Source organism: Phenylobacterium hankyongense (assembly GCF_003254505.1).
Lineage (GTDB): Bacteria > Pseudomonadota > Alphaproteobacteria > Caulobacterales > Caulobacteraceae > Phenylobacterium > Phenylobacterium hankyongense.
On sequence record NZ_QFYP01000001.1, the window covers coordinates 3,609,499 to 3,720,000 of the forward strand.

109 protein-coding genes, 1 tRNA gene and 1 pseudogene (2 of these 111 cut by a window edge) are annotated in these 110,502 nt (G+C 70.5%); 49 read left to right on the forward strand and 62 right to left on the reverse strand.

Annotated elements, in window-relative coordinates:
• Both DJ021_RS17310 and DJ021_RS17315 read right to left on the reverse strand, forming a co-directional pair.
• Positions 1-485: the 5' portion of a histidine phosphatase family protein gene (locus DJ021_RS17310; RefSeq protein ID WP_111458723.1), read on the reverse strand. The gene continues 85 nt to the left of window position 1, outside the view; only the first 485 of its 570 coding nucleotides appear in the window; the start codon lies at positions 483-485; its stop codon lies off the left edge, out of view.
• A gap of 3 nt (positions 486-488) precedes the next feature.
• A complete protein-coding gene (locus DJ021_RS17315; protein ID WP_111458724.1) occupies positions 489-2,024 on the reverse strand; it encodes an acetyl-CoA acetyltransferase in 1,536 nt (511 codons plus the stop codon).
• Between the two features lie 234 nt (positions 2,025-2,258).
• On the opposite strand from DJ021_RS17315, the gene DJ021_RS17320 reads away from it, so the two are divergent.
• The 8 genes from DJ021_RS17320 (at position 2,259) to DJ021_RS17355 (ending at position 12,967) form a co-directional block, all read left to right on the forward strand.
• Entirely contained in the window at positions 2,259-2,597 is a 339-nt protein-coding gene (locus DJ021_RS17320) for a P-II family nitrogen regulator (RefSeq protein ID WP_111458725.1), read from the forward strand.
• A gap of 39 nt (positions 2,598-2,636) precedes the next feature.
• Entirely contained in the window at positions 2,637-4,046 is a 1,410-nt protein-coding gene (gene glnA / locus DJ021_RS17325; RefSeq protein ID WP_111459161.1) for a type I glutamate--ammonia ligase, read from the forward strand.
• Positions 4,047-4,186: 140 nt separating this feature from the next.
• Complete coding sequence (locus DJ021_RS17330; protein ID WP_243626067.1) at positions 4,187-6,115, forward strand: M61 family metallopeptidase; 1,929 nt, start codon at positions 4,187-4,189, stop codon at positions 6,113-6,115.
• Positions 6,116-6,210: 95 nt separating this feature from the next.
• Positions 6,211-8,271: a DNA topoisomerase IV subunit B gene (parE, locus tag DJ021_RS17335; RefSeq protein WP_111458727.1), complete on the forward strand. Its 2,061-nt coding sequence runs from the start codon at positions 6,211-6,213 to the stop codon at positions 8,269-8,271.
• Between the two features lie 56 nt (positions 8,272-8,327).
• Complete coding sequence (locus DJ021_RS17340; protein ID WP_111458728.1) at positions 8,328-8,795, forward strand: hypothetical protein; 468 nt, start codon at positions 8,328-8,330, stop codon at positions 8,793-8,795.
• A 396-nt stretch (positions 8,796-9,191) separates the two neighbouring features.
• Complete coding sequence (locus DJ021_RS17345; RefSeq protein ID WP_111458729.1) at positions 9,192-10,907, forward strand: DEAD/DEAH box helicase; 1,716 nt, start codon at positions 9,192-9,194, stop codon at positions 10,905-10,907.
• A gap of 110 nt (positions 10,908-11,017) precedes the next feature.
• Positions 11,018-12,079: a GGDEF domain-containing protein gene (locus DJ021_RS17350; RefSeq protein WP_111458730.1), complete on the forward strand. Its 1,062-nt coding sequence runs from the start codon at positions 11,018-11,020 to the stop codon at positions 12,077-12,079.
• A gap of 87 nt (positions 12,080-12,166) precedes the next feature.
• Positions 12,167-12,967, forward strand: a complete 801-nt coding sequence (locus DJ021_RS17355; RefSeq protein WP_111458731.1) for an enoyl-CoA hydratase/isomerase — start codon at positions 12,167-12,169, stop codon at positions 12,965-12,967.
• Positions 12,968-12,985: 18 nt separating this feature from the next.
• On the opposite strand, the gene DJ021_RS17360 is transcribed toward DJ021_RS17355, so the two are convergent.
• Genes DJ021_RS17360 through DJ021_RS17400 form a run of 9 tightly spaced genes read right to left on the reverse strand, consistent with a single transcriptional unit; the run spans position 12,986 to position 20,212 of the window.
• Positions 12,986-13,381 carry a HesB/IscA family protein gene (locus DJ021_RS17360; RefSeq protein WP_111458732.1) on the reverse strand — a complete coding sequence of 132 codons (396 nt, stop codon included), beginning with the start codon at positions 13,379-13,381 and terminating at the stop codon, positions 12,986-12,988.
• On the reverse strand, positions 13,381-13,743 hold the full coding sequence (locus DJ021_RS17365; protein ID WP_111458733.1) for an SUF system Fe-S cluster assembly protein: 363 nt from the start codon (positions 13,741-13,743) through the stop codon (positions 13,381-13,383). Before DJ021_RS17365 ends, DJ021_RS17360 begins: the two co-directional genes overlap by 1 nt.
• 10 nt (positions 13,744-13,753) lie before the next feature.
• The gene (locus tag DJ021_RS17370) at positions 13,754-14,968 is read right to left on the reverse strand and encodes an aminotransferase class V-fold PLP-dependent enzyme (protein WP_111458734.1); all 1,215 of its coding nucleotides are present in this window, start codon (positions 14,966-14,968) and stop codon (positions 13,754-13,756) included.
• Positions 14,969-14,970: 2 nt separating this feature from the next.
• A complete protein-coding gene (sufD, locus tag DJ021_RS17375) occupies positions 14,971-15,996 on the reverse strand; it encodes a Fe-S cluster assembly protein SufD (protein ID WP_111458735.1) in 1,026 nt (341 codons plus the stop codon).
• A complete protein-coding gene (gene sufC, locus DJ021_RS17380) occupies positions 15,993-16,739 on the reverse strand; it encodes a Fe-S cluster assembly ATPase SufC (RefSeq protein ID WP_111458736.1) in 747 nt (248 codons plus the stop codon). Before sufC ends, sufD begins: the two co-directional genes overlap by 4 nt.
• A 2-nt stretch (positions 16,740-16,741) precedes the next feature.
• Positions 16,742-17,152 carry a hypothetical protein gene (locus DJ021_RS17385; protein ID WP_111458737.1) on the reverse strand — a complete coding sequence of 137 codons (411 nt, stop codon included), beginning with the start codon at positions 17,150-17,152 and terminating at the stop codon, positions 16,742-16,744.
• Positions 17,149-18,618, reverse strand: coding sequence for a Fe-S cluster assembly protein SufB (gene sufB / locus DJ021_RS17390; RefSeq protein WP_111458738.1), 1,470 nt, complete (start codon positions 18,616-18,618; stop codon positions 17,149-17,151). Before sufB ends, DJ021_RS17385 begins: the two co-directional genes overlap by 4 nt.
• Entirely contained in the window at positions 18,618-19,778 is a 1,161-nt protein-coding gene (locus DJ021_RS17395; protein ID WP_111458739.1) for a cysteine desulfurase family protein, read from the reverse strand. Before DJ021_RS17395 ends, sufB begins: the two co-directional genes overlap by 1 nt.
• Entirely contained in the window at positions 19,775-20,212 is a 438-nt protein-coding gene (locus DJ021_RS17400; protein WP_111458740.1) for an Rrf2 family transcriptional regulator, read from the reverse strand. Before DJ021_RS17400 ends, DJ021_RS17395 begins: the two co-directional genes overlap by 4 nt.
• Before the next feature lie 161 nt (positions 20,213-20,373).
• On the opposite strand from DJ021_RS17400, the gene DJ021_RS17405 reads away from it, so the two are divergent.
• On the forward strand, positions 20,374-21,024 hold the full coding sequence (locus DJ021_RS17405; RefSeq protein WP_111458741.1) for an alpha/beta hydrolase: 651 nt from the start codon (positions 20,374-20,376) through the stop codon (positions 21,022-21,024).
• Between the two features lie 7 nt (positions 21,025-21,031).
• On the forward strand, positions 21,032-21,409 hold the full coding sequence (locus DJ021_RS17410; RefSeq protein ID WP_111458742.1) for a YybH family protein: 378 nt from the start codon (positions 21,032-21,034) through the stop codon (positions 21,407-21,409).
• Here the strand turns inward: DJ021_RS17410 and DJ021_RS17415 are convergent.
• The 3 genes from DJ021_RS17415 to DJ021_RS17425 all read right to left on the reverse strand — a co-directional run bounded on the left by DJ021_RS17415 (position 21,406) and on the right by DJ021_RS17425 (position 25,326).
• Positions 21,406-22,698 carry a Xaa-Pro dipeptidase gene (locus DJ021_RS17415; RefSeq protein ID WP_111458743.1) on the reverse strand — a complete coding sequence of 431 codons (1,293 nt, stop codon included), beginning with the start codon at positions 22,696-22,698 and terminating at the stop codon, positions 21,406-21,408. The two genes, DJ021_RS17410 and DJ021_RS17415, sit on opposite strands and share 4 nt — an antisense overlap.
• Positions 22,699-22,777: 79 nt before the next feature.
• Entirely contained in the window at positions 22,778-23,947 is a 1,170-nt protein-coding gene (locus DJ021_RS17420; RefSeq protein WP_111458744.1) for a cystathionine gamma-synthase, read from the reverse strand.
• Complete coding sequence (locus DJ021_RS17425) at positions 23,944-25,326, reverse strand: pyridoxal-phosphate dependent enzyme (RefSeq protein WP_243626068.1); 1,383 nt, start codon at positions 25,324-25,326, stop codon at positions 23,944-23,946. The genes DJ021_RS17420 and DJ021_RS17425 overlap by 4 nt, the downstream gene beginning before the upstream one ends.
• Before the next feature lie 236 nt (positions 25,327-25,562).
• Here DJ021_RS17425 and DJ021_RS17430 point away from each other — a divergent pair, with 236 nt between their 5' ends.
• A complete protein-coding gene (locus tag DJ021_RS17430; protein ID WP_111458746.1) occupies positions 25,563-26,177 on the forward strand; it encodes a CAP domain-containing protein in 615 nt (204 codons plus the stop codon).
• Positions 26,178-26,190: 13 nt separating this feature from the next.
• Here the strand turns inward: DJ021_RS17430 and DJ021_RS17435 are convergent, their stop codons facing one another.
• A complete protein-coding gene (locus DJ021_RS17435; RefSeq protein WP_111458747.1) occupies positions 26,191-27,297 on the reverse strand; it encodes an anhydro-N-acetylmuramic acid kinase in 1,107 nt (368 codons plus the stop codon).
• A gap of 269 nt (positions 27,298-27,566) precedes the next feature.
• Here DJ021_RS17435 and tyrS point away from each other — a divergent pair, with 269 nt between their 5' ends.
• From tyrS to DJ021_RS17460, 5 genes are all read left to right on the forward strand, one after another.
• Entirely contained in the window at positions 27,567-28,823 is a 1,257-nt protein-coding gene (tyrS, locus tag DJ021_RS17440; protein WP_111458748.1) for a tyrosine--tRNA ligase, read from the forward strand.
• Between the two features lie 26 nt (positions 28,824-28,849).
• Positions 28,850-30,259 (forward strand): hypothetical protein, encoded by a 1,410-nt coding sequence (locus DJ021_RS17445; RefSeq protein WP_111458749.1) that lies wholly within the window; start codon positions 28,850-28,852, stop codon positions 30,257-30,259.
• Positions 30,259-30,720, forward strand: a complete 462-nt coding sequence (locus DJ021_RS17450) for a peroxiredoxin (protein WP_111458750.1) — start codon at positions 30,259-30,261, stop codon at positions 30,718-30,720. The genes DJ021_RS17445 and DJ021_RS17450 overlap by 1 nt, the downstream gene beginning before the upstream one ends.
• 109 nt (positions 30,721-30,829) lie before the next feature.
• The gene (locus DJ021_RS17455) at positions 30,830-31,984 is read left to right on the forward strand and encodes a M23 family metallopeptidase (protein WP_111458751.1); all 1,155 of its coding nucleotides are present in this window, start codon (positions 30,830-30,832) and stop codon (positions 31,982-31,984) included.
• Positions 31,965-32,375 (forward strand): bactofilin family protein, encoded by a 411-nt coding sequence (locus tag DJ021_RS17460; protein WP_111458752.1) that lies wholly within the window; start codon positions 31,965-31,967, stop codon positions 32,373-32,375. Before DJ021_RS17455 ends, DJ021_RS17460 begins: the two co-directional genes overlap by 20 nt.
• A gap of 7 nt (positions 32,376-32,382) precedes the next feature.
• Here the strand turns inward: DJ021_RS17460 and prfB are convergent.
• From prfB to DJ021_RS17475, 3 genes are all read right to left on the reverse strand, one after another.
• Positions 32,383-33,508 (reverse strand): peptide chain release factor 2 gene (gene prfB / locus DJ021_RS17465; protein WP_111458753.1). Its coding sequence is split into 2 segments (ribosomal slippage): positions 32,383-33,438 and positions 33,440-33,508, totalling 1,125 coding nucleotides; the frame shifts between segments, so codons are not numbered across the junction.
• A 49-nt stretch (positions 33,509-33,557) separates the two neighbouring features.
• The gene (locus DJ021_RS17470) at positions 33,558-35,957 is read right to left on the reverse strand and encodes a penicillin-binding protein 1A (protein ID WP_243626069.1); all 2,400 of its coding nucleotides are present in this window, start codon (positions 35,955-35,957) and stop codon (positions 33,558-33,560) included.
• Positions 35,958-36,048: 91 nt separating this feature from the next.
• A complete protein-coding gene (locus DJ021_RS17475; RefSeq protein ID WP_111458754.1) occupies positions 36,049-37,257 on the reverse strand; it encodes an N-acetylmuramoyl-L-alanine amidase family protein in 1,209 nt (402 codons plus the stop codon).
• Positions 37,258-37,688: 431 nt separating this feature from the next.
• On the opposite strand from DJ021_RS17475, the gene DJ021_RS17480 reads away from it, so the two are divergent.
• From DJ021_RS17480 to DJ021_RS17495, 4 genes are all read left to right on the forward strand, one after another.
• Positions 37,689-40,376, forward strand: coding sequence for an Rne/Rng family ribonuclease (locus DJ021_RS17480; RefSeq protein ID WP_111458755.1), 2,688 nt, complete (start codon positions 37,689-37,691; stop codon positions 40,374-40,376).
• 47 nt (positions 40,377-40,423) lie between these two features.
• Positions 40,424-41,824: a M48 family metalloprotease gene (locus tag DJ021_RS17485; RefSeq protein WP_111458756.1), complete on the forward strand. Its 1,401-nt coding sequence runs from the start codon at positions 40,424-40,426 to the stop codon at positions 41,822-41,824.
• 39 nt (positions 41,825-41,863) lie between these two features.
• Complete coding sequence (locus DJ021_RS17490; protein WP_111458757.1) at positions 41,864-42,592, forward strand: DsbA family protein; 729 nt, start codon at positions 41,864-41,866, stop codon at positions 42,590-42,592.
• Positions 42,593-42,664: 72 nt separating this feature from the next.
• Positions 42,665-44,170 (forward strand): NAD(P)/FAD-dependent oxidoreductase, encoded by a 1,506-nt coding sequence (locus DJ021_RS17495; protein WP_111458758.1) that lies wholly within the window; start codon positions 42,665-42,667, stop codon positions 44,168-44,170.
• Between the two features lie 2 nt (positions 44,171-44,172).
• Here DJ021_RS17495 and DJ021_RS17500 read toward each other — a convergent pair whose 3' ends face one another.
• Genes DJ021_RS17500 through thiS form a run of 3 tightly spaced genes read right to left on the reverse strand, consistent with a single transcriptional unit; the run spans position 44,173 to position 45,970 of the window.
• Positions 44,173-44,976: an SDR family oxidoreductase gene (locus DJ021_RS17500; RefSeq protein WP_243626070.1), complete on the reverse strand. Its 804-nt coding sequence runs from the start codon at positions 44,974-44,976 to the stop codon at positions 44,173-44,175.
• A gap of 3 nt (positions 44,977-44,979) precedes the next feature.
• Positions 44,980-45,768, reverse strand: a complete 789-nt coding sequence (locus DJ021_RS17505; protein ID WP_111458759.1) for a thiazole synthase — start codon at positions 45,766-45,768, stop codon at positions 44,980-44,982.
• A gap of 1 nt (position 45,769) precedes the next feature.
• Complete coding sequence (gene thiS, locus DJ021_RS17510; protein ID WP_111458760.1) at positions 45,770-45,970, reverse strand: sulfur carrier protein ThiS; 201 nt, start codon at positions 45,968-45,970, stop codon at positions 45,770-45,772.
• 77 nt (positions 45,971-46,047) lie between these two features.
• On the opposite strand from thiS, the gene aroQ reads away from it, so the two are divergent.
• The 4 genes and pseudogenes from aroQ to aat form a co-directional block, all read left to right on the forward strand.
• Positions 46,048-46,485, forward strand: a complete 438-nt coding sequence (aroQ, locus tag DJ021_RS17515) for a type II 3-dehydroquinate dehydratase (RefSeq protein ID WP_111458761.1) — start codon at positions 46,048-46,050, stop codon at positions 46,483-46,485.
• A 26-nt stretch (positions 46,486-46,511) separates the two neighbouring features.
• The gene (gene accB, locus DJ021_RS17520) at positions 46,512-46,991 is read left to right on the forward strand and encodes an acetyl-CoA carboxylase biotin carboxyl carrier protein (protein WP_111458762.1); all 480 of its coding nucleotides are present in this window, start codon (positions 46,512-46,514) and stop codon (positions 46,989-46,991) included.
• A gap of 5 nt (positions 46,992-46,996) precedes the next feature.
• Positions 46,997-48,346 carry an acetyl-CoA carboxylase biotin carboxylase subunit gene (gene accC, locus DJ021_RS17525; protein WP_111458763.1) on the forward strand — a complete coding sequence of 450 codons (1,350 nt, stop codon included), beginning with the start codon at positions 46,997-46,999 and terminating at the stop codon, positions 48,344-48,346.
• 14 nt (positions 48,347-48,360) lie between these two features.
• Positions 48,361-48,978: pseudogene (aat, locus tag DJ021_RS17530) on the forward strand (leucyl/phenylalanyl-tRNA--protein transferase); the annotation flags it as partial.
• Here aat and DJ021_RS19225 read toward each other — a convergent pair.
• Positions 48,948-49,709, reverse strand: a complete 762-nt coding sequence (locus tag DJ021_RS19225; protein ID WP_424444211.1) for a DUF2155 domain-containing protein — start codon at positions 49,707-49,709, stop codon at positions 48,948-48,950. The pseudogene aat and the gene DJ021_RS19225 overlap by 31 nt on opposite strands.
• A 68-nt stretch (positions 49,710-49,777) precedes the next feature.
• Complete coding sequence (locus DJ021_RS17540) at positions 49,778-50,173, reverse strand: NADH:ubiquinone oxidoreductase subunit NDUFA12 (RefSeq protein ID WP_243626162.1); 396 nt, start codon at positions 50,171-50,173, stop codon at positions 49,778-49,780.
• Positions 50,174-50,368: 195 nt separating this feature from the next.
• Here DJ021_RS17540 and DJ021_RS17545 point away from each other — a divergent pair, with 195 nt between their 5' ends.
• Positions 50,369-52,864 carry a TSCPD domain-containing protein gene (locus DJ021_RS17545; protein WP_133255054.1) on the forward strand — a complete coding sequence of 832 codons (2,496 nt, stop codon included), beginning with the start codon at positions 50,369-50,371 and terminating at the stop codon, positions 52,862-52,864.
• Positions 52,865-52,961: 97 nt separating this feature from the next.
• Complete coding sequence (locus DJ021_RS17550) at positions 52,962-53,834, forward strand: pentapeptide repeat-containing protein (protein ID WP_243626073.1); 873 nt, start codon at positions 52,962-52,964, stop codon at positions 53,832-53,834.
• A 27-nt stretch (positions 53,835-53,861) separates the two neighbouring features.
• On the opposite strand, the gene aspS is transcribed toward DJ021_RS17550, so the two are convergent.
• The 3 genes from aspS to DJ021_RS17565 all read right to left on the reverse strand — a co-directional run bounded on the left by aspS (position 53,862) and on the right by DJ021_RS17565 (position 58,159).
• A complete protein-coding gene (gene aspS / locus DJ021_RS17555; protein WP_111458767.1) occupies positions 53,862-55,640 on the reverse strand; it encodes an aspartate--tRNA ligase in 1,779 nt (592 codons plus the stop codon).
• Between the two features lie 87 nt (positions 55,641-55,727).
• Positions 55,728-57,071, reverse strand: coding sequence for a serine hydrolase domain-containing protein (locus tag DJ021_RS17560; RefSeq protein ID WP_111458768.1), 1,344 nt, complete (start codon positions 57,069-57,071; stop codon positions 55,728-55,730).
• Between the two features lie 128 nt (positions 57,072-57,199).
• Positions 57,200-58,159 (reverse strand): SDR family NAD(P)-dependent oxidoreductase, encoded by a 960-nt coding sequence (locus DJ021_RS17565; RefSeq protein ID WP_111458769.1) that lies wholly within the window; start codon positions 58,157-58,159, stop codon positions 57,200-57,202.
• Between the two features lie 168 nt (positions 58,160-58,327).
• On the opposite strand from DJ021_RS17565, the gene DJ021_RS17570 reads away from it, so the two are divergent.
• The gene (locus DJ021_RS17570) at positions 58,328-59,233 is read left to right on the forward strand and encodes an AraC family transcriptional regulator (RefSeq protein ID WP_111458770.1); all 906 of its coding nucleotides are present in this window, start codon (positions 58,328-58,330) and stop codon (positions 59,231-59,233) included.
• A gap of 17 nt (positions 59,234-59,250) precedes the next feature.
• Here the strand turns inward: DJ021_RS17570 and DJ021_RS17575 are convergent, their stop codons facing one another.
• The 6 genes from DJ021_RS17575 to lepB form a co-directional block, all read right to left on the reverse strand.
• Complete coding sequence (locus DJ021_RS17575) at positions 59,251-59,667, reverse strand: MmcQ/YjbR family DNA-binding protein (RefSeq protein ID WP_111458771.1); 417 nt, start codon at positions 59,665-59,667, stop codon at positions 59,251-59,253.
• Between the two features lie 80 nt (positions 59,668-59,747).
• Complete coding sequence (gene parC, locus DJ021_RS17580) at positions 59,748-61,997, reverse strand: DNA topoisomerase IV subunit A (protein ID WP_111458772.1); 2,250 nt, start codon at positions 61,995-61,997, stop codon at positions 59,748-59,750.
• Between the two features lie 115 nt (positions 61,998-62,112).
• Entirely contained in the window at positions 62,113-62,844 is a 732-nt protein-coding gene (recO, locus tag DJ021_RS17585) for a DNA repair protein RecO (RefSeq protein ID WP_111458773.1), read from the reverse strand.
• Between the two features lie 12 nt (positions 62,845-62,856).
• The gene (gene era / locus DJ021_RS17590; protein WP_111458774.1) at positions 62,857-63,789 is read right to left on the reverse strand and encodes a GTPase Era; all 933 of its coding nucleotides are present in this window, start codon (positions 63,787-63,789) and stop codon (positions 62,857-62,859) included.
• Positions 63,786-64,517, reverse strand: a complete 732-nt coding sequence (gene rnc, locus DJ021_RS17595) for a ribonuclease III (RefSeq protein ID WP_111458775.1) — start codon at positions 64,515-64,517, stop codon at positions 63,786-63,788. Before rnc ends, era begins: the two co-directional genes overlap by 4 nt.
• A 13-nt stretch (positions 64,518-64,530) precedes the next feature.
• Entirely contained in the window at positions 64,531-65,313 is a 783-nt protein-coding gene (gene lepB / locus DJ021_RS17600; protein WP_111458776.1) for a signal peptidase I, read from the reverse strand.
• A gap of 156 nt (positions 65,314-65,469) precedes the next feature.
• Here lepB and DJ021_RS17605 point away from each other — a divergent pair, with 156 nt between their 5' ends.
• Complete coding sequence (locus DJ021_RS17605) at positions 65,470-66,369, forward strand: EamA family transporter (protein ID WP_111458777.1); 900 nt, start codon at positions 65,470-65,472, stop codon at positions 66,367-66,369.
• An 80-nt stretch (positions 66,370-66,449) separates the two neighbouring features.
• Entirely contained in the window at positions 66,450-66,854 is a 405-nt protein-coding gene (locus tag DJ021_RS17610) for a DUF3761 domain-containing protein (protein ID WP_207801872.1), read from the forward strand.
• Between the two features lie 10 nt (positions 66,855-66,864).
• On the opposite strand, the gene acpS is transcribed toward DJ021_RS17610, so the two are convergent.
• From acpS to folK, 6 genes are all read right to left on the reverse strand, one after another.
• On the reverse strand, positions 66,865-67,263 hold the full coding sequence (gene acpS / locus DJ021_RS17615; protein WP_111458778.1) for a holo-ACP synthase: 399 nt from the start codon (positions 67,261-67,263) through the stop codon (positions 66,865-66,867).
• Positions 67,260-68,018: a pyridoxine 5'-phosphate synthase gene (locus tag DJ021_RS17620; protein ID WP_111458779.1), complete on the reverse strand. Its 759-nt coding sequence runs from the start codon at positions 68,016-68,018 to the stop codon at positions 67,260-67,262. Before DJ021_RS17620 ends, acpS begins: the two co-directional genes overlap by 4 nt.
• The gene (pyrE, locus tag DJ021_RS17625) at positions 68,015-68,599 is read right to left on the reverse strand and encodes an orotate phosphoribosyltransferase (RefSeq protein WP_111458780.1); all 585 of its coding nucleotides are present in this window, start codon (positions 68,597-68,599) and stop codon (positions 68,015-68,017) included. The genes DJ021_RS17620 and pyrE overlap by 4 nt, the downstream gene beginning before the upstream one ends.
• A gap of 53 nt (positions 68,600-68,652) precedes the next feature.
• Entirely contained in the window at positions 68,653-70,893 is a 2,241-nt protein-coding gene (locus tag DJ021_RS17630; RefSeq protein ID WP_111458781.1) for a RelA/SpoT family protein, read from the reverse strand.
• Between the two features lie 95 nt (positions 70,894-70,988).
• Positions 70,989-71,348 (reverse strand): DNA-directed RNA polymerase subunit omega, encoded by a 360-nt coding sequence (rpoZ, locus tag DJ021_RS17635; RefSeq protein WP_111458782.1) that lies wholly within the window; start codon positions 71,346-71,348, stop codon positions 70,989-70,991.
• Between the two features lie 94 nt (positions 71,349-71,442).
• Positions 71,443-71,919 carry a 2-amino-4-hydroxy-6-hydroxymethyldihydropteridine diphosphokinase gene (gene folK, locus DJ021_RS17640; protein WP_111458783.1) on the reverse strand — a complete coding sequence of 159 codons (477 nt, stop codon included), beginning with the start codon at positions 71,917-71,919 and terminating at the stop codon, positions 71,443-71,445.
• Positions 71,920-71,971: 52 nt separating this feature from the next.
• Here folK and DJ021_RS17645 point away from each other — a divergent pair, with 52 nt between their 5' ends.
• The 4 genes from DJ021_RS17645 to DJ021_RS17660 all read left to right on the forward strand — a co-directional run bounded on the left by DJ021_RS17645 (position 71,972) and on the right by DJ021_RS17660 (position 75,347).
• Complete coding sequence (locus DJ021_RS17645; RefSeq protein WP_111458784.1) at positions 71,972-72,580, forward strand: LabA-like NYN domain-containing protein; 609 nt, start codon at positions 71,972-71,974, stop codon at positions 72,578-72,580.
• On the forward strand, positions 72,567-73,232 hold the full coding sequence (locus DJ021_RS17650; RefSeq protein ID WP_111458785.1) for a uracil-DNA glycosylase: 666 nt from the start codon (positions 72,567-72,569) through the stop codon (positions 73,230-73,232). The genes DJ021_RS17645 and DJ021_RS17650 overlap by 14 nt, the downstream gene beginning before the upstream one ends.
• Before the next feature lie 273 nt (positions 73,233-73,505).
• Positions 73,506-73,865, forward strand: a complete 360-nt coding sequence (locus tag DJ021_RS17655) for a hypothetical protein (RefSeq protein ID WP_111458786.1) — start codon at positions 73,506-73,508, stop codon at positions 73,863-73,865.
• 81 nt (positions 73,866-73,946) lie between these two features.
• Positions 73,947-75,347, forward strand: coding sequence for a M20/M25/M40 family metallo-hydrolase (locus tag DJ021_RS17660; protein ID WP_111458787.1), 1,401 nt, complete (start codon positions 73,947-73,949; stop codon positions 75,345-75,347).
• A 15-nt stretch (positions 75,348-75,362) separates the two neighbouring features.
• On the opposite strand, the gene DJ021_RS17665 is transcribed toward DJ021_RS17660, so the two are convergent.
• Positions 75,363-75,689, reverse strand: coding sequence for a UrcA family protein (locus DJ021_RS17665; protein WP_111458788.1), 327 nt, complete (start codon positions 75,687-75,689; stop codon positions 75,363-75,365).
• A gap of 238 nt (positions 75,690-75,927) precedes the next feature.
• Here DJ021_RS17665 and DJ021_RS17670 point away from each other — a divergent pair, with 238 nt between their 5' ends.
• Positions 75,928-76,119, forward strand: a complete 192-nt coding sequence (locus DJ021_RS17670) for a hypothetical protein (protein ID WP_111458789.1) — start codon at positions 75,928-75,930, stop codon at positions 76,117-76,119.
• 12 nt (positions 76,120-76,131) lie between these two features.
• Here the strand turns inward: DJ021_RS17670 and DJ021_RS17675 are convergent, their stop codons facing one another.
• Genes DJ021_RS17675 through dapA form a run of 3 tightly spaced genes read right to left on the reverse strand, consistent with a single transcriptional unit; the run spans position 76,132 to position 78,194 of the window.
• Positions 76,132-76,851 (reverse strand): GNAT family N-acetyltransferase, encoded by a 720-nt coding sequence (locus DJ021_RS17675; RefSeq protein ID WP_243626078.1) that lies wholly within the window; start codon positions 76,849-76,851, stop codon positions 76,132-76,134.
• Positions 76,852-77,310: an SsrA-binding protein SmpB gene (gene smpB / locus DJ021_RS17680; protein WP_111458790.1), complete on the reverse strand. Its 459-nt coding sequence runs from the start codon at positions 77,308-77,310 to the stop codon at positions 76,852-76,854.
• The gene (gene dapA / locus DJ021_RS17685; protein WP_111458791.1) at positions 77,310-78,194 is read right to left on the reverse strand and encodes a 4-hydroxy-tetrahydrodipicolinate synthase; all 885 of its coding nucleotides are present in this window, start codon (positions 78,192-78,194) and stop codon (positions 77,310-77,312) included. The genes smpB and dapA overlap by 1 nt, the downstream gene beginning before the upstream one ends.
• 151 nt (positions 78,195-78,345) lie before the next feature.
• Here dapA and DJ021_RS17690 point away from each other — a divergent pair, with 151 nt between their 5' ends.
• Positions 78,346-80,418, forward strand: a complete 2,073-nt coding sequence (locus DJ021_RS17690) for a lytic transglycosylase domain-containing protein (protein ID WP_243626080.1) — start codon at positions 78,346-78,348, stop codon at positions 80,416-80,418.
• Here DJ021_RS17690 and DJ021_RS17695 read toward each other — a convergent pair.
• Genes DJ021_RS17695 through DJ021_RS19230 form a run of 5 tightly spaced genes read right to left on the reverse strand, consistent with a single transcriptional unit; the run spans position 80,415 to position 83,984 of the window.
• A complete protein-coding gene (locus tag DJ021_RS17695) occupies positions 80,415-80,780 on the reverse strand; it encodes a hypothetical protein (protein WP_111458793.1) in 366 nt (121 codons plus the stop codon). The two genes, DJ021_RS17690 and DJ021_RS17695, sit on opposite strands and share 4 nt — an antisense overlap.
• Before the next feature lie 24 nt (positions 80,781-80,804).
• Positions 80,805-81,563, reverse strand: coding sequence for an ABC transporter ATP-binding protein (locus DJ021_RS17700; RefSeq protein WP_111458794.1), 759 nt, complete (start codon positions 81,561-81,563; stop codon positions 80,805-80,807).
• Positions 81,560-82,546 carry a FecCD family ABC transporter permease gene (locus DJ021_RS17705; RefSeq protein ID WP_111458795.1) on the reverse strand — a complete coding sequence of 329 codons (987 nt, stop codon included), beginning with the start codon at positions 82,544-82,546 and terminating at the stop codon, positions 81,560-81,562. The genes DJ021_RS17700 and DJ021_RS17705 overlap by 4 nt, the downstream gene beginning before the upstream one ends.
• Positions 82,543-83,352: an ABC transporter substrate-binding protein gene (locus tag DJ021_RS17710; RefSeq protein WP_111459167.1), complete on the reverse strand. Its 810-nt coding sequence runs from the start codon at positions 83,350-83,352 to the stop codon at positions 82,543-82,545. Before DJ021_RS17710 ends, DJ021_RS17705 begins: the two co-directional genes overlap by 4 nt.
• Entirely contained in the window at positions 83,349-83,984 is a 636-nt protein-coding gene (locus DJ021_RS19230; protein ID WP_111458796.1) for a TetR/AcrR family transcriptional regulator, read from the reverse strand. The genes DJ021_RS17710 and DJ021_RS19230 overlap by 4 nt, the downstream gene beginning before the upstream one ends.
• Positions 83,985-84,122: 138 nt before the next feature.
• Here DJ021_RS19230 and DJ021_RS17720 point away from each other — a divergent pair, with 138 nt between their 5' ends.
• On the forward strand, positions 84,123-85,025 hold the full coding sequence (locus DJ021_RS17720; RefSeq protein ID WP_111458797.1) for a class I SAM-dependent methyltransferase: 903 nt from the start codon (positions 84,123-84,125) through the stop codon (positions 85,023-85,025).
• Positions 85,013-85,813 (forward strand): TrmH family RNA methyltransferase, encoded by an 801-nt coding sequence (locus tag DJ021_RS17725; RefSeq protein WP_424444134.1) that lies wholly within the window; start codon positions 85,013-85,015, stop codon positions 85,811-85,813. Before DJ021_RS17720 ends, DJ021_RS17725 begins: the two co-directional genes overlap by 13 nt.
• Here DJ021_RS17725 and hrpB read toward each other — a convergent pair.
• Together hrpB and DJ021_RS17735 are read right to left on the reverse strand one after the other, a co-directional pair.
• Positions 85,810-88,248: an ATP-dependent helicase HrpB gene (gene hrpB / locus DJ021_RS17730; RefSeq protein WP_111458798.1), complete on the reverse strand. Its 2,439-nt coding sequence runs from the start codon at positions 88,246-88,248 to the stop codon at positions 85,810-85,812. The two genes, DJ021_RS17725 and hrpB, sit on opposite strands and share 4 nt — an antisense overlap.
• A 33-nt stretch (positions 88,249-88,281) precedes the next feature.
• Positions 88,282-89,853 (reverse strand): APC family permease, encoded by a 1,572-nt coding sequence (locus DJ021_RS17735; protein WP_243626084.1) that lies wholly within the window; start codon positions 89,851-89,853, stop codon positions 88,282-88,284.
• Positions 89,854-90,032: 179 nt separating this feature from the next.
• On the opposite strand from DJ021_RS17735, the gene DJ021_RS17740 reads away from it, so the two are divergent.
• The 4 genes from DJ021_RS17740 to DJ021_RS17755 all read left to right on the forward strand — a co-directional run bounded on the left by DJ021_RS17740 (position 90,033) and on the right by DJ021_RS17755 (position 93,341).
• Positions 90,033-90,710 carry an MBL fold metallo-hydrolase gene (locus tag DJ021_RS17740; RefSeq protein WP_111458800.1) on the forward strand — a complete coding sequence of 226 codons (678 nt, stop codon included), beginning with the start codon at positions 90,033-90,035 and terminating at the stop codon, positions 90,708-90,710.
• Positions 90,711-90,759: 49 nt separating this feature from the next.
• On the forward strand, positions 90,760-91,497 hold the full coding sequence (locus DJ021_RS17745) for a response regulator (RefSeq protein ID WP_111458801.1): 738 nt from the start codon (positions 90,760-90,762) through the stop codon (positions 91,495-91,497).
• Positions 91,494-92,837, forward strand: a complete 1,344-nt coding sequence (locus DJ021_RS17750) for an ATP-binding protein (protein WP_243626085.1) — start codon at positions 91,494-91,496, stop codon at positions 92,835-92,837. Before DJ021_RS17745 ends, DJ021_RS17750 begins: the two co-directional genes overlap by 4 nt.
• A 291-nt stretch (positions 92,838-93,128) precedes the next feature.
• A complete protein-coding gene (locus DJ021_RS17755; protein ID WP_012522458.1) occupies positions 93,129-93,341 on the forward strand; it encodes a con-10 family general stress protein in 213 nt (70 codons plus the stop codon).
• Here DJ021_RS17755 and egtB read toward each other — a convergent pair.
• Complete coding sequence (egtB, locus tag DJ021_RS17760; protein WP_111458802.1) at positions 93,338-95,551, reverse strand: ergothioneine biosynthesis protein EgtB; 2,214 nt, start codon at positions 95,549-95,551, stop codon at positions 93,338-93,340. The two genes, DJ021_RS17755 and egtB, sit on opposite strands and share 4 nt — an antisense overlap.
• 261 nt (positions 95,552-95,812) lie before the next feature.
• Between egtB and DJ021_RS17765 the strand changes: the two genes are divergently transcribed.
• Positions 95,813-96,313 carry a sigma-70 family RNA polymerase sigma factor gene (locus DJ021_RS17765; protein WP_243626086.1) on the forward strand — a complete coding sequence of 167 codons (501 nt, stop codon included), beginning with the start codon at positions 95,813-95,815 and terminating at the stop codon, positions 96,311-96,313.
• Here DJ021_RS17765 and DJ021_RS19020 read toward each other — a convergent pair.
• The 5 genes from DJ021_RS19020 to DJ021_RS17780 all read right to left on the reverse strand — a co-directional run bounded on the left by DJ021_RS19020 (position 96,310) and on the right by DJ021_RS17780 (position 99,989).
• Positions 96,310-96,471, reverse strand: a complete 162-nt coding sequence (locus DJ021_RS19020) for a hypothetical protein (RefSeq protein ID WP_165837258.1) — start codon at positions 96,469-96,471, stop codon at positions 96,310-96,312. The genes DJ021_RS17765 and DJ021_RS19020 overlap by 4 nt on opposite strands.
• Positions 96,472-96,574: 103 nt before the next feature.
• The gene (locus DJ021_RS17770; protein ID WP_111458804.1) at positions 96,575-97,978 is read right to left on the reverse strand and encodes a family 43 glycosylhydrolase; all 1,404 of its coding nucleotides are present in this window, start codon (positions 97,976-97,978) and stop codon (positions 96,575-96,577) included.
• Positions 97,979-97,994: 16 nt separating this feature from the next.
• Positions 97,995-98,357, reverse strand: a complete 363-nt coding sequence (locus tag DJ021_RS17775; RefSeq protein WP_165837259.1) for a response regulator — start codon at positions 98,355-98,357, stop codon at positions 97,995-97,997.
• A 105-nt stretch (positions 98,358-98,462) separates the two neighbouring features.
• Positions 98,463-98,639 (reverse strand): hypothetical protein, encoded by a 177-nt coding sequence (locus DJ021_RS19025; RefSeq protein ID WP_165837260.1) that lies wholly within the window; start codon positions 98,637-98,639, stop codon positions 98,463-98,465.
• A gap of 129 nt (positions 98,640-98,768) precedes the next feature.
• Positions 98,769-99,989, reverse strand: coding sequence for a hypothetical protein (locus DJ021_RS17780; protein ID WP_133255055.1), 1,221 nt, complete (start codon positions 99,987-99,989; stop codon positions 98,769-98,771).
• Positions 99,990-100,285: 296 nt separating this feature from the next.
• Between DJ021_RS17780 and DJ021_RS17785 the strand changes: the two genes are divergently transcribed.
• Positions 100,286-100,375, forward strand: a tRNA-Ser gene (locus tag DJ021_RS17785).
• A gap of 114 nt (positions 100,376-100,489) precedes the next feature.
• Positions 100,490-101,272 (forward strand): Abi-alpha family protein, encoded by a 783-nt coding sequence (locus tag DJ021_RS17790; RefSeq protein ID WP_111458807.1) that lies wholly within the window; start codon positions 100,490-100,492, stop codon positions 101,270-101,272.
• A 173-nt stretch (positions 101,273-101,445) separates the two neighbouring features.
• On the opposite strand, the gene DJ021_RS17795 is transcribed toward DJ021_RS17790, so the two are convergent.
• From DJ021_RS17795 to DJ021_RS17805, 3 genes are all read right to left on the reverse strand, one after another.
• Positions 101,446-102,030 carry a cation efflux transmembrane domain-containing protein gene (locus DJ021_RS17795; RefSeq protein WP_111458808.1) on the reverse strand — a complete coding sequence of 195 codons (585 nt, stop codon included), beginning with the start codon at positions 102,028-102,030 and terminating at the stop codon, positions 101,446-101,448.
• Positions 102,031-102,079: 49 nt separating this feature from the next.
• Positions 102,080-102,352, reverse strand: a complete 273-nt coding sequence (locus tag DJ021_RS17800) for an SEL1-like repeat protein (RefSeq protein ID WP_111458809.1) — start codon at positions 102,350-102,352, stop codon at positions 102,080-102,082.
• A gap of 182 nt (positions 102,353-102,534) precedes the next feature.
• The gene (locus DJ021_RS17805) at positions 102,535-103,263 is read right to left on the reverse strand and encodes a glutathione S-transferase N-terminal domain-containing protein (protein WP_111458810.1); all 729 of its coding nucleotides are present in this window, start codon (positions 103,261-103,263) and stop codon (positions 102,535-102,537) included.
• 214 nt (positions 103,264-103,477) lie between these two features.
• On the opposite strand from DJ021_RS17805, the gene DJ021_RS17810 reads away from it, so the two are divergent.
• Positions 103,478-103,972 carry an RcnB family protein gene (locus tag DJ021_RS17810; RefSeq protein WP_111458811.1) on the forward strand — a complete coding sequence of 165 codons (495 nt, stop codon included), beginning with the start codon at positions 103,478-103,480 and terminating at the stop codon, positions 103,970-103,972.
• Between the two features lie 3 nt (positions 103,973-103,975).
• On the opposite strand, the gene gatB is transcribed toward DJ021_RS17810, so the two are convergent.
• Positions 103,976-105,436 (reverse strand): Asp-tRNA(Asn)/Glu-tRNA(Gln) amidotransferase subunit GatB, encoded by a 1,461-nt coding sequence (gatB, locus tag DJ021_RS17815; protein WP_111458812.1) that lies wholly within the window; start codon positions 105,434-105,436, stop codon positions 103,976-103,978.
• A 119-nt stretch (positions 105,437-105,555) separates the two neighbouring features.
• Here gatB and DJ021_RS17820 point away from each other — a divergent pair, with 119 nt between their 5' ends.
• On the forward strand, positions 105,556-105,891 hold the full coding sequence (locus DJ021_RS17820) for a hypothetical protein (RefSeq protein WP_111459170.1): 336 nt from the start codon (positions 105,556-105,558) through the stop codon (positions 105,889-105,891).
• A gap of 129 nt (positions 105,892-106,020) precedes the next feature.
• On the opposite strand, the gene gatA is transcribed toward DJ021_RS17820, so the two are convergent.
• Both gatA and gatC read right to left on the reverse strand, forming a co-directional pair.
• Positions 106,021-107,493 carry an Asp-tRNA(Asn)/Glu-tRNA(Gln) amidotransferase subunit GatA gene (gene gatA / locus DJ021_RS17825; RefSeq protein WP_111458813.1) on the reverse strand — a complete coding sequence of 491 codons (1,473 nt, stop codon included), beginning with the start codon at positions 107,491-107,493 and terminating at the stop codon, positions 106,021-106,023.
• On the reverse strand, positions 107,493-107,780 hold the full coding sequence (gene gatC, locus DJ021_RS17830) for an Asp-tRNA(Asn)/Glu-tRNA(Gln) amidotransferase subunit GatC (RefSeq protein ID WP_111458814.1): 288 nt from the start codon (positions 107,778-107,780) through the stop codon (positions 107,493-107,495). Before gatC ends, gatA begins: the two co-directional genes overlap by 1 nt.
• An 87-nt stretch (positions 107,781-107,867) precedes the next feature.
• Between gatC and ruvX the strand changes: the two genes are divergently transcribed.
• Positions 107,868-108,335, forward strand: a complete 468-nt coding sequence (ruvX, locus tag DJ021_RS17835; RefSeq protein ID WP_111458815.1) for a Holliday junction resolvase RuvX — start codon at positions 107,868-107,870, stop codon at positions 108,333-108,335.
• On the opposite strand, the gene DJ021_RS17840 is transcribed toward ruvX, so the two are convergent.
• Positions 108,332-108,838, reverse strand: a complete 507-nt coding sequence (locus DJ021_RS17840) for a DUF1993 domain-containing protein (protein ID WP_111458816.1) — start codon at positions 108,836-108,838, stop codon at positions 108,332-108,334. The genes ruvX and DJ021_RS17840 overlap by 4 nt on opposite strands.
• A gap of 131 nt (positions 108,839-108,969) precedes the next feature.
• Between DJ021_RS17840 and DJ021_RS17845 the strand changes: the two genes are divergently transcribed.
• Both DJ021_RS17845 and pyrC read left to right on the forward strand, forming a co-directional pair.
• On the forward strand, positions 108,970-109,947 hold the full coding sequence (locus DJ021_RS17845; RefSeq protein ID WP_111458817.1) for an aspartate carbamoyltransferase catalytic subunit: 978 nt from the start codon (positions 108,970-108,972) through the stop codon (positions 109,945-109,947).
• A protein-coding gene (gene pyrC / locus DJ021_RS17850) for a dihydroorotase (protein WP_111458818.1) crosses the window boundary here: on the forward strand, positions 109,947-110,502 show its 5' end (the start). 734 nt of this gene lie beyond the right edge of the window; the window shows 556 of its 1,290 coding nt (coding positions 1-556); the start codon lies at positions 109,947-109,949; the stop codon falls past the right edge of the window. The genes DJ021_RS17845 and pyrC overlap by 1 nt, the downstream gene beginning before the upstream one ends.

The window sequence follows — 110,502 nt, forward strand, 5'->3', positions numbered from 1 at the left end:
TGGTCCGGGCGGAAGCTCAGCACCCGGTCGTCGCCGGCCAGCAGCGAGATGACGGCATTGATGGCCACATAGTGCGAGAACACCGCCGTGCCGCCCCGGGCGGCGACCGCGCGGGCGATGTCGCGCCGCCAGGCGTCATAGTCGAGGTCGCCGTCGATCTGCGCCCAGGTCCCCTGGAACGAGCGCCGGAGCCAGGGCCCGCGGTCGGCCTGGGCGAGCGCCCTCGGCGTCGGGATCTCGCCGACGATGGGGTCCACCTGCACCGCGACCCCCAGCGCCGCGGCGGTCGGCTCGGCCGTTTCACGGCAGCGGCGCAGCGGCGAGCTCACCACCAGCTGCGGCCGCTCGGCCGCCGGCAGGGCCATCAGCCAGTCACGCGCCGCGCGGGCCTGCGCCTGGCCGGTTCCGTCGAGTCCGGGGTCGTCGTCGGCCTCGCCCCAGACGGCGGCGGGCTTGCCGTGGCGGATCAGGTAGAGGCGGGTCATCGATCAATCCGGGATGAACAGGTTGGTCTGGCCGTCGTCGGCGGGACGCACGGTCCCGGTGCGCCCCACCTGCTCCACCGCCTCGAAGGCCGTCAACGTCTCGGGATCGGCCGGCGTGTGCGCCACGAACCGCCGGTCCGAGGCGTCGCGCCCGATCACGATGCCCAGGAACGGACCCTCGCGGCGGTGGACCACGGTGTAGGTTTCGATCCTGGCGGCGCCTTGCGGCTGTTCGATGACGGCTGGATGCGGCAGGGCGTCGATCTGGCGCTGCAGGACGCCAGGGTCCTCGCGCTCGAAGGGACGGCCGGGCGATCGGGTCGAATAGACGCCGGTCGACTGCTTGGTCAGGAACCAGCCGTTGGCGGTCACCAGACCGTAGGCCCCGGGCCGGCGCCGCAGCTTCTGCATCATCCCGGCGATCGAGTGCATGGCGTAGTTGTTGCCGGGGCCGCCGGCGTACGGCAGGCCGCCGGTGACGGTCAGGCCGCGCGGATCGTCCAGCGCCAGGCCGAGTTCCTCCGCCCCGATCTCCACCGCCACCGGGAAGCAGGAATAGAGGTCGATCAGGCCGATGGCGTCCAGCCCGACGCCGGCCATCTCCAGCGCCCGCTGGCCGGTCAGCCGCATGGCGGGGCTGGAGTGGAAGTCCTGCCGGTCGATGGGATTCCACAGGTCGGCGGCGTCGGCGCAGCCGTGCAGGTAGACCCACCTGTCTTCCGGCACGCCCAGTTCGCGGGCCTTGCGCTCGCTGGCGACGATCACCGCGGCCGACTGGTCGACCTCCATGATGGCGTTGAGCAGCTTCGGATAGGGAAAGCCCACCATCCGGTTCTTCTCCGAGACGGCGACCAGCTCCTCCGCCGTGCGCTCGACGGGGAACCAGGCCTCGGGATTCTCCGCCGCGACCTTGGTGAAGGGCGCGAACAGCTCGCCCAGCCGGCGCTGGTGGTCGGGGATCGAGCGGCGGTCGCGGGCCCGGAGCGCGTTCTCGAACAGCGGATAGGTGTTGATCGGCCGGCCGAGGCCGTGGCGGGCTTCGTAGGGGCTGACGCCGGGCCGCGGATCGCCGATCCGCTCGGGCGCCGGCAGCTCCTGGTCCTCGCGCCAGTCGTCGAAGCCCAGCCCCCGGGTGAGCCGCTTGACCGCCGAGCCCAGGAACTCGCAGCCCACTGCAAGGCCAAGCTCGGTCTCGCCGCGGGCGATCCGCTCGCAGAGCACGTTCACCAGCTGCTGCGGGGTGTTCCCGCCCATGTGCGAATAGACCGCCCAGCGCGGGCTGGCGCCGATCTGTTGCGACAGGCTGGCGGGGGGATTGGAGGCGTGCGGCACGGCCCGGCCGCCGCCCGGCGCGTCGACCGTGAAGCCGACCACGGCGAGCGCGTCGATCGCCGCCAGCTGGCGGGCCGACAGCCCGGCGTCCAAGGCCGCGCGTTCCGCCGCAAGTTTCAGCAGGGCGACCGGCGACGGCGAAGCTGCCGGATCGCCGCGATAGCTGAATTGGCCCGCTCCGATCATAACTGGAGTGTTGTCGCCCATTCCCTGCCCGCCTCCGCACCCCGGTCAGCGGCGATCCTAGGCGCCGGAACCGCGCTCACAAGGCGAAACCCGCACTGACCGGTTTTTGACCTCTAGGCGCCTTCTTTTCGGGCGCCGGTCAAAGTTCAAGGCGCGGAAGGCCCGGCGCAGCGTGGCCGCCCTTGTCGCCCGACGCTGCGGCGTGCTCCGTCCGCGGCGACCGCCGGGGCGGCGTCGCACGGGTGCAAGCGGGCCATGAAGAAGATCGAAGCCGTCATCAAGCCGTTCAAGCTGGACGAGGTGAAGGAAGCCCTGCAGGAGCTCGGCGTCCAGGGCATGACGGTGATCGAGGCCAAGGGCTACGGACGCCAGAAGGGCCAGACCGAGCTTTACCGCGGCGCCGAGTACGTCGTGGACTTCCTGCCCAAGATCAAGATCGAGGTCGTGGTGGCCGATGACCAGCTCGACCGCGCCCTGGAAGCGATCGCCGGCGCCGCGCGCACCGGCCGCATCGGCGACGGCAAGATCTTCGTCTCCGAGATCATCGACATCATGCGCATCCGGACCGGGGAAACCGGCCCGGCGGCGATCTAAGCCAACCCAATATCGAGATAACCAAAGGGGATCATGACCATGGCCACCTCCAAAGACATCCTGGCCCAGATCAAGGAAAAGGACGTCAAATACGTCGACGTCCGCTTCACCGACGTCCGCGGCCAGATGCAGCACGTCACCTTCGACATCGACCTGGTCGACGAGGAGTTCCTCAACGACGGCACGATGTTCGACGGCTCTTCGATCGCCGGCTGGAAGGCGATCAACGAGTCCGACATGAAGCTGCGGCCGGACCTGGCCTCGGCCCACATCGACCCGTTCTACCAGCAGACCACGATGGTGCTGTTCTGCGACGTGGTGAACCCGGACACCAACACCCCCTACAACCGCGACCCGCGGTCGATCGCCAAGCAGGCGCTGACCTATGTGAAGTCGGCCGGCATCGGCGACACCGTCTTCTTCGGCCCCGAGGCCGAGTTCTTCATCTTCGACGACGTCCGCTGGGGCACCTCGCCCGAAAACACCTTCTACGCCTACGACTCCTCCGAGCTGCCGCTGAGCTCGACCAAGTCGTTCCCGGAAGGCAACATGGGCCACCGCCCGGGCCCCAAGGGCGGCTACTTCCCGGTCAACCCGACGGACTCCGGCCAGGACCTGCGCGGCGAGATGCTGGCGGTGATGGGCGAGCTGGGCATGATGCCTGAAAAGCACCACCACGAGGTGGCGCCCGCCCAGCACGAGCTCGGCCTGAAGTTCTCCGACCTGCTGACCATGGCCGACCGCCTTCAGCTCTATAAGTACGTGATCAAGAACGTCGCCCACGCCTACGGCAAGACCGCGACCTTCATGGCCAAGCCGATGTTCGCCGACAACGGCTCGGGCATGCACGTGCACCAGTCGATCTGGAAGGACGGCAAGCCGCTGTTCGCCGGCGACAAGTACGCCGGCCTCTCGGACATGTGCCTCTGGTACATCGGCGGCATCATCAAGCACGCCAAGGCCATCAACGCCTTCGCCAACTCGACGACCAACTCCTACAAGCGCCTGGTGCCGGGCTACGAAGCCCCGGTGAAGCTGGCCTACTCGGCCCGCAACCGCTCGGCCTCCATCCGCATCCCGCACGTCGACTCGCCGAAGGGCAAGCGGATCGAAGCCCGCTTCCCCGACCCGATGGGCAACCCCTACCTGACCTTCGTGGCCCTGCTGATGGCCGGCCTCGACGGGATCGAGAACAAGATCGATCCGGGTCCGGCCATGGACAAGAACCTCTACGACCTGCCGCCGCGCGAGCAGAAGAAGGTCCCCGAGGTCTGCGGTTCGCTGCGCGAGGCGCTCGAGAATCTCGACAAGGACCGCGCCTTCCTCAAGAAGGGCGGCGTCATGGACGACGACTTCATCGACTCCTACATCGAGCTGAAGATGGAGGAAGTCATGCGCCTCCAACTCCACCCGCACCCGGTGGAATTCGACATGTACTTCAAGTGCTAGTCGACGTCGGCTGACGCGAGGCAAGAGGGCCGCGGAGCAATCCGCGGCCCTTTTTGCTGCCGAACACCGGTCGCCATTTGCCCGCCGGCGCGAAGCAGACCTACAAATGCTGCACCTCCTGGCATCAAGGTGCACCTGCGTTGAAACTTGCCCTCGTCGCTTTCGCTTCCCTGCTGGCGCTCGCCGGTTCCGCCGCAGCCCAGCCCTCCGAGGGCCCGCAGCCGGCGCCCATGCCGCCGCCGATCGCCGCCCCGCAGGACGTGGCCTTTCCGGGCGTCCTGCGCCTGGATGTGGACGCCACCGACCTCGATCGGCGGATCTTCCGGGTCAAGGAGACCATCCCCGTCCCCCGCGCCGGGCCGATGACCCTGCTCTACCCGGCCTGGCTTCCCGGCAACCATTCGCCCAGCGGCCCGCTGGACAAGGTCGCCGGCCTGATCGTCCGCGCCAACGGCCAGCCGATCGCCTGGACCCGCGACCCAGTGAACGTCTTCGCCTTCCACGTGGACGTGCCGCAAGGCGCCGCCGCCCTGGACGTCGAGTTCCAGTACGTCTCGCCCACCGCCACGGACCAGGGCCGGGTGGTGATGACGCCGGAGATGCTGAACCTGCAGTGGAACGCGGTGGCGCTCTATCCGGCGGGCTATTTCACCCGCCGTATCCAGGTCGATCCCAGCGTGCGCCTGCCGGCCGGCTGGGGTTTCGGCGCCGCCCTGGAGACCGCCTCGACCGTGGCCGGCGTGACCCGGTTCAAGCCGGTCGGCTTCGACACCCTGGTGGACTCGCCGATGTTCGCCGGCCGCTACTTCAAGCAGATCGACCTCGATCCGGGCGGCCGTTCGCCGGTGCGCCTCAACATCGTCGCCGATCGTCCCGAGCTGCTGGAGATCAAGCCCGAGCAGGTCGAACTGCACCGCGCCCTGATCCGGCAGGCGGACAGGCTCTACGGCGCGCGGCACTACGACCACTACGACATGCTGCTGGCGCTGACCGAACGCATGGGCGGCATCGGCCTGGAGCACCACCGGTCGAGCGAGAACGGCACGACGCCGGACTACTTCACCGAATGGGCCCGGAACGCCCCGGCCCGCAACCTGCTGCCGCACGAGTACAACCACTCCTGGGACGGCAAGTACCGCCGGCCCGCGGACCTGTGGACGCCGACCTTCAACGTGCCGATGCGCGACAGCCTGTTGTGGGTCTACGAGGGCCAGGACCAGTACTGGGGCTATGTGCTGGGCGCGCGTTCCGGGCTGAACACCGTGCAGCAGACCCTCGACGCCCTGGCCAGCACCGCGGCGGCCTATTCCGACGGCCGGCCGGGCCGCAAGTGGCGCAGCGTCGAAGACACCACCAACGACCCGATCATCGCCCAGCGCCGACCGATCCCGTGGCTCAGCTGGCAGCGCAGCGAGGATTACTATTCGGAAGGCCAGCTGGTCTGGCTCGACGCCGACACGCTGATCCGCGAGAAGTCCGGCGGCAAGAAGTCCCTCGACGACTTCGCCCGCGCCTTCTTCGGGATGAACGACGGCAGCTGGACCGAGCTGACCTACACCTTCGACGACGTGGTCGCCGCTCTCAACCAGGTCATGCCCTACGACTGGGCCGGCTTCCTGACCGCCCGGATCCGCCAGGTCGCGCCGGAGCCGCCGCTCGCCGGCCTCGCCCGCGGCGGCTACCGGCTGGTCTACACCGACAAGCCCACCGAGTTCTGGAAGGACAACGAGGCGTCGCGGAAGATCGTCGACCTGACCTATTCGCTGGGCCTGGTGCTCAACCGCGAGACGACGCTCACCAGCGTCCTGTGGGACAGCCCCGCCTTCAAGGCGGGGCTGACGGTCGGCGACAAGATCGTGGCGGTCAACGGCATCGCCTACGACACCGAGCGGCTGAAGGAGGCGATCACCGCGGCCAAGGGCGGCCAGCCGGTCAGCCTGCTGGTCAAGGACGGCGACCACTACCGCACCGTGGCGATCGACTACCGCGACGGCCTGCGCTACCCGCGCCTGGAGCGGATCCCCGGCACGCCGGACCGCCTCGCGGCCATCTACGCGCCGAGGAAGTAGGCCCTGCGCGGACGAAGGCGGCGGCTGCGCCGCATTGCCTTCGTCCGCCCGCCGATTCATACCGGGGGACCCAGAATCGCGACACCCTCCCCCACATGCCGAAGCCTTCCACCCAGTCCCTGCCCGACCTGTTCGACGATGCGCTGAACCCTGCGCCGGCCGCCCCGCTGGCGGAGAGCCATGAGCCGCGCCCCGACCCGGTGGCGGTGGGCCTGAAGGCGCCGTCCGGCTACTCGGCCAAGGACATCGAGGTCCTCGAGGGCCTGGAGCCGGTCCGCAAGCGGCCGGGCATGTACATCGGCGGCACTGACGAGCGGGCCCTGCACCACCTGTTCGCCGAGGTGCTGGACAACGCCATGGACGAGGCGGTCGCCGGCCACGCCAAGGTCATCGAGGTCAGCCTCGACGCCGACGGCCAGTTGACGGTCAAGGACGACGGCCGCGGCATCCCCGTCGACCCGCACCCGAAGCACCCCGGAAAGTCGGCGCTGGAGGTCATCATGACCGTCCTGCACTCCGGCGGGAAATTCTCGGGCAAGGCCTACGAGACCTCCGGCGGCCTGCACGGCGTCGGCGTCTCGGTGGTCAACGCGCTCTCCGAACGGGTCGAGGTCACCGCCTGGAAGGACGGCTTCGAGTGGCGCCAGGCCTTCACCCGCGGCAAGCCGCTGGGCGGCATCGAGAAGCTCGCCCCCACCCGCAAGCACGGCACCGCCATCGCGTTCACGCCCGACCCGGTGATCTTCGGCGAAGGCGTGGCCTTCAAGCCCGCCCGCCTCTACCGGATGGCCCGCTCCAAGGCCTACCTGTTCGGCGGCGTCGAAATTCGCTGGAAGTGCGACCCGGCGCGCATCCACGACCAGACGCCGGCCGAGGCGGTGTTCCGCTTCCCCAATGGCCTCGCCGACTTCCTGGCCGAGCGGGTCAAGGACATCGAGACCGTCACCCCGGAGCCGTTCGCCGGCCGCTACGCCCGCCCGGGCGAGGCCGGCAAGGTCGAGTGGGCGATCACCTGGACGCCGGCCGGCTTCGGCGAAGCCGACGGCTTCATGCAGTCCTACTGCAACACCGTGCCGACCCCGGAAGGCGGCACCCACGAGGCGGGCCTGCGCGCGGCGCTGACGCGGGGGCTCAAGGCCTACGCCGAGCTCACCGGCGAGAAGCGCGGCGGCCTGCTGACCGCCGAGGACGTGGTGGCCCAGGCCGGGGCCCTGGTCAGCGTCTTCGTCGCCAATCCGGAATTCCAGGGCCAGACCAAGGAGCGGCTGTCCTCGGCCGACGCCCAGCGGCTGGTGGAAAACGCCCTGCGCGATCCCTTCGACCACTGGCTCACCGCCCAGCCCAAGGCCGCCACCGCCCTCCTGCAGTTCGTCATCGAGCGCGCCGAGGAGCGGCTGAAGCGGCGCAAGGACAAGGAAGTCGCCCGCGCCTCGGCCACCCGCAAGCTGCGCCTGCCCGGCAAACTGGCCGACTGTTCGGGCCAGGCCACCGACGGCACCGAGATCTTCCTGGTCGAAGGCGACTCGGCCGGCGGCTCCGCCAAGCAGGCGCGTGACCGCCGCACCCAGGCGATCCTGCCGCTGCGGGGCAAGATCCTCAACGTCGCCTCGGCGTCGCTGGACAAGATGGGCGGCAACAAGGAGCTGTCCGACCTGATGCTGGCGCTCGGCGTCCAGGGCGGCTCGAAGTTCAAGGAAGAGGACCTGCGCTACGAGCGGGTGGTCATCATGACCGACGCCGACGTGGACGGCGCCCACATCGCCAGCCTGCTGATCACCTTCTTCTACCGCACCATGCCGGAGATGATCCGCTCGGGCCGCCTCTACCTGGCGCTGCCGCCGCTCTATCGCCTGAGCCACGGGACCAAGGTGGTCTACGCCCGCGACGACGCCCATCGCGACGAGCTGCTGGCCACCGAGTTCAAGGGCAAGAAGCCGGAGATCAGCCGCTTCAAGGGCCTGGGCGAGATGATGCCGGCGCAGCTGAAGGAGACCACCATGGATCCTTCCAAGCGCACCCTTGCGCGCGTCACCCTGCCCCGCGCCGAGGAGGCGGTGGAGAGCCTGGTGGAGCAGCTGATGGGCCGCAAGCCCGAGTTGCGCTTCCAGTTCATCCAGGAAAACGCCGAGTTCGCGGTCGCCGACCTCGACGTCTAGGACCGGAACACGGTTCAGCCTGCGCACGTTTGGCCTATGAGACCAGGAGGTCGCCGATGGCCAAGAAAACGAAGAGCTTCCTGCCCAAGCGGATCGCGGGCGTGAAGGTGCCGAAGTCGGTGCGCAAGGGCCGGCTGGGCGAACTGCTCGCCTCGCGGACCGGCCAGGCGCTGATCGCCGAAGCCCTTATGGCGGCCGGCGCGGTCGGCGCGGCGAAGAAGACCGCCGACAGTCCCAAGGCGCAGCATCTAATGGCCGACGCAGCGGACAAGATGAAGACCCTCGGCGGTGACGCCAAGCACAAGGCCGGGGACGCCAAGGACAAGGTGGAGGAGGCAGGCTCGACCTTCGCCTTCGCGCTCGGCGAGGCCGCCCGCTCGTTCGCCGCCGCCCTCGATCGCCACAACGGCATCCCCCACGACGGGGACTTGTCCGGAGCCAGCGAGACCTGGACGCCCGACTACGGCGGGCCCGACGACGGAAAAAAAAAGCAAGCCGCGCCCGAGGCGGGGCCGCTGTTCTGACCACCGTTGGCCGGCGCTACCCCGCGGCAAGCGCGTGGACGAGCGGACTTGAGCCGCGCGACGCCGGCCTCGCCGGGCGACTGGCCGCCATCGGCACGCGGGGGCTGGTGCGGTTCGCCCGCTGGCGGGGTCGCAAGGAGGCCGAGGCGGAATTTGCACGGGCTTCGACGAACTCGACTTTCCGAGGCTTCATACAGATCAACCTGATCCGGCCGCGATGACCGCGCGGACCGGCCGATTCGGGCTCCCTGAACCCCGGCGGCGCCGAACGCGTTGACTTGTCGTGTGCTGTCCGTATCTTCCGCGCGCGTGGCGATCTCCGTCCGCGCCGCCGCGGTACGCCAGCCTCAATTCCTATCCGAGGGATACGGCGCGGCCCCGCTCTTATCGTAACGAATGACCGAATTTTCAGAACTGGGCCTCTCGCCTGCGACCCTGCAGGCCGTCGCCGACACCGGTTACACGACCGCAACACCCATCCAGGCGGAGGCCATTCCCTTCGCGCTGCAGGGCCGCGACGTGCTGGGCATCGCCCAGACCGGCACCGGCAAGACCGCCGCCTTCACCCTTCCGATGATCGACCGGCTGAAGGCCGGCCGCTCCAAGGCGCGCATGCCGCGCGCCCTGGTCATCGCCCCCACCCGTGAGCTGGCCGACCAGGTCTCGCTGTCCTTCGAGAAGTACGCCAAGGGCCAGAAGCTCTCCTGGGCGCTCTTGATCGGCGGCGTCTCCTTCTCCGACCAGGAGTTGAAGCTCGACCGCGGCGTGGACGTGCTGATCGCCACCCCGGGCCGCCTGCTCGACCACTTCGAGCGCGGCAAGCTCCTGATGACCGGGGTGCAGATCATGGTCGTCGACGAGGCCGACCGGATGCTCGACATGGGCTTCATCCCGGACCTCGAGCGCATCTTCAAGCTGACGCCGGCCAAGAAGCAGACGCTGTTCTTCTCCGCGACCATGCCGCCGGAGATCACCCGGCTCACCAAGCAGTTCCTCAACGACCCGATCCGCATCGAGGCCTCGCGCCCGGCGACGACGGCGGAGACCATCACCCAGTACCTGGTGCGGATCCCCACCATCGACCCGAAGGCCAAGCGGACAGCCCTGCGGACGCTGATCGGCCGCGACGACGTGCGCAACGGCATCGTCTTCTGCAACCGTAAGTCGGAAGTCGACATCGTCGCCAAGTCGCTGAAGACCCACGGCTTCGACGCCGCCCCGATCCACGGCGACCTCGACCAGACGACGCGGATGCGGACGCTGGAGAGCTTCCGCAACGGCTCGCTGAAGCTGCTCTGCGCTTCCGACGTCGCCGCCCGCGGCCTCGACATCCCCGACGTCAGCCACGTCTTCAACTACGACGTGCCGCACCACGCCGACGACTACGTCCACCGCATCGGGCGCACCGGGCGCGCCGGCCGCTCGGGCCAGGCGTTCATGATCGCCACCCCCGCCGACAGCCGCAACCTCGACAAGGTGCTGAAGCTGACCGGCAAGGCGCCGGAGGAGATCACCCTCGATCTCGACTGGGCCAGCCTGAAGGACGAGCCCCGCGCCGGCCGCGGCGGCGAACGTTCGGGCCGAGGCGGCGAACGCTCCGGCCGCAGCGGCGCACGCCCGGGCCGCGAACGCGACCACGCCCCGCGCGAACAGCGTCCGCGCCACGACCAGGCCTCCACCAGCCCCTTCGACCCCACCGCCGAGGTGGCCCCGGTCGCGGTGACCGCCGAAGCTGCGCCGGCGCAGGAGCCGCGCGCCCCGCGCAGCCGCCGCGCACGCGGCGGGCGTGGCGAACGGGCTGAACGCCCCGAACACGCTGAGCGCACAGAGCGCAGCGAAGCGCGTCCCGCGCCCGCGGCCGCCGAGGCGGCCCCGCCGCCGGTGGCGCGCGAGCCGGAACGGGATCGCGACCGCCCCCGCCGCGACCGGCCGGAGCGCTCCGCGCGTCCGGAGCGGGCCGAACGCGCCGGCGGCCGATCGGAACGCCTCGAGCCGGACCGTCCCGACCGCAACCGTCGCGACCGCGAGGACGGCGACGGCGTCGTGGGCTTCGGCTCCGACGTCCCGGCCTTCCTGGCGAAGGCGCCAGCCCCCCGCCCCGCCGACGACTGATCGGCGGAACCTGCGCGCGCCTTAACCCGGCGTTTGGGCTCAGGCGGTAGCATTGCGGTCGGGAACGGGTGCAAGCGCTGGTTGCGCTGCGCCCTGTCGGGAAGGGCGCCATGGTCGCAGACGTCGAAACCTTGCTGCGTGGACCGAAGGCCTACGGCCTGGCCCGCAAGGCGCTGGAAGCGATGGAAGCGCACAAGGTCTGGCCGACCGCGCTGAACTATGAGCTGTGGGTCCACTACGTCGCGGCCAAGGACAGCCCGCTGGGCGCCGAGATCACCCAGATCATCGCCTCCGGCGAGGCCTTCACCGACATCGTCGGCGAGGCGCTGGCCGCGGAGTTCCTGCCCAAGGCCAAGCTGAACGGCGAGATCCTCGACGCCGGCGACGCCCTGTCGAAGGAATTGGACTCGGTGTCCCGGGCGATCGAATCGGCCCGCGAATCCAGCGAGGCCTATGGCGAACAGCTGGCCACCGCCTCGCAGTCGCTCGAGGTCGAGGACACGGCCGCCTTCAAGACCATCGTCAGCACCCTGACCTCGGCCACCCAGCGCGTGCTGGGCGAGAACAAGACCCTGGAGACCCAGCTCGCCGACACCACCGCCGAGGTGGGCCGGCTGAAGGAGCACCTGGAGCTGGTGCGCCGCGACGCCATGACCGACGGCCTGACCAACCTCGCCAACCGCAAGGCCTTCGACGAGGCGCTGGAGCGGGCCTGCGAGGCGGCGGAGAGCCGCGGCCAGCCGCTGACCCTGGCAGTCATCGACATCGACCACTTCAAGACCTTCAACGACACCTGGGGCCACCAGACCGGCGACCAGGTGATCCGCTACGTGGCCAGCGTCATCGGTCGGGTGGGCGCGGCCCCGCGCACCGCGGCGCGCTATGGCGGCGAGGAATTCGCCCTGGTGTTCCCGGACGAGAGCACCCGCTCGGCGCTGACGACGATGGAGGAGATCCGCGAGGAGATCTCGTCGCGGATCCTGAAGCGCCGGTCGACCAACGAAGACCTCGGCGCCGTCACCGTCTCGGTGGGCCTGGCCGAGCGCCAGCCCGGCGAGGGCGTGACCAGCCTGGTCGAGCGCGCCGACGCCGCCCTCTACGCCTCCAAGCACGCCGGCCGCAACCGCACCTCCGCCGCCGACCCGGTCTCCGCCGCCGCAGCGGCCGCCTGAACCGCCGACGTTTTTCGCTAGCCTGCCGCCGGGGTATGCTCCGCTAGATCGAGCCCGCACAACGAGGCTCGTTCCAGGGAGGACGCCATGGACGGCGCGGCGACGGCAACCAAGGTCAGAACCTCGGCCGAGGACGGTGTGGGCGTCATCACGCTCAGCGATCCCACCACGCTCAACGCGGCGGGCCTGGATCTCATGCGCGAGCTGGTCGCCGCCTTCGAGGGCTTCGTGGCCGACGACGCGGTGCGCGCCATCGTGCTCACCGGTGAAGGCCGGGGCTTCTGTTCCGGCGCGAACCTCTCTGGCGGCGGGGCGGGCGACCGCGGCGCCGCGGCCGGGCCGAACCAGGCGCTGCTGAAGACCTACAACCCGTTCGTCAGCGCGGTGCGCCGCTCGCCCAAGCCCCTGGTGGCCGCGGTGAACGGCGTGGCGGCGGGCGTCGGCGCGTCCCTGGCCCTGGTCTGCGACCTGATCGTCGCGGCGGAGAGCGCCTACTTCCTGCAGGCCTTCCGCCGCATCGGCCTGGTCCCGGACGGCGGCGCCACCTACCTGCTGCCGCGGCTGGTCGGCAAGGCACGCGCCATGGAGCTGACCCTGCTGGGCGAGAAGCTGCCGGCGGCGACAGCGCTGGAGTGGGGCCTGATCAACCGCTGCGTCCCCGACGCCGAGCTGATGCCGAAGGCGATGGAGTTGGCCCGGGCGCTGGCCGACGGGCCGAAGTCGCTGGGCTACACCCGCAACCTGATCTGGGAGTCGCTCGACGCCACCTGGCACGAGCAGATCGAGGCCGAGGCCTACAAGCAGGGCGACGCCGGCCGGACGGAAGACGCCCGCGAGGGCGTGCTGGCCTTCATCCAGAAGCGCGTGGCCCAGTTCAAGGGCCGCTGAGCTCGCTACCCGGGCTCCCTATTCCGCGCTGGCCGGCTCGATGGTGACGCTCTCGCCGCATCCGCAGGCGTCGGTCTCGTTGGGATTGCGGAACACGAACTTGGCCGAGAGCTTGGTCGCCTCGTAGTCGATCTCGGTGCCCACCAGGAACAGCACCGCCTTGGGTTCGACCAGGATGGTGACGCCCTTGTCCTCGACCACCTCGTCCAGCGGGTTGGCGGCCTCGGCGTACTCCAGGACGTACTCCTGCCCGGCGCAGCCGCCGTTCTTCACCCCGACGCGCAGCGCCATATAGGGCTTGTCGGCCTTGCCCATGATCTCGCGCACGCGGTCGGCGGCGCGCTCGGTGAGCGTGACCACCTTCGGCCGGGGCCGGCGGGCGCGGGGTTGTGGGGTGACGGACAGGTTTTCCATCAGAACATGTTCAATTGCAGCTTGGCCTCGTCGGACATCCGCGAGGGATCCCACGGCGGATCGAACACCAGCTCGACCTTGCACGAACGGATCTCGGGCAGTTCGCGCACCGCATCCTCGACCCAGCCGGGCATGTCGCCGGCCACCGGGCAGCCGGGCGCGGTCAGCGTCATGTCGATGACCACGTCCTTGTCGTCCGAGACGTCGACCTTGTAGATCAGCCCCAGCTCGTAGATGTCGACCGGGATCTCCGGGTCGAACACCGTCTTCAGCTTCTCGATCAGCTGGTCGGTCAGGGCGTCCAGCTCGGCCTGGCTGAGCGGCGTCGTCGACTGGGTTTCGATGGCTGCGGCGTCGTCCATGGGGCTCACGTTACGCGAAGAAAGCTTGTGTCTTGGTCAAGGCGTCCACGAAAGCGTCCGCCTCGTCGTGGGTATTATATAGGGCGAAGGAAGCGCGGGCGCTCGATGTGACGCCGAAACGCTTCATCAGCGGCTCGGCGCAGTGCGTCCCGGCCCGCACCGCGACGCCATAACGGTCCAGGATCTGCGCCACGTCGTGGGCGTGCGCCCCGTCGACCGTGAACGACAGGATAGCGCCCTTGTCCGGCGCCTCGCCCAGCACCCGCAGCCAGTTGGCCCCGGCGAGCCGCTCGCGGACGTGCTGGTAGAGCTCGTGCTCGTGGCGGGCGATGGCGATCCGGTCGAGGCCGGAGAGCCAGTCGATGGCCGCGCCAAAGCCGATCGCCTCCAGGATCGGCGGCGTGCCGGCCTCGAAGCGGTGCGGCGGGTCGGCGTATGTGATGGTCTCCAGGCTCACCGCGCCGATCATCTCGCCGCCGCCCTGGTATGGGGGCAAGGCGGCCAGGCGCTCGCCCTTGCCGTAGAGGGCGCCGATACCGGTCGGGCCATAGAGCTTGTGGCCGGAGAAGACGTAGAAATCGACGTCCAGCGCCTTCACGTCCACCGGCTTGTGGGCGATGGCCTGGCAGCCGTCGAGCAGCACCAGGGCGCCGGCCTCATGCGCCATCCGCGTCAGGTCCATCACCGGGTTGATGGTCCCCAGCACGTTGGACATGTGCGACAGCGCCACCACCCGCGTGCGGGGCCCGAGCAGGCTCTGGAAGGCCTCCAGGTCCAGCTGGCCGTCATCGGTGACGGGCGTGAACTTCAGCACCACGCCGCGGCGCTCGCGCAGGAAGTGCCAGGGGACGATGTTGGCGTGGTGCTCCATCTCGGAGAGCAGGATCTCGTCGCCCTCGCCGAGGCTGGCGCCCAGGCCGGCGGCGACCAGGTTGATGGCCTCCGTGCCGCCCTTGGTGAACACCACCTCGTTGGGCTCCGCGCCGATGAAGGCCGCGACCTTCCTGCGGGCGCCCTCGAAGGCCTCGGTGGTCTCGTTGGCCAGGGTGTGCAGGCCGCGGTGCACGTTGGAGTACGAGTGCTCCATGGCGTGGGTCATGGCCTCGATCACCGCCCGTGGCTTCTGGGCCGAGGCGGCGCTGTCGAGGTAGACCAGCGGCTTGCCGTTCACCTGCCGCTTGAGGATCGGGAACTGTTCGCGGATCGCTTCGGCGTCGAAAGCCATGGTCAGCCCTTCAGCCTTTCCGCCACCCAGGCGCGGACCACCTCGCGGGCGGCCTCGTGCTCGATCCGGTCCACCACCTCGCCCACGAAGGCCGCGGTGAGCATCGACCGGGCTTCGGGCTCCGGAATGCCGCGCTGGCGGGCGTAGAACAGCGCCTCGTCGTCCAGGGCGCCCACGGTGTTGCCGTGCGCGCAGGCCACGTCGTCGGCGTAGATCTCCAGCTCCGGCTTGGCGTCCACCTCGGCGCGGTCGGAGAGGATCAGCGCATGGTGGCCCATGCGCGCGTCGGTGCGGTCGGCGCCCTCGGACACCACGATCCGGCCCTGGAAGACGCCGCGCGCCTGGTCGCGGACCACGCCCTTGGTCAATTGCACGGTGGCGCCGTCGGTCCCGGCGTGGGTGACCACCGTGGTCTGGTCGGCGTGGCGCTTGTCGGCCAGCAGGTAGACGCCGTTGAGGCGCAGGCTGGCCTCGCCGCCGGGATGGGCGACGCGGGTCTCGATCCGCTGGCGCCGCGCGCCGGAGGTCAGCACCGTCTGGGAGAAGCTCGCGCCGGGCGACAGGGTCACCTCGGCCTGGCTGACCGACACCGCCTCGGCGTCGTCCTGCGCCAGCACGATGCGCTCCACGACCGCGCCCTCGCCGAGGCTGATGGCCAGCGAGGTCTGCGAGAGGTAGCCGCCCTCGCCTTCGTAGCTCTCCAGCAGGCGCAGCCGGCCGCCGGCCGCCACGCTGATGCTCACCCGCGCCGCATGGGCGCCGGCGCCGCGCGCGACGATCCGCAGGGCGTGCTCGGCGCTCTCGCCGGGCCGGACCTCGATGCGGGCGTCGCCACGGCCGTTGGCGATGACCGTCTGCGGCGCCAGGCCATCGAACGGGCCGGCCGGCAGGCCTGCGGGATCGAGCAGGGCCGAGGCGTCCGGCAGCACGCGGACCAGGCCGCGCAGGTCGGTCCAGCGCCAGTCCTCGTCGCGCTTGCCCGGCAGCTCGGCGACGTCGCCGGTCTTGATGGCGGAGGCGAGACTCAAGCGGCCCTCGCGTAGCGGTCGTAGCCTTCGCGCTCCAGCTCGTGGGCCAGTTCCGGCCCGCCGGAGGCGACGATCCGGCCGGCGGCCAGCACATGGACGCGGTCGGGTTTGATGTAGTCGAGCAGGCGCTGGTAATGGGTGATCACCAGCATCGAGCGGTCCGGCGCGCGCAGCGCGTTCACGCCGTCGGCGACGATCCGCAGGGCGTCGATATCGAGCCCGGAATCGGTCTCGTCGAGGATCAGGAAGCGCGGCGAAAGCATCGCCATTTGAAGGATTTCCATCCGCTTCTTCTCACCGCCGGAGAAGCCGACGTTGAGCGCGCGCTTGAGCATCTCGAAGTCGATCTTCAGCGCCGCCGCCTTCTCGCGGGCGAGCTTGAGGAAGGCCGGGGCGGCGATCTCGTCCTCGCCGCGGGCCCGGCGCTGGGCGTTGAGCGCGGTGCGGATGAAGGTCAGCGCCGGCACACCGGGGATCTCCAGCGGATACTGGAACGACAGGAAGACGCCGCGGGCGGCGCGCTCGTCGGGCGCCAGCGCCAGCAGGTCCTCACCGTCGAGGGTGGCGGAACCCTCGGTGACCTCATAGCCGGAACGGCCGGTGAGCACGTACGACAGCGTCGACTTGCCCGCCCCGTTCGGGCCCATGATGGCGTGCACCTCGCCGGACGGGACCTCCAGGGTCAGGCCCTTGAGGATCTCCTTGCCGTCGACGGCGGCGTGCAGGTTCTCGATCTTCAGCATGTCTAGCGGGTCTCGTCGGCGAGGAATTTGGCGAGCGCGGCGAGCGCCTCTTCGACGGTCTCCGCGCTCTCCTGCTTGCGGGGGGCGGCGGAGCCGGTGAGCGTCGAGCGCTTGTCGGCGGCGGTGACGCTGGCCTTGCCCGCCTCGAAATAGGCCGCCAGGCGGTAGTCCTGGTGGTCGAGGGAGACCGTGTAGCGGCGGCGGTCGACGGTCAGCTTGTGGCTGGCCAGGAACTCCGGATCGGCGGCCAGGGCGTCGTAGAGGCGCTCGGCGCTCGCCAGGTCCTCCTCCTGCTGCCGGCGCTCGGCCTCGGCGCGGGAGCGGCGCTCCAGCTCGCGGCGGGCGTGCTCGACCTCGAACGCGTCCTTGAGCGACAGGCGGGTGGTCTCGTTCTTCTTCGTCTTCGACGTCATCCGACGCTCCCCTCCAGCGAAATGGCGACCAGCTTCTGGGCTTCCACGGCGAATTCCATCGGCAGCTCCTGCAACACGTCCTTGACGAAGCCGTTGACCAGCAGCTGCACCGCCTCCTCCTGGCTGAGGCCGCGCTGCATCACATAGAACAGCTGGTCCTCGGAAAGCCGGGTGGTGGTGGCCTCGTGCTCGAACTTCGCCTGGCCGTTGCGGGCCTCGATATAGGGCACCGTGTGGGCCGCGCAGTGCTTGCCGATGAGCAAGGAGTCGCACTGGGTGAAGTTGCGCGCGCCCTTGGCCTTGGGGTGGGCCGAGACAAGGCCGCGGTAGGTGTTCGAGCTCTTCCCGGCGCTGATGCCCTTGGAGATGATCCGCGAGCGGGTGTCGCGGCCCAGGTGGATCATCTTGGTGCCGGTGTCGGCCTGCTGGCGGCCGTTGGTGATGGCGATCGAGTAGAACTCGCCCGAGCTGCCGTCGCCGCGCAGGATGCAGGACGGGTACTTCCAGGTGATCGAGGAGCCCGTCTCCACCTGGGTCCAGGAGACCTTGGAGCGGTCGCCGCGGCAGTCGGCGCGCTTGGTGACGAAGTTGTAGATGCCGCCCTTGCCGGTCTCCGGATCGCCCGGGTACCAGTTCTGGACGGTGGAATATTTGATCTCGGCGTCGTCCAGCGCGACCAGCTCGACCACGGCGGCGTGCAGCTGGTTCTCATCGCGCATCGGTGCGGTGCAGCCTTCCAGGTAGGAGACGTAGGACCCCTTGTCGGCGATGATCAGGGTGCGCTCGAACTGGCCGGAATTCTCCGCATTGATGCGGAAATAGGTGGAGAGCTCCATCGGGCAGCGGACGCCCGGCGGGATGTAGACGAAGCTGCCGTCGGAGAAGACCGCCGCGTTCAGGCAGGCGAAGTAGTTGTCGCTGACCGGCACCACCGAGCCCAGGTACTGGCGCACCAGCTCGCCGTGCTCGCGGATCGCCTCGCTCATGGAACAGAAGATCACCCCGGCCTCGGCCAGCTCCTTCTTGAAGGTGGTGACCACCGAGACGCTGTCGAACACCGCGTCCACGGCGTAGCGCGGCGCGCCCTCGACGCCCGCCAGCACCTCCTGCTCGCGCAGCGGAATGCCCAGCTTCTTGTAGGTCTCCAGCAGGTCCGGATCGACCTCGTCGAGGCTCTTGGGTCCGACCTTCTGCCTGGGCGCGGCGTAGTAGTAGCTGTCCTGGTAGTCGATGCGCGGGAAGCTGACCTTGGCCCAGGAGGGCTCGTCCATCGCCAACCAGCGCTCGAAGGCGTCCAGCCGCCACTGCAGCATCCATTCCGGCTCGTCCTTCTTGGCCGAGATGAAGCGGACGATGTCGGCGTTCAGGCCCTTCGGGGCGAAGTCCTGCTCGATGTCGGTGACGAAGCCGTGCTTGTACTTCTCAAGGCTCTCGACGTGTTCGACGGTCTGACGGACGGCGGCCATTACGCTTCAACTCCTGCAGCCGCGGGCGCCCGGCGGCGCGTGGCGTGCCGCTCATGGGCTTCGAACCAGGCGTCTGCGAACCTGTTCCAGTCATTTGACGATGTGTTCCAGCCGCCGCTGACGCGGATCGCGCAGCCGGCCAGGTCGCCCTGCCCCATGGCCGCCAGCACCGGCGAGGTCTTGACCTTGCCGGACGAGCAGGCCGAGCCCGCGCTGACCATCACCCCGGCGAGATCCAGCGCCATGACCTGCAGGTCGGAGCCGAAGCCGGGGGCGGCGATGCTGAGGGTGTTGGCGAGCCGGGGGGCGGCCTCGCCCATCACCGCGCAGCCGGCGGCCTTCAGCCGTTCGGCCGCGGCGTCGCGCCAGGCGGCGTTCGCCTGGAAGGCGTCGAGGTCGCGCAGCGCCGCCTTCGCGGCCGCTCCGAAGCCGGCGATGCCCGGGACATTCTCGGTGCCGCCGCGGCGGCCGCGCTCCTGGCCGCCGCCGTGCTGGCGGCGGGAGAGCGTGGCGCGGGGGCCGAAGGTGAGCGCGCCGATCCCTTGCGGACCGCCGATCTTGTGGGCCGAGACGCTGAGGGTGTCGGCGCCCAGGGCGCGGCTGTCGACGGCGATCTTGCCGGCCGCCTGGATGGCGTCGACGTGCAGCCAGCCGTCGGCGGCGCGGACGATCTCGGCGGCCGCAGCGACCGGCTGGATCACGCCGGTCTCGTTGTTGGCCAGCATCAGGGCGACGAAGGGTTTCCCGTCGGCGGCGTCCCAGGCGGCCAGGCGGCTCCGCAGCCAGTCGAAGTCGGCGACGCCGTCGGCGGTGACCGGCAGCACCTCGACCGGGACGCCCATCACCCGCGAGGTCTCCTGGATGCTGTCGTGCTCCAGCGCCGAGACGATCAGGCGCCGCGCGCCTGCCGCCACCGCGCTCTCGATGACCAGGGCGTTGGCCTCGGTGCCGCCGGAGGTGAACACCACCGTCGAGGCCGGCGCGGCGATCAGGGCCGCGACGTCGGCCCTCGCCTGCTCGACGATGGCCCGCGCGGCGCGTCCGGCCGAGTGGATGGACGAGGGATTGCCGCCGACCTCCAGCGCATGCGCGATGGCCGCGCAGGCTTCCGGCCGCACCGGGGCGGTGGCGTTGTAGTCGAGATAGACGGGGGTGCTCATGCGGCCTGCCGGGCTGCGCCGAGGCGGCCGGTGACCACGTCGGCCAGGCTGACGGAGGACAGGTAGTCTTCGATGCGGTCGCCGAGGTCGGCCCACAGGTCGTGGGTGAGGCAGCGCTCGCCCTTCAGCATGCAGCCCTTGCCCTGGCTGGCGCAGCGGGTGGCGCGCAGCGGCTCGTCGACGGCGTGGACGATCTCGGCGATGGTGGTCTCGTCGGCGGTGCGGGCCAGGCGATAGCCCCCGCCGGGGCCGCGGGCGCTCTTCACCAGCCCCTTGCGGCGCAGGCGCGCGAAGAGCTGTTCGAGATAGGACAGCGAAATCTCCTGCCGCGCAGCGATCTCGGCCAGCGCGACGGCGCGCTCGGCGCCCGATTCGCGGCGCGCGAGGTCCGCCATCGCCATCACGGCGTATCGGCCTTTGGTGGAGAGGCGCATGGCTTTGACCCAATGCAGTTTTCGCGCGCATCCGGGCCCGCCTGTGCTACAAGCCGCCGCCTTGCGCAGGGCTCATGGCCCGGTCCGGCCGGATGGCTGCGACTTAGGAAGACCAAGCGCAGTAGTCAAGTATTCGGCCTGAGGCTGTTGAGAGGGTTCGCATGCCAGAAGTGGTTCTGACCGGCGCGGCCGGGCGGATCGAAGGCCGCTACACGCAGGGCAAGAGCGAGACGGCTCCCGTCGCGCTGATCCTGCATCCGCACCCCAAGGCGGGCGGCCAGATGAACAATCCGGTCACGGTGCAGCTCTTCCACCTGTTCATGAAGCGGGGCTTCTCGGTCCTGCGCTTCAACTTCCGCGGCGTCGGCCGCAGCCAGGGCGAGTTCGACTCCGGCATCGGCGAGCTGGCCGACGCGGCGACCGCGCTGGACTGGCTGCAGTCCACCAACCCGGCGGCGTCGCAGTGCTGGGTGGCCGGCTATTCCTTCGGCGCCTGGGTCGGCATGCAGCTCCTGATGCGGCGTCCGGAGACCGACGGCTTCATCTCGGTGTCGCCGCCGACCAACGCCTACGACTTCTCCTTCCTGGCGCCCTGCCCGGCCTCCGGCCTGATCCTGCACGGCGGCAGCGACAGCGTGGTGCCGCCGGTCGAGGTGGAGCGCGTGGTCTCCAAGCTGCGCACGCAGAAGGGCATCGTCATCGACTACGAGGTGATCGAGGGCGCCAGCCACTTCTGGGTCGAGAACCTGCCCGACGTCGAGGGCCGCGTCGGAACCTATCTCGACAAGCGCCTGGCCGCCGAGCCGGCCTGACGCGACCATGACGGCGCCGGACGACGCGATCCGCGCCCGCCGGCGGCTGACCAACAAGCTGATCGCGGCCCACGAGGCCGCGCGGCTGAGGCCGTTCTTCGCGCTGGACATCAAGCTGATCGCCGGCGACGGGGCGCTGATCCTCGGCGTCGACGCGGTGGTGGAGGCGTTCGCCGGCCAGTTCGCCGACCCGGCCTTCGTCACCTATGTGCGGACCACCGCGAGCGTCGAGCTCGACCAGGCCGGCGAGCGCGCCGCCGAGCAGGGCCGCTGGGTCGCCGACTGGACCGGCGTGGCGATGTCCGGGACCTACCTCGCGGTCTGGCGCAAGGTCACCGGCCAGTGGGTGATCGAGAGCGAGCTCTACGTGACCCTGGCCGGCTAGGGCTTCGCCGCCGGCGCCTTCACCAGCTTGCCGCCCTTGATGACGCCGGCGACGTGGGTCAGCACGCCGACGTCGGCCAGCGGGTCGCCGGCGACCGCGATCATGTCGCCGTAGTGGCCGGGGCTGAGCGCGCCGGCGTCGGCGCTGGCCCGTAGCAGGGCCGCAGCCGTGGTGGTGGCCGACTGGATCGCCTGCATCGGCGTCATGCCCCAGCGGACCATGTAGGCGAACTGCCGCGCGCCCAGGCCGTGCGGATAGACCCCGGCGTCGGTGCCGAAGCTCAGCTTCACGCCGGCCTTCACCGCCTTGCGGAAGCCCTCGCGCTGCAACTCGGTGGTGTCGCGGTTCTTGCGCAGATATTCGGCCGGCCAGCCCTCCTTGGTCCCGACCTCGTCGATCCAGTCGCCGTCGTAGATGTCCATGTCCAGCCAGACGCCCCGGGCCTTGGCGAGCGCGATGCCTTCGTCATCGATCAGCGAGGCGTGCTCGATCGAGCGCGCCCCGGCGCGGATCGCCGCCTTGACGCCCGCCGCGCCGTGGGCGTGGGCGATGCAGTAGCTGCCGTGCAGGACGGCCTCGTCGCAGGCGGCCTTCATCTCCGCCTCGGTGAGCTCCAGCTGGCCGGGCTCGCTGCCCATGGCCAGCACCGCTCCGGTGGCGATCAGCTTGATGAAGTCGGCGCCGTGCTGGAACAGGTAGCGCACCCGCTCGCGGGCCTCGTCGGGGCTGCGCACCTCGCCCAGCCGGAAATCCGCCGGGATCGCCACGTCGGGCGAGGCTCCGGTGACCGCCCCGCCGCCGCCGGGAACGGTGATGTAGGCCCCGGCCACCGTCATCCGCGGCCCCTCGACCCAGCCGGCGGCGATGGCGTTCTTCAGGGCCACGTCGTTCAGGCCGCGGTAGACGCCGACGTCGCGGACGCTGGTGAAGCCGGCATCCAGCATCACCCGAGCGGTCGCCGCGCCCTTCAGCACCGTCTCGGCGGCCGAGTGCTTCAGCGGCTCGGTGGGGTCGTTGCCCTCGGCGAAGCCGTCGGCCACGTGGGTGTGCATGTCGATCAAGCCGGGCAGGACGGTGTAGCCCGACCAGTCGATGACCCGGCCGTCCGCAGCCGGCGGCGCCCAGGCGGTGACGGCCGCGACCCGCCCATCGACCACCTTGATCAGCCGATCGGTCTCGACGACGCCCCTCTCGGGATCCACCAGGCGCCCGGCGTGGACGTAGACCACCTCGGCGTGCGCGCCGGTCGCCGCCAGCAGCGCGGCCAGCGCCAGTCCCCAGCTCTTCATCGTGCGAACTCCCCCGCCCCGACGAGTCGGGGACGGCAAGAGTGGGGGCCGCCGGCGACGCGAAATCAAGCCGCCGGCGTCAGCTCAGCGCCTGGTCCAGGTCGGCGATCAGGTCCTCGGCGTCCTCGACGCCCACCGACAGCCGGACCAGGGAGTCGGCGATGCCGATGCGGGCGCGGGTGTCCGCCGGGATGGAGGCGTGGGTCATGATCGCCGGGTGCTCGATCAGGCTCTCCACCCCGCCCAGGCTCTCGGCGAGGGTGAACAGGCGCGTGCGCTCCAGCATCCGCCGCGTGCCTTCCAGGTCGCGGTCCAGCACCACGGTGATCATGCCGCCGAAGCCGTGCATCTGCTTCTGCGCCAGGGCGTGCTGCGGGTGGCTCTCCAGGCCCGGATAGACCACCTGACCCACCCCGCGGCCCTCCAGCCAGCGGGCGACGGCCATGCCGTTGTCGCAGTGCCGCTGCATGCGCAGCGCCAGGGTCTTGATCCCCCGCAGGGTCAGGTAGCTGTCGAACGGCGAGGCCACCGCCCCCACCGCGTTCTGCAGGAAGGTGAGCTGGTCGCGCAGCTCGGCGTTGTCGCCGACCACCAGGGCGCCGCCGACCACGTCGGAGTGGCCGCCGAGGTATTTGGTGGTGGAGTGCATCACCACGTCGAAGCCCAGCTCCAGCGGCCGCTGGACGTACGGGCTGGCGAAGGTGTTGTCGGCGGCCGCGATCACCCCTCGCCGCCTGGCGAGCGCGGCGATCGCCTCCAGGTCCGCCAGGCGCAGCATCGGGTTGGTGGGCGTTTCCACCCAGATCATCCGGGTGCGCGGCGTGATCGCCGCCTCGACCGCGGCCACGTCGGCCAGGTCGACGAAGCTGAACTCCAGGGCGGCGGAGCGGCGGCGGACCTTGTCGAACAGCCGGAAGGTGCCGCCGTAGAGGTCCTCGCTGGCGATCACGTGGTCGCCGGCGTCGAAGGCGTCCAGCAGGGTGGAGATGGACGCCAGGCCGGAGGCGAAGGCGTAGCCCTTGGTCCCGCTCTCCAGGTCCGCCAGCGAGCGCTCGAGCGCGAACCGGGTCGGGTTCTGGCTGCGCGAGTACTCGAAGCCCTGGTGCACGCCGGGGCTCGCCTGGGCGTAGGTCGAGGTGGCGTAGATCGGCGGCATCACCGCGCCGGTGGACGGGTCCGGCGACTGACCGCCGTGGATCACGCGGGTGGCGAATTCCAGCCGGTTGCGTCCGTGGGTGTCGTCTTTCACGCCGCGCGCCTCAGGTAGTTGATGAGATCGATCCGGGTGATCAGCCCGAGGAATTCCCGGCCGTCGAGGACGATCGCCACCTCGTCGCGCTCGAAGATCGGCAGCAGGGCGTCCAGCGGCTCATGCGCCTGCAGGGTGTGCAGCCGCGCGGTCATCGCCGCGCTGACGGCCTGGGTGAACCGCCCCTCGGTGCGCCGGTCCTCCACCGCCTCCAGGAGGTCGCTCTCGTCGATCAGCCCGATCAGCCGCCCGTCGTCCAGCACCGGCAGTTGGGAGACGTCGGCCTGGCGCATGCGGTTGTAGGCGGTGAGAAGGGTGTCCTGTGGCCCCACCGTCACCGCCTCGCCCTGCGAGCGGGCGATCAGGTCGCGCAGGTCGCCGTGCAGGGGCCGGTCGACCAGCCCCTGCTCGGCCACCCAGGAGTCGTTGTAGACCTTGGAGAGGTATTTCGAGCCGGTGTCGCAGACCAGCGTCACCACCCGCTTGGGCTCGGTCTGCTCGCGGCAATAGCGCAACGCCGCGGCCAGCAGGGTCCCGGACGAGGAGCCGCCGAGGATGCCGGCCTTCATGAGGAGCTGCCGGGCGGTGGCGATGCTCTCCTGGTCCGGGATCGCATAGGCCTTCTTCACCAGCGACAGGTCGCAGTTGACCGGCACGAAGTCCTCGCCGATCCCCTCCACCACCCAGGAGCCGGCCGCCACCGTCTGGCCGGTCTCCACCAGCGGCGCGAGGATCGAGCCGGTGGGGTCGGCCAGCACCATCGCGGTCCGCGGCGAGACCCGGGCGAAGTAGCGGCCGATGCCGGTCAGCGTGCCGCCGGAGCCGACGCCGACCACCACCGCGTCCACGTCGCCTTCCATCTGCTCCCAGATCTCCGGGGCGGTGGTGGTCTCGTGGGCCAGCGGGTTGGCCGGGTTGGTGAACTGGTTGATGTAGACCGCGCCGGGGATCTTGGCCGCCAGGGCCTCGGCCATGTCCTGGTAGTATTCCGGGTGGCCCTTGCCGACGTCGGAACGGGTGATGCGCACGTCGACGCCCATGGCGCGCAGGTGCTGGATCTTCTCGCGGGCCATCTTGTCGGGCACCACCAGCAGCAGCGGATAGCCCTTCAGCACCGCCACCTGCGCCAGGCCCAGGCCGGTGTTGCCGGCGGTGGCTTCCACCAGCGTCCCGCCGGGCTTCAGCCGGCCGTCGGCCTCCGCCGCCTCGATCATCGAGCGGGCGATGCGGTCCTTGATGGAGCCGCCGGGATTGGCGTTCTCCAGCTTGACGAACAGCCGGCACGGGCCGGTGTCGAACCCGGAGAGCTCGACCATGGGCGTGCGCCCGATCAGGTCGAGGGTGGAGGCCGCCGGCGGCGGCAAAGGCTGGACGGTCACGCTCTCACCCAGGCTGGCGGCGGGAAATTCTTGGGGGATCAGTTTGCTTCCCTCTGTGTCCGACAAGAAACGCACGAACCGCCAGCAAGGCGCAAGACGCAGATTCATTGCCGCACTGCGGCGCGAACCGGCAAGAAACGCGCGCCGATGCAAACGCCTGCGGCGACCGATCACAGGGCGCGTCCGCACCACCATGCTAGAGGTTCGACGGGGACGTGATTCAATGGGTGCGTAAAATGCCCGGCGTCCGCCTCAAGCTCCTCTCCCTCTCCGCCCTTGGACTGCTGCTGCTCGCCGCCGCGCCGCAGCGCGCCAGCGCCGGCAGCCTCGACGCGGCCGTCCTGCAGGAGATGAACTTCGCCCGCAGCCATCCGTCGGAATACGCGCGCGAGCTGAGCCGCCAGGGCGAGACGGAGGACCCGGAGTCGGCGGGCTTCGCCTACGAGGACCCCGACGCCTTCGACGAGGCCATCGACTTCCTGCGCCGCCAGCCGCCGCTGCCGCCGCTGAAGCCGGACGAGCGGCTCGCCGCCGCCGCGATGGCGCACACCGCGGGCCAGGGGCCGCGCGGCGACGTCGGTCATGGCGGCCCAGGCGGCGACAGCCTCGGCGAGCGGCTGCACCGACACGGGGTGTGGGCGGGCCTGGCGGCCGAGGACATCTCCTATGGCTACCGCAGCCCGCGGGACATCGTGCGCCAGCTGATCGTCGACAGCGGGATTCCCAACCGCGGCCACCGGCAGAACATCTTCGGCCGCGCCTATCAGGTGGCCGGCGTCGCCTGCGGCCGGCACCGGGTCTACGGCTCGATGTGCACGGTCGACTTCGCCGGCGCCCTGGTGAAGCGCTAGCGGCGGCGGCCGCTCAGGGCTGGACGATCCGGCCGCCGGTCATTGGCGCCGGGACGCCGGTGGTCTTCGGGAACGAGATCGGCAGGCCGCGGGCGGTGCGGGCGGCCAGGTAGGCGAAGGCCTCGGCCTCGATGGCGTCGCCGCGCCAGCCATAGTCGTCGGCGCTCTTCACCGGGGCCGGCAGGCGGGCCGCCAGCGCCTTCATGATCTCCGGGTTATGCCGGCCGCCGCCGGCGACGACCACCGCGCGCGGCGTCTGGCCGACCAGCTCGAAGCCGTGGCGCACCGCCTCGGCGGTGAAGGCCACCAGGGTGGCAGCGGCGTCCTCCAGCTCGCAGCCGGCCAACGGCTCCAGGGAGAAGTCGTAGCGGTCGAGGGACTTGGGCGGCGGCGCCTGGAAATAGGGGTGCGCCAGCAGCGCCCGCACCACGCCTTCGTTCGGCCGCCCGACGCTGGCGTACTTGCCGCCCTCGTCGAAGCGCCCGGCGCCGCGGTCCTGCACCAGGAGGTCGATCATCCCGTTGCCGGGGCCGGTGTCGAAGGCGGCGATCTCGTCGCCGCCGGACCAGAAGGTGACGTTGGCCACGCCGCCGATGTTCAGCACCGCCAGCGGCGCCTCCAGCCCCGAGGCCTGGGCGCGGGCCAGGTGGTAGATCGGCGCCAGCGGCGCGCCCTCCCCGCCGGCCGCCACGTCGGCGGTGCGGAAGTCGTGGGCCACCGGCACGCGGGTCTGGGTCGCCAGCCACTGGGCGTCGCCGAGTTGCACTGTGCGGCCGACCCGGCCCTCCTGAGGCCGCTCGTGCAGCACGGTCTGGCCGTGCATGCCGATCAGGTCGATGTCGGACCAGGCCAGGTCGTTCGCCGCCAGGAATTCGGTCGCCGCGGCGTAATGCTCCTCGGCGCCGGCTCGCGCCGCCTGGGCGAAGATCGCCGGCTCGGGCGCGCCCCGCGGCCAGGCCAGGGCCTGCCTGGTGGCCTCCAGCATGATGTCGCGGGTGGCCTCGGTTAGCTTGCGCTCGCCGGCCGGACCGAACGCGGAAATCGTCTCGCCGTCGGTCTCCAGCACCGCCATGTCGACGGCGTCGAGGGAGGTTCCGGTCATGAATCCAAGCACGCGCATGCGGCTTGACTGCCATGACCTCGCGGCCGTAGCTAGCCGCGATGATCGGCAAAGCCGCCCTCTTCGGCCGCTATTACCGCCTGCCCTAGCAGCAGGCGGCCGACCCCTCGCGCCCGCCAACCGGCCGGCGCCGCGCTCCCAGACTGACCGTCCCGCCGGCCTCCTCGTTTCCCAAGGAGCCCGCCATGTCCCTCGAAATCTCCCAGTCTCTCGAAATTCCGGGCGCCGCCGTGCTAGAGCCCGGCCACCGAAGTCCCGAGATTCCTCCGATGCCCGAACATGCCTTCAAATCCGAGTTCCTGAAGACCATGCAGGCGCGCGGCTACATCCACCAGGTCACCCATCCGGAGGAACTGGACGAGGCGGCGAGCAACGGGATCATCACCGCCTACATCGGCTACGACGCCACGGCGCCGTCGCTGCACGTCGGCAACCTGATCACCATCATGATGCTGCGCCGGCTGCAGCAGGCGGGCCACAAGCCGATCGTCATCGTCGGCGGCGGCACCACCAAGGTCGGCGACCCCTCCGGCAAGGACGAGACGCGCCAGCTGCGCAGCGAGGCCGAGATCCAGGCCAATATCGCCTCTCAGAAGCAGGCGTTCGCCAAGTTCCTGACGTTCGGCGACGGACCGACCGACGCCATGCTGGTGGACAACGACGAGTGGCTGTCGAAGCTCGGCTACATCGACTTCCTGCGCGAGTACGGCGTCCACTTCACCATCAATCGCATGCTGGCGTTCGACTCCGTCAAGCTGCGGCTGGACCGCGAACAGCCGCTGACCTTCATCGAATTCAACTACATGCTGATGCAGGCCACCGACTTCCTGGAGCTGAACCGCCGCTACGGCTGCGTGCTGCAGATGGGCGGCTCCGACCAGTGGGGCAACATCGTCAACGGCGTGGAGCTGATCCGGCGGGTGGACCAGAAACCCGCCTTCGGCCTGACCACGCCGCTCTTGGCCACCTCCTCCGGCGCCAAGATGGGCAAGACGGCCCAGGGCGCGGTGTGGCTGAACGCCGACATGCGCAGCCCCTACGACTACTGGCAGTTCTGGCGGAACACCGAAGACGCCGACGTCGGGCGGTTCATGCGGCTGTTCACCGACCTGCCGCTGGACGAGGTCGCCCTCCTGGAGGCCCTGCCCGGCGCCCAGATCAATGAGGCCAAGAAGGTGTTGGCCAACGCCGCCACCACCCTGCTGCACGGCCGCGAGGAAGCCGAGAAGGCGGCCGCGGCGGCCGAGGCCGCATTCGAACAGGGCCGGCTCTCCGACGACTTGCCGACCCACGAGGTTCCCCGCGCGGAGCTGGAGGCCGGGATCGTGCTGGCGGCGCTGGCCGCCGACGCCGGACTGGCGGGGTCGCGCGGCGAGGCCCGTCGCCTGGCCCAGGGCGGCGGCCTGCGGGTCAACGACAGGGCGGAAAACGACGCCAACCGCACCGTCACGGTTGCCGATCTGGTGGACGGTGTGGTCAAGCTGGCGGCCGGCAAGAAGAAGATCGTTCTGGTCAGGCCAATCTAGGTCAGGCCGGCTAGCCACGGGGGCGGATGTCCGATCGCATCCTGAACACCGGATTGGAGGCGGCCGACACGCGGCTCTCCGACCCGGCGCGGGTCGTCACGCTGCTGGCGCTGGGCGGCTACCTGCTGCTGTCGGCCTGTCTGCTCTGGCGCTCGATTGTCCTGCGGCCCTACTCCGACATGCTCGACTGGATCGTCCACTACGACCAGTTCCGGGCCAATGGCGATCTGGCCGGCTATCTGCTGGCGCCGCACAATTTCCATCGCCTGCCGTGGACCTTCGCCGCGCTGGCCCTGGACATGGGCGTGTTGGGCGGGACCAACCTGCCTTTGATCGCGCTCGGGACCGCGGGGCTCGGGCTGGCGGCCGCTCTGCTGGCCCGCGAGGCGGCCCGCGCCGCGCCGCCGGGACTCGCCCTCGGCGCGGGGACCGTGGCGGCCATGCTGGCGCTGATGGCGGGGAACATCCTGGACGCCGCCACGCCGATCAACATCACCTACGTGCAGTGCGTCGGGCTGAGCGTGCTCGCCATCGTGCTCGCGCAGCCTGCCTCAGAGGGGACGCGGGGGCCCTGGCTCGGGTTGGCCGCCCTCGCCTGCGCCATGGCCTCGGCGTTCGGGAACGCCGCGGGGCTGGCGCTCTGGCCGGCGCTGGCCTTTGTGGCCTGGCGGCAGGGCGACCGCCGTTGGCTGGCCGCCGTGACCATCGTCGGCGCCGCCTTCGTCGCGCTGTACGCCTGGGGACAGTCGCCGGGCGGAGCGGTCGGCGGGGCGACGCACGATCCGGCTGCGGCGGGATTGCTGTTCCTCAACTACCTCGCCCTGCCCTGGACGCGGGCGGTCCCTAGCCTGGGCTGGCTCGGCGGCCTCGTGGTCCTGGCGCTTTGCCTCGCCGCGCTGCTGCTGAAGGGCCGAGCCGACGCCCCGCGCGCCGAGCGGGTCGCCTGCGCCCTGATCCTGTTCTCGCTTGGGACCGCCGCGATGGCGGCCCTGGGGCGGGTCGCCGACGGCGGCGCCTCCAACGTGCCGCTGCGGTACGCGGTGTTCCTGGCCCCGGCCCACGTCGGCCTGCTGATGCTCGCCCTGCCCTACGCCGACCGCCTGGCCAGGACCAAGCCCGCTGGGACGGGCGGCGTGCTGGCCGCCATCGCGGTCCTGCTTCTTGGCCAGCAGGCGGCCATGGGCCTCGCCGCGGTCCGCACCAGCGACGTGACCCGCCGGCTGGTCACCGATTTCCAGTCCGGCCTGCGCGCGCCGCAGATGCGCCAGGCGATCCACCCCGACCTCGATCACGCCGCAGCCGTCTACGCGAGTTTGCGTCACCGGGCGCTCTATCAGCGCGAGCTGAACCTGGGGTCTCCGCCGCCCGCTGGCCGCTTGAGGACAGCCGAGGGGCGCGCTAAGGCGCCCGCAGCAGGCATCTCAGGGGCGAACTGATGAGCGAACTGACCGAGGGCGCGGCGGCGCCTGACTTCGAACTGGAAAGCCCAGACGGGCCGATCCGGCTGGCCGACTTCAAGGGCAAGACCCTGGTGCTCTACTTCTACCCGAAGGACGACACCACCGGCTGCACGCGCGAGGCGCAGGACTTCACGGCCGCCGCCGCGGACTTCGCCAAGGCGGGCGCGACCGTGGTCGGCGTCTCGAAGGATTCCGTGAAGTCGCACGCGAAGTTCGCCGCCAAGTACGACCTGGCGGTCCGGCTCGCCGCCGATCCCGAGGGCGCGGTCATCGAGCGCTACGGCGTCTGGGTCGAGAAGAGCATGTACGGGCGCCAGTACATGGGCATCGAGCGGGCCACCTTTCTGATCCGGGACGGCGTGGTCCGCCGCGCCTGGCGCAAGGTGAAGGTCGCCAACCACGCGCAGCAGGTGCTGCAGGCCGTCCAGGCGCTCTAGGTCCAGGCTCCCGCCGGCTCCGCGGGCCGCGACTCAGTGCGCGCTTGCACGTGGTTAAGATTTCCTTGCATATCGCCGCGATCCAAGGGCTTGGGGTGTGGCGACAAGCATGACACGCGTAGCGCGCCTTCGGCGTTCGCTCGAACAGCTGTTTCCGGAACGTCATCTCTACGTTCGGTCCGGCGGCGAAATGCGGGCCTTCGTGCTGACGACGCGCAAGCAGATGGCCGCCGCTGGCGGCGTCGCCGCCGCCGCGCTGTGGATGGGCGTCTGCACCGCCGCGATGCTGGTCAGCCTGCTCTCCGCCTCCTCCGCCGACCGTGAGATCGCCCGCACCCAGGCCAAGTACGAACGCTGGATCGCCGACCGCCAGGCGCGCCTGAATTCCGCGGTCGCGCAGCTCAACGCCGGCGGCGGGTCGGCCGAACAGGTGGCCACGACCATCGAGAAACAGCACGCGGCGCTCGCCCTGCTGCTCACCGACCTGAAGGGCGCGCCCGGCGCGGCCGAAGCCCTGACGCCGGCCATCAACCGCGCCCTGGCCACCAGCGGCGCCAACCCGGCGCACCGGATGGAAATGGTGCGCGCCAGCCAGGACCAGCTGCTGGACGCCGCCGACAGCTTCGCCAAGAGCCGCGCCGACCGGTTGCGCCTGGCGTTCCGCCTGGCCGGCCTGACGCCGACCTCCTACATGCCCAAGGAAGGCGCCCTGGGCGGTCCGCTGATCGAGTCCAAGGATCCGCGCGCGCTCGCCGTGGTGCTCGACGTCGACGAAGGCTTCGCCAACCGCATCCAGCACGCAGCCACCGACCTCTCCGACGCCCGCGCCCTGACCGACGCCGCCCGGGCCCTGCCGTTCTCGCGGCCCACCAGCCAGACGCCGCAGACCAGCGGCTTCGGCGTGCGGGTGGATCCCTTCACCGGCCATCCCGCCTTCCATTCCGGCCTGGATTTCGCCGGTGGGCTGATGACGCCGGTGCAGTCGACGGCGCCGGGCGTGGTGTCGTTCACCGGCGTGCGCTCGGGCTACGGCAACACCATCGAGGTCGATCACGGCCGCGGCTTCAAGACCCGCTACGCCCACCTCGCCAGCATCGGCGTGCGCGTCGGCGACCGCGTCGGCCTCGGCCAGCGGCTGGGCGGCATGGGCTCCACCGGGCGCTCCACCGGAACGCACCTGCACTACGAGGTGTGGGTCAACGGCCGCGCCCAGAACCCGGATCGTTTCGTCAAGGCGGGCGCCTATGTTCTCCAAGCCGGATAAGCCGACCTCTGCGCGCCTCGACGGGCCCGACGGCCCCGGCCGCAAATCGATCGCCGCCTCGCTGATCGCCCAGAACGTCACCCTCAAGGGCGACCTCGCCAGCGACGGCGACGTGCAGCTGGACGGCGCGGTGGTCGGCGACGTGCGCGTGGCGCACCTGAGCATCGGCGAGAGCGGCCGCGTCGAAGGCGCCATCGAGGCCGAGACGGTGGACGTCCGCGGCCGGGTGGCGGGCGCGATCACCGCCCGCACGGTCCGGCTCTACGGCACCGCCCGGGTCGACGGCGACATCACCCACGCCCAGCTCTCGATGGAGGCCGGCGCCCATTTCCAGGGCCGCAGCCTGACCGCCGAGCCCGCGGCGGAGCCGCTGAGCGTCGCGGCCGAGTAGCCGCTTCCTACGCCTCTTCCTTGGCGTCGCGGGTGACGCCCACCCGCTGCGCCAGCGCCGCGCCCATGAAGGCGTCGAGGTCGCCGTCGAGCACGCCCTGGCTGTCGGAGGTCTCCACGTCGGTTCGGAGGTCCTTCACCATCTGATATGGCTGCAGGACGTAGGAGCGGATCTGGTGGCCCCAGCCGATGTCGGTCTTCTGGTCCTCCAGCGCCTGCTGCGCCGCCTCGCGCTTCTGCAGCTCCAGCTCGTAGAGCCGGGCGCGCAGCATCTTCCACGCCTCTTCCCGGTTCTGGTGCTGCGAGCGGCCCGCCTGGCAGGCCACCGCCACGCCGGTGGGGATGTGCGTCAGGCGCACGGCGCTGTCGGTCTTGTTGATGTGCTGACCGCCGGCGCCTGAGGCGCGATAGGTGTCGGTGCGCACGTCGGCCGGATTGATCTCGATCTCGATGGCGTCGTCGACCACCGGATAGACCCAGATCGAGGCGAAGCTGGTGTGCCGCCGGGCGCTGGAGTCGTAGGGCGAGATGCGCACCAAGCGATGGACGCCGGCCTCGGTCTTCAGCCAGCCGTAGGCGTTGGTCCCCTTCACCTGCAGGGTCGCCGACTTTATGCCGGCCTGTTCGCCGGTGGTCTCTTCGATGATCTCGACGGTCATCCCGTGCGCCTGGGCCCAGCGGGTGTACATGCGCAGCAGCATGCCGGCCCAGTCGTTGGACTCCGTGCCGCCGGCGCCGGAATTGATCTCGACGTAGGCGTCGTTGCCGTCGGCCTCGCCGGCCAGCAGGGCTTCGAGCTCGGCGCGGCCGGCGCGCTCCTTCAGGCCCTTGAGCTGGGCGCGGGCCTCGTCGAGCGAGGCCTCGTCGCCTTCTTCATCGGCCATTTCCGCGTAGCCGATGGCGTCGGCCAGGTCACGCTCCAGCGAGCGGACGGCGTCGACCTGCGAGGCCAGCCGGGTGCGCTCGCGCATCAGCGCCTGGGCGGCGGCGGCGTCGTCCCAGAGGGTCGGGTCCTCGACCCGGGCGTTCAGTTCGTCCAGCTTGCGGAGCGCGGGCTCCCAGTCAAAGACGCCTCCTGAGCAGTTCAACCGACTGCTCGATGTCAGCCTTGGCGGCCTCGACATCCAATCTCATGGGGAAACTCCCGAAACACGTGGGCCGGCGGGATAGCCCGCCGCCCGGATCAGTACAAGCCGGTGACGTCGTCGGTCTTCTTCGGCGGCGGCGGCGGAGCCACCGCGGCGCCGGCGTTCGGCGCACCGGTCACCCCGTTCGACCAGACCTTGTTGTAGGGCTGCGGACCAATGACGCTCGGCCCGCCGCCGACCGGCGTCGTGGCCACCCGGGGCTCGGTGCCTGGGCGGAAGGCCTCGCGGATGCCGCGCACCATGGCGAACTTGGCATTGGCCGGCGGCGTGAAGTCGTCGACCGGCTCGGTCTTCAGGGCGTCCTTCATGAAGTCGATGAAGATCGGCACGGCGGCCACCGCCCCGGTCTCGCCGTGGCCGAGGCTGCGGTTGTCGTCGAAGCCGACGAACACGCCGACCACCAGCTTGGGCGAGAAGCCCATGAACCAGGCCGAGCGGAAGTCGTTGGTGGTGCCGGTCTTGCCGCCGACGTTGCGGCCCAGCGACAGCGCCGCGGTCGCCGTGCCGCGCTGGACCACGCCCTGCAGCATCGAGGTGATCTGGTAGGCGGTGATCGGGTCGAGCACCTGGGCGCCGGCCTGCGGCAGGCGCGGGCTTTCGTCGCCGTTGAAGCCGGCGCCGCAGCGGTCGCAGTCGCGGCGGTCGGCCTTGAAGATGGTCTTGCCTTCGCGGTCCTGGACCATCTCGATCAGGTGCGGCTCGATCTTCTTGCCGCCGTTGACGAACGAGGAATAGGCCCCGGCCAGCTTGAACACCGTGGTCTCGCCGGACCCCAGCGCCATGGCCAGCACCTTGTCCATGTTGTGGACCACGTCGAGCCGGTCGGCCATGGCGGCGATCTTGGTCATCCCGACCCCCTGGGCCAGGCGCACGGTCATGGTGTTGCGCGACAGCTCCAGGCCCCGGCGCAGCTGCAGGGCGCCGAAATAGTCGTGCTCGTAGTTCTCCGGCGACCAAGCCTGGCCGTTGGCGCCCGGCAGGGTGATCGGGGCGTCCATCACCACGCTGGACGGCGTGTAGCCGTTCTCCAGCGCCGTCGCGTAGACGATCGGCTTGAACGCCGAGCCCGGCTGCCGCATCGCCTGGGTGGCGCGGTTGAAGCTGGAGAGCGAGAAGGAATAGCCGCCGACCATGGCCAGCACCCGCCCGGAATAGGGATCCATCGCCACCAGGGCGCCGTTCACCTGCGGCACCTGCTTGAGGCGGAAGGCCGGGCCGCCGTTGTCGTCGGGGGCGACGAAGATCAGGTCGCCGGCGCCGATGCCCTTGCCGGCCCGCGCCCAGGCGACGTCCTCGGCGGCCAGGGAGCCGAACTGGCCCTCGATGGTGTGGATGCGCACCGCGCCGCCGCCGACGTCGGTGACCACGGCCGCGCGCCAGGTGCGCCGTTCGGCGGGCTTGGCCGACTTCTTGGCCACGGCCTCCCAACCGGTGAGGGTCGTCACGTGGCCCCAGGCCCCGCGCCAGCCGTGGCGGCGGTCGTAGCGTTCCAGGCCGTCCATGAGCGCGGTCCGCGCCGAGCTCTGCAGGCCCGGATCGAGGGTGGTGCGCATGTAGTAGCCGCCCTCGTTGACGCGGTCGCCGAGCGTCGCCAGGCCGCGCCGGCGCACCTCCTCGACGAAGTAGTCGGCGTCGCGGTACTTCGCGCGCGTGGGCTCCGGCTGGACCTTGAGGTCCTCGCGCTTGGCGGCGTCGGCCTGGGCGCGGGTGACCCAGCCCAGGTCCGCCATCTGGTCGAGGACCCAGTTGCGGCGCGCCATGGCCTGCGCCTTGCGGCGGATCGGATGGTAGTTGTCGGGCCCCTTGGGCAGGGACGCCAGATAGGCGCACTCCGCCAGGTCGAGGTCGGTGATCGACTTGCCGAAGTAGTTGTAGGCCGCCGCCCCGACCCCATAGGACCGGTAACCGAGCCAGATCTCGTTCAGGTAGAGCTCGAGGATGCGCTCCTTCGAGAGCGTCTCCTCCAGCCGCTTGGCGATCAGCGCCTCCTTCAGCTTGCGGCCGATGGTGGCGTCGTTGGTGAGCAGGATGTTCTTGGCCACCTGCTGGGTGATGGTCGAGCCGCTCTCCAGCCGCCGGCCCTGGGCGATGTTGACCACGTCCTTCACCGAGGCGCGGACGATGCCGGCGTAGTCGACGCCGCCGTGCTTGAAGAAGTTGTGGTCCTCCGCGGCCATGAAGGCCTGGGCCAACTGCGGCGGGATGCTGTCGTAGGGCACGAAGATGCGCCGCTCGCGGGAGAATTCCCCGATCAGGGTGCCGTCCCAGGCGTAGGCGCGGGTGGCGGTCGGCGGGTGGTAGTCCGCCAGGTCGCCCGCGTCGGGCATGTCATGGAACAGCCAGGCCGCCCAGATGGCCGCCGCGAATCCCGCCACGGCGATAGCGCTCAGCACGGCGACGCCGGCGATCGCGACCCATCTTTCGGGGGGTTTCAACTTCGACTGGCCTCCGGAGGCGCCCCGCCCCCTTCAGCCTCCGTCTAACGTGCATCGCGCCGGGCGCCAACGGGGCCCGGACGTCGCCGCGTCAGCGCGCCGCAAGCCGCGTGGCTTCGGCGAAATAGTCGTCGATGGAGTCGCCCACGGCGTTCACCAGGCGGCCGCGGGTCTCCGGATCGCTCAGGAACTGCTCGTCCTCGCGGTTGGAGACGAAGCCCATCTCCAGCAGCACCGCCGGGACGTTGGGCGCCAGCAGCACCATGAAGCCGGCGTCGCGATGGCTGCGGCGCAGCAGCGGCGCCTTGCCCTCGATGCGGCCGACCAGGGTCTGGGCGAACTCGGCGGAGCGGTTGCGGGTGGCCCGCTGGGTGAGGTCGAACAGGATGTCGCTGACGCCGCGGTCGGCCGTCAGGCTGGCCTTCATGAACCAGTCGTCCTTGTTGACGAAGCGCGCGGCGCGGGCCGAGGCCTTGTCGGACAGGGTGTAGACGCTGGCCCCGCGGAGCTGCGCGTCGGGTCCGGAATCGGAGTGCAGGGAGATGAACAGGTCGGCGTCGGCGCGCTGGGCGATCCGCACCCGACTCTCCAGCGGCACGTAGACGTCGGCGTCGCGGGTCAGCACCACCTTGTAGCGGCCGGTGCGCTCCAGCCGCGCCTTCAGGGCCTTGGCCGCCGCCAGGTTGATGTCCTTCTCCAGGCCCTGCTCGCCGTGCGCGCCGGGATCGTGGCCGCCGTGGCCGGCGTCGATGACGATCACCTTCTTGAGCGGAAGCGGCGCGGTCTTGCCCGCCACGATCTGGCCGCGCAGGATCAACGGCGGCCCCCCGGCCGCCTTGGTCAGCCGCACCTCGCCCGGCGCGGCGGCGGTCACGTCGACGACGTAGCGGTAGTGGTCGACCCCGTCGGCCGGCGGCAGCAGGAAGCGGCGGCTGACCTTGGCGTCGGCCGCCAGGTCCATCTGCAGCCGCGCGCCGCCCCCGGTCTGGTCCACCAACCAGCTCTTCACCAGGCCCTGCCCTGCGCCCTGCGCACCCTCGGTGGAGACGCCGGACAGCACCAGCACGACGCGGCGGTCGGCCGAGCCGTCGGAGATCACCTTGCCGCTGACGGCCTGGTCGAGGTCGATGACGATCCGGGTCTGCGTGGCGTCGCCGCCGAGGCGGACCTTCAGCAGCCCCGCAGTCGCGGTGGCGGCATGGGAGACGGCGACCGCGGCCACGCACGCCAGCGCGACCGCCGACGCCGCGATGGCGAGCCCCCGGATTTTCCCCACAACCTGCACGACGCGAACCAACATTTTTGTCTCGCCACCCTAAGGATTCTGTTTGGCGATAGAAGCGCCTATATAGACGCAGGCACCGTAGCCAATCGGTTAACGAGACGTTTCCGCCGACAGGGCGGATCGGTTCGGCTTTCCTTTTTGGGTTCGGTGTTGCTAAAGTCCGGCCGCGCGGCGAACCGCTCAAGCTTCTGAGCAGAGCCCAGGTCGCGCGAAAACAAAGCCAGCGTCGGCTTCGACCGATCATCGGCCACGACGCATCATCCGATCCGCGCCACTCAAGGCGCGCCTAGGAACACACCTGATGGGCTGCGCAGCTCAAGCCAATCCTCGGCCTAGGGCCGCCCGAGACGCCGCTTCCGGCGTCCTCCGGGCCGGCGCGCGCGTCCATCCCATGCACCGGCAGCGCTCGGGCCAAGACCCCACTGCGCGCCGCGGAGATTCAATTAATGTCCAAGAATATGTTGATCGACGCCGCCCACGCGGAAGAAACGCGTGTGGTGGTGGTCGACGGTACGCGCGTTGAAGAATTCGATTTCGAGAGCTCCAACCGCAAACAACTCAGAGGGAATATCTATCTCGCCAAGGTGACGCGCGTTGAGCCGTCGCTGCAGGCCGCCTTCATCGAGTACGGCGGGAATCGTCACGGCTTCCTGGCCTTCAACGAAATCCATCCCGACTACTACCAGATCCCCACCGCCGACCGCGAAGCGCTGATGCGCGAAGAGGCGGAGGACGAGGACGAGCACCACGAGCCGCGCGGCCGCCGGTCGAGCGCGGCCTCCGCCGAATCCTCGGAAGACGAGGACGAGGAAGCCGACGCCGTCTCCGATGACGACGACGACGTGATGGAAGAAGAGGTCGCCCGGCGCCGCCGGCGGCTGATGCGCAAATATAAGATCCAGGAAGTGATCCGCCGCCGGCAGATCATGCTGGTGCAGGTCGTCAAGGAAGAGCGCGGCAACAAGGGCGCGGCGCTGACCACCTACCTGTCGCTGGCCGGCCGCTACGGCGTCCTGATGCCGAACACCGCCCGCGGCGGCGGCATCAGCCGCAAGATCGACACCGCCACCGACCGTAAGCGCCTGAAGGGCATCGTCCAGAGCCTCGACGTGCCGCAGGGCATGGGCCTGATCGTGCGCACGGCCGGCGCCAAGCGCACCAAGGCCGAGCTGAAGCGCGACTACGACTACCTGCTGCGGCTGTGGGAGAACATCCGCGAGAAGACCCTGCACTCCATCGCCCCGGCGCTGATCTACGAGGAAGAAGACCTCGTGAAGCGGGCGATCCGCGACCTCTACGACAAGGACATCGACGGGGTGTTCGTCGAGGGCGAGGCCGGGTTCAAGGAAGCGCGCGACTTCATGCGCATGCTGATGCCCAGCCAGGCGAAGAAGGTGCAGCTCTATCGCGAGCCGACGCCGCTGTTCGTCAAGCACCGGGTCGAGGACCACCTCAGCCAGATCTATTCGCCGGTCGTGCCCCTGAGGTCCGGCGGCTATCTGGTGATCAACCAGACCGAGGCGCTGGTCGCCGTCGACGTGAACTCCGGCCGCTCCACCCGTGAGCGGAATATCGAAGCCACGGCGATGAAGACCAACATGGAGGCGGCCGAAGAGACCGCCCGGCAGCTGCGCCTGCGCGACCTGGCCGGCCTGATCGTCATCGACTTCATCGACATGGATGAGTCGAAGAACAACCGCGCCGTCGAGAAGAAGCTCAAGGACTGCCTGAAGGACGATCGCGCCCGCGTGCAGATGGGCAAGATCAGCGCCTTCGGCCTGATGGAGATCAGCCGCCAGCGCCGCCGCACCGGCGTGCTGGAAGGCACCACCCACGTCTGCGAGAACTGCGGCGGCACCGGACGGGTCCGTTCGGTGGAGTCCAGCGCGCTGGCCGCGCTGCGTTCGCTGGAGTTGGAGGCGCTGAAGGGCGGCGGCGAAGTCACCCTGACCCTGCCCCGCGCCGTCGGCCTCTACATCCTCAACGAGAAGCGCGCCCACCTCGCCCGACTGCACCAGACGTTCGGCCTGTTCGTCACGGTGGTGATCGACGACGAGATGGCCCACTCCGACGTGCTGATCGAGCGGACCTCCATGGAGACCCGCGCCGAGCACGCCGCGGTCATCCAGGCCCCGGCCGTGACTTATGAGCCGGTCGCCGAGGACGACTTCGACGACGAGGCCTACGAGGACGAAGACGAGGAAGAGGAAGACGAGGAGGCCGACGAGGAAAACGAAGGCGGCGTGACCGCCGTCGCCGACCGCGCGCCCCGCGTCGACCGCGACGAGAGCCATGAGGACGGCGACGGCGCCCGTCGCGGCGGCCGCCGCCGCCGCCGGCGTGGCCGCCGCGGTGACGAGCCGCGCGAGGTCCGGGAAGCCGGCGAAGCATCCGCGCCCGCCCCGCGTCCGGAAACCCCGCACGCCGACGACGACGAAGGCGGGCACGGCGGACGCCGCCGGCGCCGCGGCCGCAGAGGCGGTCGCCGCATGCGCGACGACGCCCGGCCGCAGGACACCTTCGCCTGGACCCGCCCCTGGGTGCCCTACGGCGACGATCCGTTCGTCTGGTACGACCCGGCGGAAGACCTGAAGCCGGTCGCCGCGCCCGCCAACGACCGCGAGGCGCCCCGCCCCGCGGCGGCGGCGGCGGAAGTCGCCCAGGCGCCCGCGCCCGTCGTCTCCAGCCCCCGCACCGAGAGCGGCGATGAGGAGGTCTGGGTCGAACTGCCGGCGCTCGAGGACAAGCCGAAGCGCGCCCGTCGAGGCCGTGGACGCGGCCGCGGCCGCGACGAGGCCGAGGCCCCGACCGAGAGCGCTGCCCCCGAGGTTGCCGTGTCGGAGCCCGAGACCGTCGCCGAGCCCGCGCCGGCCCCGGAGCCCCTCCCCGAGCCGGTGGCGGCCAATTCCGACGCTCCGCCGGCGCGCAAGCCGCGCAGCCGCAGCCGCAAGGCGGCCACCGCCGAGGCCGACGCCGCGGCCACGCCGGTCGAAGCCGCTACGCCCGTAGCGGTCGAGCCGACGCCGGAACCCGAGCCGGCGGCGGTCGCTGCGCCGGCCCCGCGCGTCCCGGATCCGGCGGAGATCTCCACCCCGCCGGCCGCGCCACGCAAAGGCTGGTGGCGGCGCGGATGACCGACTAGATTCCGACCGGGCGTGGGGCAGCTTTTAGAGAGTAGAGCATGGTCTCCACTGCCCGGTCGATCTCTCGCATCGCGCTCGCCGTCACCTTGTCGGCGAGCCTGGTGTTGCGGGCCGCCCCCGCAGCCGCCCAGCAGGGCGAGTCGCTGATCCGCGACACCGAGATCGAGCAGATCCTGCACGACGACGCCGATCCGATCTTCAGGGCGGCCGGCATCGATCCGAAGACCGTGCAGATCGCGCTGATCGGCTCCAAGGAGCTCAACGCCTTCGCCGGACCGGGCGTGATGGGCGTGAACACCGGCCTGATCCTGCAGACCAAGAATCCCAACGAGCTCCAGGGCGTCATCGCCCACGAGGTCGGCCACCTCGCGGCCGGCCACAGCGCCCGCTCCGGCGAGATGCAGCACGCCGGCATGGTGCCCTTCATCCTGACCATGGGGCTGGGCGTGCTGGCCGCCATCGCCGGCTCGGGCCAAGCCGCGGCGGGACTGGTGGGCAGCGCCGGCTACTTCGGAACCCTGGGCGCCATCGGCTACAGCCGCGAGCAGGAATCCCGCGCCGACCAGGCCGGCGCCACCTTGCTGGAAAAGGCCGGCCTGTCCGGCCGCGGCCTGGCCGAGTTCTTCGACAACTTCCGCTACCAGGAGGTCTTCGCCGAGGCCCGCCGCTACCGGTATTTCGTCGACCACCCGCTGTCGTCCGACCGCATCGACGCCCTGCAGAGCCGCGTCGCCGCCCAGCCGCACTACAAGGAGGTCGACGGGCCCGAGGCCATCGCCGAGCACGAGATCATGAAGGCCAAGCTGGACGGGTTCATCAACCCGCAGGTCTCGATCGTGAAGTACGCCGAGACCGACAAGGCCTACCCGGCCCGCTACGCCCGCGCGATCGCCTACTACCAGATGCGCGAGCCGGACAAGGCGCTGAAGCTGATCGACGCGCTGATCGAGGAGCAGCCGGACAACCCCTATCTCTGGGAACTGAAGGGCCAGGTGCTGTTCGAATTCGGCCGCGCCAAGGAGGCCGAAGCGCCGCAGCGCAAGTCGGTGGCGCTGAAGCCGGACGCGCCGCTGCTGCGCGTCAACCTCGGCCAGACCCTGATCGCCCTCGACGACAAGGCCAAGGTCGACGAAGGCGTGGCCGAGCTCCGCAAGGCCCTGCTCAAGGAAGGCGACAACGCCGTCGCCTGGCGGCTGCTGGCGGAGGCCTACGACAAGCGCGGCGACGACGGGTTGGCCCGCCTCGCCACCGCCGAATACAATTTCAGCATCGGCGATGCGACCCAGGCGCGGATCTTCGCCATGCGGGCGCGGGAGAAGCTGGCCAAGGACACGCCGGAATGGCGCCGCGCCACGGACATCGTACTGACGTCCAAGCCCAGCAAGGACGACCTGAAGGACCTGGCGCGCGAGGGCTCCATCACCAGCGCCCGGCACTGAGCCTTCGCAAACCGCTCCGGTTCCCCTATCTGGGCTGCCATGACCCTGATTTCCCGCACCCTGCTCGCGCTCACCGCCGCCCTTGCCCTCGCCGGCTGCCAGAAGGCGGACGACGCCGCCTTCGGCCAACGGGTGCACGCCTATCTGATGGCGCACCCCGAGGTGATCCGCGAGGCTGTCCAGAAGCTCAACGAGAAGGAGCAGCTGGCCGCCGCCAAGGCTTCGACCGAAGCGCTCGGCAAATACCGCGCCCAGCTGGAGCGCGATCCGCGCGACTTCGTGGCCAATCCCGACGGCAAGTTCACGGTGGTGGAGTTCTTCGATTACCGCTGCGGCTACTGCAAGCTGGCCGCGCCGGAGGTGGTGAAGCTGATCCACGACAATCCGGACATCCGCTTCGTGTTCAAGGAATTCCCGATCTTCGGCGAGGTGTCGGACACCGCCGCCAGGATCGCGCTGACTGCGCCCGGCAAGACCAAGGGTCTGCAACTCTACCAGACCTGGATGGGCGAGAAGGCCCTGGACGAGGCCGCCGTCGACCGCCACCTGCAGGAAGCCGGCCTCGATCCCGCCGCGGTCCGCAAAGCCTCGCAGGACCCGGCCATCCAGCGCCAGCTCACCGACACCCGCCAGCTCGCCCAGGCGCTGCACATCGAAGGCACGCCGGCCTTCATCATCGGCGACACCCTGGTGCCGGGCGCCGACATGACCGCGCTGCGCGCCGCGATCACCGTGGCCAAGGCGGGCAATCTCAAGAAGCTCGGCTAGGGCCTCCGTTCGACCGGGCCCGAGGTCTGGTCTAGGGTTCTTCAGGCGCCGTCGGGGCGCGGGACGGACCAGATGACCGAACGGGTTCTGGTGATCGGCGCGGGCATGGCCGGCCTTTGGACGGCGCTGGCGCTCGCCCCCACGGGCCGCGAGGTGCTGCTGCTGGAGCGCGATCCGCCGCCGCCGCCCGGCGGGGTAGAAGCCGCCTTCTCCGACTGGACCCGGCGCGGCGTGGGGCACCTGCGGCACAGCCACGCCTTCCTGGCCCGCCTGCGGCTGCTGATCCGCGACCAGCACCCGGAGTTGCTGGCCGAGCTGCTGGCGGCGGGCTGCCGCGAACTGGGCTTTGACGGCACGCTGACCGCCCTGCACCGGCGCGCCTACACGCCGGAACCGGTGGACGGCGACCTGGTGATCCTCACCAGCCGCCGCACCACCCTGGAGTGGGTGATGCGCCGCTACGTGGAGCGCCTGCCCGGCGTCTCGATCCGCTCCGAAACCTTCGTCCGCGCCCTGCGCATCGCGCCGGGGCCGACGCCGGTGGTGACCGGGGTCGAGATCGACGGCCCGGAAGGTCCGCTGGAACTCACCGCCGACCTGGTGGTGGACGCCGCAGGCCGCACCTCGTCGGCCCTCGAGCAACTGGTCGCCGCCGGAGCCGCGGTCGGCGAGGCCTCGGAAGGCGCCGGCGTCATCTATTTCACCCGCCACTACCGGCTCAACCCCGACGCCTCGGAGCCGCCGCGCGGCGGCAAAGGGCCCGCGACCGGCGACCTGGGCTATCTGAAGTTCGGCGTCTTTCCCGGCGACAACGGCTGCTTCTCCGTCACCCTGTGCGTCCCCGAGGTCGAGGAGGAGCTGCGCAAGGCGGTGGTCGATCCGGCGATGTTCGACGCCATCTGCGCCCAGCTGCCCGGCCCCGCGGCCTGGGTGGAGCCCGAGCGGGCGAGCGGCGTCAGCCGGGTGTTCGGCATGGGCCAGCTGGAGAGCCTCTGGCGGGACCTGGCGCCCGGCGGCCGACCGGCCGTGCTGGGGTACTTCGCCGTCGGCGACAGCCTGGCGCGCACCAATCCGCTGTACGGGCGGGGCTGCTCCTTCGCCGCGGTCTGCGCCTATCTGCTGCGCGACGCTCTGGAGGCGACGCCGGACCCGGCCCAGCGGCTGCTCCGCTACCGCGCCGGCGCGGACACCGAACTGCGGCCCTACTATCAGGTCATGCGCGACGCCGACCGCGCGGCCGTGCGGCGGGCCCGCCAGATGCTGACCCCGGCTTATCGTCCAACCCTGAAGGCCCGCCTGACCCGGAGCTTCTTTCAGGACGGGGTGGCGATCGCCGTACGCTCCGACGTCGAACTGCTGCGCGCGGCCTTGCGCGGCTTCCACATGCTGGAGCACCCGCAGGCCTGGCTGAAGCGGCCGGCCAATCTCGCCAAGGTGCTGAGGTACTGGGCCCGCGGGCGTCGGCGCAACGCCGAGGCCTATCCCGCCAAGGCCGGGCCGGGACGCGAGGAGATGATGACCGCCGTCGGTCTGTCGCCCAGCCTCGACATCGAGCGCCTGCGGGCGCAGGCGGCCTGAAGTCAGTCGGCCTTGCGCTCGGTCGGGCCGGTGAAGAAGGCGCCGGACCCCATCTGGTCGCGCACGGCCTCGGGATTCAGCGCCGCGGCCTTATCGAGCTCCGCCAGCTCCGGCGGCACGTACCAGTGCAGCTTGTCGGCGTGGTAGGCGTCCCAGACCACCTGGGCGACCTCGGCCGGCGGGATGGCGCGGAACATGCCCTCCTTGGGGGCATTGGCGGCGACGCCGGGCGGCAGGATCGGGGTGTCGATCAGCCCGGGCAGCACGCAGGCGACCCGCACGCCCAGCGCCTTGAACTCCACGGACAGCGCCTCGGTGAGCCCCTTCACCGCGTGCTTGGTGGCCGAATAGACCGCGATCCCCGGCATGCCGAAGGTCGCCGAGGACGACGAGGTGGTGAAGCACAGCGAGCCGGGCGTCGCCTTGAGCAGCGGCACGGCCTCGTAGATGCCGATCAGCACGCCCATCAGGTTGACCTGGACGACGGCGGCGATGTCCTCGAACGGCTGCTGATCGAAGGGCCCGCCGCGGCCGATGCCGGCGTTGTTGTAGAGGATGTCGAGCCGCCCGCCGGCCGCCGGCGCGAAGCGGTCCAGGGCGGCGCGGTAGTCGGCGCGGTCGGTGACGTCGAGGCGACGGACCAGGCAGTTCTTCGGCCCCAGTTCCTCGCGCAAGCTCTCCAGCCCCGCCTCGTTGACGTCATAGCCGCCGACGAACCAACCCTTGGACGCGAACAGCCGGGCGGTCTCCCGCCCCATGCCCGACGCCGCCCCGGTGATGAAGATCGACTTGCGCTCGGCGGCCACGGCTCAGATCAGTCCGGCCAGCGGCGAGGACGGGTCGGCGTACATCCGCTTGGGCATGCGGCCGGCGAGGTAGGCCTCGCGACCGGCGATCACCGCGTGCTTCATCGCCCGCGCCATCCGAATCGGATCGCGCGCCTCGGCGATGGCGGTGTTCATCAAGACCGCGTCGCAGCCCAGCTCCATGGCCAGCGACGCGTCCGACGCGGTGCCGACGCCGGCGTCCACCAGCACCGGCACGGTGGCCTGCTCGATGATCAGCCCGAGGTTGAGGATGTTCTGGATGCCGCGCCCGGAGCCGATCGGCGCGCCCAGCGGCATGATCGCGGCGGCGCCCGCGTCCTCCAGCTTCTTGGCGTACACCGGGTCGTCGGAGCAGTAGACCATCACCTGGAAGCCGTCGGCGATCAGCAGCTTCAGCGCCCTGAGCGTCTCTTCCATGTCCGGCAACAGGTGCTTGGTGTTGGACAGCACCTCCAGCTTCACCAGGTCCCAGCCGCCCGCCTCGCGGGCCAGGCGCAGGGTGCGGACCGCATCCTCGCCGGTGAAGCAGCCGGCGGTGTTCGGCAGGAAGGTGAAGCGGTCCGGCTTCACGTGGTCGACCAGCATCGGCTGGCTGGGATCGGAGAGGTTCACCCGGCGCAGCGCCACGGTGACGATCTCCGCGCCGGCGGCCTCCGCGGCCGCGGCGTTCTGGGCGTAATCCTTGTACTTGCCGGTGCCGACGATCAGCCGCGAGCGGAAGGTCCGCCCCGCCACTGACCAGGTGTCTTCAGCCTGGACAGAACCGTCCATGTCAGCCGCCTCCGATGAAATGCACGATCTCGATCCGGTCGCCGTCCGAGAGCGCGGTGCTCCCGTACGCCGATCTGGGGACGATCTCCAGATTGCGTTCGACCGCCACCTTGCGGCCGTCCAGGCCCAGCGCCGCCACCAGGGCGGCGACGTCGCAAACGGCCTCGAAGCCGCGGCTCTCTCCGTTGACGGTCAGCTTCAAGGACGCACCTCCGGTCGGCAAGCTTGTGACCCCCGTCGCCGAACGTTACAAGTCGCCGGAATCGACGGCGGAGCCGAATGTCGAAACCGATCTATGTGCTGAGCGGCCCCAATCTCAACCTCCTGGGCGTCCGCGAGCCCGAGATTTATGGCCATCAAACCCTGGACGACGTGCGCGGCCTCTGCGAGGCGCGGGCGTCGTCGCTGGGGCGTGAAGTCGTGTTCCGCCAATCCAACCACGAAGGCGAGCTGATCGACTGGATCCAGGAGGCCCGCGAGAAGGCCTGCGCCCTGGTCATCAACCCCGCCGGCTATGGCCACACCTCGGTGGCCATCCTCGACGCCTTGAAGATGGTGGGCGTGCCCGTGGTGGAGTGCCACCTCTCGAACCCCGCTTCCCGCGAGGCGTTCCGCCGTGAGACCTACGTATCCCTCGCAGCCACCGGCGTGGTCACCGGATTCGGCGCTGCGAGCTATGAACTGGCCGTCGAGGCCGCTGCGGGCCTGGCCCGCTGAAGCCTTCAAGAGACAAGGAACTTCCCATGGCTAGCAGTCCCAAGGCTCCAGCCGATCCCATCGACTCGCGCCTGGTGCGCAAACTGGCCGACATCCTCACCGACACCGGCCTGTCCGAGATCGAGGTGGAGCACGCGGGCCTCAAGATCCGGGTGGCCAAGACCCTGACCGCCCAGCCGATGATGCAGGTCGCCGCGCCTGCCCCAATGGCGGCCGCCGCGCCGAACCCAGTCGCCGTCTTCGCCGAACCGGCGGTCGTCGAACGGTCGAAGGGCGACCTGGTCAACTCGCCGATGGTCGGCACCGTCTACCTGCAGCCCCAGCCGGGCGCCGATTCCTTCGTGAAAGTGGGCGACACGGTGCAGGCCGGGCAGACGATGATGATCATCGAGGCCATGAAGACCATGAACCCGATCCCGGCCCCGAAGGGCGGCAAGGTGGTCGAGATCATCGTCGCCGATGGCCAGCCGGTGGAGTTCGGCGAACCGCTCGCCGTCATCGAGTAGCGGTCATGTTCGAGAAAATCCTCATCGCCAACCGCGGCGAGATCGCACTTCGCGTGCACCGCGCCTGCAAGGAGATGGGCATCTCCACCGTCGCCGTGCATTCCGAGGCCGACAGCGGCGCCATGTGGGTGCGGCTGGCCGACGAGAGCGTCTGCATCGGCCCGGCGCCGGCCGCCAAGAGCTACCTGAACATCCCCTCGATCATCGCCGCGGCGGAGATCACCGGGGCTCAGGCGATCCACCCGGGCTACGGATTCCTCTCGGAAAACGCCCGCTTCGCCGAGATCGTGAACGCCCACGGCTTCACCTTCATCGGACCCAAGCCTGAGCACATCAAGATGATGGGCGACAAGATCACCGCCAAGCAGGCGGTGAAGGACGCCGGAATCCCCGTGGTGCCCGGCTCCGAGGGCGCGCTGACCACCGAGGAGGAGGCCTTCGCGGCCGCCAAGGAAATCGGCTTCCCCGTGCTGATCAAGGCCGCCGCCGGCGGCGGCGGGCGCGGCATGAAGGTCGCCCAGACCGAGGACGACCTGGCCGAGGCGGTCTCGACGGCGCGCGCCGAGGCCAAGGCGGCGTTCGGCGACGACGCGGTTTACATGGAACGCTACCTCCAGACCCCGCGGCACATCGAGCTGCAGGTGATCGCCGACAGCTTCGGCAACGTCTGCCACCTCGGCGAGCGCGACTGCTCGCTGCAGCGCCGCCACCAGAAGGTGCTGGAGGAAGCCCCCTCGCCTGTCATCGACGCCGCCGCCCGCGCCAAGATCGGCAAGGTGGTGGTCGATGCGGTCAAGGCCATCGGCTACCTCGGCGTCGGCACCATCGAGTTCCTGTACGAGAACGGCGAGTTCTTCTTCATCGAGATGAACACCCGCCTGCAGGTGGAGCACCCGGTCACCGAGGCGATCACCGACATCGACCTGGTGCGCGAGCAGATCCGCATCGCCGCCGGCCTGCCGCTGTCGTTCCGCCAGGAGGACGTGGCGTTCGAGGGCCACGCCATCGAGTGCCGGATCAACGCCGAGAACCCTAAGACCTTCGTCCCCTCGCCCGGCCTGGTCACCGACTACCACGCCCCCGGCGGCCTCGGCGTGCGGATGGATAGCGCCCTCTACGCCGGCTATTCGATCCCGCCCTATTACGACAGCCTGATCGGCAAGCTGATCGTCCACGGCCGCGACCGCGACGAATGCATCGCCCGCCTCTGCCGCTGCCTGGGGGAGATCGTGGTGGCCGGGATCGACACCAACATCCCGCTGTTCCAGGAGCTGATGGCCCAGCCGGACATCATCGCCGGCAACTACAACATCCATTGGCTCGAGAACTGGATGAAGGCCCAGGCCGCCGCCTGATAGAAGAAGCGGGCATGGAGACCTTCACCGCCCGTGACCTCCTGGCCTGCTACGCCCGCGGCGTCTTCCCGATGGCCGACGCCCGTGACGATGCGCGGGTCTTCCTGATCGATCCGGAGCGGCGCGGGGTGATCCCGCTCGACGAGTTCCATGTCTCGCGGCGCCTGGCGCGGACGGTGCGCGGCGACCCCTTCGAGATCCGCGTCGACACCGCCTTTCGCCAGGTGGTGCAGGCCTGCGCCGAGAGCGGCCCGGGCCGCACGGAGACCTGGATCAACCACCCCATCGAGGCCCTCTACACCCGCCTGCACCACCAGGGCGTCGCCCACAGCGTCGAATGCTGGGAAGGCGGCGAACTGGTCGGGGGCCTGTACGGCGTCTCGCTGCGCGGCGCGTTCTTCGGCGAGAGCATGTTCTCGCGTCGCCGCGACGCCTCCAAGGTGGCGCTGGTGCACCTGGTCGCGCGGCTGATCCTCGGCGGCTACCGGCTGCTCGACGCCCAGTTCATGACCGACCACCTCAGCCAGTTCGGCGCGGTGGAGATCTCACGGCGCGAATATCATCGCCGCCTGGACGCGGCGCTGAAGGTCGTGGGCGTCTTTCAGGTGGGCGGGACTTCCGGCTCCGCCGGGGGTGGAGGCGCGGGCGCGGCCGGCTCAGGCGCGGGTGGGACCAGCTTCGGCGTCACCGGCGCGGTCGGGGCCGCCTTGGCTGCCGCCGGCGCGGCGGCGGGCGTCGCCTTGGGGGCCGGCGTGGCGGGCGCCGCGACCGGAATGGGCGCCGGCGCATTGAGCGGCGCAGCGGCCCTGCAGGTGATCAGCCAGGCGTCGTAGACCGGATGCTCCAACGGGTGCAGGCCGGGGGACGAGGCGTACATCCAGCCCTTGAACGCCTGCCTCGCCGGCGGGGTCGGCTTGCCCGGCGCAGGCCTCGGCTGGGAGTCGATGGTCATGTAGACGACCGAGTCCTCGACCGCCTCGTCCGACGCCGAGCGCTCGCAGGCCCGGACCGTGAACACCAGGCTCTTGTAGCGGACCGGCCGGCCGACCGGGGCCTCGAACCGCAGCGACTCGGCGGTGACCTTGTCCAGCGCCTGCAGGATGGCGACGTCGTAGCGCGCGCGCCGGACCTGTTCGGCGGGCTTCTCCTCGACCTTGGGCTTCGGCGGCGGCGCAGGCGCGACCTCCTTCTCGGAGATCGGCGGCACCACCATCGGCGCCGGCGTCGGCACGTTGACCGGCGGCGCTTCCTCGGCGGGACCGCCCGGCCCCGGCGTCGGCGCCGGTGGCGGGGTCACCAGGACGGGCGGCGCCGGCGGTGCGGGCTGGGCGGAGACCAGCCCCGCAGCCGACGCGCCGACCATCGCCGCCAGCCAGACGCTCCGGCGGATCAGTTGCGGGGTTCGCGAGGGGCGGGTCACGACGCGCGCCGCTATTCCGGCTTCCAGGCCTCGTAGTCGCCGGTGGCGCGCTGGCGCTCGCCGCCGCGGGCCAGCGACCCCTTCGGCCGGTAGGCGTGGATGGTGCCCGAGAGGTTCGGCCGGTGTTCCTTCTCCCACGACTTCACCACGAACGGCTCGACCGTCGGCGGCTCGATGAAGGTGTGGTGCAGCCAGCCGTGCCAGTCGGGCGTGACCTTGGAGGCTTCGGCATAGCCGTTGAAGACCACCCACCGGCGCTTGCGGCCGTCGTAGCTGTCGGAGGTGTCCTTGGCCTCGTAGTAGCGGTTGCCGTTCTCGTCCTGGCCGATGAACACGCCGCGGCGGGCGATGGTGAAGTGGATGCCGGCGGTGGCGCCGTTCCACCAGGTGAACATGGTCTTGAAGATGTTGGACACTGGGCTCGACTGCTCTCGGAGAGGCTTGAACGCGGCCGGACTATAGGGGGCCGCCCGGGGAGCGTCCAGCCGCGCGCCGGAGCCTTGGGTGCGGCAAGATGTTGGGGATGAACCACGCCGTGACCGCAACATCTATTGCCCGGCCGCGCCGACGCCCCCTAACCTCCCAAGACGGGAGTCGGCTCAATGGCGGCAGCAACGGCGGGTGTGGGAATCGAGGGGCGGATCCTGGAGCTGTCCGACCGCGTCCTCGAAGTCCTGGCCCCGGCGCACTGGCCCGACGCCCGGGTCGAAGCCTGGATCGACTGGGCAGGGGGAGAGCCGGACTTGCCGCAGGCCATCGCCGACTATGTCGAGACCCTCACCGCCCACGCCCAGGCCAAGGGACTGGTCAAGGACGTGCGCGGCCGCACCCGTTTCCGCGACAACCTCACGGCGGCGCTGCTGAGCGGCGCCGTCGCCATCGGGTCCGAGCCGACCGCCAACGCGCCGGCGGTGATCGACGCCGCGTCGCCCGAGCTCGCCGCGGCCTTGCGCCGGCTGGCCTCCGATTGCCGGGGAGAGCTCGCCGCCGCGGCGGCCGGCCGCGCGTTGGCCGACCGCCTGCAAGCGGTGATGGACGCCGTCCTGCGCTGCGAGGGCGACCCGGCCGCCTGCGCCGATCCGACCCGCAACGCCAGTCTCGCCCGCGCCGCCGAAGCCGCCCGCGGCGGCGGGGCCTCCGCGGCCATGATCCTCGACGCCATCGCCCTGGCCCGCGCCGGCGAAAGCCATTGGGAGGTCGAAGGCGCTGCGCCGGCGGTCGATCGTCTGCGCCTGATCGTCGCCGCCGCCCCCGACAACCTTGCCGGCCCGGCCGGCCGCCAGATCGCGCTCGCCGCCTGGACCACCGGCGCCGTGGCCGTCGCGCCCGGCATGGCGGCGGCCACCCGTCTGGCTGAGGCCCAACCCGCGCTGCGCGGCGGCGTCGACCTGATGGCCTTCTGGTCGGAGCCCGGCTTCGACATCGCCGGCTTCGAGGCGGCCGTGCAGCTCCTGGCCCGCGCCCTGGCGGCGGCCAGCGACGGCCCGGCGCTGCTGGGCCTGGCGGGCCTCGCCGACTGGCTGATCGCCCACGGGCTCGACTACGACAGCGAGGCCGGCCGCGAGACCGCGCGCGAGCTCTACCTTGCCGCCGGGGCGGCGATCGAAGCGTCCGGCGCCAGGCTCCAGGGCGGCCTCGCCGTCTTCGTCGACCCCGAGCTGTCGCTGCGGCTCGGCGGCGGCGACCTCTCCGCGGCGCCGTCCAGCGGCCCGGTGACCCTGGCCGAAACCCTGGACGGGGAGCCGGTCCGGGTGCTGTCGGAGGCCGCCCTGCGCGGCTTCGCCGTCCTAGGCGTCGATCCCGGCGAGATGCGCGGCCACCTGCTGGGCCGTGGCGACCTGGCCGAGGCGCCGGCGATCGACGCGCGCGCCCTCGCCGCCCGCGGTTTCACCGACCACGAGATCGCCGCGGCGGAAGCCGCCCTGCCCCTGGCGCGCCGCCTCGCCGACGCCTTCGCGCCGCAGGTGATCGGCGAAGGCTTCGTGCGCGACGTCCTGGGGGCCACCGCCGACCAACTGGCCGACCCGCGCCTCGACGTCCTGGCGCTGGCCGGCTTCACGCCCGACGAGATCGCGGCGGCGGAGGCCTACGCGCTGGGCGCCCCCGACCTCGCCGACGCCGAGGCCCTGACGCTCGAGCAGCGGCGCATCTTCCGTACGGCCGCGGATCTGGGGGACGCGCCCCGGCACGCCATGCTGGGGGCGCTGGAGCCCGCGCTCGCCACACCGCCGTTGGCCGAGGTGGTGCTGCCCTGGGACGCCGAACCCGAGGCCGCCGTCGGCCGGCTCGCCGGACCTCTGGCGGTGCGCCTGCGCCGCGCCGCGCCACCGGCCGACCTGACGCTGGACCTGCCCGCCATGACCGCCGAGGCCGCGCCGCGGCCCGCCCGCGAGGCGCCGCCCGAAGAACGCGTCGTGGAGCGGATCGTCGAGCGCGACCGCACCCGCCGCAAGCTCCCCGACCGCCGCAAGGGCTATATCCAGAAGGCGGCCGTCGGCGGCCACAAGGTCTACCTGCACACCGGCGAGTACGACGACGGCGAGCTCGGCGAGATCTTCATCGACATGCACAAGGAAGGCGCCGCCTTCCGCTCGCTGATGAACAACTTCGCCATCGCGATCTCGATCGGACTGCAATACGGCGTGCCGCTGGACGAGTTCGTCGACGCCTTCGTCTTCACCCGCTTCGAGCCGGCCGGACCGGTGACCGGCAACGACACCGTCAAGTCGGCGACCTCGATCCTCGACTACATCTTCCGCGAGCTGGGCGTCTCCTACCTGGGCCGCAACGACCTGGCGAGCGACGACCCCGGCGAGCTGAACGCCGACGGCCTGGGTCACGGCAAGGCCGACGCCCTCGCCAGCGACGAGCCGCAGCCGGCCAGCCGGTTCATCTCCCGCGGCTTCTCGCGCGGCGCGGCGCCGGACAACCTGGTCTTCCTGCCGACGGCCAACCGCCTGAGCGGGCCGGCCAGCTTCGAGGCCGCCGAGGTCTGCGCGGCGTGCGGCGACATCGCCGTGGTGCGCAAGGGCCAGGCGATGATCTGCGAAACCTGCGGCGCCCGAGCCGGCCGCGCCGGCGAGGACCAGGCCAGCTAAGCCCTTAGAATTACCGCGAATTAAGTAGCGCTTGAGATGGGGCGAGCGCAGATGGATCACGTCGTCCTTAAAGGATTTCGTGCCCCGGATGAAAGTCGTGAGCCGCCTGCTTCTCGCCGCCGCCGCCGCCCTGGCGCTCGTCCCGGGCGTCGCCGGCGCCGCGGCCGCCGTCCAGGGCGACAAGGAAGTCGCCCGGGTGACGTCGTTCGGCGGCGCCTGCCCCAATTGCGAGCTGTCCGGGCGCAAGCTGGCCGGGGCGCACTTCCTGGGCGCCAACTTCTCCGGCGCCGCCCTGGTCGGCTCCGACCTGCGCCAGGCGCACTTCCTTGGCTCGACCTTCGCCGGGGCGGACCTGTCGCGCGCCGACCTGAGTGATTCCGAGATCGTCGGCGCCAATTTCGCGGGCGCCAACCTGTCGAACGCCCGGCTGCGGTCCACCGAGGCCCGGGGCGTGACCTTCGCCGGCGCCAACCTGACGAACGCCGACCTCAGCAGCATGGAGGCGACCGGCGCCAACTTCGCCAAGTCGAGCCTGCGAGGGGCCAGCCTGCGCTCCGCCGAGCTGCACGGCGCGGTCATCAGCCGGGCAGACGCCCGCGGCGCCGACTTCCGCGACGCCGAGCTGATCGGGGCCAACATGGTCGGCGGCCAGTTCGACAAGGCGTCCTTCCGCTCGGCGGAACTGACCGGCGCCGCGCTGGTGGGGAGCAGCTTCGCCGACGCGGATTTCAAGGACGCCAGCCTGGCCCGCGCCAATATCGCCGGCGTCGACCTGTCCCGCGCCCGCGGGCTGGCCCAGGAGCAGGTGGACGAGGCCTGCGGCGACTCGCGTACGCGGCTGCCCGGGCGGCTGATCGCCAAGCCCTGTGCGGGCGGGTTCCGGTTCATCATGCATCCGATGACGCCGCCCGCTCCGCCTGCTCCTCCTGCGCCGCCGGCCCCGCCTGCGCCCGTCGCGCAGCGCTGGTGATCGCCGCCCGCCCTCTCAGGCCAGCCGTCAGGCCTTGAGCGGCGGCGCCAGCCGGATGTGCAGCTCCTTGAGCTGCTTGTCCGACACCTCGGACGGCGCGTTCATCATCAGGTCCTGACCCTGCTGGTTCAGCGGGAAGGCGATGACCTCGCGGATGGCGGTCTCGTTGGCCAGCAGCATGACGATGCGGTCGATGCCGGGCGCCAGGCCGCCGTGCGGCGGCGCGCCGTGCCGGAAGGCGTTCAGCATGCCCCCGAACTGCTCCTCGACCACCTCCGGCCCGTAGCCGGCGATCTCGAAGGCCTTCAGCATCAGCTCCGGACGGTGGTTCCGGATCGCGCCCGAGCACAGCTCGTAGCCGTTGCAGACGATGTCGTACTGGTAGGCCAGGACATCGAGCGGGTCCTTGGTCTCCAGGGCCTCCAGCTCGCCCTGCGGCATCGAGAACGGGTTGTGCGAGAAGTCGACGCGCTTCTCGTCCTCGTTCCACTCGAACATCGGGAAGTCGACGATCCAGACGAACTCGAAGCGGTTCTCGTCGACCAGGTTCAGCTCCGTGCCGACCTTGGTGCGGGCCGAGCCCGCGAACTTGTGGAACACCTTCGGATCGCCGGCCACGAAGAAGGCGGCGTCGCCGACCTTCAGGCCGAGCTGCTGGCGCAGCGCATCGGTCTTCTCAGGCCCGATGTTCTTGGCGATGGGACCGGCGCCGCCCTCCTCGCCTTCCCGCCAGAAGATGTAGCCGAGGCCCGGCTGCCCCTCGCCCTGGGCCCAGCTGTTCATGCGATCGGCGAAGGCGCGGCTGCCGCCGCCGGGCGCGGGGATCGCCCACACGGCGTTCTTGGTGTCTTCGAGGATGCGGGCGAACAGGCCGAAGCCCGCGCCGCGGAAATGCTCCGAGACGTCCTGCATCTCGATCGGGTTGCGCAGGTCCGGCTTGTCGGTGCCGTACTTGGCGATCGCCTCGCGGAAGGGGACGCGCGGGAACGGGTACGGCGTCACCGGCTTGCCCTGGCTGAACTCCTCGAAGACGCCGTGCATGACCGGCTCGATGGCCGCGAACACGTCTTCCTGGGTGACGAAGCTCATCTCGACGTCGAGCTGGTAGAACTCCAGGCTGCGGTCGGCGCGCAGGTCCTCGTCGCGGAAGCAGGGCGCGATCTGGAAATAGCGGTCGAAGCCGGAGACCATCAGCAGCTGCTTGAACTGCTGCGGCGCCTGGGGCAGCGCGTAGAACTTGGAAGGATGCAGCCGCGAGGGCACCAGGAAGTCGCGCGCGCCCTCCGGCGACGAGGCGGTGAGGATCGGCGTCTGGAACTCCAGGAAGCCCTGGCCGATCATCCGGTTGCGGATCGACTGGATGACCTTGGAGCGCAGCACGATGTTGCGGTGCAGGGTCTCGCGGCGCAGGTCCAGGTGGCGGTTCTTCAGCCGGATCTCTTCCGGATAGTCCGGCTCGCCGAACACCGGCAGCGGCAGCTCGGCGGCCTCCGACAGCACGCCGATCTCGCGCACGCGGATCTCCACCTCACCGGTCGGCAGGTTCGGGTTCACCGTGTCGGCCGAGCGGGCCACCACCTCGCCGTCGACGCGGATCACGCTCTCGGCGCGCAGGCGCTCGATGACCGCGAAGCCGGGCGTCTCCGGGCTGATCACCAGCTGGGTCAGGCCGTAGTGGTCGCGCAGGTCCACGAAGACCAGGCCGCCGTGGTCGCGCTTGCGATGGATCCAGCCGGAAAGGCGGACGGTCTTGCCCGTGTCGGCGGCGCGGAGCTCGCCGCAGGTGTGGGTGCGGTAGGCGTGCATTTGTCAGGGAAATCAGCTGATTTAAGAGGCGCGGAAGGGCGCATGTGGGGGTGCGAAAGTCAAGCATCCCTCCCGCCGCCGGCGGGCTCACCTCTCCGGATGCGTCAGGGCCTGGTAGGTCAGGGCCCTCGCCTGCCCGCCCAGATCGTCGCCGCCGGTGCCGCCCATCCGCTGGATCATGCCGACGAAGAACAGGTCGTTGGTGGGGTCGATCCAGAACCAGGTGCCGGCCGCCCCGCCCCAGCTCATGGTGTTCTTGCCCTCCAGCGAACCGGCGCGGCGCGGGTCGTTGACCACCATGAAGTCGAGGCCGAAGCCGACCGCCTCGTTGAACCGCGCCGTGTTGGTGCCGTTCGAGGACACCAGCACATCGTGCGGAATGACGTTGGTGTCCATCAGCTGGATGGAGGCGGGCGACAGGATCCGCACCCCGTCCAGCTCGCCGCCGTTGAGGATCATCTGGCAGAAGCGGGCGTAGTCGGAGGTGGTCGAGACCAGGCCGCCGCCGCCGGACTCCATGGCCGGCGGGCGCGTGTAGTCGGGCATCGGGCTGCCGAACAGCTCCTTGGCCTCATGGATCTTGCCGGTCTTCTTGTCGCCCAGGTAGACCGCGGCGAGACGATCGCCGGTCCCCGGCCGGGTGTAGAAGCCGGTGTCGTTCATCTTCAGCGGCCCGAAGACCTGCGCTTGCATGAACTGGCCCAGCGTCTGGCCGGTCAGCTTCTCGATGATGTAGCCCTGGATGTCGACCGACGAGGAATAGGACCAGTTGGTCCCCGGCTGGAACATCAGCGGGATCTCCGCGGTGCGGTCGATCATCTGCTTGAGGCCGGTCGACCCCAGCACCTGCTTTTCGCGGTAGAGCTTGTCCACGGGATGCTCGTCACCCAGGCCGTAGCCGAAGCCGGCGGTGTGGCTCATGATCTCGCGCATGGTCGGCGGACGCTTCATGTCCTCGACCGCGGTGATCTTGCCGTCCTTGTCGGCGCTGACCATCACCTTGAGGTTCTTGAACTCCGGCACATAGCGGGTGACCGGATCGTCGAGCCGCCACTTGCCTTGCTCGAAGAGGATCATCATCGCCACGCCGGTCAGCGGCTTGGACATCGAATAGATGCGGAAGATGGCGTCCTTGCTCATCGGCGCGCCGGTCGCCAGGCTGGAGGCCCCGTAGGTCCTGAACTCCACCACCTTGCCGTGGCGCGCCAGCAGCGTGGTCATGCCGGCCACCCGGCCGTCGGCGACGACCTTGGCCATCGCCGCGTCCAGCACCTTCAGCCGGGCGGAGTCGAAGCCCACCGATTCCGGGCTGGCGGCGGGCGCCAGTGCGGCGTGATGAGCAGGCCGAGGCGCGGGCTTCGCCTGCGCCAACGGCGCGGCGGCCAGGGCGACGGCGGTCAGAGTTGCGGCCCAATAGGCGCGACGAATCATTTTCGAATATCCCCCATGTTTTATGCCGCCAAGCTTGGGGGCTCCGGCTCTCCGGCGCAAGGAAAGGCGGGCTCAGCCGCGCAACGCGCGGGCCCAAACGGCCCGCGGCTGCAACGGCAGGAGCGGCGCTAGAAGCGCTCGCCGACCATCTCCTCGCTCTTGGCCCAGAGCGCCTTGGCGCGCTCGGTATCCAGCGCATAGCTGCGGACGCCGCCGCGGATGTCGCCGCTCTCCTGGAGCTCGGCCACGTGGCAGTCCTCACAATAGAGGCCGCCCACCAGCTCGGCGGGCGCAACGACGCCGGCCCAGACGGAGGTGGCCGCGCCCTGTGGGATGGTCTTCCATTCGAAGGCCGGCGCGCCCGCAGGGGTGGCGGTGCTGATCGAGTCGAGCAGCGCCTGGACAGCTTCCGGCGTCATGTGGCGCGCGAGTTCCGTCTGGATGCCGCCCGGGTGGACCGCGGCGGCGCGCACGCCGTTCGCCTTGTGACGGCGGTCGAACTCGACGGCGAAGAGAATGTTGGCGGTCTTCGAGCGGCCGTAGGCGACGAACGGCGCATATTCCGTGCGTTCGAAGTTCGGATCGTCGAGGTCTATGTCCGAGAACCGATGGCCGGCGGAGGCCAGGTTCACCAGCCGCGAGCCCGGCTTCATCAGCGACGCGATCCGGTTCACCAGCACGAAGTGGCCCAGGTGGTTGGTGCCGAACTGGGTCTCGAAGCCGTCGGCGGTCTTGCCGAACGGCGTGGCCATGACGCCGGCGTTGGCGATCACCAGATCCAGGGGCTGGCCGGCCGCCACCAGGGCGTCGGCGCAGGCGCGGACGCTGGCGAGCGAGGCGAGATCGAGCTGCACCAGCTCCAGACCGCCGCCGTTCGCCGCACCGGCGCGCACCGGCGCGGTGGCCGCCCGGGCCTTGTCCAGATCGCGCGCGGCGCCCACCACCCAGGCGCCATGGGCGGCGAGCGTCCGGGCGGTCTCCACCCCCAGGCCCGCCGAGACGCCGGTCACCAGGATCCGCTTGCCGCTCAGGTCCACGCCCTGCAGCACCTCGTCAGTCGTCGATTCAGCTCCGAACGTCTTGGTCATGGTCTTTCTCCGCTCCGTCATGGGTAGCTTCTGCTGGTTCCCATCTGGTGGAGCGGGCCGCCCGGCGCGCGTCCGATCGCCTCGAAATCTTGCCTGATCCTCTCAACCGGGCGGCGACAGCGGGCCGGCGGCCTTGCACTACGCCTGCAACGATCCGATCATGGAGGGATGCAGGCCCACCTCGACGAACTGCTGGCCCTGGCCATCCGACACGCGCGCGACGAGCGCATCACGGCGATCCCGCGCGTGTCGATCAATCTGGGACATGGGCCCACCCAGCCTCTCCCCGGGGTGGTCCGGCCAATGCTCTGCCTGGTGCTGCAAGGCGCCAAGGAAGTCACCGTCGGCGACCGGCTGCTGCGCTACGATCCCGCCTGCTACTTCATCGCCTCGGTGGAGCTGGCGGCGTCCGGCCGCGTCACCGAGGCCAGCCGCGAGCGGCCCTACGTCTCGCTGAGTCTGGCGCTGGATCCGGAAGCGCTGGCGGCGCTCATTCCCAACGTCGACGACCCGGCCCGCTCCGAGACCGGCGTCCAAGGCTTCGGTGTGAGCCCGGTGACCGCCGACCTGGTGGACGCCTGGCTGCGCTTGCTCAGCCTGCTCGAAACGCCGCGGGATATCCGCGTGCTGGCGCCGATGCTGGAGCGCGAGATCCTCTATCGCCTGTTGCAGGGACCGCAGGCCGAAGTGCTGCGCCAGGTCGCCCGTGCCGACAGCCGCCTGTCACGGGTCCGCCGGGCGATCGCCTGGATCCGGGGCCACTACGACCAGCAACTGCGCATCGCCGCCCTCGCCGAGCTGGCGGGCATGAGCCCCGCCTCGCTGCACCGGCACTTCAAGGCGGTGACGGCGATGAGCCCGCTGCAATTCCAGAAGAGCTTGCGGCTGCAGCATGCGCGCCGGCTGCTGATGGCCGACCAGGACGCGGCGCGCGCCGGCTACGCGGTGGGCTACGAGAGCGCCTCGCAGTTCAGCCGCGAATACGCCCGGCTGTTCGGCGCTCCGCCGGTCCGCGACGCGATGCGCCTGCGGGGCGACGCGGCGGCCCTGGCTGAAGTCGTAGACGGCGCCTGACGCCGCCGGCGCCGCGGCTAGCTCCGCGGCTCGGTCGCCCGCTCCACCAGCTGCGCCAGTTTGTGCGGCGCGAGGGCGCAGTAGCTGGCGGTGAGGAGGTGGCCGACCTCGTCCCAGTCGGTGTCGCCGTCGATCACCAGGCCGACGATGTCGGGCCACCACACCGGCCGGAAGAACGGCGCCTCGGCGTAGTCCCGCGGATCGAGCTCGGCGATCCTCGAGCGGAAGGTCAGCACGCAGCCGTCGCACCCTGCGGCGCGCGCATAGGCCGGCGGCCAGCCCGCGGCGATCATCAGCACGTGGGCGAAGGTCTTCGCGCGCACCCGCCACCGCACGCCCACCCAGGCCGCCTCCTGACGGGTCTCGGGCAGCGCCAGGCACACCGAGGCAAGCCGGGCGACGATCGCGGGCGGGACTTCTGGGTGTTGGCTCATCCTGCACAAGCTTGCCCGCGCCGCTCGGCTGAGGCGGCTGACGCGAGACGCAGCTTAGCAGGCGGCTGGCCGCTCCGCCCCTACCCCTTCGGCCGGAACCGCTTCGTCGTCGGGAAGCCCTTGGGGAACAGCTTTCCCGCCCCGGCCCGCTTGCCGAGCCAGTCGCGCCACTCGGGCCACCGGCGGTTGCGGCCGCCGGCGTCGATCCAGCTCGCGCCCTCGTCGCCGTTGAAGACCATGGCGTCCTTCAGGCCGCCCTCGCGATAGGACTGCAGCTTGACGCCCTTGCCGCGGGGCATCTCGGGCAACTCGTCGACCGGGAAGACCAGGATCTTGCCGTTGTCGCCGATCACCGCCAGGTGGTCGGCGGCGGTGAGCGGCAAGGCGGCGGCGGCGCCCTTGGCCCCGACGTTGAGCACCTGCTTGCCGGCGCGGCGGAAGGCGATCGCCTCGTCCTCCGGCAGGATGAAGCCGTAGCCCTCCCCGGAGGCCAGCACGCGCTTGCCGCCGGGCTTGTGGACGAAGACGTCGACGATGCCGACCTTGTCGTCGAGGTCGATCATCAGGCGCAGCGGCTCGCCGTGCCCGCGAGCGCCCGGGAGCTTGTCGCACGCCAGCGTGAAGAACCGGCCGTCGGAGGCGAACACCAAGAGCTTGTCGGTGGTCTCCGCCGGAACCAGGAACTGCAGCTTGTCGCCCTCCTTGAACTTCAGCTCGGAGGGGTCCTCGACGCGGCCCTTGGCGGCGCGGATCCAGCCGCGCTCGGAGAGGATGACGGTGATCGGCTCGCGCACGATCATCGCCTCCAGGGCGGCCTCGGTGTCGACCTGCGGGGCGTCGGCGAAGATCGAGCGGCGCTTGCCGAGCGTGGTGTCGGGGCCGAGCTCGCCGCGGACGTGGCGCAGGCCCGCGGCCACCAGCGTCCACTGCGCGGCGTCGGAGCCCAGCATCTTGAGGATGCCGTCGCGTTCCTCGGAAAGCTCGGCGTGCTCGCGCCGCAGCTCCATCTCCTCCAGCCGGGCCAACTGGCGCAGGCGGGTGTTGAGGATGGCGTCGGCCTGCAGCTCCGAGAGTTCGAAGGTCTCGATCAGCCTGGCCTTCGGCTCCTCCTCGTAGCGGACGATGCGGATCACCTCGTCGAGGTTGAGGTAGGCGATCAGCAGCCCGTCGAGGATGTGCAGCCGGGCCTCGATCTTCTCCAGCCGGTGGCGGGCGCGGCGGACCAGCACCTCGCGGCGGTGGGCCAGGAAGGCCTTCAGCGCCTGCTTCAGGCCCATCACGCCGGGCGTGCCGCGGGCGTCGAGGACGTTTAGGTTGACCGAGAAGCGGGTCTCCAGGTCGGAGAGCTTGAACAGGCTCTCCATCAGCACTTCGGGCTCGACGTTGCGGCTCTTGGGCTCCAGCACCAGGCGCACGTCCTCGGCGGACTCGTCGCGCACGTCGCCCAGCAGCGGGGCCTTCTTGGTCTCGATCAGCAGGGCGAGCTGTTCGACCAGATCGGCCTTCTTCACCTGGTAGGGCACCTGGGTGACGACGATCTGGTAGGTGCCGCGGCCGGTCTCCTCCTTCTCCCAGAACGCCCGCAGGCGCACGCCGCCGCGGCCGGTCTCGTAGGTCTCCAGCAAGCTGGCCCGGGGCTCGACGATGACCCCGCCGGTGGGGAAGTCCGGCCCCTGGACGTGGGCCATCAGTTGCTCGGTGGTGGCGTCGGGGTTGTCGACCAGCACCAGGCAGGCGTCGACCAGCTCGGCGACGTTGTGCGGCGGGATGGAGGTCGCCATGCCGACCGCGATGCCGGTCGTGCCGTTGGCCAGCAGGTTCGGGAAGCCGGTGGGCAGCACCACCGGCTCGTCGTCCTGGCCGTCGTAGGTTGGCTTGAAGTCGACGGCGTCCTCGTCGATGCCGTCCAGCAGCAGCATGGCCGCGGCGGTGAGACGCGCCTCGGTGTAGCGCATGGCCGCCGGGTTATCGCCGTCGATGTTGCCGAAGTTGCCCTGGCCGTCGACCAGCGGATAGCGCTGGGCGAAGTCCTGGGCCATGCGGACCAGGGTGTCGTAGATCGATTGGTCGCCGTGCGGGTGATAGCCGCCCATCACCTCGCCGACCACCTTGGCGCACTTGCGCGCCGCCGTGTCCGGGTTCAGCCGCATCTCGCGCATGGCGTAGAGCACGCGGCGCTGCACGGGCTTCAGGCCGTCGCGGACGTCCGGCAGCGCGCGGTCGGTGATGACGCTGAGCGCATAGGCCAGGTAGCGCCGCGACAGCGCCTCCGACAGCGGCTCGTCGATGATGCGGTCGCCGGGCGGCGGCGGGGCGGTAATGGCGGTCATGGGAGAATCGAATTCATGGCACAGCGAGTTTAGCGGGTGTCAGGGCGGGAAGTAGCTGCGGCCGAAAGGCCGAGGCGTGAAATCGTCGCCCTTCTCCCCTTGTGGGAGAAGGGACCTACAGCCTTCCCGCCTCGCCCAGGCGGTCCACCAGCCACAGCCTGGCCGGCGGCAGGGGGCGGTTGAGGGGGTTGAAGATGAAGGCTTCGAGGAAGTGGGCGGTGAGGTCGAGGCCGGCGCGGACGTCGCCCGGCTCCAGCCGCGACTGCGAGGACAAGAGGAAGGGCGGCAGCGTCAGCAGGCGGTCCTTGTAGGGCTCGCCGGCGGTGCGGCTGACCGCACGGCCGGTCTTGGGGCTGACGTAGACCAGGTCGTCCACGGCGCCGGTGGCGGCGCACTTGGAGAAGTCGAGCCCGAAGCCCAGCTCCTGCAGCAACCCCGCCTCGAAGCGCACGAACACCGCCGGCCAGTAATCGGTCATCGCCAGCGCCTGGCCGAGCGCCTCGAAGGCCAGGTAGGCGCCAGGATGCGGCTCGCGCTCCGGCAGGGCGCCGGCGGCCACGGCGGCGGCGGCCGAGAGCCCGGCCAGCGCCAGGGCGTCGTCGAACAGCGCCGAGGGCCCCTCGCCCACCGGCTCCAGGGTCGCCGAGCCCAGCTGGTCGGAGACCCGGGCGCGGTAGCGGACCAGCACCTGGGCGCCGGCCTGCAGGAAGGGCTTCATCTTGCGCGAGGCGCCGCCGGCCACGTGGGCGGCGTACTTGCCGTGACGGGCGGTGAGCAGCTCGACGATGGCGCCCGCCTCGCCGAACGGCCGCGCGGAGAGCACGAAGGCGTCGTCCTCGAATTCCATCAGCCCAGCCTATCAGGCGTCGAAGTCGAGCCCCACGTCGCCGTAGAACTCGCGCTTGTCGGCCCAGCGCTCGTCGACCTTCACGTGCAGGAAGAGGTGCACCGGGCGGTCCAGCAAGGTGATCAGCTCCTCGCGGGACTTCTGGCCGATCCACTTCAGCGTCTGGCCGCCCTTGCCGAGGATGATCGGCCGCTGGCTCTCGCGCTCGACGTAGATGGTCTGCTCGATCCGGGCCGAGCCGTCCTTGCGCTCCTCGAAGGCGGTGGTCTCCACCGCCGCCGCGTAGGGCAGCTCCTCGTGGACCCGCAGGTAGATCTTCTCGCGGGTGATCTCGGCGGCCAGCAGGCGCACCGGCAGGTCGGCGGTCTGTTCGGCGGGGTAGAACCAGGGGTTTTCCGGCATCAGGGCCGCGAGCCGCGCCTTCAGGTCGTCGACGCCGTTGCCGTCCTTGGCGGAGATCATGAAGACCTCGGAATAGACGCCGGTCTCGAACAGCCGCTGCGACAGCGCCAGCAGGGTCTCGCGCTTCATGCCGTCGATCTTATTGAGCGCCAGGATAGCCTTCTTGCCCGACGCCTTCAGCCCCTCGACGATGGACTCCACGTCCACCGCCGCCCGGCGGTCGGCGGCCTTGGCCCCGGATTCCGGCGCGGCCAGCTCAGCGACGGAGTCCACCAGGTGGACGATGACGTCGGCGTCCTCGGCGCCGCCCCAGGCGGCCCGGATCATGGCCCGGTCGAGCCGGCGCCTGGGCTGGAAGATCCCCGGGGTGTCGACCAGCACGATCTGGGCGTCGCCCTCCATGGCCACGCCGCGCACCGGGAAGCGCGTGGTCTGCACCTTCTGGGTCACGATGGAGACCTTGGCGCCCACCAGGCGGTTGGTGAGCGTCGACTTCCCCGCATTGGGAGCGCCGATGATGGCCGCAAAGCCCGCATGGGTCATGCGCCCGTCTCCTCGTCCTGCGCACCCGCCGGCGGCGGGCCTTCGCGCTTCAATAGCATCATCTGGGCGGCGGCCTTCTCGGCATCCTGCCGCGAGCGCCCCTCCCCGCGTTCGGGCGCGAAGCCGTCGACCGTCACCGCGATGGTGAAACAGGGCGCGTGGTCGGGGCCGGTGCGGGAGACCAGCTCATAGACCGGCAGCGGCAGGGCGCGGCCCTGCGCCCATTCCTGCAGCTGGGTCTTGGGATCCTTCTCCCGCGGCTCGTGCAGGCGCTCGAACTCCTCGGCCCAGAACTTCAGGAAGAAGGCGCGCGCGGACTCCAGCCCGCCGTCGATGTAGAGGGCGGCGATCAACGCCTCGCAGGCGTCGCCCAGCACCGCGTCGGACTTGCGCGCGCCGATCTTGGTGGCGCTGGCCGACAGCCGCAGGGCGTCGGGCAGGCCGGCGGCCCGCGCCGCGCGCGAGCAGGCGTGGTAGTTGACGAGGCTCGCCATCAGCCGCGACATCTCGCCTTCGCGGGCGTCGGGATCGAGCGCCATCAGCCGCTCGGCGGCGCACAGGTTCAGCACCCGGTCGCCGAGGAATTCCAGCCGCTCGTTGTGGCGCACGGTCCTGGCGCCGTCGCCGACGCTGGCGTGGGTCAGGGCGCGCTCCAGCAGGTCGCGGTCGCCGAACGTGTAGCCGATGCGGCGCTCAAGCTCCGCGACGGCGGCCTCCCGCGCATTCATGGACGCAGCGCGGTCATTGGAGGATGTGGAAGAACCGGCTCGGGCGGGCGTCGAGCACCCAGGTCCAGGGCTTGAAGATCGTCGCGCCCGGGTGCCAGGAGAGCAGGATGATCTGCGCCTTGCCGACCAGGTTCTCGGCCGGCACGTAGCCGACCCCGCCGGCTTCCGGCGTGACGCGGCTGTCCGAGGAGTTGTCGCGGTTGTCGCCCATCATGAAGTAGCTGTGCTCGGGCACCACGAAGACGTCGGTGTTGTCGAGCTCGCCGTCGGTTCCGTAGTCGTTGGTGACGTACGACTTGCCGCCCGGAAGGGTTTCGCGGAAGCGGGCCACGTCACGGACGAAGCCGTAGCCGGAGTCCTCCTTCACCGAGCCGAGGTAGGTGCGCGGCACCTGCTGGCCGTTGAGGTAGAGCAGCCCCTGCTTCATCTGGATGCGGTCGCCCGGCAGGCCGATCAGCCGCTTCACGTAGTCGGTGTGGCCGTCGCGCGGCAGCTTGAACACCACGATGTCCCCGCGGTGCGCCGGCTTCTCCAGAATACGGCCGGAGACGATGTGCGGGCTGAACGGGATCGAGTGGCGCGAGTAGCCGTAGGTGAACTTCGAGACGATGATGTAGTCGCCCTCGTAGAGGTTGGGCTCCATCGACGCCGAGGGGATGGTGAACGGCTGGAAGAACAGCACCCTCAGGAACAGCGCGATCAGCAGCGCATAGACGATGGTCTTGACGATCTCGACGATCTCGCCGAGGGCGCCGGACTTGTCGGGGGTCTGTGCGGCCTGCACGTTGTCGCTCATCGGCTGTCCCAATTATGTCCGGCGCGCCGGACCGGCTGTAGCTACGCGCTGCATACGACGGGAGCAAGGCTAACGGCCGTGAACTCTCGCTCATGAGCTCCGCGGCGGCGTCGCAGACGCCGTGACAAAGGCCGACGGGGCGGCCACATAGCCTCCATGAACCGCACGACGCTCACGCCGCTCCACGCTTTGCTCGCGCTCGCCGTGGTGGCGGTGTGGGGGACCAACTTCGTGGTGATCAAGGTGGGGCTGGGGCGGCTGCCGCCCCTGACCTTCGCGGCCCTGCGGTTCACCTTCGCCCTCGTGCCGGCGGTGTTCTTCGTCAGGCGTCCGGCCGTGCCGTGGCGCAACCTGGCGGCCTATGGCGTGCTGATCGGGGTGGGTCAGTTCGGCGTGCTGTACATCGCCATGCGCAGCATGATCTCGCCGGGCCTGGCCTCGCTGGTGGTGCAGATGCAGGTATTCTTCACCATCGCCCTGGCGATGAAGCTGACCGGCGAGCGGATCCGCGGCTTCCAGGTCGCCGCCCTGGCGCTCGCGGCCGCGGGCCTCGGCTGGCTGATGGCCCACGCCAACGCCGAGGTGACGCCGCTGGGCCTGGCGCTGGTGCTGTTCGCCGCGCTGAGCTGGGCCGGCGGCAACATCGTCGCCCGCGCCTCGGGCGGGGTGAACATGCTGGCCTATGTGGTGTGGGCGAGCCTGTTCTCCGCCCCGCCTCTGTTCGTCCTGGCCCTGCTGGCGGAGGGCTGGCCGGCGATCTCGCAGGGGATCGCCCACGCCGACGCACTCACCTGGGCGGCGGTGCTGTGGCAGTCGGTGGGCAACACCCTGTTCGGCTACGCGGCCTGGGGCTGGCTGCTGGCGCGCTATCCGGCGGCGACCATCTCGCCGCTGTCGCTGCTGGTGCCGGTGTTCGGCATGGCCGCCTCGGCGGTCCTCCTGGGCGAGCCGCTGTCATCATGGAAGCTCACCGCCGCGGCCCTGGTGCTGGGCGGCCTGGCCATCAACACCCTGTGGCCGATGATGGAGCGCAGGCGGGCGGCCAGCGTCGCCTGAAATCGCACGAGCAGCGGAACAAGCACGGCCAAATCCGGGTTGGCGGCGCGGATCGAGGGGACCGCTACGAAAGGACCGCCATGTTTCGCATCTCCACCCTGGTCGCCTCCGCGGCGCTCATGCTGGCCGCAGGCGCCGCCGACGCCAAGCCCTGCCGTGACGCGACCGGTCACTACATCGCCTGTCCGGCTCCGGCCGCTGCAGCCAAGGCGGCGGCCCCTGGCCAGCGCTGCCGAACCGCCAGCGGGGCCTTCACAAAGTGCCCGGCGCCCGCAGCCGCCAACGCGGCCGCTGCGCCCGCGCCCGTGGCAACGCGCACAGTGCAAGCCCGCACCGGCACCGCCACGAGCACCACCGCGATCGTCCCGGCTCACCCGGTAGCGGCCGGCGCCGTCACGGCGCGTTGTAAGGACGGCACCACCAGCCACAGCAAGAGCCGATCCGGCTCCTGCTCTCGGCATGGCGGCGTCGCGGCCTGGCTCTAGCCGGACCAACCTACGTCGCGACCGCCTCGATGATCACAAAGGCCTGGGCGTAGGGGTGGTCGTCGGTGAGGCTGAGATGGATCACCGGCTGATGGCCGGCGGGCGTCATCGCCTGTAGCCGCGCCAAGGCGCCGCCGGTGAGCGCCATGGTCGGCTGGCCCGAGCGCATGTTGACCACGCCCATGTCGCGCCAGAAGACGCCGCGGCGCATGCCTGTGCCGAGCGCCTTGGCGCAGGCCTCCTTGGCGGCGAACCGCTTGGCGTAGCTGGCGGCGCGGTCGGGCTTGCGCTCCGAGCGGGCCCGTTCGATCTCGGTGAAGCAGCGGTTGGTGAAGCGCTCGCCGAACCGCTCCAGGCTGGTCTCGATCCGACGGATGTCGGAGAGGTCCGAGCCGATGCCCAGGATCACGCGGCGCGCACCGCGCGGGCTTCGTCCATCAGGGCGCGCATCCGCTGGATGGCGGGGCCCAGGCCGATGAAGATCGCCTCGCCGATCAGGAAGTGGCCGATGTTCAGCTCCACGACCTCCGGGATGGCGGCGACGGGTTTCACCGTCTCGTAGTCGATGCCGTGGCCGGCGTGGACCTCCAGGCCCAGGGACGCGGCCTGGCGGGCGGCGCCCTTCAGCGCCTCGAGCAGTTGGGGCGCCTCCGACGAGCGGGCGCGCACCGCTTCGCAGTAGGCGCCGGTGTGCAGCTCCACCACCGCCGCGCCGGCGGAGGCGGCGGCGGCGACCTGGGCCGGATCGGGATCGATGAAGCAGGACACCCGGATGCCGGCCTGCGACAGCCGGCCCACCACCGGGGCGATGGTGTTGTGGCCCTTGGCGACGTCGAGGCCGCCCTCGGTGGTCACCTCCTCGCGCCGCTCCGGCACCAGGCAGGCGGCGTGCGGCAGGTGGGCGAGCGCGATCGTCTCCATCTCCGGCGTCACCGCCATCTCCAGGTTCAGCGGCCGGCCGCGACGCCGGGTGATGACCGCCAGCGCGTCGATATCGGCGTCGGAGATGTGCCGGCGGTCCTCCCGCAGGTGGGCGGTGATGCCGTCGGCCCCGGCCGCCAGCGCCATCTCCGCGGCCCGCACCGGGTCGGGATAGCTCTCGCCGCGGGCGTTCCGGACGGTCGCCACGTGGTCGATGTTCACGCCCAGGCGGAGCTTGCTCATGCGTGCAGCCGCCGGCTGCCTGGATCTTCCGCCGGGATGGCCGCCAGCTCGGGCGGCAGCTGGTCGGCGGGATAGGCGGGGATGTCCAGCTGGGCCAGGCTCACGAAGGGCATGCCGGGATCGTAGCGGCCGCCGGTGCGGTCGACGATGGCTGCGGCGACCACCACCTCGCCGCCGGCCTTGCGGATCGCCTCGATGCACTCCTTGGAGGACAGGCCCGTGGAGACGATGTCCTCGACCATGGCGATCCGTGCCCCGGCGGGGATCTGGAAGGCGCGGCGCAGCTTCAGCTCGCCGCCCTCGCGCTCCACGTAGATCGAGGGCACGCCCAGGTGCCGCGCGGTCTCGTAGCCGGGGATGATGCCGCCGACCGCCGGCGAGACGCAGAGGTCCAACTCGCCCACCGTGTCGCGGATCTTGGCCGCCAGCGCCTTGCACAGGCGCTCGGTGCGGTCCGGGTACTGGAAGACCAGGTTCTTCTGCAGGAAGACGCCCGAGTGCAGCCCCGAGGACAGGATGAAGTGGCCTTCGCGCAGGGCGCCGGCGCCGCGGAATTCGTTGAGGACGTCTTCGGTGTTCATGCCCTGGCAGATAGCGAAGTTTCCCGCCCATCGGAAGATGCGGCGCTCGCAGATCAGCCCTTGGCGCGGTCGACGGTCTCGACGCTGGGGTTGGCGCGCAGGGCCGCGGCGATGTGGGTCAGGTGCCGGGCGTCGGTGACGTCGATGTCGAAGTCGACGTCGAAGAAGTCCTGCTGCCGGTGGTGCATGCGCAGGCCCACGATATTGCCGCCGGCCTCGCCGATCACCGTGCAGGTCTGGCCGAGCACGCCGGGCGCGTTGCGGATGGTGGCGGTGAGCTTGGCCCGGGCCACGGAGTTGCGCTCCGCCTCAGGCGTCCACTGCAGGTCGCGCCAGAGCTCCTCGCGGTCTTCGAAGGCCTCCAGGTGCTCGCAGTCGATGGTGTGGACGGTCAGGCCGCGGCCGTCGTTCTCCACGATGCCGACGATGCGGTCGCCGGGCACCGGCGAGCAGGACGGGTCGAAATGGATGCTGACGCCGGGCGTCAGGCCGCCGCCCCGCACGTAGAGCTTGGCGCTCTTGCCGTCCTCGATCCGGTGGCGGGCCGAGGCCGCCTCGCGTTCGGAGGCCTTCAGGCCCGGGAACACCGCCTCCAGCACCTGCGGCGGGGAGATCCGCCCGCGGCCGACGGCGTCGAACAGCTCCTCCTCGGTCGGGAGGGCGAAGCGGTCCAGGGCCGGGCGGAGCGAGACCTCCTTGCGCGACTTGCCGGCCGCCTCGAAGGTCTGGTCGATGGTGGCGCGGCCGAGGCGGGTGAATTCTTCCTTCTCGGTCTGGCGGATGTGCCGGCGGATCGCCGAGCGGGCGCGGCCGGTGACGGTCAGCGAGCGCCAGTCGGGCGGCACCACCGGCTTGCCGCCGCGGATCACCTCCACCACGTCGCCGTTCTGCAGGATGGTGCGCAGCGGCTTGAGCTCGCCGTTGATCTTCACCCCGATGGCGGTGTCGCCGACGTCGGTGTGGACCCCGTAGGCGAAGTCCAGCGGCATCGCCCCGCGGGGCAGGCTGATCAGCCGGCCCTTGGGCGTGAACACGAACACCTGGTCGAGGAACATCTCGAGCTTGGCGTGCTCGACCAGCTCCTCGGCGTCGCCGCCGTGCTCCAGCACCTGGACGAGGTGGCGCAGGTTGACCAGCGGGTCGCGGCCGCCGGCCGCCTTCTGGTGCTCGACATCGAAGCCGTAGGACTGGTCCTTGTAGCGCCAGTGGGCGGCGACGCCCTCCTCCGCCACCCGGTCCATGGCCTCGGTGCGGATCTGCATCTCGATGCGCATGCCGCGCGGGCCGACCACGGTGGTGTGCAGCGACCGGTAGTTGTTCCGCTTCGGCGTGGAGATGAAGTCCTTGAACCGCTCGGGCACGCTCGGCCAAGCGCGGTGGATGACGCCGAGCGCGCGGTAGCAGTCGTCCTCGGTGTCGACGATCACCCGGAAGGCGTAGATGTCGGACAGCTGAGAGAAGCCGATCGACTTGCGCTGCAGCTTGCGCCAGATCGAATAGGGATGCTTCTCGCGGCCGAACACCCGGGCCGGCAGGCCGGCGGCGTCCAGCTTCGAGGCGATCTCGCCGGAGACCAGCGACACCGCCCCGCCCTGCTCGTGCCGCAGCGTGTCGAGGCGCCGGTAGATGGCGTCGCGGGCGACGGGGTTGAGGTGCTCGAAGGCGAGTTCTTCCAGCTCGGTGCAGATCCGGTGCACGCCGATCGAGCGGGCCAGCGGCGCATAGATGTCCAGGGTCTCGCGCGCGATCCGCTCCCGCTTGGCGGGGCTCTTGATGTACTGCAGCGTGCGCATGTTGTGCAGGCGGTCGGCGAGCTTGACCATCAGCACCCGCACGTCGCGGCTGATCGCCAGGATGAACTTGCGCAGGTTCTCCGCCTGGCGGAGGTGCTCGGAGGAGAGCTCCAGCTTGGAGAGCTTGGTGACGCCTTCCACCAGCTCGCCGATCTCCGGCCCGAACAGCTCGTCGATCTCATGCCGCGTGACCGGGGTGTCCTCGATCACGTCGTGCAGCAGGGCGGTGACGATGGTGGCGGTGTCGAGCCGGTAGTCGGTGAGGATGCCCGCCACCTCGATCGGGTGGGCGAAGTAGGGGTCGCCGGAGGCCCGCTTCTGGGCCCCGTGCATCCGCATGGCGTAGACGTAGGCGCGGTTCAGCAGCGCCTCGTCGGCGGTCGGGTCGTAGGACCGGACCTTCTCGATCAGTTCGAACTGACGAAGCAGCTTGGGACGCTTGACGGCGGGGGGCCCTGCGGGGGCCGGAACCCCCTTGTCGGGGGCTCCCTTGTTGGCGATCCCTGCGTCGATGGGCCCGGTGGTCGGGGCGTCCTTCAGCGAGACGGCGGGTTCAGACGCCGCCTGAGCAATTAGGGGTTCTGGGCCTGGTGGGCTCAGTACCGCTCCTCCTGACCGCCGTCGCGGTCGCTCTGCAGGGCGCGAACCAACTCGAGTTCGCTCATCTGCATGTGCGTCGGATCGGCCAGCAGGGCGAGGGTTTCGGCCTCTTCCTCGGCTTCCGAGCGCTCGTCCACCCGCTGCAGGGTGCCGATCAGGTTCTCGCGCAGCTCGTCGGCGTCGACCACGTCGTCCGCGATCTCGCGCAGCGAGACGACCGGGTTCTTGTCGTTGTCGCGATCCACCAGGATCTGCGAGCCGGCCGAGATGGCCCGGGCGCGATGCGCCGCCAGCAGAACGAGGTTGAAGCGGTTCGGCACCTTTTGGATGCAGTCTTCGACGGTGACGCGGGCCATGGAGTCCTCAGGCGGGGGATAGAACCGGAGAAAATAGAGGTTCGGGCCCGATTGTGCAACGCCGCAAAGGCCGCAGGCGCCGAATGAGGAAGCCCTAGACTGGCCCCGCGTCCGCTCCGACGGTGGCCGCCGCAGCCAGCTCGGCCGCCGTCCGGCCCAGCACGGGATGGCGCCAGGCGGGCGCGATCTCAGCCAGCGGGCCCATGACGAACAGGCGCTCATGCGCACGGGGGTGCGGCAGCACCAGTTCCGGGGCTTCGATGACCTGCCGGCCGTAGGCGATGAGGTCGAGATCCAGGGTGCGCGCGGCGTTGCGGGCGGCCCGTTCGCGACCGAACATTTGTTCGAGTGAAAAAAGCCCTTCCAGCACCGTCCGTGGACCGCCGTTCGCCTCGACAATCACGACGCCGTTGCGATACTCAGGCCCGTCCGGATCGGGCCAGGCGGCGGAGCGCCACCAGCCCGACCGGGCGAGCACAGGCAATCCCGCCTGGGCGAAGTGCGCCAAGGTCGCCTCGAGAAGGGCTTCGGACGAGGCGAAATCGCCGGCCAGATTGCTGCCGAGGGCCACGACGACCGCGTCGTCGAGCTCCGCGCCGCCGGCATTTAGGAATTGCGAGCGAATGACCTTCTACCCCACGGACCGGCTGGCGCTCTTCATCGACGGGGCCAACCTGTATTCGGCGGCCAAGGCGATGGGCTTCGACATCGACTACCGCAAGCTCCTGGAGGAGTTCCGCAAGCGCGGCGTGCTGATCCGCGCCTACTACTACACCGCCCTGGTGGAGCAGGAGGAGTACTCGCCGATCCGGCCGCTGGTCGATTGGCTGGACTACAACGGCTACCGCCTGGTGACCAAGGCCGCCCGCGAATACACCGACAGCCAGGGCCGCAAGCGCTGGCGCGGCGACATGGACGTCGAGATCGCCGTCGACATGATGGAGATGGCCGCCTCCGCCGACCACCTGGTGCTGTTCTCCGGCGACGGCGACTTCCGCTGCCTGGTGGAGGCCGTGCAGCGCAAGGGCGCGCGGGTGACCGTGGTCTCGACGGTGAAGTCGCAGCCGCCGATGGCCTCCGACGACCTGCGCCGGCAGGCCGACAACTTCGTGGACCTGGCCGACCTCGCCGACATCATCGGCCGCCCCTCGCGCCTGCCCCGGTTCATCCAGGAAAGCCGCGCCGCCGAGCGCGACCACGCCGAAGATTCCGAGGCCGATGCCGAGGTTTGAGGCCGCGACCGCCGTCGTCGTCGCCCCGGAGCCGCCGCGCAACTGCCCGATCTGCCCGCGGCTGGTGGCCTACCGCGAGGCCAACCGCGCCGCCCAGCCCGACTGGTTCAACGGCCCGGCGCCCTCCTGGGGCGACGAGGGCGCGCGCTTGCTCGTGGTGGGACTCGCGCCCGGCCGCACCGGCGCCAACCGTACGGGCCGGCCGTTCACCGGCGACCATGCCGGCTGGCTGCTCTACGAGACCCTGGGCAAGACCGGCTTCGCCACCGGGACCTATGATCCGAACGGCCAGGACGACCTGCGCCTCGTCGACTGCCTGATCACCAACGCGGTGCGCTGCGCGCCGCCCGGCAACAAGCCGGAGACCGTCGAGGAGGCCAGCTGCCGGCCGTTCCTAGAGGCCCGCATCGCCGCCCTGCCCCGCCTGAAGGTGATCGTCACCCTGGGCGACGTGTCGCGCCGCAACGTGCTGCGCGCGCTGGGCCTGAAGGCCTCGGCCGGGATCGCCGGCCACGGCACGGAGTTCCCCGCCGGCCCCTACGTGGTGCTGAACAGCTACCACTGCTCCAGGCTGAACACGAACACCGGCCGGCTCACACCGCAAATGTTCGAAGCCGTGTTCCAGCGGGCGCGGGCGCTGCTCGCGGCTTAATTGCCCTCGCCCGAGCCTTTTAGCGATACGAACAGCAGTCAGAATTTTGTGTTCTCTGTTTGTTCTGGTACGTTGAGGAGTGGCCAGCGCAGCTCAAACCAACCCCGGTGTTCCTGACGCCCTCGCAAAAGGCGCGGGTTGATGGGCTTATGCCCAAACTCGGAGGTGACGCGCTCGGGGGACGTGCGCGGGACGCCTATGGGAAGGCTCTCAAGAATGGACAGATCAGGGTCCGCTAACGATGGTCGACGGCGACCCGTCCCAAGGTGGGTCGTGCTGTCGCCGCTGTTGGTCAGCTTTCTGTCGTTGGCGGCGAGCCTCCTCCCGGCCTGGTGCGAGCCGGCGTCGAGCCTTGTCTGCACGCGCGCGGCGAACGTCATCTCCTGGATTGGGGCCGGATTCCCGCACGAGCTGGCCTTCCCGCTTTTGATGACGCCGATGAGCCCGCTGGTTGTCGCGGCGTCGCTGGCCGGAGTGGACCTGCTGATTCTGGCGTACGCGCTCCGCTCGCTGCCTCGGGCGATGACCGTGCCGGCCGCGGCTGCGGTCATTGCCGGGTGGGTCGGCGTCACGGTCGCCATGGCCTACGCCATGCCGTTCCTGATGGTTTGGACCTATCGCGCAACTCACTAGGCGGAGGTCCGCAGCGGGCTGGCGCGCGAGCAAATATCTCGCGCATAGTAGCGCTCTTCCTCACTCCGCGGATCATCCAGCGTGCAAGCCTCCAAGTCCTTCGCCCTCGTCGCCGCCCTGGCCGCGGCCGCCCTCGCCTCCTCGGCGCTGGCCGCGCCGAAGCCCGGTCCCGCCCTGCACGACCAGGCGCTGGAGATCCTGACCAAGGGCGTCGCCTTCCGGACGGTGAAGGGCGCGGGCAATACGCCGGCCTATGCCGCCTACCTGAAGGGCGTGCTGGTCGCCGCCGGCTACAAGCCCGACGATGTCCGCGTCGAGGAGACCGACGGCACGGCCATCCTGATCGCCCGCTATCCCGGCGCGGATCCCAGGAAGAAGCCCATTGTCGTGCTCGGCCACATGGACGTGGTGGAAGCCAGGCGCGAGGACTGGCAGCGCGATCCGTTCACGCCGGTGGTGGAGAATGGCTACGTCTACGGCCGCGGCTCGGTGGACAACAAGTTCGACGTCTCGATGGCGGTGGCGACGCTCGCCGAGCTGAGGCGCGAGGGATGGAAGCCCGGCCGCGACGTGATCCTGGCCCTGTCCGGCGACGAGGAGACCGAGATGGCCTCCACCCAGAAGCTGGCGGCCCGGCTGAAGAACGCCGAACTGGTGCTGAACGACGACGCCGGCGGCGGCCTGCTGGGCGAGGACGGCAAGCCGGTGATCTACCAGCTGCAGGCCGGCGAGAAGACCTACGCCGACTTCACCCTGACGGTCACCGATCCCGGCGGCCATTCCAGCCGGCCCGGCCCGACCAACGCCATCGTCGAGCTGGCCCAGGCGCTGGCCAAGGTCGGCGCCTACAAGTTCCCGGCCATGCAGAGCGAGCTGACCACCGCCTACTTCAAGGCCAGCGCCCCGCTGACGCCTGGGCCGGCCGGCGCGGCGATGAAAGCCTACCTCGTCGACCCCAAGGACGAGGCGGCGATCGCTACGCTCTCCGCCGAGCCGGAGTACGTCGGCCAGGTGCGCACCACCTGCGTCGCGACCATGGTCAATGGCGGCCACGCCACCAACGCTCTGCCGCAGAAGGCCACCGCCAACATCAACTGCCGGATCTTCCCCGGCACGCCATCGGAACAGGTGCGCCAGACCCTGGCCAAGGTGATCGACGACCCCAAGGTGACGGTGGCGCGGGTGACGGGCGACGGCTCCATCGACGCCCCGGCCTCGCCGCTTCGGCCCGACGTGATGGCGGCGGTGACCAAGGCGGTGCACGCCCAGCATCCGACCCTGACCATCGTGCCCTCGATGTCGGCGGGCGCCACCGACAGCATGCACTTCCGCGCGCTCGGCGTGCCTAGCTACGGCGTCGCCGGCCTCTACATGAAGCCCTCGGACGACTTCACCCATGGGCTCAACGAGCGCGCGCCGGTGGCCGCCATCGACGGCGCCCTGGCCCACTGGAAGGTGCTGCTCAAGGAGCTGGCGAAGTAGCCGAGCAGGCCTGCCCTAGCGACGGGCCAGCAGGGCGCCGGACGTGCGGGCCTCGTAGAGCGCGGTGACCACGGGGGCGTCGAGCTGGCGCACCGCCTTGTAGCTGACCTCGTGGCGGCAGCGGGCCTCCTGGGCGCGGTAGAGCGGTCCGGAGTTGAAGCGGCAGAAGCGGGTCGAGGCGCCGCGGATCCGGTCGAGCGCCTTCGCCGCGCCGGCGTCGGAGTTGAGGTTCAAGTCGCCGATCCGCACCCGCATCGTGGCCTCCTTGGCCACCGAAGGGAGCGCGATGGATGCGCTCAAGGCTGATGCACACACCACAGCGGCCGCACGCATTCTGTTCATGGCCTGGTGTCCTGGCTGGCATGCCGTCGGCTTGACGACCAGGCCAATTTACGCCCGACGCCGGCTCGCCGCGGCGGGAATCCGTCGGATCCCTGTTCGCGGCGTGACACGAGTCACGGCCCGAGCCGCAGCCCCGACCAAAGATTGGCCAAGCTTCCTCTTGTCGCATGGGTGAAGGAGCGTCGTTCGCATAACACGCTACGCGCGCCTGCGGGGGGCAGGATGCGAGGAGGCCATCGTGCAGTACCGCGTCTACAAGCTCAACCCGGCCGGGCGGATCGTCAGCGGGCACTGGATCGAAGCCGAGGCCGACAGCCAGGCCCGGGTGACGGCGCATGAGATGTGCGACGACGCCACGCCCGCCGTCGAACTCTGGCAAGGCCAGCGCCGCGTGGCCCTGCTGCCCTGCGAAGACGACGCCGTCGCCTGACGCAGGCGCGCCTCAGCGCCGCCAGTAGCGATAGCGCCACGCCTCGGCGAAGCCGGCCTTGCGGTAGAGCGAACGGGCCGGATTGGCCTCCTCCACCTGCAGGAACACCCGCTCGACGCCGCGCGCGGCGATGGCGCGGCCGAGGCCGGCCAGCACCTGGCTGGCGAGCCCGCGGCCCCGGCGGTCCGCCGCCGTGCGCATGCCGTGGATGCCGGCCCAACCGTGGCCGAAGGTGACGACGCCCACCGCCACCGTGCGGCCGTCCTCGCGCACCGCGCCGTAGAGGGCGTCCGGCGAGCGGCTGAGGGCGGCGACCCGGCTGGCCCCGTCCTCGGGGTCGAAGCCGTCGCCGACGAACACCGCGCCCCAGGCCTCGTCGGGCTGGTCCAGCACCTCGCCGGGCTGGTCGCGGAAGGCGGCCAGGCGGGCGACGTCGCCGATCTTCACCAGGGTCGGCTGGACGCCGACGTAGCCGCGGGCGGCCAGGGCGTCGCGAACCCCCGCCAGGCCGGGCGCCTCGGCGATCCGGAACGCCGGCTGCAGGCCCTCGGTCCAGTAAGCGGCCTCGACGTCGTTGAGCGCGTCGGCGGTGGCGGTGTGGCTGAGGGGGACCGCGCTCTTCGCCCGGCCGATGGTCCCGGCGTCCATCGGCGCGAGCCAGCCGTCGATCTCCACCAGCTTGGCCGGCGCGACGCCGGCGACGGTCGCCCGCTCCAGGCTTTCGACGTCCACCTAGCCCTTGTCCCGCATCAGCCGCGCCTTGTCGCGCTGCCAGTCGCGGGCGGCGGTGGCTTCGCGCTTGTCGTGTTCCTTCTTGCCCTTGGCGAGCGAGATCTCGAGCTTCGCCAGGCCCTTGTCGTTCCAGTAGAGCTTGGTCGGGATGATCGTGCGGCCTTCGCGCTGCACGGCGCCGATCAGCCGGTCGATCTCCTTGCGCTTCAGCAGCAGCTTCCGATGCCGGCGCGGCTCGTGGTTGAAGTGCGGGCCGGCCTGGGCGTAGGGCGGGATGTCGGCGTTGACGAGCATGATCTCGTCGCCCTCCACCGCGGCATAGCTCTCGGCGATGTTGGCGCGGCCGTTGCGCAGCGACTTCACCTCAGAGCCGGTGAGCGCCAGCCCGGCCTCGAAGCTCTGCTCCAGGAAATAGTCGAACCGCGCGCGGCGGTTCTCGGCGATCAGCTTGCCGGCCATCAGACGACGCCGGCGTCCCGCATAGCGGCGACCACCTCGGCGCGGGAGGCTTCCGAAGCCGGCACGATCGGCAGGCGCACGTCCTCGGCGCAGAGGCCGAGGTGGGCGAGCGCGAACTTGGTCGGCGACGGCGAGGCGTCGGTGAACAGCGCCCGGTGCAGGCGGATCAGCCGGTCCTGGCCCTCCAGCGCGCCCTGCCACTGGCCGGACAGGGCGTCGTTGTAGAAGATCGCGCACTGCTCGGGCGCGACGTTGGCGGTCACCGAGATGCAGCCGTGGCCGCCGTGGGCCATGTAGCCCAGCGCGCTGGGGTCGTCGCCGGACAGCATCACCCAGTCCGGCCCGCACATCAGCCGCTGGAAGCTGGCGCGCGGCAGGTCGCCGGTGGCGTCCTTGATCCCGACGATGTTCGGCAACTTCGATAGCCTGGCGAGGACCTCGTTGGAGATGTCGACGCTCGTCCGCGAGGGGACGTTGTAGACCAGCACCGGCAGCTGCACCGCCTCGTTGATCGCCGCGTAGTGGGCGTAGAGGCCCTCCTGGCTGGGGCGGTTGTAGTAGGGTGTCACCACCAGGGCGGCGTCCGCGCCGATGGTCTTGGCGTGGCGGACCAGCTCGATGGCCTCGTCGGTGGCGTTGGAGCCGGCCCCGGCGATCACCGGCACGCGGCCCTTCGCCGTCTTCACGCACAGCTCCACCACGCGGCGATGCTCGTCGTGGCTCAGGGTCGCGGTCTCGCCGGTGGTGCCGACCGGCACCAGGCCATGCACGCCGCCGGCGATCTGGCGCTCGACCAGCGCCACGAAGGCCGTTTCGTCCACCGCGCCGTCGCGGAAGGGAGTCACGAGCGCCGGGAGGACGCCCTTGAACAAGGGATCGGACATGGTCTGCAAATTGCCGTGAATAAAGCGCTTGTTGAAGCGACGTTCAGATTTGCCGCGACAATATGGAGGGTGGGTATCACCCGCAACGTCCGTATTCAGTCCGGCGACCCAAAGGGGGCGAGAGTTGCACGCCAAAGCCCGCAAAGCGTTCGTGGCAGCCAGCATGATCCTGCTCGCCGGCGCCGCTGCGCGTGCGCAGCCGAGCGATCCGATCGACGCGCTGCTGCAGCGGGAGGCCCCCTTGCCGCAGCCGGGCGAGCCGATCCGCCAGACCGTCCGCACGCCGCTGTCGCAGGCCGACCTCGGCAATTTCCGCCAGGCGGTGGAGTCCGCCAGGCGCGGCGACATCACCGGCGCCCGCGTGGCGATCGCCGCGATCGACGATTCCACCGCCAAGAAGACCGCCACCTGGGTGCTGGTCGATTCGAACGGTGATTCGCTGGGCTTCTTCGAGGTCGACCAGGCGCGGCGCTCGCTGGCCGGCTGGCCGCGGGCCGCCAAGCGTCAGAACTCAGCCGAGAAGCTGCTGGAGACCTCCGGCAAGACCCCCGCCCAGACGATCGCCTGGTTCGACGGCGCCGAGCCGCAGACCGCCCAGGGCGCCCTGGCGCTGGCCGCCGCCTACCGCGGCCTCGGCCAGACCGACAAGGCCGCGGCCCTGATCCGCCATTGGTGGCGCGACAAGAGCTTCGAAGCCGACGTCCAGCGCAGCATGCTGGCGAGGTTCGCCGACGTGCTGACCGTGGACGACCACGTCCGCCGCACCGACATCCTGCTCTACGGCAGCCAAGGCCCGGCGGCGCGCGACATGATCCCGCTGCTGCCGGCCGACCAGCAGCAGGCGGCGCTGGCGCGGATCGCCCTGCGGGCCAACACCGCCGACGCCAACGAACTGGCCGCCGCCCTGCCGGCCGACGTCGCCCAGAGCCCGGGCGTGGCCTTCGAACGCGCCGCCTATCTGCGCCGCCATGGCCTGAGCGACCTGGCGCTTGGCCAGCTGCAGAACTTCCCGAAGGACGTCGTCACCCAGGACCAGGCCGACCGCGTCTGGGACGAACGCCACCAACTGGTGCTGGCCTCGCTGAAGAACAGCGACTTCAAGAGCGCCTACGCGGCGGCCGCGAGCTCCGGCCTGACGTCGGGGTCCGACGCCACCGAAGCCGAGTTCTACGCCGGCTGGATCGCGCTGACGCGGCTGAAGGACCCGGCCCGCGCGGCGGGGCACTTCGCGGCCATCGACCGGATCGGCTCCTCGCCGATCACCCGGGCCCGCGCCCTCTACTGGCGCGGCCGCGCGGCCGAGGCCAGCGGCGACCAGAACGGCGCCCAGGGATTCTATGAGGCCGCCTCCAAGTACTACACCTGCTTCTACGGCCAGCTGGCCGGCGAGAAGCTCGGCCGGCGGCTGACCCTGCCCGGCGATCCGGAGCTGTCGGCCACGGATCGCGCCCGCTTCGAGGGCCGCGACGCGGTCCAGGCCATGCGCCTGCTCTATGACAGCGGCCAGCGCGACCTGTTCCGCACCTTCGCCCTGTCGCTGGACGACATCCTGCCGACGGTGGAAGACGAAGCGCAACTCGTGGACCTGGTCCGCGGCTACGGCGATCAGGACACCTCCATGAAGGTGGCGCGCGCCGCCGCCCAGCGCGGCTTCATCCTGCCGCAGCGCGCCTATCCCCTCCGCAACCCGCCGCAGGTGATGGGCGGCCCCGAGCCGGCCCTGGTGCTTGGCATCACCCGCCAGGAGAGCGGCTTCGATCCCAACGTGCGCTCCGGCGTCGGCGCGCGCGGCATGATGCAGCTGATGCCGAGCACCGCCGCCATCGTCGCGCGGCGGATCGGAGTGAGCTACTCGGCCGGCATGCTGGACGAGCCCGACTACAACATGCGTCTCGGCTCGAGCTTCCTGGGCCAGCTGGTGAGCCAGTTCTCCGGCTCCTACATCATGGCCGCGGCGGCCTACAACGCCGGGCCCGGACGGCCGACCCAGTGGTCCGGCTACTGCGGCGATCCGCGCGGCGCCAGCACCGATCCGGTCGACTTCATCGAATGCATCCCGTTCTCGGAGACCCGCAACTACGTGATGCGGGTGATGGAGAACATGCAGGTCTACCGCGCCAAGCTGAACGGCGGCTCGGTCCCGCTCACCCTGTCCTCCGACCTGCAGCGCGGGGCCTACAACTACCCACCCGCCTTGCCGAGCGTGGCCTCGACCGGGTCCTAGGCGCGCCGCGTCCGCAACCAGCACGCCACGAACAGCGCGCCCCAGACCAGATCGAGGGTGGCGAAACCCACGACCGGCGCCGGCACGCGGCCCTGGGCGGCGAGCGCATAGACGACGACGCCCCAGACGAGCTTTTCGAGGACCGCGACAGGCATGACCCTGCGCAGTCCGACCGGATCGCGGCCGACCAGCAGGAAGAGCACCTGGAAGGTCAGCGCCGCGCCCAGGAAGCCGTAGAAGTATTCCGGATGGGTGATCGGCGCGGAAGCCTGGCCGATGGCCTTTTCGAGGAACAGGAACGGCGTCAGCACAATGAGGCCGTAGATCCCGGCCAGCGTGAACACCCATTTTGCGAACGTCATCTCGCCCTCCCCCGTGAAAATCCCCTAGGCGCGTCTCCGTGCGGAGACGATCGGCCCATTGGCGGTCTCCTCGACCCGGCCGTCCAGGGCGAAGGCCTGGGCCAGCACCGTAGGCGTCAGCGCCTCGCGCGGCGGGGCGTCGGCGATAATCCGGCCCTCGTGCAGCACCGCCAGCCGGTCGCAGGTCCGCGCCGCCAGGCTGAGATCGTGAAGGGTCAGGACCACGGCCGCGCCCCGTCGCGCCTCCTCGCGGAACAGCTCCAGCGCCAGCAACTGGGCGTCGGGGTCGAGGCCGGCGGCGGGCTCGTCGGCCACCAGCAGCGGCGCCGCGGCGGCCAGCAGCCGGGCCAGCAGCGCGCGGCCACGCTCGCCGCCCGACATGTCGAGCACGCCGCGGTCGGCAAGGTCGCCCAGGCCAACCCTCGTCAGCGCCGCGTGCGCGCGCGACTTCGCCTCCGCCGGCGGCCGGTGGAAGGCGCCGAGGCTCGCCACCCGCCAGGCCGGCAGGTTCCAGCCGACGCGGCGCTCCTGGGGCAGGTAGGCGACCAGCGCCGCGCGCACCGTGTCGGCCATGCCGTGGACGTCGCGGCCGCCCAGCCTGGCGGAGCCGGCCTCCAGGTGCGCCAGGCCGAGCGCGGCGCGCAGAAGGGTGGTCTTGCCGGCGCCGTTGGCGCCGATGACGCCCAGCACCTCGCCCGGCAGGGCGCTCAGCGTGGCGGCCTCCAGCACCCGGCGCGGACCGCGGCGGACGCTGGCGCCCTCAAGCTCCAGGGCCGGGGTCATCCGCGCCAGCTCCGCGCCGCGCGCCAGGCGATCAGGGCGAACAGCGGCGCGCCGAACAGGGCGGTGACCACCCCGAGCTTCAGCTCCAGGTCGGTGGGGATCAGCCGGGCGGCGAGGTCGGCGGCCACCAGCAGGCCCGCGCCCGCAAGCGCCGAAGGGACCAGCACGCGGCCGGGATCGGCGCCGGAGCCGGCCCGCACCAGGTGGGGCGCCGCCAGGCCCACGAAGCCGACGATGCCGGACATGGCCACCGCGGCTCCGGTCAGCAGCGAGGCCCCCGCCACCGCCGCGCCTCGCAAGCGCGCCATGGGCAGGCCCGAAAGCGCCGCGGTTTCCTCCCCCAGCGTCAGCATGACCAGCCCGCGGGCGGCGTAGGCGCAAAGGCCGGCGCCCACCGCCATCGGGATCAGCTCGCGGCCGATGTCGTTCCAGTCGCGGTTGGCGACCGAGCCCAGCAGCCAGGAGAACACCTCCGCCAGGGTCACCGGTGAGGGCGAGAAATTGAACACCAGCGAGGTCAGGGCGCCGGCGAAGGCCGACAGCGCGACGCCGAACAGGATCAGGGTCTCCGGCTCGCGGAAGCGGGCGGCGAGCGCGGTGAGCAGCAGGCCGGTGGCCACCGCCGCGGTCAGCGCCGCCCCCTCGACCGCCCCGGCCGAGCCCGCCAGGCCCAGCGAGATCGCCAGCGCCGCGCCAAGCCCGGCCCCGCCGGAGACGCCGAGCACGCCCGGATCGGCCAGCGGGTTGCGCAGCAGTCCCTGCATCACCGCGCCCGCCAGCCCCAGCGCCGCCCCCACCACGGCGGCGGCGACGGTGCGAGGCGCACGGATCCGCCACAGAACCTCGCCCGGTCCCGAGGCCGGGTCGGCGACGGCCTGGGCGACCTGGGCGGCGCTCAGCCGGGTCTCGCCCAGCCACAGGCCCGCGGCGATCAGCGCCAGCAGGCCCAGCGCCAGCAGCAGGTTCAGGCGCAGGTCCTTCACCGCGGCGGCCCGACAGGCGCCCGGGCGGCGAGCAGTTCGGCGGCTTCGGCGGCCCCCCAGTCGGGACAGCCCAGCATCGCGCCCGGCAGGCTGGCGGCCGCCCGCTCGCGCACCACGCGCTGCAGCACCTCGTGGCGGCCCGCGCCCCAGGAGTCGCCGGCCAGCTGGAAGCTGTCGAAGAAGCCCAGCACCACCCGCTTCGGGGGATCGAGGGCGAGGCCCTCCAGCGAGACCGTCTGGTAGCCGGGCCGCTGCTCGGCGTTGGTCATGCCCGCCGCGCGCAGCACGGCGTCCACCAGGGTGCCGGAGCCGGCCGTCACCCCGCCCGGCGTCAGATAGAGGGCCCGGGTCCCGCGCCAGGCGCCGGCCGCGTGGGCCAGGCGGCGGTCCATGTCGGCGATCAGCGCCTCGCCGGCGGGGCCCTGGTCCAGGGTCGCGGCCACCTGGCGGATGTTGCGGCGGACATCGTCGAAGCCGGACGCCTCGCCGAGCGTCACCACCCGCACGCCGCGCGCCTGCAGGGCGCGCACCAGCCGCGGGTCGCCGCCCCAGTAGCGGACCACCACCTGCGGCCGCGCGAGCAGGGCCGACTCCAGGTCCACCCGCTGCAGCGGCAGGCTGCGGGCCAGGGCGCGCAGGCGGGAATCGGCGTCGTCCGCGCGGGTGGAGAGGCCGGCGATCGCGGTGCGGGGGCTCAGGGCCAGGACGTACTGGTCGGCGCACTGGTCGAGGGAGATGACCCGAGGCTGGGCGGCGGCGGCAGGTCCCGCGAACGCCAGCCCTGCGGCCAGCGCGGCGAGGATCAGTCGACCACCAGCCCGTTCATCAGCCCGTCGAGGGTGACCTGGATCAGCTCTTCCTGCGGCGCCCAGGTGAACGACGGACGCGCGGCGAGCAGGGCCACGACGCCGTGGCAGGACATCCACAGCGCCTGGGCGGCCGAATCGGCGGTGCCGGTGCGCAGGCGGCCGGTGGCGGCGATCTCGCGGACCACCCCTGAGAAGATCTCGTAGCATTGGGTGCTCAGGTCCACCGTGTCCTCGGGCCAGAGGGCAGCGGATAGCGGACGCGGCGCCGAATAGACAAGCTGATAGGCGTTCGGATGCTCCAGCCCCCAGCGCATGTAGGCGTCGAGCATCATCTTCACCCGCACCACCGGATCCAGCGGCTTGGCGGCGATCTCGCCATTGCGCTCCAGGAGCAGCCTCAGGGTCCGCTCGCAGATCTCGAAGAGGATGCAGCCCTTGTCCTGGAAATGCATGTAGAGGGCGGTGGAGGAGACCCCCACCTCATCGGCGATCTTGCGGATCGTGGCGCCTTCATAGCCCTCGGCGATGAAGATGCGTTCGGCGGCCTCCAGGATCTCGGCGCGCCGAAGATGGCCGTCGCCTTTCGCCTTGCGCGCCGAACGGCGCGTGGTGGTCGCTGCTGCGGTCACGAGAATCCTTCCATCTCCTCCGAATACGGGTACCGGACCCCAAATACGTCGATGTGACAAGTCCAGCGAACGTATTGAGGGCAAAGGACTTCGGCCAAGGCTGGACGGGGGCGCCGCGAACCGCGTAAGGGCGCTGGCATGAGCCTTCAAAAGCCCCGCGTGGCCGACACCCCCGGCGTGATGCGCACGCAAGGCTGGGCCGACTACGCCCTGCTGGACAGCGGCGCCGGCCGCAAGCTGGAGCGCTACGGCCCCTACACGGTGGTGCGGCCCGAGCCGCAGTGCATGTGGACCCCGGCCCTGCCGGAAAGCGCCTGGGACGGGGCCGACGCGGTGTTCGACCCCACCGACGAGGAAGACGCCGGCCGCTGGCGCTTCAAGGCCCAGCCGAAGGACACCTGGCCGCTGAGCTGGGGCCAGGCGCGGTTCAAGGCCCGGTTCACGGCCTTCCGCCACCTGGCCTTCTTCCCCGAGCAGGCCGCCAACTGGGCGTGGCTCGACCAGCGGGTGCGCGCCGCGAGCGGCCAGCCGCGGGTGCTGAACCTGTTCGGCTACACCGGGGTCGCCAGCCTGGTGATGGCGGCCGCCGGCGCGGCGGTGACCCACGTCGACGCTTCCAAGAAGGCGATCGGCTGGGCGCGCGAGAACGCCGAGCTCTCCGGCCTCGCCGACCGGCCGATCCGCTGGATCACCGAGGACGCCCGCAAATACGTCCAGCGGGAGGTGCGCCGCGGCTCCCGTTACGACGGCATCATCCTCGATCCGCCGAAATATGGCCGCGGGCCGGGCGGCGAGGTCTGGCGGCTGTTCGAGGACCTGCCGGAACTGGCCGGCCTGTGCGCCGAGCTCCTGTCCGACACCGCCTCCTTCCTGGTGCTGAACGCCTACGCCGAGCGGATCTCCGGCGCAGCCCTGGCCGGCCTGCTGGCGGAGAAGCTCGCCCAGCGCGGCGGGACCATCGAATGGGGCGAGCTCGCCCTGGCCCAGGAGGGCGGCGAGCGCGAGATCGGCATGAGCTTCTACGCGCGATGGGCCTCGTGACCGGCCGCGCGGTCACCTCGCTGTCCAACCCGACCGTGAAGGCCGTGCGCGCCCTGCACCTGCGCAAGGAGCGCGACGAGACCGGCCTGTTCGTCGCCGAGGGGCTGAAGAACGTCATCGAGGGCGTCGATACCGGCCATGCGCCCACCATCCTGCTCTACGGCCGCGACGCCGCCGACCACCCGCTGCTGAGGAAGGCCGCCCAGGCCACCGCGGCGGCGGGCGGGGAGGTCATCGAAGTCACCCAGGACATCCTCGCCAAGGTCTCCCGGCGGGACAACCCGCAGGCCGTGGTCGGCGTCTTCCAGCAGGTGTTCCGGCCGCTGGACACGCTGGAGCCGCTGGCCGCCCCCTGCTGGGTCGCCCTGCACCGGGTCCGCGACCCCGGCAACCTGGGGACCATCGTGCGCACCGCCGACGCCGCCGGCTGCGGCGGGGTGATCCTGGTCGGCGAATGCTGCGACCCCTATTCGGTGGAGGCGGTGCGCGCGACCATGGGCTCGATCTTCGCCGTGCCCCTGACCCGCGCCTCGGAGAGCGAGTTCGCCGCCTGGCGCGAAGCCTGGCCGGGCTCGGTGGTGGGCACCCTGCTCTCCGCCCCCATCGACCACCGCAGCGCCGACTACCGCAAGCCGGCCCTGATCCTGATGGGCAACGAACAGCAGGGCCTGCCGCCGGAGATGGCGGCGCTGTGCGACGTCAACGTCAAGATCCCCATGCGCGGCCGGGCCGACAGCCTGAACCTGTCGGTGGCCACCGGCATCATGATCTACGCCGCCACCGCCTAGGTCCCGCGCGGCTTGGCGCGGGCGGTGGGCGCGGCGGCGGCCGGGTCCTCCGGCCAGACGTGCTTGGGGTAGCGGCCGCGCATGTCGGCGCGGACGTCCTTCCAGGAGCCCTTCCAGAAGCCCGGTAGGTCCTTGGTGGTCTGCACCGGCCGATGCCCAGGCGACAGCAGCGACAGGGTCAGGGGCGCCCGACCGCCGGCCACGGCCGGATGCACGGTGAGCCCGAACACCTCCTGCACGCGCACGTCCACCCGCGGCCCGCCCTCGGCCGCATAGTCGATGGCGAAGCTGTTGCCGGTGGGCGCCGTCCAACGCCCGGGCGCCTCGGCGTCCAGGGCCCGCTGGCGGTCCCAGGGGATCAACGCCCGCAACGCGCCCTCCAGGGGGTCGGGCTTGAGCGCCGACAGCGCGCGCACGCCGCCCAGCAGCGGGATCAGCCAGTCGTCCAGCCGCGCGGCCAGGGCCTCGTCCGAGAGGTCAGGCCAGCTGTCGTCGAAGCGCCGCAGGAAAGCGATCCGCTCGCGCAGCGCCTGGGCTGGCGCGCCCCAGGGCAGGACGCCCACGCCCTCGGCGCGCACCCGGTCGGCGAGGGCCGCGGCGATCAGCGCCGGGTCGGGGTTGTCGTCCACCTGCTCGCGGACCACCAGGCGGCCCAGGCGGGTCAAGCGCTTGGCGCGCAGCTTTCCGCCCCCACTCTCCTCGAGCCGATCCTCGGTCTCCAGCTGATCGGCGAAGGCGGCCAGCATTTCGGCCTCCTCCAGCGGCGCGGCCAGCAGGATGCGGTCGCGACGCTCGCCGCCGCCCAGCTCGGCCGCCGCCAGCCAGGTCTCGCGCGCCAGGGCGTCGGTGGGCTCCACGAAGGCCCCTCGCCCGCCGACCAGCTGGAACTCGCCCTGCGGGCCGCGGGCGCGGGCGATCCGCTCCGGATAGGCGAAGGCCAGCAGGAGGCCGTCGGACAGCGGCTCGCCCCTGCCGGCGCGGCCGGTCAGGCCGGCCCAGCGGTCGGCGAGCGCGCGGGCGTCGCGGGCGCGGGGCGAGCGGTCGCGGTCCAGCCCCTCCAGCCGATGGCGCAGGTCGACGTCGCGGCCGCCCAGGCCCCGCTCGGTCAGCAGCGCGGCGACCCGCGCGGCGCGGCCGGCCTGCCCGGTGTCGGCGGCCTTCAACACCATGTGCGCCAGCCGCGGCGGCAGCGGCATGTCGGCGAGCGCGCGGCCGTGGGCGGTCAGCACGCCGTCCGAGCCCAATGCCTCCAGCCGTTTGAGCAGGGCCCGGGCCTCGCTGAAGGCGGCGGCCGGCGGCGGGTCGAGGAAGGCCAGGCCCGAGGCGTCCGCCGCGCCCCAGCGGGCCAGGTCCAGGGCCAGGCCGGACAGGTCGGCGTCGAGGATCTCCGGATCGGCGTAGGCCGGCAGGGCCCGGGTCTCCGCCTCGCCCCATAGCCGGTAGCAGACCCCGGGCTCGGTGCGTCCCGCCCGCCCCCGCCGCTGGTCGGCGGCGGCGCGGCTGACGCGGACGGTGGCCAGCCGGGTCAGGCCGCTGGCCGGATCGAAGCGCGGCACGCGGGCCAGGCCGCAGTCGATCACCACCCGCACGCCCTCGATGGTCAGGCTGGTCTCGGCGATGGAGGTGGCCAGCACCACCTTGCGGACGCCGGCCGGCGCAGGGCTGATCGCCCGGTCCTGCTGGGCGGGGTCGAGGGCGCCGAACAGCGGCGCGACCACCACGCCGGGCCGCGGCCGCTCGGCCAGCCGCTCGGCGGTCCGCAGGATCTCGCCCTGGCCCGGCAGGAACACCAGGACGCTGCCGGCCTCCTCGGCCAGCGCCCGCTCCACCGCCCGGACCACCCGGTCCTCCAGCCGCAGCCGCTCGTCGCGACCGAGGTATTTGGTCTCCACCGGAAAGGCGCGGCCGAGGCTCTCGACCACCGGCGCGTCGCCCAGCAGGCCGGCGACCGCCGCCCCGTCCAGCGTCGCGGACATCACCAGCAGCCGCAGGTCGTCGCGGATCAGGCCCTGGGCGTCGCGGGCCAGGGCGAGGCCCAGGTCGGCGTCCAGGCTGCGCTCGTGGAACTCGTCGAAGATCACGCAGGCGACGCCGGCCAGCTCCGGGTCGGCGAGGATCATCCGGGTGAAGACCCCCTCGGTCACCACCTCGATGCGGGTGGCGGCGGAGACCCGCGACTGCATCCGCACGCGATAGCCGACGGTCTGGCCGACCGGTTCGCCCAGCGTCCTGGCCATCCGCTCTGCGGCGGCGCGGGCGGCCAGGCGGCGCGGCTCGAGGACGATGATCTTGCCGTCGCCGCGCCAGCGCTCGCCGAGCAGCTCCAGCGGGACCACCGTGGTCTTGCCGGCGCCCGGCGGCGCGACCAGCACGGCGGCGCTCCCCGCGGAAAGCGCCGCCCTCAGTTCTGGAAGAGCCTCATGTATCGGCAGCATGCGCGCCTTCTAGAGCGCGCCGCGGCCGCCTGGCTACGAGTCCAGGTCGCCCTTGCGCGGCAGATCGACGAACGGCTCGGGCTCGTGGCCCCCGACGACGACGCCGCGGCCGAGGTTGGAGCTGCGGATGCCGTAGACGAAGTAGATCACGATGCCGATGGCCAGGTAGATCAGGAAGAAGTTCCGGGTGGCCGGGGTCGACATCAGGCTCAGCAGCAGCACCAGGCACATGACCGCGCCGAGGATCGGGGTGAGCGGGTAGAGCGGCGTCCTGAACGGCCGCACCAGCTCGGGATTGGTCGAGCGCAGGTAGATCACCGTGATGCAAACCAGGGTGAAGGCCGCCAGCGAGCCGACGTTGGAGAGGTCCGAGAGGGCGTCCAGCGACAGGAAGCCCGCCGCGCACATGGCCGCGCAGCCAACGATGATGGTGTTGATCCAGGGCGTCTTGAAGGTCTTGTGGACCACCGCCAGGGAGCTCGGCAGCAGGCCGTCGCGGGACATGGTGTAGAAGATCCGGGTCTGGCCGTAGAGCAGCACCAGCATCACGCTGGAGAGGCCGGCGATGGCGCCGATCTTCACCAGCACCGCGAACCACGGCAGGCCGATGGCGTTCACCGCGGTGGCGATCGGGGCCGGGTTGTCCAGCGACGCGTAAGGCACGATGCCCACCAGCACCGCCGAGGTGGCGATGTAGAGGATGGTGCAGATGACCAGGGCGCCGAGGATGCCGATCGGCATGTCCTTGCCCGGATTGCGCGACTCCGCGCCGGCCGTGGAGACCGCCTCGAAGCCGAGGTAGGCGAAGAAGATCACCGCCGCGCCGTGGATGACGCCGCCGATGCCGTACTTCGTCGAGTTGTCGCCGGTGACCACCGCCAGCAGGGCGCGGCCAATCTGGTGCCAGATGTCCATGTTGGTGCCCGGTGGCCTGACCGGGATCTCGGCGGGCACGAACGGCGTCCAGTTGGCCGGGTGCACATAGCGCGCGCCGATGACGATGAAGGCGATGACCACGGTCAGCTTGATGGCCACGATGACGTTGTTGACCCGGGCCGACTCCGTGACGCCGCGGATCAGCAGCAGGGTGACGAGGCCGATGACCACGATGGCCGGCAGGTTCATCACCCCGGTGGCGATCACCGTCCCCGCCGCGTCCTTGACCGGCACCCCGGGCGCCGCTGTCAGCGCCGGGGGTATCATCAGGTGCATGTCGTGGAGCAGGCTGGTGAAATAGCCTGACCAGCCGACCGCGACGGTGGAAGCCGCCAGGCCGTATTCCAGCAGCAGCAGCAGGCCCATGACCCAGGCCGCGCCCTCGCCCATCGAGGCGTAGGTGTAGGAGTAGGCCGAGCCGGAAACCGGCAGGGCCGAGGCGAGTTCGGCGTAGCACAGCGCCACGAAGGCGCAGAGCAGGCCGGTGATCACGAAGGAGACCATGATGGCCGGGCCGGCGAACTGCGCGGCCGCGCGGCCGGTCAGCACGAAGATGCCGGTGCCGATGATGCAGCCGATCCCCAGCAGGACCAGGTTGATGGCGCCCAGGGAGCGCTTCAGTTCGCCGTGCTCATGCTCGGCCTGGATCTGCCCGACCGACTTGCGCAAGAAGATGCGCCCGATACCCACGCCATTGGCCATAAGGCTGTCCTGTTCCCTGACTCGACCCTATCCGGGCGTCGGCAAGCTAGCGGGGCCGCCGCCCGCGGGCAATGAGGCTGGACGCCATGGCCCGCAGGTCCCGGGGTTTGTTGTGGTTTTGAGCGCGGCCCCTATTCTAGGGGGGCATGAACGCCGTCTCGACCCAACCCGCCATCCGCGCCCTGATCGCGCCCGTCACGCCGTTGCAGCAGAACTGCACGATCGTCTGGTGCGCGAAGACCAGCAAGGCGGCGATCATCGATCCGGGCGGCGAGGTCCCGCGCCTGCTGCAGGCGCTGAAAGACCAGAACCTCACGCTCGAAAAGATCTGGATCACCCACGGCCACCTCGACCACGCCGGCGGGACCGCCGCGCTGCAAGAAGCGACCGGCGTCCCCATCGAAGGCCCGCATCCGGACGACGCCTTCTGGATCGACGACATCACCGCCTCCGGGGCCAAATGGGGCATGCCGGACGCGCGCAGCTTCACGCCCGACCGCTGGCTACAGGACGGCGACCGGGTGACGCTCGGCGAGACCGAGTTCGAGGTCTACCACTGCCCGGGCCACACGCCGGGCCACGTGATCTTCTTCCACCGGCAGGCGCGCTTCGCCCAGGTCGGCGACGTGCTGTTCCAGGGCTCCATTGGCCGCACCGACTTCCCGCGCGGCAACCACGCCGACCTCATAAGCTCGATCACCACCAGGCTCTGGCCGCTGGGCGACGACGTCCGCTTCGTGCCGGGACACGGGCCGATGTCGAGCTTCGGCCAGGAACGGCGGACCAATCCGTTCGTCGCCGACTCGGTCCTGGCCGAGTCGTGATTTCAGACGCGAAATCGGACTGTTACGCCACGGTCGGAAGATCGCGGCCATGGAGACGCAGACAGACATGATCACCGCGGGCGCCCGCATCCTGATGGTCGACGACGACCCAGGCATCCGCGACGTGGTTTCCGACTTCCTCGGCCGCCATGGCTACCGGGTCGAGACCGCCGCCGACGCCCAGGAGATGGAGCAGGCGCTGGGGCGCGGCCCCGTCGACCTGATCGTGCTCGACGTCATGCTGCCGGGCGAGGACGGCCTGGCGATCTGCCGCCGGCTGGCGGTGGGCGACGGCGCGCCGCCGATCATCATGCTGTCGGCCATGGGCGAGGACACCGACCGCATCGTCGGCCTGGAGCTGGGCGCCGACGACTACCTGGCCAAGCCCTGCAATCCCCGCGAGCTGCTGGCCCGCGTCCGCGCCGTGCTGCGCCGCGCCGAGCAGCGGGCCAGCGGCAGCGCGGTCTCCGCCGGCTGCGAGTTCGCCGGTTGGCGCCTGGACCTGGTGCGGCGCGAACTGCGCTCGCCGCCGGGCGTGGTGGTGAACCTGTCCTCCGGCGAGTTCAGCCTGCTGCGCGCCTTCGTGGAGCGGCCGCAGCGGGTGCTGACCCGCGACCAGCTGCTGGAGTTCGCCCGCGGCCCCGATTCCGACGCCTTCGACCGCGCCATCGACGTGCAGATCAGCCGGCTGCGCCGAAAGCTCGATGACGGCGGCGGCGGCCAGGACCTGATCCGCACCATCCGCAACGAAGGCTACATGTTCACCGCCAAGGTGAAGCGCTCGTGAGCCTGTTCGGACGCGGGCGGCCCACGGGATCGCTCTTCGTCCAGGTGCTGACCTTCACCGGCTTTACCCTGGTGGCGGCCCAGGCGATCAGCCTGATCCTGCTGTTCAACCTGCCGCCGCCGACGCCGGACTTCTATCGGCTCAGCGAGATCGACCAGGCCTTCCGCGGCCCTGCCCCGACCTTCACCGACCGGCGGCCGCTGGAGGTGCGCACCCAGGCCGATGCGCCGCGTCCGGCCATGGAGGGCCGCCAGGCGCCGCGCATCCGCGCGGCGGTGGCCCAGGAGCTGGGGATCGCGGTCGACCGCGTGGTCATCTCCGGCGACCCCGGGCCGTTCACCGACCGCCGCGTGATCCGCACCCTGCGCAACCGCCTGGCCCGCGAGGGGCTGCGTGAGGAGCACTTCCTCATCGATCCCTTCCAGGTCGGCGTGCGCCGCACGGACGGCCGGTGGACGGTCGTCCGGCCGCAGCGCGCCTTCGGGCTCAACGCCTGGCAACGGGGCATCCTGCTGTGGTTCGTGCTCGCCGGCCTGGCCATGGCCCCGATCGCCTGGATATTCGCCCGCCGGCTGTCTGCGCCGATCCGCGCCCTGGCCAACGCCGCCGAGCGCCTCGGCCGCGACCCGCGCGCCCCGCCGTTGCAGATCAGCGGCTCGGCCGAGATCACCGTGGCGGCCGCCGCCTTCAACGACATGCAGGGGCGGCTGCGGCGCTACGTCGAGGACCGCACCGCGATGGTGGGCTCGATCGCCCACGACCTGCGCACGCCGCTGACCCGCCTGCGGTTCCGCATCGAAAGCGCGCCGGAGGAGCTGCGCCCCAAGATGAACGCCGACATCGACCAGATGGAGGAGATGATCTCCGCCACCCTGGCCTTCGTCCGCGACGCCACGCGGCCCGGCGAGCGCACGCCCCTGGAGCTCTCCTCCCTGCTCGAGAGCCTCTGCGACGAGATGGCCGAGACCGGCGCCGAGACCGCGGTCGAGCGCAACGACAAGGTCGTGCTCGAGGGTGATCCGATGGCGCTGCGCCGGCTGTTCTCGAACCTGCTGGAGAACGCCGTGAAGTTCGGCGGCGGCGCCCGCGCCCGGGTGTACCAGGAGGGCGTCCACGCGGTGGTGGAGATCGACGACGACGGCCCCGGCATCCCGCCCGCCGACGCCGAGCGGGTGTTCGAGCCCTTCTATCGCCGCGAGCCCTCCCGCAGCCGCCAGACCGGCGGCATAGGCCTGGGCCTGGCCGTGGTGCGCTCGATCGCCCGCGGGCACGGCGGCGACGTGGCGCTGCTCAACCGCAGCGGCGGCGGGCTCACGGCGCGCGTGCTGCTGCCACTCTAGGTCGCCGCCCGGCCGCAGCTCTCGCGCCCGATGGCCGCCGTGATCGTCCTCCTCACGCGAATACCATAATTTCCGACGCAACCTCTGCTGCGCTTCGTGGGTTAGCCAGACCGCAACCCCTGCGAGACGCCATGTCCGAGCTGGAAAACAGACCCGATACGCCTCAGCCGGAGACCGGGCGCCCGCAAAACGCGGCGCCCGACAAGGCCGGGCCGCCTGACGGCGGGCAGCCCCATGCCGGCGCCTCGCACGACCTCCCCATGTCGTCGCCAGATCAGGAGAGCAGTACCCATGCCCAGCGTTGATTCCGGAAAGCCGCGAGCCCGCCGAGGCTTCGCCGCCATGAACCCCGAACGTCGTCGCGAGATCGCCCGCAAGGGCGGGGCCAGCGTGCCCGGCGAAAAGCGCAGCTTCGCAAAAGACCGTGACCTCGCGGCCTCAGCCGGCCGTAAGGGCGGCGAGGCCAGCCGCGGCGGCGGCCGTTCGCGCGGTCGCGAAAGCTAGGCCCGAAGCAGCACGACGGCGAAGGCGGGGTGGGCGCTGGCCCACTCCCGCTCGAGCCGCCAGCCCGCCTCGGCCGCCAGTCGCGCGAAGCCCTCTACCGTGAACTTGTAGGAGTTCTCGGTGTGCAGGGTTTCGCCGGCCGCGAAGTCGAACGTGCGCCCGGCCACCTTGACCGCCTGCGCCCGGCGGCTCTCCAGGTGCATCTCCACGCGGCTCTGCGCCGCATTCCACCGCGCTCGATGCGCGAAGGCCTCCAGGTCGAAATCGCCGCCGAGTTCGCGGTTCATCCTCGCCAGCAGGTTCTTGTTGAACGCCGCGGTGACGCCGAGCGCGTCGTCGTAGGCCGCGACCAGCTCCGCCTGCGGCTTGACCAGGTCGATGCCGACCAGGAAGGCCGCGCCCTGCCCCAGCAACCGCCGGGCGCCATCGAGGAAGCTCCGCGCTTCCTCCGGGGTGAAATTGCCGATCGTCGAACCCGGGAAGAAGCCGACCACCGGATGACCGTCGACCGCGGCCGGCAGCTGCAGCGCGCGGGTGAAGTCCTCGGCCAGCGGCGCCACCGTAAGCGCGGGATAATCCTGGTTGATGGCGTGCGCGGCGTCGGCCAAGGCCTCGCGGCTGATGTCGATGGGGGCGTAGACCGCGACCTGCGGCGCGGCGTCCAGCACGATCCGGGTCTTGACGCTGGCGCCGCTGCCGAACTCGACCAGCGCGGCGCCCTCGGGAATGACCTGCGAGATCTCCGCCGCCGCCCCGCCCAGCAGGGCGATCTCGGTGCGGGTCGGATAGTACTCCGCCAGTTCGCAGATGGCCTCGAACAGGCGGGAGCCCTCGGCGTCGTAGAAGTATTTCGGCGGCAGGCTCTTCTGCGGCTTCGACAGGCCCTCGACCACGTCCTCGGCGAAGGTCGCGCCGCGCTCGGCCGCGGCGTCCATCGCCAGGCGCACGCCGGAGAACATCCAGCGCTGGTGCGGATAGAAGAAGTTGCGGTAACTCGCCCGCACATGGCCGGCGGGCGTCACGCAGGCGCCGCCACGCAGCACGAACTGCCCGGCCATGAACTTGCCGTTGTACTCGCCGACCGCGCCGGGCGCGGGGCGGTAGCCGGGATAGGGCGAATAGGCGCTGCGGGTCCATTCCCAGGCGTCGCCGAACATCTGCCGCAGCCCGTCGCCGTCGGGCGCGGGCGTCGGGTCGATCCGGCCGGCTCCGAGAAATCGCCCCTCGACCGGCAGGCCGGCCGCGGCGTGCTCCCACTCGGCCTCGGTGGGCAGGCGCGCGCCGGCCCAGCTGGCGTAAGCTTCCGCCTCGTAGAAGCTGACGTGGGTCACCGGGGCGGCGGGATCGATGGGTCGCAGGCCGTGCAGGCTCATGGCCATCCAGCCGGCGTCGGTGTCCTGCCAGTAGAACGGCGCGCGCCAACCCTCCGCCTGCACGGTCGCCCAGCCCTCGGACAGCCAGAGCTCGGGCCGCCGGTAGCCGCCGTCGGCCATGAAGGCCTGCCATTCGCCATTGGTCACCAGCCGGTCGGCGAGCCGGTACGGGCCCAGGAAGACCTTGTGGCGGGGCGTCTCGTTGTCGAAGGCGAAGCCGGGACCGCCGTGGCCGATCTCCACCAGGCCGCCGTCGAAGCCGACGAAGGCCAGGGGCGCGACCGCGACCGGAGCCGGGGCGGCCCTCGGCGGCGCATAGGCCGGGTGCAGCGGCGACTGGGCGAACAGGTGCAGGATGTCCATCAGGATCAGCTCCTGATGCTGTTGCTCATGCGCCAGGCCGAGGTCGAGCAGGTCGGCGAACCCCTCCGCGCCCTGCGCCAGCAGCCGCGCCATGCCCTCGTCCACATGGGCGCGGTAGGACAGCACGTCGTCCAGCGACGGCCGGGTGATCAGGCCGCGGGCGGGCCGCGGCTGCCGCGCGCCCAGCGCCTCGTAGTAGGAATTGAACAGGAAGCCGAAGCGCGGGTCGAACACCCGGTAGCCGGCCAGCCGCGACGTCAGCAGGAAGGTCTCGAAGAACCAGGTCGTATGCGCCAGGTGCCACTTGGTCGGGCTGGCGTCGGGCATCGACTGGGCGAGCTGGTCCTCCGGCGTCAGGCTGCGGGTCAGGGCTTCGCTGGCCTGCCGCACCGCCTGGTAGCGACGCAGGGCCTCGTCGGCGGTCTGGGTCTCAGTGCGGGATTCCAGCCCCGCCGCCTCGTTGGAACGCTCCATCAGCCCTGTCCCCTCGGCGGCCAAGCCGGACGATGTCCGGCTCTCGACGCTCATAGCTAGGGCGTCATCAGTCCGGCGCCAACGCCAGCCGCCGCACGAAGTTCCAGAAATGCGAGCGCCTTCCCCGAGAAAACGTGTCGGAACAGATGCCTAGGGGCTGCGTTCATCGGGCGCCGGAGCGGTAGTGGGTAATGGGCCCGCCTGGGGCTATTGAGGCTAAGCATGGCGCCTACCACCAGTTGGCGGGATGAGGTTGTCGGGTTGATCCCAGCCTTGCGGGCGTTCGCCTGGTCGCTGAGCCACAACGGCTCGGACGCCGACGACCTCGTACAGGACACCCTGATCAAGGCCTGGACCAACCGTGACAAGTTCGAGCCCGGCACCAACCTGCGCGCATGGCTCTTCACCATCCTGCGCAACACCTACTACACCAACGTGCTGCGCCGCCGCCGCGAGGTGCGCGACGAGAGCGGCGAGTACGCCGGCGCCCTGAAGGCGCCGCCGACCCAGGACTGGAGCGTCGCCATGCACGCCCTGCAGGCGGCCCTGCAGCAGCTGCCCGACGAGCATCGCGAGGCGCTGATCCTGGTCGGCGCGGCCGGCCTGTCCTACGAGGAGGCGGCGGAAATCTGCGGCTGCGCGCTGGGCACCATCAAGAGCCGGGTGAACCGTGCTCGCGCCCGCCTGCTGAAGATCATGGACGCCGAGGACGCCACCGACGTGATGGCGCTCGAGCACATGAGCGTGGTCGGCCGGGCCTAGCCGCTCTTCTTAAGCTGGCTGTCGCCGCCCTCGTCGAGCTGGTCGACCACCGAGTTGATATGCCCAGGCACGGGGCGCGCCTGGAGGCTCTTGAACATCCCGCGGAGGGCCTTGTTCAGCGCGGAGAACTTGTCGTCCGCGCCGCGCTTGGGGGTCATCCCGTTCCACCCTTTCGAGGTCTCGCAGGAGCAGTCGGGTAAGTGGCCGGGCGAGGCAATCGTCCTTCGCCTGCCTGCGACAATGGGCAACAGCGCCTTGCGGTCAGCCGTCGGCGACCAGGGACACGCGGCCGTCCTCGAACCGGATCGGCGCCGTCAGCAGGACGCGGAAGGCCTTGTAGCCGGCTTCGCCGGGCCGGAAGGCGTGCAGGAAGATGTGGCGCCGCCCATCCGGCCCGGTCGCCACCGACGGGTGGCCGGGGCCCCACCACTGCGACGTGGAGCTGAGGAACACCTCCGAGACCTTGCGGTAAGGTCCGGTCGGCTGGTCGGCCACGGCGACCCCGATGCCGTAGTGAGCGGTCGAGAAGTCGTTGCCGGCGTAGAGCAGGTAGTAGCGGCCGCCGTCGCAGGTCACCCAGACGCCTTCGATCAGGTGCGCCTCCCACGGCTGGTCGTTTTCCAGGATCACCACCGGTTCGCCCAGCAGCGAGCGCCCGTCCCGCGCCAACCGCTGGGCGTGGATGCGGGTCGTCAGCGCCTCGAGCACCGCTTGCGCCAGCGGGCCGCCGACGCCGGCCAGGCGGGCGCGGAATCCGGCGAAGTCCGCGGTCGCCGCCTCGATCAGCGTCTGCTGGACGAAGAACTGCTCCATCGGCTCCAGCTCGCCGACCCAGGGCCACAGGGTCAGCACGAAGGCGGCGGTGCGCCGGTCCTGCCTGGTCTCGAACAGCCGGTCGACCAGCTCGGGGCGGTCGTGCAGCAGGGCGCCGAGCCGGCCGGGCCACAGGTCGTTCTCGTCCCGCTTCCAGATCAGCCAGGGCGCGCCCGCGGCGTCGACCAGGATATGCGGATCGATGACCCCGCCGCCGACGATCGGCGCCTCGTCGGCGACGAACGGGCCGTCCGGGGTCGAGGACCGCGCCATGCCGATGGCCAGCGTCCGGTCCTGGCCGCGCGCGGCGAAGCACACCCAGTACTGGTCGTCGATCCGGTGCATCTCCGGCGCCCAGAAGTCCGCCATCCCGGGGCCGGTCAGCGTCCAGCCAGGCGCCTGCCCGCGCGGGAAGACGAAACCGGTCAGCCGCCAGGTCTCCAGGTCCGCGGAGGCCAGGATCGGAAAGGCGTTCGGCGCGTCGTTGGAGGTGACCAGCAGCCGGTAGTCGTGGGGGCCCAGGCGGAGCACGCAGGGGTCGCCGTAGCCGTAGAGGATCTCCGGGTCGACCGGCGCGGTGAGCAGCGGGCGAAGCGGCGGCTCGGCGCGGCCGTTCGCCGGCGGCAGGCTGCGGCCAAGCGGCTGGCGCAGGCCGAAGTCGCGGCAGAGCCCCTCGAAGAGATCGAGATAGGCGCCCTGCTCCCGCGTCGGCAGGTCGTAGGCGTGCGAACGGCCGCCACGCTCGGCGATGCGGAAACGGCGCGGGCCGGTCCCCTCGATGGCGACCTCGAAGACCGCTGGCGCGCCCTCGGGCGTGCGCAGGCGCACCGGGCGGGAGAGATCGAGGCTCATGGGAAATCCGCGTCGGTCAGGCGGCCATCCGGGACCGTAGCGTTGTGAGCAGTTCGTCCGGCGTGAACGGCTTCTCGACGAAGTCGCTGTCGGGGACCCCAAAGGCGCTGAAGTTGGTCTGTGACGCCTCCCCGCTGACGTAGATCACCGGCAGCTCCGGAATGACCTGGCGCGCAAACCGGGCCACATCGAACCCCGTGGTCCCGGAGCCCAGGTTGACGTCGAGGATCAGGGCCTCGATCGTCGGGAGGCTGGGGATGACGGCATAGGCCTCGCGGTCGGTTTGAACGCACCGCGTCTCGAATCCGGCGTCCTGCAGGATATCGGTGATCAGTGCGCAGATCGCGTGGTCGTCTTCGACGACGAGAATTCGCCCCATACGCATTCCCCAGACAACCCAGCGACACAGAACGCCGACACCCAGTGTCGGGTTCCCGCCATAGGACGGCGAAAAGCGATGGGCGGCTCCGGTGGGGCCCCCGGGTTAGTGCGCGGCGCGCACCTCCGCCAGCGCGCGGTCCGCGAGGCCGAGCCATTTGCCTGCAAGATCCAGATAGGCATGCAGCATCTCGTGGTCGTCGCACTCCTCGGCGATGTCGTAGGTGGCGTGAGCCAGGCGAAGGCACTGCGCGGCCCGTTGTTCGGGATCTGGGTATTCCAAGCGCAGCTTCTCCGTACGACGGACAACCCAAACGGGTGTCACGGACCGACTACGTTCGGCATCCTTACCGACTCGTGTGTCTCGATGGTTTCGATCGGTTAGGGATATCCGCGCCGACTGGCCCCGCCGTCAGGCCCTCAGGCTGGCGTGCGTGGCCCCGAGTTCCGAGAGCCGTCCGGGGGGGGTGGCGAAGGACGCGGGCGCTCCATACAGCAGCACCGCACTGGCGACGTGCTTGGCCATGCGGATTCTCGCCTGCGCCCAGCCGATGAATTCGCCATCCGATTGCGCCGGCGGGCACTCGAACGCCAGCGCCCGCAGGCCCACGCCCCGCAAATGGCGGATGCTGATCGGAGGCGACGGGGCCAGGCGCGCGGCGACGAACAGCGCGATGGGTCGGATGCTCGCCACCACCTCCTGAAGACTCGCCTGGGGCGCGCCTTCGACATCGAAGATCTCGACGATCACGCCGTGTCGGACGCAGCCCTGGGCTTCCTGGATGACGTCGACGATCTCCGTGCGCCCCCGCTGGCTGGAGAGGCAGGCATAGGAGACCGGAACGATCAACGACGGCGGCGGGGTCGCCAAGGCGCGCACCTTGGACAGGCCCTGGACCATCGTCGCCAGGTCGATGCGAAGGATGTCGACGCCCGCCAACCCGGCGATCTGCGACGGCGGCAACACCTCGCCGGTCTTGGCGACCGAGACGCGACGGCACAAGCGATAGCCGATGACGGAGTTCGCCCTCAGCTCGACCACCGACTCGAGCGTGCAGGACACCAGCACCGACGTCCCATCCGACACCGCGAACGGCGAGGTCGCGCGTTCAAGGTCCGCCGCGCGCTGACGCTCGACCTTTTCCGCGGCCTCCGCGGCCAGCAGGTCCGCAACGCTGATGGCGCGCGCCTCGACCCCGCCGGCGCCGAGCGCCGTGGCCTCGAACACGCCTTCGACAGCTCGCACCGTCGTACCCAGGAAGTGGTCGAGCACTTCCCGCACGAGCCGTAGGCAGGCCACCTGGCCGGACAGCCGTGCGACGTCCGGCTGACAGACCAGATAGTCCGCGTCGGACACCTTCAGGAACGTCGCGGCGCCGGTGAGCTCGCGGGCGAGCAGGCGCTCGACGTGCTTCTCCACCTGCAGCCGTCGCATGGGCCATCGCGGCCCCATCTGCTCCACCAGCACATCGAGTGAAATCAGGGTGATCTGCCCGTCGGCCAGCAGCCGGGCGTCGAAGGCGGCGAGCGACTCGGAGACGCCGGGCGCGAGCACCCGCTGGGCGCCGGCGGCCTCGGCCGACGGCTCCGCTTGGGTGGCGGCCGCCTTCCTGGCTGCTGTCGCAGACCCCATCTGACCGCCCCCGAGACCGGCGAGGCGCCCGTCGGTGGCGCGCCCACCGACAGCCGCTCTCCAAGTCGGCACAACCATGCCGCGCGGCACCAGATACTATAGCTAGAATTAACACCCTCTTTCCGCGCTGATGACGCCGCGCCCGGAGCCAGTTTGCGCGAACCGTGCGGCGCGGCCACTACGCCGTTGCCCGCGCACCGGCCTATCGGCTATGAGGGGCGTCCTTTCGGGCCGCTTCGCAGGCGCTCACTGCCGGCAGCTCAGGGGGATCGACTAAAGTTGAGTAAAATCAACAAGGTGACGTGGCCGAGTGGCTGAAGGCAACGGTTTGCTAAATCGTCATACCTGAAAGGGTATCGAGGGTTCGAATCCCTCCGTCACCGCCACTTTTCCCGTTGTTTATAAACGCGAGTCTCGCCTACCGAGACAATTCCGGGACGATAACTTGTCCCCCTAGCGCCCCGGCTCTGCTCCGTTATCTTCCGCAGGGGGAGAGCGTGATGAGTGAACCAAAGAACAGCTTTGACGTTTTGGGGATCAAACCGCTCGGGGATGCGGCGCTAGTCGTCACGAAGGCAAGCACAGACGGAGCCGGTGCATTCTTGAGCCGAATCTGTCTGCCGGCCGCCGAGGAGTTCGGCTTCCTATTGCAAGATCGCGTGGTGGCTTGGCGGACCGAGCAGAGAATCAAGCTGACCCTGCGCACCGAGAGAAAGTATCGCGCCGCCTTCGGAGACGCAGAGCGACACGCTCACCCGCGCTTGGTGGCAGCCGTGTTAGAGAACGGCTCTTGGGAAGATGACGACCAGGTGCAGGAAATGTGGGCGGGCCTATTGGCCTCCGGATGCACTGCGGAGGGCCGAAGTCAGGATAATCTGATCTTCGTGGGTCTGCTTTCCAGCATCACAGCGAGCCAAGCCAAGGTGCTGGCGTACGCATGTCAGAACGCCAACAAGCGCCTCGGTGCGGCAGGCTTGCCGATGGCCGATGGGCCGGTGATCCCCCGCCAAAAGCTATTCGAATTGTTCGGAAGCGATGACATCTACGCGCTGGATGTGGCGGTGGATCACCTCCGTGAGTTGGGCCTCTTGGCGTTCGCGAGCGGGATGGGCTTCCACGCGCCGGACAACAATCAAATAGAGCCTTCTCCGCTTGCCCTGAGCTTCTACGCCCGCTGCGAAGGTCACGTGGGATCGGTGTTGGATTTCTATGGCCTCAGGCCGGCCGACGACCTGCCTCCAGGGCCAGAGACCGACGCGCCGGGGACAATTGCGCGAACCTGAGGGTGCTTGGAGGGGTGTGCGACCATTTTTCTCCCTCGGTCCCGCTCCCCTCCATGCGCCCAGGAGTACCCCACCGAGAGGTTTCAAATCCCTCCGTCACCGCCTTTCCTCAATACCGGGCACCATACGGCGAACCGAGCCGCGCCCTCCAGCCCAGCAGAGTCCCAGCGCGGCTACGGCCGGGGCGCGCGATGCTCCGCGCGCGCGGCGGTCCACACGGCGCGGGCGGCGTCCAGGTTCATCAGGGCGATCCCAAGGCCGGCGATCACGTCGGGCCAGATCGAGCGGTAGACGGCGGTCACCGCGCCGGCGGCGATGATCGCCAGGTTGGCGAGCGTGTCGTTGCGCGCCGACAGGAAGGCGGCCTTGGTCAGGCTGCCGCCGTGGTGGCGGAACCGGGCCAGCGTGAAGGCGCAGAACAGATTGACCGCCAGCGCCCCTGCCCCGGTGAGCCCAAGGCGGAGCGGCTCCGGCGCGACCGGGGCGGCGAACTTCTGGTAGAGGGTCCAGAGGAAGGCGACCGCCGGGATCAGCAGCACGCCGGCCAGCGCCATGCCGAGCTTCGCCCGGCGGGCGGCGCTCCAACCCAGCGCCGCGAAAATCAGCAGATTGACCGCCGCGTCCTCAAGGAAGTCGACGCTGTCGGCCAGCAGCGACACCGAGCTGATGGAGAGGGCGACGGCGAACTCCACGCCAAAGTAGGCCAGGTTCAGAATGGCCACGAGCCGAACGGCCCGGCCCAACCGGTCGTCGTTCATGAGCTACCCTCGCCTTCGCTTCGCCATCTACGAAGGCTGCGGGCGAACGTCAGCCCTGGGCCAGCCACTCGCGGGCGTGACGCTGGGCTTCAGCCACTTCCTCGGAGCCCATCTCGCCCGACAGTTCCTTGCGGTACACCTTGGCCTCCACCGAGCCGCGCATGGCGGCGAGGTTGAACAGCATGTGCGCCGAGACGTAGTCCAGCGGCGCGCCGCCCTGGCCCGTGGAATAGAGCAGGCCCAGGCGGAACAGCTCGTCCCCGCTCGCATCGCCGCTCGGAAGCGGCAGGCCCTCGTTGGAGACTTCCATCGACGGAAGCATGATCCTTGTCCCTGTTTTGACCGGAACGCGCTCCATTCTGGAACCCTGATCCGGCTCTTACAGGCTCAAGAAACCCGACTTCGCCTGAACACATGGTTAAGCCGCCTGTTGTCCGCCCTTCATCTTCAGAAGAAAGCCCAGCATTCGCGTGCTTTACGCTGCGAAAAAGCCGGCGCGCGTGATTAGCGTGCGCGCTGGCCGAACAGTACGCGGCGCGCCGCCTCGGCCTCGGGCGTGGCGGCCTGCAGGCCGGGGCCGCTGCGCAGGTCCTCGGCGACCTTCATCGCCCGCTGCACCGCCGCGCGACCCTCGATGCGGGCGTACCAGGCCTTCAGGTTCGGGAACTGGTCCATGACGATGCCCTGCAGCTTCCAGGGCGTCACCCAGGGCCAGGCCGCCATGTCGGCGACCGAATAGTCGCCGGCCACGAACTCGCGGTCGGCGAGCCGCTTGTCGAGCACGCCGTAGAGGCGGTTGACCTCGTTGGTGTAGCGGATGGCGCCATAGGCCACCTGGCGCTGGTCGGAGATCATCGAGGGGGCGTACTGGCGGAAGTGGTGCGCCTGGCCGGCCATCGGCCCCAGGCCCGCCATCTGCCAGAACAGCCACTCCTCGACCTCGACCCTGGCGCGTTCGTCGGCGCCGTAGAACTTGCCCGTCTTGCGGCCGAGGTACTGCAGGATGGCCCCGGACTCGAAGACCGAGATCGGCGCGCCGCCCGGCCCGTCCGGGTCGACGATGGCCGGCATCCGGTTGTTGGGGCTGATCGACAGGAACTGCGGCGTGAACTGTTCGCCGCGGCCGATGTTCACCGGCCTGATCTCGTAGGCCAGGCCCATCTCCTCCAGCGCGATGGTGATCTTGTGGCCATTGGGCGTTGGCCAGTAGTGCACCTCGACCGGCTGGGCCATTCGACGTCTCCCTCGATCTGATCTTATGGTGACGCATAGATGGCAAGCCGCGGCCGGCTGGCAAGCGCGAGCCGGAGCCTTCGCGGGACGACGGCGTTTTCCGGCCGCGACGGAAACCGCCCCAAGCGCCGTGAGACTGAGCGTTCAGGCTCAGTTCAGCCCGCCTGGACGATGGTGCATCGACCGAGGGCGAGAATTGAGGAAATCTGGCGATATGAGACGCCTCATCCTGACGCTCGCCGCTGTCGTCGCCCTGGCCGGATCCCTGGCCGCGGGCGGCACGGCGGCGGCGGATGGCAAGCATGACCGTGGACACGGCGACGGCGGCGGCGATCGCGGCGATCACGGCGGCGGCGATCGCGGTGGCCGTGATCGCGGCGGTGAGCGCGGTGGTGGCGATCGCGGCGGTGGTGATCGCGGACGTGGCGAGGATCGCGGCGGCCGCGGCCCCGACCGCGGCGGTCAGGGCTGGTCCTATGGTCCGCCCCCGGGCGCCTATTCCTACGGCCCGCCGCCTGGCTACAGCGCTCCGCGCAGCCTGCGCCGCGGCGGCTACATGCCGCCGGATTACCGCGGCGCCCCGATGCAGGACTACGGCCGCTATCGCCTGCGGCCGCCGCCGCGCGGCTACACCTGGATGCGGGTCGGCGGCAGCTACGTGCTGATGTCGACCATGACCGGGCAGATTTTCGACGTCGTGCCCTACTGAGGCCTAGAGGCCGAGCTTGGCCTTCAGGAGCTGGTTCACCGCGCCCGGGTTGGCCTTGCCGCCGGTCTCCTTCATCACCTGGCCGACGAACCAGCCGATGGCCTGCGGCTTCTCCTTCACCGCGGCGGCCTGGCCGGGGTTGGCGGCGATCAGCGCATCGATGATGGCGTCGAGCGCGCCGGTGTCGGAGACCTGCTGCAGGCCCTGCTTCTCGACGATCTCGCGCGGGCGGCCGTCGCCGGCCCACATGCGCTCGAAGACGTCCTTGGCGATCTTGGAGGAGATCACCCCCTCCTCGATCAGCTGCACCAGCTCGGCGATGGCGTCGGGCGGGATCGGGCTCTCGGTGATCTCCAGGCCCGCCGCGGTCAGCCGGGCGGCCAGGTCGTTGGTCACCCAGTTGGCGGTCAGCTTGGCGTCGCGGCCCTTGACGGCGGTCTCGTAGAAGTCGGCGCGGGCCTGTTCGGTGATCAGCACGCCGGCGTCATAGGCGCTGAGGCCGTACTGGGAGATCAGCCGCGCCTTCTTGGCGTCCGGCAGCTCCGGCAGGGTGGCCTCGATCTCCTTCACCCAGGCCGGATCGAGCACCAGCGGCAGGAGGTCCGGGTCGGGGAAGTAGCGGTAGTCGTGCGCCTCTTCCTTGGAGCGCATGGAGCGGGTCTCGAGCTTGCCGGGATCGAACAGGCGGGTCTCCTGGTCGATCTTGCCGCCGTCCTCGAGAATCTCAATCTGCCGGCGCGCCTCGTACTCGATGGCCTGCTGGATGTAGCGGTAGGAGTTGACGTTCTTGATCTCGCAGCGCGTGCCGAGCTCGGCCCCGGGCCGACGCACCGAGACGTTGACGTCGGCGCGCAGGTTGCCCTTGTCCATGTCGCCGTCGCAGGTGCCGAGATAGACGAGGATGGTCCGCAGCTTCTTCACGTAGGCCGCGGCTTCTTCCGAGCTTCGCATGTCCGGCATGGAGACGATCTCCATCAGCGCGGTGCCGGCCCGGTTGAGGTCGACGTAGGTGGCGTTGGGGTCCTGGTCGTGCAGCGACTTGCCGGCGTCCTGCTCCAGGTGCAGCCGCTCGATGCGCACGGTGAAGGTGGAGCCGTCGTCGCGCTCGACGATCACCTCGCCCTCGCCGACGATCGGGTCCTTGAACTGGCTGATCTGGTAGCCTTGCGGCAGGTCCGGGTAGAAGTAGTTCTTCCGGTCGAAGCGCGACCAGTGATTGATCTGCGCCTTCAGGCCGAGCCCGGTCTTCACCGCCTGCTCGACGCAGTGGCGATTGATCACCGGCAGCATGCCCGGCATGGCCGCGTCCACCAGGCTGACCTGCTCGTTGGGACCGGCGCCGAATCCCACCGCCGCGCCGGAGAACAGCTTGGCGTTGGAGGCCACCTGGGCGTGCACTTCCAGCCCCAGGACGATTTCCCACGAGCCGGTGCGGCCCTCGATCAGCTTGGTCTTCTCAGTCATGGGCGTCTTCTAAAGCGGCCGGCCCGCCAGCGGAAGCGGGCCGATGCGGGCTATTGCGCGAAAGCCGGAAAACAGGCTCAAGCTTGAGCATTCAAAGAAAGACATTGGGGAAGGACATCATGAAGACCACCACCCTCGCGGCGCTCGCCGCCCTCGCCTCGCTGGCCGCCGCGCCGGCGCTGGCTCAGGCCCAGGCGACCGCCAAGACCGGCGCCTCGGCGGCCACGGCGCCTGCGGCAGCCTCGGCCAAGATCTCCGTCGACACCACGCTGATCGGCGACATCGTCAAGAACCCGGCCGCCAAGGCCGTGCTCGAATCCGCGCTGCCGGCGATCACGCAGTACTACGACCAGATCGGCAGCATGACGCTGGCCCAGGTCGCCCCGATGAGCCAGGGCGCCCTCGACGACGCCAAGCTGAAGGCCCTGCAGGCCGAGTTCGACAAGATCAAATAGCGACCCACAGTTCGTCATGGCCCGGCTTGTCCGGGCCGCCCAGCCCAACCCGTTTCCGCGGCTGTCGAAGACGGGCCTTGGGATGGGTCACCCGGACAAGCCGGGTGATGACGAGCAGATGTTGCTAGCTCACCACCACTTCTGCGGCTTGGCCCGGAAGTCGGCGGCCTTCTCCAGCGCGCCGCCCAGCGAGAACAGCGTCCCCTCGTCCAGCGCCCGGCCGATCAGCTGCAGGCCGAGCGGCAGGCCGTTGGCGTCGACGCCGGCCGGCACGCTCATCCCCGGCAGGCCCGCCAGGTTCACCGTCACCGTGAAGATGTCGTTCAGGTACATGGCGACCGGGTCGTCCGACTTGTCGCCCAGGGCGAAGGCGGCCGAGGGCGCGGTCGGGGTCAGCAGGGCGTCGACCTTCTCGAAGGCCTGGTCGAAGTCGTCGGCGATCCGCCGGCGGACCTTCAGCGCCTTCAGGTAGTAGGCGTCGTAGTAGCCGGCCGAGAGCACATAGGTGCCGATCAGGATGCGGCGCTTGACCTCCGCGCCGAAGCCCTCGGCGCGGGTCTTCTCGTAGGTGTCGGTGAGGTTGCCGCCCTCGACCCGCAGGCCGTAGCGCATGCCGTCGTAGCGGGCGAGGTTCGAGGAGGCCTCGGCCGGAGCGACGATGTAGTAGGCCGGCAGGGCGTACTTGGTGTGCGGCAGGGAGACCTCGACGATCTCGCAGCCGGCCTCCCTCAGCCAGGCGATTCCCTGTTCCCAGAGCTTCTCGATCTCCGGCGGCATGCCGTCGACGCGGTACTCCTTGGGCACCCCGACCCGCAGCCCCTTCACCGACTTGCCGACGAAGGCCGGGAAGTCCGGGGTCTCGACCGGCAGGCTGGTGGAGTCGTTGGGGTCGTGGCCCGCCATCGACTTCAGGAGGATGGCGGTGTCCTCGACGGTGCGGGCCATCGGCCCGGCCTGGTCGAGCGAGGAGGCGAAGGCGACGATGCCCCAGCGCGACACCCGCCCGTAGGTCGGCTTGATGCCCACCGTGCCGGTGAACGAGGCCGGCTGGCGGATCGAGCCGCCGGTGTCGGTCGCCGTGGCGCCCAGGCAGAGCTCCGCCGCCACCGCCGCGGCCGAGCCGCCCGAGGAGCCGCCCGGGGTCAGCTGGGCGTTGCCGCCCTGCGCCCGCCAGGGGTTGACCACCGGCCCCCAGGCCGAGGTCTCGTTGGACGAGCCCATGGCGAACTCGTCCATGTTCAGCTTGCCGAGCATCACCGCCCCGTCGCGCCAGAGGTTGGCGGTGACGGTGCTCTCGTAGGTGGGCTTGAACTCGCCGATGATCTTCGAGCCGGCGGTCGAGCGCACGCCTTCGGTGCAGAACAGGTCCTTGATGCCCAGCGGCGCGCCGTCCAGCGGCCCGGCCTGGCCGGCGGCGCGGCGGGCATCGGAGGCCCTGGCCATCTCCAGCGCCTTGTCCGGCGTCTCCAGCACGAAGGCGTTCAGCGCCCGGGCGGCCTCGACGGCCGCGACGTGGGCCTGCGTCAGCTCGACCGACGAGAAGGTCTTGGCCTTCAGGCCGTCCAGCGCGGCCTTCAGGGTCAGGGAGGTGAGCTCAGCCATCACTCCACCACCTTCGGCACGACGAAGAAGTTGCCGGCCCGCTTGGGCGCGTTGGACAGCACCACCTCAGGGTCGCCGCCTTCGGTGACCACGTCGTCGCGCATCGCCATCGGCACATGCACGGCCGAGGTCATCGGCTCGACCCCGTCGGTGTCGACCTCGCTGAGCTGCTCGATCCAGTCGATGATCGCCGACAGCTCCTTCGCCAGCGGCTCCAGTTTCTCCTCGGGCTCGGCGATCCTCGCCAGCCTGGCGACCTTACGCACGGTCGCCGCATCGATGGCCATGGGGCCCTCCTGTAACTCAGGGGCGTGGGTTAGCCGTGCGCGGCCTGGTTTTGCAAGACATCCCTCTCTTGATGCTAAGGAGGGCGCATGGCCGTCGTCGATCTGCTCGAACTCCCAGCCGCCCTGCCGCCCTATGCGCCCGTGGTCGGCCTCGACCTCGGCGAGAAGACCGTCGGCGTCGCGGTCTCCGACGCCACCCGCACGGTGGCGAGCCCGCTTCAGCTGATCCGCAAGACCAAGTTCACAGACGACGCCGCAGCCCTCTTCAAGCTGATGGAGAGCCGCGGCGCAGCCGGCATCGTGGTCGGCCTGCCGGTCAACATGGACGGCACGGAGGGACCGCGCTGCCAGTCCAGCCGCGCCTTCGCTCGCAACCTGTTGCGCCTGCGCGACCTCCCCATCGCCTTCTGGGACGAACGGATGAGCTCGATGGCGGTGAACCGGGTGCTGATCTCCGAGGCGGACGCCACCCGCGCCCGCCGCGCCGACGCGGTGGACAAGATGGCGGCCGCCTGGATCCTCCAGGGCGCGCTGGAGCGGCTGCGGAACGCCTAGAGGCCGCCGGCGAACAGATCGATCTTGCCGATCGGCACGCCCTTGGCCCGCAGGATCGCGTACGCCATCGACAGGTGGAAGTAGAAGTTGGTGGTGGCGAAGCCGAGGATCCACTGCGCGGCCGGCAGGGTGGGCTCCATCGGGCCGATGTTGACGGTCAGCGGGACCTCGTCGCGGCCTTCGAACTGGTCGGGCTTGAGATTCGCCAGCGCGGCCTTGGCCTCGGAGATGGCGGCGCGCAGCTGCGCGAGGTCCGGCTCGCCTTCCAGCGCCGCAGGGACCGGCAGGCCGGCCGCCCGCGCCGGCCACTGGACGGCGAAGTCGCGCACGATCTGCGCCTGCCGACGCAGCGGGAACATGTCGTCGGCCAGCCGCCAATCGAGCATCTCGGCCTCGGAGACGCCGTTCGCAGCCGCGAACTCCGCCCCCTTCGTGAGGATGTTGGCGAGCGTGTCCAGATTGCGCGAATAGATGCCGACGAACGAATAAAGGTCTGCCTTCACGGATTTCCCCCGGGTGCTTGTGGAATCCCCGGCTCCAGGCGGGCCGCGGTCGCGACCGGTATGCCCTGACGCCCCCCCGGCGCAAAGGGGCGCTTGGCTTGTGGGGCGGCGTCACCTAAGACCGCGCTTTGATGGATACGACCCCGCCCGGTCTGAACGAGGTCCTGCAACGGACCTTCTCGTTTCCCAAACGCCACTTCCTGTCGGTCACCGACCTCAACGAGGTGGAGGTTTCGAACCTCCTCGATCTCGCCGACGGATTCGTGGCCCTCAACCGCCAGACCTCGAAGAAGCTCGACCTGCTCAAGGGCAGGACGCTGATGAACCTGTTCTTCGAGAACTCGACGCGGACCCAGAGCTCGTTCGAGCTGGCCGGCAAGCGGCTGGGCGCCGACGTGGTCAACATGAGCCCCCGCTCCTCGTCGATCTCCAAGGGCGAGACCCTGATCGACACCGCGGTGACGCTGAACGCCATGCAGCCGGACCTGCTGGTGGTGCGGCACTCGTCGTCGGGGGCGGCGTCCCTGCTGTCGCAGAAGGTCACCTGCTCGGTGGTCAACGCCGGCGACGGCCAGCACGAGCACCCGACCCAGGCCCTGCTCGACGCGCTCTCCATGCGCCGCGCCTTCGGCCGGATCGCCGGCCTGAGCGTCGCCATCTGCGGGGACATACTGCACAGCCGCGTCGCCCGCTCCAACGTCGCGCTCTTGCAGATGCTGGGCGCGGAGGTGCGGCTGGTGGGTCCGCCGACGCTAATCCCATCCCAGGCCGACCGCTGGGGCGCGGCCGTCCACCACGACATGCGCAAGGGCATCGCCGGCTGCGACGTGGTGATGATGCTGCGCCTGCAGCTGGAGCGGATGGACGGGGTGATGGCGCCGTCGCAGCGCGAGTATTTCCGCTTCTTCGGCCTCGACCGCGAGAAGCTGGCCTACGCCGCCCCCAACGCCAAGGTCATGCACCCCGGCCCGATGAACCGTGGGGTGGAGATCGATTCCGACGTCGCCGACGACCTCTCCGTCAGCCTGATCCAGGACCAGGTGGAGATGGGCGTGGCCGCCCGCATGGCGGTGCTGACCGCCCTGGCCGCCCGGCTGGACAACGCCTGATGACCCGCCCCCTCGCCTTCACCAACGTGCGCCTCGTCGACCCCGCCAGCAGCTACGAGGGACCCGGCGCCCTGATCGTCACCGAAGGGGTTATCGCCGACGTGGCGCGCGGCGGCGACCTGGGCGCCCTGTCGCCCGACATCGAGGTGGTCGACGGCCGCGGCGCCCTGCTGCTGCCGGGCCTGGTGGACATCCGCGTCAAGACCGGCGAGCCGGGCACCGAGACCAAGGAGACGCTGAAGTCCGCGGCCCTGGCGGCGGCGGCCGGTGGGGTCACCTCCATCGTCGTGCAGCCGGACACCCACCCGGTGGTCGACGAGCCCTCGGTGGTCGACTTCATCCTGCGCCGGGCGCGCGACATCGAGCTGGTCAACGTCTACCCGGCCGGGGCCGCCACCAAGGGGGCCCTGGGCGAGCGGATGGCCGAGATCGGCCTGATGCACGAGGCCGGCTGCCTCTACGTCACCGACGCCGACCGGCCGATCGTCAATTCCAAGGTCATGCAGCGGGTGCTGTCCTACGCCAAGGCGTTCGGCGTGCTGGTCGCCCACCGCC

Excerpts from the sequence above, each read along its gene's own strand:
- DJ021_RS17610 (WP_207801872.1), top strand. The coding sequence starts at position 66,450 with ATGTTTCGCATCTCCACCCTGGTCGCCTCCGCGGCGCTCATGCTGGCC.
- DJ021_RS17770 (WP_111458804.1), bottom strand. The coding sequence starts at position 97,978 with ATGAGCCTCGATCTCTCCCGCCCGGTGCGCCTGCGCACGCCCGAGGGC.
- DJ021_RS17340 (WP_111458728.1), top strand. The coding sequence starts at position 8,328 with ATGGCCAAGAAAACGAAGAGCTTCCTGCCCAAGCGGATCGCGGGCGTG.
- DJ021_RS17775 (WP_165837259.1), bottom strand. The coding sequence starts at position 98,357 with ATGGGGCGAATTCTCGTCGTCGAAGACGACCACGCGATCTGCGCACTG.
- DJ021_RS17455 (WP_111458751.1), top strand. The coding sequence starts at position 30,830 with ATGACACGCGTAGCGCGCCTTCGGCGTTCGCTCGAACAGCTGTTTCCG.
- DJ021_RS17720 (WP_111458797.1), top strand. The coding sequence starts at position 84,123 with ATGAGCCTTCAAAAGCCCCGCGTGGCCGACACCCCCGGCGTGATGCGC.
- ruvX (WP_111458815.1), top strand. The coding sequence starts at position 107,868 with ATGGCCGTCGTCGATCTGCTCGAACTCCCAGCCGCCCTGCCGCCCTAT.
- DJ021_RS17560 (WP_111458768.1), bottom strand. The coding sequence starts at position 57,071 with ATGATTCGTCGCGCCTATTGGGCCGCAACTCTGACCGCCGTCGCCCTG.
- DJ021_RS17740 (WP_111458800.1), top strand. The coding sequence starts at position 90,033 with ATGAACGCCGTCTCGACCCAACCCGCCATCCGCGCCCTGATCGCGCCC.
- aroQ (WP_111458761.1), top strand. The coding sequence starts at position 46,048 with ATGTCGAAACCGATCTATGTGCTGAGCGGCCCCAATCTCAACCTCCTG.
- DJ021_RS17320 (WP_111458725.1), top strand. The coding sequence starts at position 2,259 with ATGAAGAAGATCGAAGCCGTCATCAAGCCGTTCAAGCTGGACGAGGTG.
- sufB (WP_111458738.1), bottom strand. The coding sequence starts at position 18,618 with ATGGCCGCCGTCCGTCAGACCGTCGAACACGTCGAGAGCCTTGAGAAG.
- tyrS (WP_111458748.1), top strand. The coding sequence starts at position 27,567 with ATGCCCGAACATGCCTTCAAATCCGAGTTCCTGAAGACCATGCAGGCG.
- DJ021_RS17350 (WP_111458730.1), top strand. The coding sequence starts at position 11,018 with ATGGTCGCAGACGTCGAAACCTTGCTGCGTGGACCGAAGGCCTACGGC.
- DJ021_RS17490 (WP_111458757.1), top strand. The coding sequence starts at position 41,864 with ATGACCCTGATTTCCCGCACCCTGCTCGCGCTCACCGCCGCCCTTGCC.
- parE (WP_111458727.1), top strand. The coding sequence starts at position 6,211 with ATGCCGAAGCCTTCCACCCAGTCCCTGCCCGACCTGTTCGACGATGCG.
- gatA (WP_111458813.1), bottom strand. The coding sequence starts at position 107,493 with ATGGCTGAGCTCACCTCCCTGACCCTGAAGGCCGCGCTGGACGGCCTG.
- accC (WP_111458763.1), top strand. The coding sequence starts at position 46,997 with ATGTTCGAGAAAATCCTCATCGCCAACCGCGGCGAGATCGCACTTCGC.
- DJ021_RS17345 (WP_111458729.1), top strand. The coding sequence starts at position 9,192 with ATGACCGAATTTTCAGAACTGGGCCTCTCGCCTGCGACCCTGCAGGCC.
- DJ021_RS17810 (WP_111458811.1), top strand. The coding sequence starts at position 103,478 with ATGAGACGCCTCATCCTGACGCTCGCCGCTGTCGTCGCCCTGGCCGGA.
- DJ021_RS17360 (WP_111458732.1), bottom strand. The coding sequence starts at position 13,381 with ATGGAAAACCTGTCCGTCACCCCACAACCCCGCGCCCGCCGGCCCCGG.
- DJ021_RS19225 (WP_424444211.1), bottom strand. The coding sequence starts at position 49,709 with ATGGTCGGCGCGTCGGCTGCGGGGCTGGTCTCCGCCCAGCCCGCACCG.
- DJ021_RS17725 (WP_424444134.1), top strand. The coding sequence starts at position 85,013 with ATGGGCCTCGTGACCGGCCGCGCGGTCACCTCGCTGTCCAACCCGACC.
- DJ021_RS17400 (WP_111458740.1), bottom strand. The coding sequence starts at position 20,212 with ATGCGCCTCTCCACCAAAGGCCGATACGCCGTGATGGCGATGGCGGAC.
- DJ021_RS17700 (WP_111458794.1), bottom strand. The coding sequence starts at position 81,563 with ATGACCCCGGCCCTGGAGCTTGAGGGCGCCAGCGTCCGCCGCGGTCCG.
- sufC (WP_111458736.1), bottom strand. The coding sequence starts at position 16,739 with ATGCTGAAGATCGAGAACCTGCACGCCGCCGTCGACGGCAAGGAGATC.
- DJ021_RS17395 (WP_111458739.1), bottom strand. The coding sequence starts at position 19,778 with ATGAGCACCCCCGTCTATCTCGACTACAACGCCACCGCCCCGGTGCGG.
- DJ021_RS17620 (WP_111458779.1), bottom strand. The coding sequence starts at position 68,018 with ATGAGCAAGCTCCGCCTGGGCGTGAACATCGACCACGTGGCGACCGTC.
- DJ021_RS17845 (WP_111458817.1), top strand. The coding sequence starts at position 108,970 with ATGGATACGACCCCGCCCGGTCTGAACGAGGTCCTGCAACGGACCTTC.
- smpB (WP_111458790.1), bottom strand. The coding sequence starts at position 77,310 with ATGGCCGGCAAGCTGATCGCCGAGAACCGCCGCGCGCGGTTCGACTAT.
- DJ021_RS17370 (WP_111458734.1), bottom strand. The coding sequence starts at position 14,968 with ATGGCTTTCGACGCCGAAGCGATCCGCGAACAGTTCCCGATCCTCAAG.
- dapA (WP_111458791.1), bottom strand. The coding sequence starts at position 78,194 with ATGTCCGATCCCTTGTTCAAGGGCGTCCTCCCGGCGCTCGTGACTCCC.
- DJ021_RS17650 (WP_111458785.1), top strand. The coding sequence starts at position 72,567 with ATGCCGAGGTTTGAGGCCGCGACCGCCGTCGTCGTCGCCCCGGAGCCG.
- hrpB (WP_111458798.1), bottom strand. The coding sequence starts at position 88,248 with ATGCTGCCGATACATGAGGCTCTTCCAGAACTGAGGGCGGCGCTTTCC.
- DJ021_RS17795 (WP_111458808.1), bottom strand. The coding sequence starts at position 102,030 with ATGAACGACGACCGGTTGGGCCGGGCCGTTCGGCTCGTGGCCATTCTG.
- DJ021_RS17485 (WP_111458756.1), top strand. The coding sequence starts at position 40,424 with ATGGTCTCCACTGCCCGGTCGATCTCTCGCATCGCGCTCGCCGTCACC.
- DJ021_RS17415 (WP_111458743.1), bottom strand. The coding sequence starts at position 22,698 with ATGAAGAGCTGGGGACTGGCGCTGGCCGCGCTGCTGGCGGCGACCGGC.
- pyrE (WP_111458780.1), bottom strand. The coding sequence starts at position 68,599 with ATGAACACCGAAGACGTCCTCAACGAATTCCGCGGCGCCGGCGCCCTG.
- DJ021_RS17570 (WP_111458770.1), top strand. The coding sequence starts at position 58,328 with ATGCAGGCCCACCTCGACGAACTGCTGGCCCTGGCCATCCGACACGCG.
- rpoZ (WP_111458782.1), bottom strand. The coding sequence starts at position 71,348 with ATGGCCCGCGTCACCGTCGAAGACTGCATCCAAAAGGTGCCGAACCGC.
- era (WP_111458774.1), bottom strand. The coding sequence starts at position 63,789 with ATGACCCATGCGGGCTTTGCGGCCATCATCGGCGCTCCCAATGCGGGG.
- DJ021_RS17800 (WP_111458809.1), bottom strand. The coding sequence starts at position 102,352 with ATGCTTCCGTCGATGGAAGTCTCCAACGAGGGCCTGCCGCTTCCGAGC.
- DJ021_RS17480 (WP_111458755.1), top strand. The coding sequence starts at position 37,689 with ATGTCCAAGAATATGTTGATCGACGCCGCCCACGCGGAAGAAACGCGT.
- rnc (WP_111458775.1), bottom strand. The coding sequence starts at position 64,517 with ATGAATGCGCGGGAGGCCGCCGTCGCGGAGCTTGAGCGCCGCATCGGC.
- DJ021_RS17545 (WP_133255054.1), top strand. The coding sequence starts at position 50,369 with ATGGCGGCAGCAACGGCGGGTGTGGGAATCGAGGGGCGGATCCTGGAG.
- DJ021_RS17605 (WP_111458777.1), top strand. The coding sequence starts at position 65,470 with ATGAACCGCACGACGCTCACGCCGCTCCACGCTTTGCTCGCGCTCGCC.
- lepB (WP_111458776.1), bottom strand. The coding sequence starts at position 65,313 with ATGAGCGACAACGTGCAGGCCGCACAGACCCCCGACAAGTCCGGCGCC.
- DJ021_RS17575 (WP_111458771.1), bottom strand. The coding sequence starts at position 59,667 with ATGAGCCAACACCCAGAAGTCCCGCCCGCGATCGTCGCCCGGCTTGCC.
- DJ021_RS17435 (WP_111458747.1), bottom strand. The coding sequence starts at position 27,297 with ATGCGCGTGCTTGGATTCATGACCGGAACCTCCCTCGACGCCGTCGAC.
- DJ021_RS17410 (WP_111458742.1), top strand. The coding sequence starts at position 21,032 with ATGACGGCGCCGGACGACGCGATCCGCGCCCGCCGGCGGCTGACCAAC.
- parC (WP_111458772.1), bottom strand. The coding sequence starts at position 61,997 with ATGACCGCCATTACCGCCCCGCCGCCGCCCGGCGACCGCATCATCGAC.
- DJ021_RS17820 (WP_111459170.1), top strand. The coding sequence starts at position 105,556 with ATGAAGACCACCACCCTCGCGGCGCTCGCCGCCCTCGCCTCGCTGGCC.
- DJ021_RS17315 (WP_111458724.1), bottom strand. The coding sequence starts at position 2,024 with ATGGGCGACAACACTCCAGTTATGATCGGAGCGGGCCAATTCAGCTAT.
- gatB (WP_111458812.1), bottom strand. The coding sequence starts at position 105,436 with ATGACTGAGAAGACCAAGCTGATCGAGGGCCGCACCGGCTCGTGGGAA.
- DJ021_RS17460 (WP_111458752.1), top strand. The coding sequence starts at position 31,965 with ATGTTCTCCAAGCCGGATAAGCCGACCTCTGCGCGCCTCGACGGGCCC.
- DJ021_RS17505 (WP_111458759.1), bottom strand. The coding sequence starts at position 45,768 with ATGGACGGTTCTGTCCAGGCTGAAGACACCTGGTCAGTGGCGGGGCGG.
- gatC (WP_111458814.1), bottom strand. The coding sequence starts at position 107,780 with ATGGCCATCGATGCGGCGACCGTGCGTAAGGTCGCCAGGCTGGCGAGG.
- DJ021_RS17405 (WP_111458741.1), top strand. The coding sequence starts at position 20,374 with ATGCCAGAAGTGGTTCTGACCGGCGCGGCCGGGCGGATCGAAGGCCGC.
- DJ021_RS17430 (WP_111458746.1), top strand. The coding sequence starts at position 25,563 with ATGCCCGGCGTCCGCCTCAAGCTCCTCTCCCTCTCCGCCCTTGGACTG.
- DJ021_RS17645 (WP_111458784.1), top strand. The coding sequence starts at position 71,972 with ATGACCTTCTACCCCACGGACCGGCTGGCGCTCTTCATCGACGGGGCC.
- DJ021_RS19020 (WP_165837258.1), bottom strand. The coding sequence starts at position 96,471 with ATGACCCCCAAGCGCGGCGCGGACGACAAGTTCTCCGCGCTGAACAAG.
- DJ021_RS17790 (WP_111458807.1), top strand. The coding sequence starts at position 100,490 with ATGAGTGAACCAAAGAACAGCTTTGACGTTTTGGGGATCAAACCGCTC.
- DJ021_RS17385 (WP_111458737.1), bottom strand. The coding sequence starts at position 17,152 with ATGACGTCGAAGACGAAGAAGAACGAGACCACCCGCCTGTCGCTCAAG.
- DJ021_RS17365 (WP_111458733.1), bottom strand. The coding sequence starts at position 13,743 with ATGGACGACGCCGCAGCCATCGAAACCCAGTCGACGACGCCGCTCAGC.
- DJ021_RS17450 (WP_111458750.1), top strand. The coding sequence starts at position 30,259 with ATGAGCGAACTGACCGAGGGCGCGGCGGCGCCTGACTTCGAACTGGAA.
- aspS (WP_111458767.1), bottom strand. The coding sequence starts at position 55,640 with ATGCACGCCTACCGCACCCACACCTGCGGCGAGCTCCGCGCCGCCGAC.
- DJ021_RS17355 (WP_111458731.1), top strand. The coding sequence starts at position 12,167 with ATGGACGGCGCGGCGACGGCAACCAAGGTCAGAACCTCGGCCGAGGAC.
- accB (WP_111458762.1), top strand. The coding sequence starts at position 46,512 with ATGGCTAGCAGTCCCAAGGCTCCAGCCGATCCCATCGACTCGCGCCTG.
- DJ021_RS17805 (WP_111458810.1), bottom strand. The coding sequence starts at position 103,263 with ATGGCCCAGCCGGTCGAGGTGCACTACTGGCCAACGCCCAATGGCCAC.
- DJ021_RS17695 (WP_111458793.1), bottom strand. The coding sequence starts at position 80,780 with ATGACGTTCGCAAAATGGGTGTTCACGCTGGCCGGGATCTACGGCCTC.
- DJ021_RS17565 (WP_111458769.1), bottom strand. The coding sequence starts at position 58,159 with ATGACCAAGACGTTCGGAGCTGAATCGACGACTGACGAGGTGCTGCAG.
- DJ021_RS17495 (WP_111458758.1), top strand. The coding sequence starts at position 42,665 with ATGACCGAACGGGTTCTGGTGATCGGCGCGGGCATGGCCGGCCTTTGG.
- DJ021_RS17665 (WP_111458788.1), bottom strand. The coding sequence starts at position 75,689 with ATGAACAGAATGCGTGCGGCCGCTGTGGTGTGTGCATCAGCCTTGAGC.
- DJ021_RS17745 (WP_111458801.1), top strand. The coding sequence starts at position 90,760 with ATGGAGACGCAGACAGACATGATCACCGCGGGCGCCCGCATCCTGATG.
- DJ021_RS17475 (WP_111458754.1), bottom strand. The coding sequence starts at position 37,257 with ATGTTGGTTCGCGTCGTGCAGGTTGTGGGGAAAATCCGGGGGCTCGCC.
- egtB (WP_111458802.1), bottom strand. The coding sequence starts at position 95,551 with ATGGAGCGTTCCAACGAGGCGGCGGGGCTGGAATCCCGCACTGAGACC.
- DJ021_RS17755 (WP_012522458.1), top strand. The coding sequence starts at position 93,129 with ATGCCCAGCGTTGATTCCGGAAAGCCGCGAGCCCGCCGAGGCTTCGCC.
- recO (WP_111458773.1), bottom strand. The coding sequence starts at position 62,844 with ATGGAATTCGAGGACGACGCCTTCGTGCTCTCCGCGCGGCCGTTCGGC.
- DJ021_RS17445 (WP_111458749.1), top strand. The coding sequence starts at position 28,850 with ATGTCCGATCGCATCCTGAACACCGGATTGGAGGCGGCCGACACGCGG.
- glnA (WP_111459161.1), top strand. The coding sequence starts at position 2,637 with ATGGCCACCTCCAAAGACATCCTGGCCCAGATCAAGGAAAAGGACGTC.
- DJ021_RS17780 (WP_133255055.1), bottom strand. The coding sequence starts at position 99,989 with ATGGGGTCTGCGACAGCAGCCAGGAAGGCGGCCGCCACCCAAGCGGAG.